General features: G+C 63.4%; 89 protein-coding genes, 3 tRNA genes and 1 pseudogene (2 of these 93 cut by a window edge). 33 read left to right on the forward strand and 60 right to left on the reverse strand.

From position 1 onward, the window contains the following. Window positions 1–1,237, reverse strand: the 5' portion of a protein-coding gene (oadA, locus tag HA399_RS15205) for a sodium-extruding oxaloacetate decarboxylase subunit alpha (protein ID WP_404325425.1). It extends 599 nt beyond the left edge of the window; the window shows 1,237 of its 1,836 coding nt (coding positions 1–1,237); its start codon is at window positions 1,235–1,237; the stop codon falls past the left edge of the window. Window positions 1,238–1,442: 205 nt separating this feature from the next. Then, window positions 1,443–1,709, reverse strand: a complete 267-nt coding sequence (locus HA399_RS15210) for an OadG family protein (protein ID WP_153636585.1) — start codon at window positions 1,707–1,709, stop codon at window positions 1,443–1,445. A 256-nt stretch (window positions 1,710–1,965) separates the two neighbouring features. Between HA399_RS15210 and HA399_RS15215 the strand changes: the two genes are divergently transcribed. Further along, window positions 1,966–3,024 (forward strand): tRNA-dihydrouridine synthase, encoded by a 1,059-nt coding sequence (locus tag HA399_RS15215; RefSeq protein WP_131433209.1) that lies wholly within the window; start codon window positions 1,966–1,968, stop codon window positions 3,022–3,024. Between the two features lie 313 nt (window positions 3,025–3,337). On the opposite strand, the gene HA399_RS15220 is transcribed toward HA399_RS15215, so the two are convergent. The 9 genes from HA399_RS15220 to HA399_RS15260 all read right to left on the reverse strand — a co-directional run bounded on the left by HA399_RS15220 (window position 3,338) and on the right by HA399_RS15260 (window position 11,555). After that, a tRNA-Arg gene (locus HA399_RS15220) sits at window positions 3,338–3,414 on the reverse strand. A gap of 96 nt (window positions 3,415–3,510) precedes the next feature. Then, window positions 3,511–3,587: transfer RNA gene (locus HA399_RS15225), tRNA-Arg, on the reverse strand. A gap of 22 nt (window positions 3,588–3,609) precedes the next feature. Next, window positions 3,610–3,702, reverse strand: a tRNA-Ser gene (locus HA399_RS15230). Between the two features lie 463 nt (window positions 3,703–4,165). Beyond that, the gene (gene csrA / locus HA399_RS15235) at window positions 4,166–4,357 is read right to left on the reverse strand and encodes a carbon storage regulator CsrA (protein WP_043332937.1); all 192 of its coding nucleotides are present in this window, start codon (window positions 4,355–4,357) and stop codon (window positions 4,166–4,168) included. A 358-nt stretch (window positions 4,358–4,715) separates the two neighbouring features. Next, complete coding sequence (locus HA399_RS15240; RefSeq protein WP_043332939.1) at window positions 4,716–5,963, reverse strand: aspartate kinase; 1,248 nt, start codon at window positions 5,961–5,963, stop codon at window positions 4,716–4,718. 109 nt (window positions 5,964–6,072) lie between these two features. Further along, window positions 6,073–8,676, reverse strand: coding sequence for an alanine--tRNA ligase (gene alaS, locus HA399_RS15245; RefSeq protein WP_404325426.1), 2,604 nt, complete (start codon window positions 8,674–8,676; stop codon window positions 6,073–6,075). 242 nt (window positions 8,677–8,918) lie between these two features. Next, a complete protein-coding gene (locus HA399_RS15250; RefSeq protein ID WP_404325427.1) occupies window positions 8,919–9,563 on the reverse strand; it encodes a regulatory protein RecX in 645 nt (214 codons plus the stop codon). Window positions 9,564–9,735: 172 nt separating this feature from the next. Continuing rightward, window positions 9,736–10,803 carry a recombinase RecA gene (gene recA / locus HA399_RS15255; protein ID WP_043332943.1) on the reverse strand — a complete coding sequence of 356 codons (1,068 nt, stop codon included), beginning with the start codon at window positions 10,801–10,803 and terminating at the stop codon, window positions 9,736–9,738. 215 nt (window positions 10,804–11,018) lie between these two features. Beyond that, entirely contained in the window at window positions 11,019–11,555 is a 537-nt protein-coding gene (locus HA399_RS15260) for a CinA family protein (protein ID WP_404325428.1), read from the reverse strand. Between the two features lie 166 nt (window positions 11,556–11,721). On the opposite strand from HA399_RS15260, the gene mutS reads away from it, so the two are divergent. Both mutS and fdxA read left to right on the forward strand, forming a co-directional pair. Next, on the forward strand, window positions 11,722–14,301 hold the full coding sequence (gene mutS / locus HA399_RS15265; protein ID WP_404325429.1) for a DNA mismatch repair protein MutS: 2,580 nt from the start codon (window positions 11,722–11,724) through the stop codon (window positions 14,299–14,301). Between the two features lie 279 nt (window positions 14,302–14,580). Further along, the gene (gene fdxA / locus HA399_RS15270) at window positions 14,581–14,904 is read left to right on the forward strand and encodes a ferredoxin FdxA (protein ID WP_043333067.1); all 324 of its coding nucleotides are present in this window, start codon (window positions 14,581–14,583) and stop codon (window positions 14,902–14,904) included. A 1,262-nt stretch (window positions 14,905–16,166) separates the two neighbouring features. On the opposite strand, the gene eno is transcribed toward fdxA, so the two are convergent. The 12 genes from eno to pilM form a co-directional block, all read right to left on the reverse strand. Next, complete coding sequence (gene eno / locus HA399_RS15275) at window positions 16,167–17,456, reverse strand: phosphopyruvate hydratase (protein ID WP_404325430.1); 1,290 nt, start codon at window positions 17,454–17,456, stop codon at window positions 16,167–16,169. Between the two features lie 102 nt (window positions 17,457–17,558). Further along, window positions 17,559–18,410, reverse strand: coding sequence for a 3-deoxy-8-phosphooctulonate synthase (gene kdsA, locus HA399_RS15280; RefSeq protein WP_054556558.1), 852 nt, complete (start codon window positions 18,408–18,410; stop codon window positions 17,559–17,561). A 131-nt stretch (window positions 18,411–18,541) separates the two neighbouring features. Then, entirely contained in the window at window positions 18,542–20,182 is a 1,641-nt protein-coding gene (locus HA399_RS15285; RefSeq protein WP_043332948.1) for a CTP synthase, read from the reverse strand. 194 nt (window positions 20,183–20,376) lie between these two features. Then, on the reverse strand, window positions 20,377–21,792 hold the full coding sequence (locus tag HA399_RS15290) for an FAD-dependent oxidoreductase (protein WP_043332950.1): 1,416 nt from the start codon (window positions 21,790–21,792) through the stop codon (window positions 20,377–20,379). A 77-nt stretch (window positions 21,793–21,869) separates the two neighbouring features. Next, entirely contained in the window at window positions 21,870–26,321 is a 4,452-nt protein-coding gene (gltB, locus tag HA399_RS15295) for a glutamate synthase large subunit (protein WP_404325431.1), read from the reverse strand. Window positions 26,322–26,828: 507 nt separating this feature from the next. Next, window positions 26,829–27,935, reverse strand: coding sequence for a 3-dehydroquinate synthase (gene aroB, locus HA399_RS15300; RefSeq protein WP_054556505.1), 1,107 nt, complete (start codon window positions 27,933–27,935; stop codon window positions 26,829–26,831). Window positions 27,936–28,004: 69 nt separating this feature from the next. Continuing rightward, window positions 28,005–28,547: a shikimate kinase AroK gene (gene aroK / locus HA399_RS15305; RefSeq protein ID WP_054556506.1), complete on the reverse strand. Its 543-nt coding sequence runs from the start codon at window positions 28,545–28,547 to the stop codon at window positions 28,005–28,007. Next, window positions 28,547–30,604, reverse strand: a complete 2,058-nt coding sequence (locus HA399_RS15310) for a type IV pilus secretin PilQ (RefSeq protein ID WP_404325432.1) — start codon at window positions 30,602–30,604, stop codon at window positions 28,547–28,549. Before HA399_RS15310 ends, aroK begins: the two co-directional genes overlap by 1 nt. Before the next feature lie 152 nt (window positions 30,605–30,756). Then, window positions 30,757–31,308 (reverse strand): pilus assembly protein PilP, encoded by a 552-nt coding sequence (locus tag HA399_RS15315; RefSeq protein WP_404325433.1) that lies wholly within the window; start codon window positions 31,306–31,308, stop codon window positions 30,757–30,759. Beyond that, window positions 31,305–31,937, reverse strand: a complete 633-nt coding sequence (locus HA399_RS15320; RefSeq protein WP_043332958.1) for a type 4a pilus biogenesis protein PilO — start codon at window positions 31,935–31,937, stop codon at window positions 31,305–31,307. Before HA399_RS15320 ends, HA399_RS15315 begins: the two co-directional genes overlap by 4 nt. Continuing rightward, entirely contained in the window at window positions 31,934–32,524 is a 591-nt protein-coding gene (locus HA399_RS15325; protein WP_064503256.1) for a PilN domain-containing protein, read from the reverse strand. Before HA399_RS15325 ends, HA399_RS15320 begins: the two co-directional genes overlap by 4 nt. After that, a complete protein-coding gene (gene pilM / locus HA399_RS15330; protein WP_107335932.1) occupies window positions 32,521–33,585 on the reverse strand; it encodes a type IV pilus assembly protein PilM in 1,065 nt (354 codons plus the stop codon). Before pilM ends, HA399_RS15325 begins: the two co-directional genes overlap by 4 nt. 248 nt (window positions 33,586–33,833) lie before the next feature. Between pilM and HA399_RS15335 the strand changes: the two genes are divergently transcribed. Both HA399_RS15335 and HA399_RS15340 read left to right on the forward strand, forming a co-directional pair. Next, a complete protein-coding gene (locus HA399_RS15335) occupies window positions 33,834–36,350 on the forward strand; it encodes a penicillin-binding protein 1A (RefSeq protein ID WP_404325434.1) in 2,517 nt (838 codons plus the stop codon). Between the two features lie 224 nt (window positions 36,351–36,574). After that, window positions 36,575–37,336, forward strand: a complete 762-nt coding sequence (locus HA399_RS15340) for a YdiY family protein (protein WP_404325435.1) — start codon at window positions 36,575–36,577, stop codon at window positions 37,334–37,336. A 174-nt stretch (window positions 37,337–37,510) separates the two neighbouring features. Here HA399_RS15340 and HA399_RS15345 read toward each other — a convergent pair whose 3' ends face one another. Next, window positions 37,511–38,779: a malic enzyme-like NAD(P)-binding protein gene (locus tag HA399_RS15345; RefSeq protein ID WP_043333076.1), complete on the reverse strand. Its 1,269-nt coding sequence runs from the start codon at window positions 38,777–38,779 to the stop codon at window positions 37,511–37,513. A 623-nt stretch (window positions 38,780–39,402) separates the two neighbouring features. Beyond that, a complete protein-coding gene (gene rpmE / locus HA399_RS15350; protein ID WP_054556509.1) occupies window positions 39,403–39,615 on the reverse strand; it encodes a 50S ribosomal protein L31 in 213 nt (70 codons plus the stop codon). A 240-nt stretch (window positions 39,616–39,855) separates the two neighbouring features. Between rpmE and HA399_RS15355 the strand changes: the two genes are divergently transcribed. The 13 genes from HA399_RS15355 to tatC all read left to right on the forward strand — a co-directional run bounded on the left by HA399_RS15355 (window position 39,856) and on the right by tatC (window position 52,870). Then, window positions 39,856–42,114 carry a primosomal protein N' gene (locus HA399_RS15355; protein ID WP_404325436.1) on the forward strand — a complete coding sequence of 753 codons (2,259 nt, stop codon included), beginning with the start codon at window positions 39,856–39,858 and terminating at the stop codon, window positions 42,112–42,114. 240 nt (window positions 42,115–42,354) lie between these two features. Continuing rightward, on the forward strand, window positions 42,355–44,040 hold the full coding sequence (gene argS / locus HA399_RS15360) for an arginine--tRNA ligase (protein WP_404325437.1): 1,686 nt from the start codon (window positions 42,355–42,357) through the stop codon (window positions 44,038–44,040). A gap of 3 nt (window positions 44,041–44,043) precedes the next feature. Beyond that, the gene (locus tag HA399_RS15365) at window positions 44,044–44,697 is read left to right on the forward strand and encodes an SPOR domain-containing protein (protein ID WP_043332968.1); all 654 of its coding nucleotides are present in this window, start codon (window positions 44,044–44,046) and stop codon (window positions 44,695–44,697) included. A 331-nt stretch (window positions 44,698–45,028) separates the two neighbouring features. Next, window positions 45,029–45,550, forward strand: a complete 522-nt coding sequence (gene hslV, locus HA399_RS15370) for an ATP-dependent protease subunit HslV (protein WP_043332970.1) — start codon at window positions 45,029–45,031, stop codon at window positions 45,548–45,550. Window position 45,551: 1 nt separating this feature from the next. Then, window positions 45,552–46,877, forward strand: coding sequence for an ATP-dependent protease ATPase subunit HslU (gene hslU / locus HA399_RS15375; RefSeq protein ID WP_043332972.1), 1,326 nt, complete (start codon window positions 45,552–45,554; stop codon window positions 46,875–46,877). 342 nt (window positions 46,878–47,219) lie between these two features. Next, the gene (locus HA399_RS15380; RefSeq protein ID WP_043333080.1) at window positions 47,220–47,579 is read left to right on the forward strand and encodes a gamma-butyrobetaine hydroxylase-like domain-containing protein; all 360 of its coding nucleotides are present in this window, start codon (window positions 47,220–47,222) and stop codon (window positions 47,577–47,579) included. Window positions 47,580–47,726: 147 nt separating this feature from the next. Beyond that, the gene (ubiE, locus tag HA399_RS15385) at window positions 47,727–48,473 is read left to right on the forward strand and encodes a bifunctional demethylmenaquinone methyltransferase/2-methoxy-6-polyprenyl-1,4-benzoquinol methylase UbiE (protein WP_043332974.1); all 747 of its coding nucleotides are present in this window, start codon (window positions 47,727–47,729) and stop codon (window positions 48,471–48,473) included. A gap of 7 nt (window positions 48,474–48,480) precedes the next feature. Next, window positions 48,481–49,149: an SCP2 domain-containing protein gene (locus HA399_RS15390; protein WP_131432768.1), complete on the forward strand. Its 669-nt coding sequence runs from the start codon at window positions 48,481–48,483 to the stop codon at window positions 49,147–49,149. Further along, complete coding sequence (ubiB, locus tag HA399_RS15395; RefSeq protein ID WP_043332979.1) at window positions 49,146–50,774, forward strand: ubiquinone biosynthesis regulatory protein kinase UbiB; 1,629 nt, start codon at window positions 49,146–49,148, stop codon at window positions 50,772–50,774. Before HA399_RS15390 ends, ubiB begins: the two co-directional genes overlap by 4 nt. Window positions 50,775–50,975: 201 nt before the next feature. After that, entirely contained in the window at window positions 50,976–51,311 is a 336-nt protein-coding gene (locus HA399_RS15400) for a phosphoribosyl-ATP diphosphatase (RefSeq protein ID WP_043332980.1), read from the forward strand. Window positions 51,312–51,420: 109 nt separating this feature from the next. Beyond that, complete coding sequence (tatA, locus tag HA399_RS15405) at window positions 51,421–51,675, forward strand: Sec-independent protein translocase subunit TatA (protein WP_043332981.1); 255 nt, start codon at window positions 51,421–51,423, stop codon at window positions 51,673–51,675. Between the two features lie 5 nt (window positions 51,676–51,680). Beyond that, on the forward strand, window positions 51,681–52,079 hold the full coding sequence (tatB, locus tag HA399_RS15410) for a Sec-independent protein translocase protein TatB (protein ID WP_131432769.1): 399 nt from the start codon (window positions 51,681–51,683) through the stop codon (window positions 52,077–52,079). Beyond that, the gene (gene tatC, locus HA399_RS15415) at window positions 52,079–52,870 is read left to right on the forward strand and encodes a twin-arginine translocase subunit TatC (RefSeq protein ID WP_404325438.1); all 792 of its coding nucleotides are present in this window, start codon (window positions 52,079–52,081) and stop codon (window positions 52,868–52,870) included. The genes tatB and tatC overlap by 1 nt, the downstream gene beginning before the upstream one ends. 187 nt (window positions 52,871–53,057) lie before the next feature. Here tatC and elbB read toward each other — a convergent pair whose 3' ends face one another. Continuing rightward, window positions 53,058–53,744 carry an isoprenoid biosynthesis glyoxalase ElbB gene (gene elbB, locus HA399_RS15420; RefSeq protein WP_404325439.1) on the reverse strand — a complete coding sequence of 229 codons (687 nt, stop codon included), beginning with the start codon at window positions 53,742–53,744 and terminating at the stop codon, window positions 53,058–53,060. 652 nt (window positions 53,745–54,396) lie between these two features. Between elbB and hemB the strand changes: the two genes are divergently transcribed. Together hemB and ppk1 are read left to right on the forward strand one after the other, a co-directional pair. Beyond that, window positions 54,397–55,416 (forward strand): porphobilinogen synthase, encoded by a 1,020-nt coding sequence (hemB, locus tag HA399_RS15425; protein WP_054556515.1) that lies wholly within the window; start codon window positions 54,397–54,399, stop codon window positions 55,414–55,416. Window positions 55,417–55,464: 48 nt separating this feature from the next. After that, a complete protein-coding gene (gene ppk1, locus HA399_RS15430) occupies window positions 55,465–57,750 on the forward strand; it encodes a polyphosphate kinase 1 (protein ID WP_131432772.1) in 2,286 nt (761 codons plus the stop codon). Between the two features lie 206 nt (window positions 57,751–57,956). Here the strand turns inward: ppk1 and HA399_RS15435 are convergent, their stop codons facing one another. Together HA399_RS15435 and HA399_RS15440 are read right to left on the reverse strand one after the other, a co-directional pair. Continuing rightward, entirely contained in the window at window positions 57,957–60,098 is a 2,142-nt protein-coding gene (locus HA399_RS15435) for a PhoX family protein (RefSeq protein WP_404325440.1), read from the reverse strand. A 254-nt stretch (window positions 60,099–60,352) separates the two neighbouring features. Next, on the reverse strand, window positions 60,353–61,513 hold the full coding sequence (locus HA399_RS15440; protein ID WP_404325441.1) for a 3-deoxy-7-phosphoheptulonate synthase: 1,161 nt from the start codon (window positions 61,511–61,513) through the stop codon (window positions 60,353–60,355). A 721-nt stretch (window positions 61,514–62,234) separates the two neighbouring features. Between HA399_RS15440 and HA399_RS15445 the strand changes: the two genes are divergently transcribed. After that, window positions 62,235–62,789: a sigma-70 family RNA polymerase sigma factor gene (locus HA399_RS15445; protein ID WP_043332989.1), complete on the forward strand. Its 555-nt coding sequence runs from the start codon at window positions 62,235–62,237 to the stop codon at window positions 62,787–62,789. Further along, window positions 62,768–63,478: an anti-sigma factor domain-containing protein gene (locus HA399_RS15450; protein ID WP_107335921.1), complete on the forward strand. Its 711-nt coding sequence runs from the start codon at window positions 62,768–62,770 to the stop codon at window positions 63,476–63,478. Before HA399_RS15445 ends, HA399_RS15450 begins: the two co-directional genes overlap by 22 nt. 179 nt (window positions 63,479–63,657) lie before the next feature. Here HA399_RS15450 and folM read toward each other — a convergent pair whose 3' ends face one another. From folM to trxA, 5 genes are all read right to left on the reverse strand, one after another. Continuing rightward, window positions 63,658–64,371 (reverse strand): dihydromonapterin reductase, encoded by a 714-nt coding sequence (folM, locus tag HA399_RS15455; protein WP_404325442.1) that lies wholly within the window; start codon window positions 64,369–64,371, stop codon window positions 63,658–63,660. A 53-nt stretch (window positions 64,372–64,424) separates the two neighbouring features. Continuing rightward, window positions 64,425–65,219 carry an FAD-binding oxidoreductase gene (locus HA399_RS15460; RefSeq protein WP_043332993.1) on the reverse strand — a complete coding sequence of 265 codons (795 nt, stop codon included), beginning with the start codon at window positions 65,217–65,219 and terminating at the stop codon, window positions 64,425–64,427. Window positions 65,220–65,305: 86 nt separating this feature from the next. Then, entirely contained in the window at window positions 65,306–66,775 is a 1,470-nt protein-coding gene (gene ubiD / locus HA399_RS15465) for a 4-hydroxy-3-polyprenylbenzoate decarboxylase (RefSeq protein ID WP_153636602.1), read from the reverse strand. A gap of 171 nt (window positions 66,776–66,946) precedes the next feature. Next, the gene (rho, locus tag HA399_RS15470) at window positions 66,947–68,206 is read right to left on the reverse strand and encodes a transcription termination factor Rho (protein ID WP_043332997.1); all 1,260 of its coding nucleotides are present in this window, start codon (window positions 68,204–68,206) and stop codon (window positions 66,947–66,949) included. A gap of 596 nt (window positions 68,207–68,802) precedes the next feature. Continuing rightward, window positions 68,803–69,129 carry a thioredoxin gene (gene trxA, locus HA399_RS15475; RefSeq protein ID WP_043332999.1) on the reverse strand — a complete coding sequence of 109 codons (327 nt, stop codon included), beginning with the start codon at window positions 69,127–69,129 and terminating at the stop codon, window positions 68,803–68,805. Window positions 69,130–69,535: 406 nt separating this feature from the next. On the opposite strand from trxA, the gene ppx reads away from it, so the two are divergent. After that, on the forward strand, window positions 69,536–71,095 hold the full coding sequence (gene ppx, locus HA399_RS15480) for an exopolyphosphatase (protein ID WP_389382512.1): 1,560 nt from the start codon (window positions 69,536–69,538) through the stop codon (window positions 71,093–71,095). Between the two features lie 41 nt (window positions 71,096–71,136). Here ppx and tilS read toward each other — a convergent pair whose 3' ends face one another. Continuing rightward, window positions 71,137–72,633 carry a tRNA lysidine(34) synthetase TilS gene (tilS, locus tag HA399_RS15485; protein ID WP_404325443.1) on the reverse strand — a complete coding sequence of 499 codons (1,497 nt, stop codon included), beginning with the start codon at window positions 72,631–72,633 and terminating at the stop codon, window positions 71,137–71,139. On the opposite strand from tilS, the gene HA399_RS15490 reads away from it, so the two are divergent. Beyond that, a complete protein-coding gene (locus HA399_RS15490) occupies window positions 72,632–72,760 on the forward strand; it encodes a hypothetical protein (RefSeq protein WP_404325444.1) in 129 nt (42 codons plus the stop codon). The genes tilS and HA399_RS15490 overlap by 2 nt on opposite strands. Window positions 72,761–72,792: 32 nt before the next feature. On the opposite strand, the gene accA is transcribed toward HA399_RS15490, so the two are convergent. The 17 genes and pseudogenes from accA to rpsB all read right to left on the reverse strand — a co-directional run bounded on the left by accA (window position 72,793) and on the right by rpsB (window position 93,026). Then, window positions 72,793–73,746 carry an acetyl-CoA carboxylase carboxyl transferase subunit alpha gene (gene accA, locus HA399_RS15495; RefSeq protein WP_043333001.1) on the reverse strand — a complete coding sequence of 318 codons (954 nt, stop codon included), beginning with the start codon at window positions 73,744–73,746 and terminating at the stop codon, window positions 72,793–72,795. Between the two features lie 276 nt (window positions 73,747–74,022). Then, window positions 74,023–77,523 (reverse strand): DNA polymerase III subunit alpha, encoded by a 3,501-nt coding sequence (gene dnaE, locus HA399_RS15500; protein WP_054556522.1) that lies wholly within the window; start codon window positions 77,521–77,523, stop codon window positions 74,023–74,025. Window positions 77,524–77,867: 344 nt separating this feature from the next. Next, a pseudogene (gene rnhB / locus HA399_RS15505) lies at window positions 77,868–78,512 on the reverse strand (ribonuclease HII); the annotation flags it as partial. 101 nt (window positions 78,513–78,613) lie between these two features. After that, window positions 78,614–79,765: a lipid-A-disaccharide synthase gene (gene lpxB, locus HA399_RS15510; RefSeq protein WP_404325445.1), complete on the reverse strand. Its 1,152-nt coding sequence runs from the start codon at window positions 79,763–79,765 to the stop codon at window positions 78,614–78,616. Window positions 79,766–79,767: 2 nt separating this feature from the next. Continuing rightward, window positions 79,768–80,535: an acyl-ACP--UDP-N-acetylglucosamine O-acyltransferase gene (lpxA, locus tag HA399_RS15515; protein ID WP_043333008.1), complete on the reverse strand. Its 768-nt coding sequence runs from the start codon at window positions 80,533–80,535 to the stop codon at window positions 79,768–79,770. Then, window positions 80,532–80,975: a 3-hydroxyacyl-ACP dehydratase FabZ gene (gene fabZ / locus HA399_RS15520; RefSeq protein ID WP_043333010.1), complete on the reverse strand. Its 444-nt coding sequence runs from the start codon at window positions 80,973–80,975 to the stop codon at window positions 80,532–80,534. Before fabZ ends, lpxA begins: the two co-directional genes overlap by 4 nt. 193 nt (window positions 80,976–81,168) lie before the next feature. After that, a complete protein-coding gene (gene lpxD, locus HA399_RS15525; protein WP_404325446.1) occupies window positions 81,169–82,206 on the reverse strand; it encodes a UDP-3-O-(3-hydroxymyristoyl)glucosamine N-acyltransferase in 1,038 nt (345 codons plus the stop codon). 92 nt (window positions 82,207–82,298) lie between these two features. Then, a complete protein-coding gene (locus tag HA399_RS15530) occupies window positions 82,299–82,811 on the reverse strand; it encodes an OmpH family outer membrane protein (protein WP_043333014.1) in 513 nt (170 codons plus the stop codon). Between the two features lie 145 nt (window positions 82,812–82,956). Further along, window positions 82,957–85,293 carry an outer membrane protein assembly factor BamA gene (bamA, locus tag HA399_RS15535; RefSeq protein ID WP_192839168.1) on the reverse strand — a complete coding sequence of 779 codons (2,337 nt, stop codon included), beginning with the start codon at window positions 85,291–85,293 and terminating at the stop codon, window positions 82,957–82,959. Between the two features lie 245 nt (window positions 85,294–85,538). After that, window positions 85,539–86,894 (reverse strand): sigma E protease regulator RseP, encoded by a 1,356-nt coding sequence (gene rseP / locus HA399_RS15540; protein ID WP_404325447.1) that lies wholly within the window; start codon window positions 86,892–86,894, stop codon window positions 85,539–85,541. An 88-nt stretch (window positions 86,895–86,982) separates the two neighbouring features. Beyond that, window positions 86,983–88,230 carry a 1-deoxy-D-xylulose-5-phosphate reductoisomerase gene (ispC, locus tag HA399_RS15545; RefSeq protein ID WP_404325448.1) on the reverse strand — a complete coding sequence of 416 codons (1,248 nt, stop codon included), beginning with the start codon at window positions 88,228–88,230 and terminating at the stop codon, window positions 86,983–86,985. Beyond that, a complete protein-coding gene (locus tag HA399_RS15550) occupies window positions 88,227–89,030 on the reverse strand; it encodes a phosphatidate cytidylyltransferase (protein ID WP_054556524.1) in 804 nt (267 codons plus the stop codon). The genes ispC and HA399_RS15550 overlap by 4 nt, the downstream gene beginning before the upstream one ends. Beyond that, window positions 89,030–89,773, reverse strand: a complete 744-nt coding sequence (gene uppS / locus HA399_RS15555; protein WP_043333020.1) for a polyprenyl diphosphate synthase — start codon at window positions 89,771–89,773, stop codon at window positions 89,030–89,032. Before uppS ends, HA399_RS15550 begins: the two co-directional genes overlap by 1 nt. 54 nt (window positions 89,774–89,827) lie before the next feature. Further along, entirely contained in the window at window positions 89,828–90,385 is a 558-nt protein-coding gene (gene frr / locus HA399_RS15560; protein ID WP_043333023.1) for a ribosome recycling factor, read from the reverse strand. Window positions 90,386–90,389: 4 nt separating this feature from the next. Next, window positions 90,390–91,127: a UMP kinase gene (gene pyrH / locus HA399_RS15565; RefSeq protein ID WP_225347344.1), complete on the reverse strand. Its 738-nt coding sequence runs from the start codon at window positions 91,125–91,127 to the stop codon at window positions 90,390–90,392. Between the two features lie 116 nt (window positions 91,128–91,243). Continuing rightward, a complete protein-coding gene (gene tsf, locus HA399_RS15570) occupies window positions 91,244–92,113 on the reverse strand; it encodes a translation elongation factor Ts (protein WP_043333025.1) in 870 nt (289 codons plus the stop codon). A gap of 178 nt (window positions 92,114–92,291) precedes the next feature. Continuing rightward, on the reverse strand, window positions 92,292–93,026 hold the full coding sequence (rpsB, locus tag HA399_RS15575) for a 30S ribosomal protein S2 (protein WP_043333027.1): 735 nt from the start codon (window positions 93,024–93,026) through the stop codon (window positions 92,292–92,294). 315 nt (window positions 93,027–93,341) lie between these two features. Between rpsB and map the strand changes: the two genes are divergently transcribed. From map to HA399_RS15610, 7 genes are all read left to right on the forward strand, one after another. After that, window positions 93,342–94,133, forward strand: a complete 792-nt coding sequence (map, locus tag HA399_RS15580) for a type I methionyl aminopeptidase (RefSeq protein WP_043333030.1) — start codon at window positions 93,342–93,344, stop codon at window positions 94,131–94,133. A gap of 5 nt (window positions 94,134–94,138) precedes the next feature. After that, entirely contained in the window at window positions 94,139–96,850 is a 2,712-nt protein-coding gene (locus HA399_RS15585; protein WP_043333097.1) for a [protein-PII] uridylyltransferase, read from the forward strand. 195 nt (window positions 96,851–97,045) lie between these two features. Then, window positions 97,046–98,245: a succinyldiaminopimelate transaminase gene (gene dapC, locus HA399_RS15590; RefSeq protein ID WP_404325450.1), complete on the forward strand. Its 1,200-nt coding sequence runs from the start codon at window positions 97,046–97,048 to the stop codon at window positions 98,243–98,245. Between the two features lie 39 nt (window positions 98,246–98,284). Further along, window positions 98,285–98,686 (forward strand): ArsC family reductase, encoded by a 402-nt coding sequence (locus tag HA399_RS15595; protein ID WP_368447747.1) that lies wholly within the window; start codon window positions 98,285–98,287, stop codon window positions 98,684–98,686. A 40-nt stretch (window positions 98,687–98,726) separates the two neighbouring features. After that, on the forward strand, window positions 98,727–99,752 hold the full coding sequence (dapD, locus tag HA399_RS15600) for a 2,3,4,5-tetrahydropyridine-2,6-dicarboxylate N-succinyltransferase (RefSeq protein WP_404325451.1): 1,026 nt from the start codon (window positions 98,727–98,729) through the stop codon (window positions 99,750–99,752). Between the two features lie 161 nt (window positions 99,753–99,913). After that, on the forward strand, window positions 99,914–101,113 hold the full coding sequence (gene dapE / locus HA399_RS15605) for a succinyl-diaminopimelate desuccinylase (RefSeq protein ID WP_404325452.1): 1,200 nt from the start codon (window positions 99,914–99,916) through the stop codon (window positions 101,111–101,113). Further along, window positions 101,110–101,523: a hypothetical protein gene (locus HA399_RS15610; RefSeq protein ID WP_043333036.1), complete on the forward strand. Its 414-nt coding sequence runs from the start codon at window positions 101,110–101,112 to the stop codon at window positions 101,521–101,523. Before dapE ends, HA399_RS15610 begins: the two co-directional genes overlap by 4 nt. 94 nt (window positions 101,524–101,617) lie before the next feature. On the opposite strand, the gene HA399_RS15615 is transcribed toward HA399_RS15610, so the two are convergent. Continuing rightward, a complete protein-coding gene (locus tag HA399_RS15615; RefSeq protein WP_043333039.1) occupies window positions 101,618–102,082 on the reverse strand; it encodes a cold-shock protein in 465 nt (154 codons plus the stop codon). A gap of 596 nt (window positions 102,083–102,678) precedes the next feature. Here HA399_RS15615 and HA399_RS15620 point away from each other — a divergent pair. Next, a complete protein-coding gene (locus HA399_RS15620; protein WP_404325453.1) occupies window positions 102,679–102,930 on the forward strand; it encodes a SlyX family protein in 252 nt (83 codons plus the stop codon). Between the two features lie 134 nt (window positions 102,931–103,064). Here the strand turns inward: HA399_RS15620 and trxB are convergent, their stop codons facing one another. From trxB to HA399_RS15635, 3 genes are all read right to left on the reverse strand, one after another. Then, window positions 103,065–104,021: a thioredoxin-disulfide reductase gene (gene trxB, locus HA399_RS15625; RefSeq protein ID WP_043333042.1), complete on the reverse strand. Its 957-nt coding sequence runs from the start codon at window positions 104,019–104,021 to the stop codon at window positions 103,065–103,067. Between the two features lie 478 nt (window positions 104,022–104,499). Then, window positions 104,500–105,102, reverse strand: coding sequence for a peroxiredoxin (locus HA399_RS15630; RefSeq protein ID WP_043333044.1), 603 nt, complete (start codon window positions 105,100–105,102; stop codon window positions 104,500–104,502). A gap of 285 nt (window positions 105,103–105,387) precedes the next feature. After that, a complete protein-coding gene (locus HA399_RS15635; RefSeq protein WP_153636610.1) occupies window positions 105,388–105,753 on the reverse strand; it encodes a CPXCG motif-containing cysteine-rich protein in 366 nt (121 codons plus the stop codon). 377 nt (window positions 105,754–106,130) lie between these two features. On the opposite strand from HA399_RS15635, the gene acnA reads away from it, so the two are divergent. Then, complete coding sequence (gene acnA / locus HA399_RS15640) at window positions 106,131–108,890, forward strand: aconitate hydratase AcnA (RefSeq protein ID WP_043333046.1); 2,760 nt, start codon at window positions 106,131–106,133, stop codon at window positions 108,888–108,890. A gap of 152 nt (window positions 108,891–109,042) precedes the next feature. On the opposite strand, the gene HA399_RS15645 is transcribed toward acnA, so the two are convergent. From HA399_RS15645 to HA399_RS15665, 5 genes are all read right to left on the reverse strand, one after another. Beyond that, window positions 109,043–110,722, reverse strand: coding sequence for an NAD-dependent malic enzyme (locus HA399_RS15645; protein WP_043333048.1), 1,680 nt, complete (start codon window positions 110,720–110,722; stop codon window positions 109,043–109,045). Window positions 110,723–111,033: 311 nt separating this feature from the next. Beyond that, the gene (locus HA399_RS15650; protein ID WP_404325456.1) at window positions 111,034–112,278 is read right to left on the reverse strand and encodes a YeeE/YedE family protein; all 1,245 of its coding nucleotides are present in this window, start codon (window positions 112,276–112,278) and stop codon (window positions 111,034–111,036) included. 250 nt (window positions 112,279–112,528) lie between these two features. Beyond that, on the reverse strand, window positions 112,529–113,542 hold the full coding sequence (locus HA399_RS15655; RefSeq protein WP_404325457.1) for a tryptophan--tRNA ligase: 1,014 nt from the start codon (window positions 113,540–113,542) through the stop codon (window positions 112,529–112,531). A gap of 185 nt (window positions 113,543–113,727) precedes the next feature. Continuing rightward, window positions 113,728–114,849: an alanine dehydrogenase gene (ald, locus tag HA399_RS15660; protein WP_216060562.1), complete on the reverse strand. Its 1,122-nt coding sequence runs from the start codon at window positions 114,847–114,849 to the stop codon at window positions 113,728–113,730. A gap of 143 nt (window positions 114,850–114,992) precedes the next feature. Continuing rightward, on the reverse strand, window positions 114,993–115,343 hold the 3' portion of the coding sequence (locus HA399_RS15665; RefSeq protein ID WP_216060563.1) for a thioesterase family protein. It continues 156 nt past the right edge of the window; the window shows 351 of its 507 coding nt (coding positions 157–507); its start codon lies beyond the right edge, outside the window — the gene reads right to left on this strand; its stop codon occupies window positions 114,993–114,995.

Here is a 115,343-nt window from a genome sequence, read left to right on the forward strand (position 1 = left end):
GCAGACGCTCCATCTCCGGCGTCAGGTTATCGGCCGGGCGGCAGGTGATCGGCTCGCCGCCTTCCAGCACGCGGGACTGAAGCTCGCTGTCGAAGGGCGCCGGTGCCGCGCCATATTCGCCCTTGAGCAACGCCTGCACTTCCTTGGAGATCGACTTGTAGCGCTCACCCATCATCACGTTCATCACCGACTGGGTGCCGACGATCTGTGAGGTCGGGGTCACCAGCGGGATATAGCCCAGGTCCTTGCGTACACGCGGAATCTCGGCGAGCACGTCATCCAGCTTGTCACCGGCGCCCTGCTCCTTGAGCTGGCTTTCCATGTTGGTGAGCATGCCACCCGGTACCTGCGCGACCAGGATGCGCGAGTCGATACCGCGCAGACTGCCCTCGAAGGCCGCGTATTTCTTGCGCACTTCGCGGAAGTAGCCGGCGATATCCTCGAGTTTCTCGAGATCGAGCCCGGTATCGCGCTCGGTCCCCGCCAGCATCGCGACCACGGATTCCGTCGGGCTATGACCGTAGGTCATCGACATGGAAGAGATGGAGGTGTCGACGTTGTCGATGCCCGCCTCGATGGCCTTGAGGGCCGTGGCGGTGGAAAGCCCGGTGGTGGCGTGGCACTGCATGTGGATCGGGATCGACAGGCTCGCCTTGAGGCGCGAGACCAGTTCAAAGGCGGTGTACGGCGTCAGCAGGCCTGCCATGTCCTTGATCGCCAGTGACTGGGCACCCATGGACTCGATCTTCTGCGACAGCTCGACCCACATCTCCAGGGTGTGCACGGGGCTCACGGTGTAGGAGATGGTGCCCTGGGCATGCTTGCCCTGATCCAACACCGCCTTGAGCGGACGCTCGAGGTTGCGCGGGTCATTCATGGCATCGAAGACACGGAAGACATCGACACCGCTGGTCGCGGCGCGCTTGACGAAGGTATCCACCACATCATCGGCGTAATGACGATAGCCGAGCAGGTTCTGGGCGCGCAGCAGCATCTGCTGCTGGGTCTTGGGCATCGCTTCCTTCAAGGCACGAATGCGTGCCCAGGGGTCTTCGCCCAGGTAGCGAATGCAGGCGTCGAAGGTCGCGCCGCCCCAGCTCTCCAGCGACCAGAAGCCGATGTCGTCCAGCTTGGCGGCGATCGGCAGCATGTCATCGAGGCGCATGCGCGTGGCCAACAGTGACTGATGCGCGTCGCGCAGTACCACATCCGTGATGCCCAGCGGTTGCTTGTCCATGAGTGATCCCTTGTTCTTTATATTGTGGATATCGAGTTCTGCGCGCGCTGCAGGCAGCCTGTTGCGTTAGCCTGCAACACAGAATATTGCACTCGGGGGGAGGTCTACCCACCGTACTGCTCGTGATAGAATCGCCGCCTGCTACTCTTGGCAGTGGTCAGACGCCCGGCAGAGCCCAGACGCTATCGGCGAAGCCGCGAAAGCGTCAGTGCCTGTGCTGGTCCTGCCGGAAGCGGTGAATCGCCGCGGCCATGACGGCCGTCAGTTCGCTGTCGTCCTCTGCCGCAGGTGCCGGGGCAGCCGGCGCCCGCGCAGCACCTGGCGCAGCGGGCACTGGTGCAGGCGCGAAGCGATCCACCAGCCTGGCCATCGCCATCATGGCGACCACCAGCAGACTTAGAAACACGAACACGAACCCCATCCCGAACACCATCAGGTTCAAGCCTTCACCGAGCAGATCATTCTCTTGCATGCCAGTGTCCTCGAGTCTTTCTCGTTATCGAGCCGCACTACGGCGCAGCGCCTGCGCTGAACGCCAATGTCTTCGGTCACGCCGGACACGGCACGACGGATAGGCTCCGCCGCCGATAGCCTCTGTCGGTATGCCCATGCAGCTGCATTCAATGCTTGTTGGTCGCTCTAAAGTGCCTGATTCCACGGCAATTGCAATGACACCATCGTTGACCCCACAGGCCCTCGCGCGGGCCGGCCGCATCGGCATCGCGCCGATGGAAGGCGTGATAGATGACATCACACGCGAATGTCTCACTGGCCTTGGCGGCTACGACTGGTGCGTGACGGAATTCGTGCGCGTGACCCACGTCAAGTTACCGCCGCGCGTCTTCAAGCGCATCTGTCCGGAGCTGCTCGACGCCTCCCCGACACAGACGGCACGAACACGACACGAGACCCCGGTCGCCCTGCAGCTGCTGGGGGCCGACCCCGAGGCACTGGGCATCAATGCCCGCGTCGCCGCGCGTTTGGGTGCGCCAAGCGTCGATATCAATTTCGGCTGCCCGGCCAAGACCGTCAACCGACATGATGGTGGCGCGGCACTGCTACGCTCGCCGGAACGCGTCTTCCGCGCAGTGGAAGGCGTGCGCAAGGCACTCGAGGGCACGGGCGTACCGGTCACCGCCAAGATTCGTCTCGGCTTCAATGATCGGCGCCTGGCGCTGGCCTGCGCTCAGGCAGCCGAGGCAGGCGGTGCGACTCAGCTGGTGGTGCATGGGCGAACCAAACAGGAAGGCTATCGCCCACCGGCGCACTGGGAATGGATCGGCAAGATCACCTCTGAGCTCTCCATTCCGGTGGTCGCCAATGGCGATATCTGGGATATGCACTGCTACTGGCGGGCGCGCTCCCTGTCCGGCTGTCGCGATGTCATGCTGGGGCGGGCCGCCCTGGCTGACCCCTTCCTGGCGGCGCGCATCAAGCATTGGCAGGCGACCGGAGAGCTGCTGCCCGAGACGGACTGGACACAGCGTGCGCAGGTGCTGCTCTCCCACGCCGAACGCTGCGCCCACCTCCCCGACAAGGTGATGGTGCCGCTGCTCAAGCAGTGGATGAACATGATGCGCCAGAGCGGCAACGCGGAAGCCGAAAGCCGTTTCCAGGCCATCAAGCGTCACAAGGGGCGCGCCGAGTTCTTCACCGGCCTGGTGGCCGGCACTGCGCTGGAGCTGGCGCCAAGCCTTCTGACGTCGGTGACTCGCATGCCGGAGCCGGCTCAGGCACCAGAATCGCCTCAGGCATCGGAAACGGAAGCCGCGACCACCCCGGCCTGAGCCTGAACCGAAACCTGAACATCAGCACCGACCAACACCCGATCCGTTCGCTACCCCGATCAGTGAACCAAAAAAAGGGCGCCCCTCGCGAAAAGGGCGCCCTGGCGATCGTCCGCCCGAAGGCGTGACATCACAGTCAAGGAAAGCGGTAGAACACTCAGATCGTCAGCAATGCGGGGATCGGAGCCGTGCAGGCGGCGATCACTCGGCACTGATCTTGCCTCATAGCCTGGCTCAATAGCCTGGCTTCTTTCATTGCCTGACTTTTCTTCAGACGAAGAAAAACCCGCTTCAGTGAAGCGGGTTTTTCAATTGGCGCGCCCTGGAGGATTCGAACCTCCGACCGCCTGATTCGTAGTCAGGTACTCTATCCAGCTGAGCTAAGGGCGCATAAACCTTGAAATCTGTGGCCTGAGCATTTCAAATGACTTCAGGACTTTATCGTGCGAGTACTGCGTCTTGCCAACTTCATGTCTTGCGTTGCAGTGGCGCGCCCTGGAGGATTCGAACCTCCGACCGCCTGATTCGTAGTCAGGTACTCTATCCAGCTGAGCTAAGGGCGCATCTTACTGCATTTGTACCTAATGGCGGAGAGAGAGGGATTCGAACCCTCGATAGGGCTATAAACCCTATACTCCCTTAGCAGGGGAGCGCCTTCAGCCACTCGGCCACCTCTCCTCATCAGGTACGGCGCATATCTTACTCATTTGATTGGGCTTTGTCCAGCCCCTGTGTCGATTTTTTGGCTTCGATGCTGAACATCTCGTCACCACTCGACAACAGGCTCGAGGCTGCGCGCCCCCAAGCAATCTCCCCGCATGAACCAGAACATGACGATGGCTAGCCTGTCGTCGCGTCTCGTTCGAGGGAGCGGGCATATTACCGAACCAGAATCGGCTTGTCTCCCCCTTTTTGAGAAAAAAGCCAAATTTTTCCCTTACGGAACACAGACTTGAACAAGCCGCCCTCTCATCACCCCGCATGAGCCGCTGGTCATGGAGGTAAGTACGCCGTTGTTCATGAGCTAGGCGGGCCACCCTCGCCTGCGCCAGGCCCACACACGCGAACGCCAGCCATGGGGACAATGGCTGGCGTTCATCGGGTCGTGCAGGGTCGTGCGACGTGCAGGCGCAGCATGCCGTCAGGCGATGGCATCGCCATTGTCTTCTTTCTCACGCTGGATGCGCTGATAGATCTCTTCTCGATGGACGGCAACGTCCTTGGGCGCGTTCACACCGATACGCACCTGATTACCTTTCACTCCGAGAACGGTGACAGTGATGTCGTCTCCGATCATCAGAGTTTCACCCACTCTACGGGTCAGGATGAGCATGACTGATCTCCTTGTCAGAAATTCAAAACAGCTGGGACTTCAACGGGATGTGGAGGCGGCGATCGACCGGGACAAGTCGACCACCCTGATGCATGAAGCTCGAATTATGCGCTATGCATGCTCCGACGGCCAATGCCATACCTTCATCACACCCGATAGACACGTTGAATGAAAGCGCCCGATGCACAGACTGACATTCAGAAGAATGACAGAAAATGCATCGGGCGCTATCGACTTCACGTGCCGCACGTCAGCCAGACCAACCTCCCCGGCCTGGGCACCGACGCTTCACGACTTTGGCAAGTCATTGATTGTCGGTGTCTTTACGACTTCCTTGCTGCACGCTCCGTGGTGAGACTCAGGCAGTCTCGTCGCTGATCGCTTCTGCATCCAGGCCGAAAGCCGTGTGCAGGGAGCGAACCGCCAGCTCCATGAATTTCTCGTCGATCAGGACGGAAATCTTGATCTCTGAAGTGGAGACCATGCGGATATTGATGCCTTCTTCCGCCAGTACGCGGAACATCTTGGAGGCGACACCGGCGTGAGAACGCATGCCGACACCGACCAGCGAGACCTTGGCGATGTTGTCATCACCGCGCATCTCACCACCACCGACGGACGGAATCACCGTCTCGGTCAGGATACGCTGGGTCGCCTTGAAGTCGGTCTTGGCGACGGTGAAGGAGAAGTCAGTGGTATTGCCGTCCGGAGAGACGTTCTGGACGATCATGTCGATTTCGATGTTGGAATCGGCGATCGGGCCCAGAATCTTGGAAGCGACACCCGGGATATCCGGCGTGTTGAGCAGAGTCAGCTTGGCTTCGTTGACATTGAAGGCGATGCCGGAGATCAGCGGTTCTTCCATGTTGTCTTCTTCCTCAGCGACGATCAGGGTACCCGGGCCATCCTCGAAGGAAGACAGCACACGCAGGGGAACATTGTACTTGCCGGCGAATTCCACCGAACGGATCTGCAGGATCTTGGAGCCCAGGCTCGCCATTTCCAGCATTTCCTCGACGGTCACCGTTTCCAGACGACGTGCCTTGGAGCACACGCGCGGGTCAGTGGTATAGACACCATCGACATCGGTGTAGATCTGGCACTCATCCGCCTTCAGTGCGGCAGCCAGCGCGACACCGGTGGTGTCAGAGCCACCACGACCCAGCGTCGTGATGTTGCCCTCTTCATCGACACCCTGGAAGCCTGCCACCACGACCACCTTGCCATCGTCGAGGTCTTCACGCAGGTCATCGGTATCGATGTGCTGGATACGCGCCTTGGTGTGCGCGCTATCGGTGCGGATTCCCACCTGCGCCCCTGTGTAGGAGGTCGCGTCGACGCCGATCTTCTGCAGCGCCATGGCCAGCAGGGAAATGGTGACCTGCTCGCCAGTGGAGACCAGCATGTCCATCTCGCGCGGTGTCGGGTCATCATTGATCTCGCTGGCGAGACCGATCAGTCGGTTGGTCTCGCCACTCATGGCAGAGACGACCACGACAATCTGATGGCCTTCATCGCGGAATCGCTTGACCTTCTCGGCGACGGCCTTGATCCGCTCCACCGAGCCGACCGAAGTGCCTCCGAACTTCTGAACGTATAGCGCCATGTGCGTTTCCGTTATCCGTGTCCGTTTGCGTTGTCCCCACATGAAGCTCATGTGAGCCCAAAAAGAGGCCGGGTCTCCCCAAGAGGAGCCCGGCCTTCATCTTGTACTGTCAGCCCAGCTGGGCGTCTACCCATGATGGCACACCGGCCAGTGCGCCCGGAAGCGAGGCGGCGTCACTGCCACCGGCCTGGGCCATGTCAGCACGACCGCCACCCTTGCCGCCGACCTGCTCCGCCACGTGACGCACCAGGTCACCCGCCTTGACGCGCGAGGTCAGGTCGTCGGTGACACCGGCGATCAGGCTGACCTTGTCACCGTCCGCGACGCCGAGCACCAGGATGCCAGAGCCGAGCTTGGACTTGAGGTCATCCATCAGGCCGCGCAGCTCCTTGCCGGAGACGCCTTCGACCTGCTTGGCCAGCACCTTGACGCCCTGGACATTGGCGATGTCGCTGAGCATGTCGCTTGCCGAGGCGGAGGCCAGCTTGGCCTTGAGGCGTTCAAGCTCCTTCTCGAGGCCGCGGTTGCGCTCCAGCAGGCTGCCGACGCGCTCCTCGACCTGCTCCGGCTTGGCCTTGAGGCGCTCACCGAGGCGAGCCAGAGTCGCTTCCTGCGCGAGCAGGAAGTCACGCGCGGCGCGGCCGGTGATGGCCTCGATACGACGCACGCCGGACGCGATGCCGGTCTCGGCGAGAATGTGCATCTGGCCGATGTCGCCGCTGCGCTTGACGTGAGTCCCGCCGCACAGCTCGATGGAGAAGGCATCCTGACCGATGGTCAGCACACGGACTTCCTCACCATACTTGGCATCGAAGAGTGCCGCTGCGCCGCGCGCCTTGGCCTCATCGAGGCTCATGAATTCAATGGTGGTCTCGGCGTTGGCCAGGATCTGCGCGTTGACGATGCGCTCGACCTCGGACAGCTGCTCGGCCGTCATCGCCTCAAAGTGGCTGAAGTCGAAGCGCAGACGCTCGGCCGTGACCAGCGAGCCCTTCTGCTGAACGTGCTCACCCAGCACCAGACGCAGCGCTTCGTGCAGCAGGTGCGTGGCGGAGTGGTTGCGCACGGAAGCCGCGCGCAGCTCGGCATCGACCTGCGGACGCACCTTGTCACCGACCTTGAGAGCGCCTTCGATCAGCACACCGTGGTGCAGGTGATGGCCGGTCTGCTTCTGGGTATCGCTGACCTGGAAGCGGCCGCCATCCAGATGCAGATAACCGGTGTCACCGGCCTGGCCACCTGATTCGCCGTAGAACGGGGTGGTATCGAGCACCACGATGCCCTTGGTGTCCACCTCGAGCTGCTCGACGGCATTGCCTTCGGCGTCGAACAGCGAGGTGACGGTGGCTTCCCCTTCCAGCTGGTCGTAACCGGTGAAGACGGTCTCGCCTTCCAGCACCAGGTTGGCGGAGTAGTCACCGCCGAAGTTGCTGGCCGCACGGGCGCGATCACGCTGTGCTTCCAGGGCGGCCTGGAAACCTGCCTCATCGAGGATCAGCTCGCGCTCGCGGCAGATGTCGGCGGTCAGGTCATACGGGAAGCCGTAGGTGTCGTAGAGCTTGAAGATGGTCTCGCCGTCGAGGGTATTGCCCTCGAGGCCAGCGATGGCTTCTTCCAGAAGCTTCATGCCATGTTCCAGCGTACGCGCGAACTGCTCTTCTTCCTTGAGCAGCACACGTTCGATCTGCTCGCGTGCGGCGCGCAGTTCCGGATAGGCATCGCCCATCTCGCTGTCCAGAGCCGCGACCAGCTTGTAGAAGAAGCTGCCACGCGCCCCCAGCTTGTGGCCGTGACGCACGGCGCGACGGATGATGCGGCGCAGCACGTAGCCACGGCCTTCGTTGGACGGCAGCACGCCATCGGTGATCAGGAAGGCACACGAGCGGATGTGGTCAGCCACCACGCGCAGTGACGGCGTGGCGATGTTGTCGTGACCGATGATCTCGGCCGCGGCGGCCAGCAGATTCTGGAACAGATCGATCTCGTAGTTGGAGTGCACGCCCTGCATCACGGCCGCGACACGCTCCAGGCCCATGCCGGTATCGATGGACGGCTTGGGCAGCGGGTGCAGCGTGCCCTCGGCATCACGGTCGAACTGCATGAAGACCAGGTTCCAGATCTCGATGTAGCGATCGCCATCCTCGTCCGGGCTGCCCGGCGGGCCACCGGCGACATCTTCGCCGTGGTCATAGAAGATCTCGGAGGACGGGCCACACGGACCGGTGTCGCCCATCTGCCAGAAGTTGTCCTCATCGAGACGCGAGAAGCGGTTCTGATCGATGCCGACCTCGTTGAACCAGATGTCACGGGCTTCGTCATCGCTGACGTGCACGGTGACCCACAGCCTCTCCTTCGGCAGGCCGAGTTCTTCGGTCAGAAACTTCCAGGCGAACTGGATGGCTTCGCGCTTGAAGTAGTCGCCGAAGCTGAAGTTGCCCAGCATCTCGAAGAAGGTGTGGTGACGGGCGGTATAGCCGACGTTGTCCAGGTCATTGTGCTTGCCACCGGCGCGCACGCAGCGCTGCGCGGAGGTCGCACGGTTGTAGCCACGCGGGTCACGGCCCAGGAAGACATCCTTGAAGGGCACCATGCCGGCGTTGGTGAACAGCAGGGTCGGGTCGTTGTTCGGCACCAGGGAGCTGGTGGGAACGATGGTATGGCCCTGCTTCTCGAAATAGGTCAGGAAGGCGTTTCTGATTTCTGCGCTTTTCATAGAGGTTCCGTAGCGATGTGCGTAAAGACGCTCCGGGGGTCTTCTGCATGACTTCCGCATGGTTTCTGCATATTCATCCATGTGGGTATGCATGGAGGTGCAATGAAAAGCATGAAAGAAGGCGCCTGCCCCGTGCCGTCGCAAGACGACCTAGTATAACGCCTGTTCGCGCAAGCTAAAGGGGGGGAAATGTCCTGAAGCGCCGGTTTGCGCGTCATGAGAGCCAAACAGCCACCCGCCAGCTAGCCTTCTTCGCCCTCATCACTCCAGGCGGACTCCATGGCATAGCGCAGCTGCTCATAGTCGAAGCCGCGCTGGAGCAGAAAGCGTTCGCGCCGCGCGCGCTCCTTGTGCCCCTCGCCGGGGCCGGAAAAGCGCCTGGCCAGCGTCTCGCGCGCCAGTTCGAAGAAATCCACCGCCTCGACATGACCGAAGGCATCCGGCGTCGGGTCACTGGCGGCACGCATCACGGCATTGAGCGTCTCGCTATCGATACCACGCTGGCGCAGCTCCTGCTGGATACGCCTCGGCCCCTGCCCGCGCAGCACTCGCGTCCGCAGGAAACTGGCGGTAAAGCGCTCATCGGATTGCAGGCCCTCCTCGGCCATGCGCTCCAGCACCTCCTCGATCAGCAGCTCGACCTCATCGCGACTCAAGGCCGTCTGTGCGCCCTCCTCGCCCGCGGCTTGCCGCTCTGCCAACTCGTCATCGCTGACCGCACGCAGGTAGTCACGCTCCTTGAGATAGTCGTGCAGCTCGCGGCGGCTATGTTCGCGGCGCGCCAGACGCGCGATGGCATCATTGCTCGCACGCCGTTGCGGCGTCATCGCGCCTGAGTCGAGCGGTTGATACTCAGGCCCACCCATTTCAGCGCTGTCATCGTGCATGGTCATGCTCCCCGGGGTTGAGCAGAAGGACATCGATGGACGTGAACGCAAGGCGCCCGCCTCCGAGTCATCGGGGCGGGCGCCTTGGGATCATCGCACCGGGTCGGAAACGACACGGTGCGATGACGCCAGCCTGGCGGCTGGCGCTCTTGCTCTTTCTTCTGGACGAACCTCAATCGAGATCGATATCCAGGTCGTCTTCACTCTCGGCGGCCGCGGTCTCTTTCGGCTCTTCCTTGGCTTCCGGCGCTGCCAGCAACTGGGCACGGATCTGGGTTTCAATCTCCTCCATGATGGCGGGATTGTCTTCCAGGTACTGGGCGGAATTGGCCTTGCCCTGACCGATCTTGCTGCCCTGATAGCTGTACCAGGCGCCTGACTTGCCGACCAGACCACACTGCACGCCCAGGTCGATCACCTCACCGGCGTGATAGATGCCTTTGCCGTAGAGAATCTGGAACTCGGCCTGACGGAACGGCGGCGCGACCTTGTTCTTGACGACCTTGACGCGGGTCTCGTTACCGGTGACTTCATCACCGGACTTCACGGAACCGGTACGACGGATATCCAGACGCACACTGGAGTAGAACTTCAGTGCGTTACCGCCCGTCGTGGTTTCGGGGCTGCCGAACATCACGCCGATCTTCATGCGGATCTGGTTGATGAACACCACCATGCAGTTGGCGTTCTTGATGTGGCCGGTCACCTTGCGCAGTGCCTGGGACATCAGACGCGCCTGCAGGCCGACGTGGGAGTCGCCCATCTCGCCTTCGATCTCGGCACGCGGCGTCAGTGCCGCCACGGAGTCGACGATGATGACGTCAACGCCGCCGGAACGTACCAGCATGTCGACGATCTCGAGCGCCTGCTCACCGGTGTCCGGCTGGGAGACCAGCATCTCGTCCAGATTGACGCCCAGCTTCTCGGCGTAGGACGGATCCAGTGCGTGCTCGGCATCGATGAAGGCACAGACCTTGCCCTGCTTCTGCGCCTGGGCGATGACCGAGAGGGTCAGTGTCGTCTTGCCCGAGGATTCCGGGCCATAGATCTCGACCACGCGCCCGAAGGGCAGGCCGCCGATGCCGAGTGCGATATCCAGCCCCAGAGAACCGGTGGAAACCGACGGGATGGCCACACGCGGGGCATCGCCCATGCGCATGACGGCGCCCTTGCCGAACTGGCGCTCGATCTGGGACAGCGCCGCGTTCAGCGCCTTGGTACGATTGTCGTCCTTTGCCATGTGGCCTCCTGTCGAACGGCGGAGCCACACGGGCTGCCACCTGGAATAGAGAATTCTGTCACTGAGAGCTGAGCAGACACCGTCAGACTAGCGGCTGAGGTGTCGTGGCAAAACCCTGTATACATGGACAGTATAATGCCGCAAGTTGCGCCACTCTGCCAGTCCGGTGATGCGCTTTTTCAGGCAGCACCCTCAACGCGGGGCTTGCATCGGGCTCACGCGTCTTCGGTGCCGATCTGCAAGGCCTCCACGCGCTCGATCAAGCCCTGCAATGCCTCCCGCACCGCGGCGTCGCGCACGGCCTGCCGGTCGCCGGGAAAGTGACAGCAGCGTGCCTGCTGGCGGGCCTCGCTCCCCCACGCCAGCCATACGGTGCCGACGGGCTTCTCGTCACTTCCCCCGCCGGGGCCGGCCACACCGCTGATCGCCACCCCCAGCTCAGCGCCGCTTTCGCGACAGGCGCCCCGCACCATCTCGCACACGACTGCCTCGGAGACGGCACCGAACTCTTCAAGCGATGCCTCACTGACCCCCAGCAGGCGCTGCTTGGTGGCATTGGAATAGGTCACGTAGCCCGCATCGAAATAGCTGGAGCTGCCGGCAATCGCCGTGATCGCCGCGCTCACCCCGCCTCCGGTGCACGACTCGGCGGTGGTGACGCGCACCCCGCGCGCGACCGCCAGCGCCTGCAACTGCTCAGCCAGGGCATTCGCGCACGCAGCCTCGGGGGTCGTACCAGTCAATTGGCTCACGAACTTTCTCCTTGTGGAGGTCATCGGGTGAAAAGGGCAGCGAGCATGAGACATCACAGGCATTGGAGCCGGCCGCGCCAGTCCGTAGAATATCGCGCATCCCGCATGCCGTGCTCTCGCATGTGTGCTTTTTCCCATTGCAGTGCAGTCAAGGAAGTCCATGGCCATGGCCAAGAACAGCGCGCCCCAGATGACGCCGATGATGACGCAGTACATGAAGATCAAACGCGAGCACCCCGGCGTGCTGCTGTTCTATCGCATGGGCGACTTCTATGAACTGTTCCATGAGGACGCCAAGCGCGCAGCACAACTTCTCGATATCACGTTGACGGCGCGCGGCAGCTCCGGCGGCTCACCGATTCCCATGGCAGGGGTGCCCTATCACAGCGCCGAAGGCTATCTGGCACGCCTGGTCAAGATGGGCGAATCGGTGGCCATCTGCGAGCAGATCGGTGACCCGGCGACCAGCAAGGGGCCTGTCGAGCGCAAGGTCGTGCGTATCGTCACCCCGGGGACACTGCATGATGAGGCGCTGCTGGATGCCAGCCGCGACAACCTGCTGGTGGCGCTGCACCGTGATGGCGAGACCTGGGGCCTGGCCGCTCTCGAGCTCTCCTCCGGTCGCTTCAGCGTGCTCGAGGTCAATGGTGATGACGAGCTGCTGGCCGAGATCCAGCGCCTGTCGCCTGCCGAAGTCATGGTCGGCGAAAGCCGTACCCTCCCCGCCAGCCTGTCCTCGCGTCCGGGCCTGACCCGCCAGAGCGATTGGCACTTCGATCACGAGACTGCCTTGCGCCTGCTGTGCGATCAGTTCGGCGTCCAGGACCTCAACGGCTTCGGCTGCAGCCACCTGACGCGCGCCGTCACGGCAGCCGGTGCTCTGCTCGACTACGCTCGCGACACCCAGCGTACCGGCCTGCCCCACGTGACCGCGCTGGCCGTCGAGAGCCGCGATGACTCGGTGGTGATCGATGCCGCCAGCCGTCGCAACCTCGAGATCGATACCAACCTGGGCGGCACCAGCGACAACACGCTGGCCAGCGTGCTGGACGTCACCGCGACCGCGATGGGCTCACGCCTGCTCAAGCGCTGGCTCAACCGCCCGCTGCGCGATCAGCTTCAGATCGGCCAGCGTCAGGCGGCGGTGCAACGTCTGCTGGATGGCGACTATCCCTTCGAACTGCAAGGTCTGCTCAAGCGCATCGGCGATGTGGAGCGTATCCTCGCCCGTGTCGCGCTGCGCAGCGCACGCCCCCGTGACATGGCACGCCTGCGCGATGGCCTCAACACCCTGCCCGAGCTGCGCGCCGTGCTCGCCAGCGTCGAGAAAGGCAGCGCCATCGATGACCTGCGCGATGCCATCCGCCTGTTCCCGGCACTTTCCGCGATGCTCAGCGAGGCGCTGGTCGAGAATCCGCCGGTAGTGTTGCGCGATGGTGGCGTGATCGCCGATGGCTACGACGATGAGCTGGACGAGTATCGCGGCCTGTCCGAAAACGCCGGCCAGTATCTGGTCGCACTCGAGACCCGCGAGCGCGAGCGCACCGGCCTGAGCAACCTCAAGGTCGGCTACAACCGCGTGCATGGCTACTTCATCGAGCTGCCGCGCTCGCAATCGGCCGAGGCCCCGCCGGAATACATCCGCCGCCAGACCCTCAAGAATGCCGAGCGCTTCATCATCCCCGAGCTCAAGGAGTTCGAGGACAAGGCGCTGTCCGCCAAGTCCAAGTCACTGGCGCGCGAGAAGCTGCTGTACGAGCACCTGCTGGACGACCTGAATACCGAACTGGATGGCCTGCAGCAGACGGCCCGCGCGCTGGCATCACTGGATGTGCTGACCGCCTTCGCCGATCGCGCTGCCGCGCTCGATTTCGTGCGCCCCGAACTCAGCGAGACCCCGGGCATCGATATCGAAGGCGGCCGCCATCCGGTGGTCGAACATGTCAGCGATCACCCCTTCGTCCCCAACGATGTGCGCTTCGATGATGCGCGGCGCATGCTGGTGATCACCGGCCCCAACATGGGCGGTAAATCCACCTACATGCGCCAGACGGCACTGATCGCTCTGCTCGCGCATACCGGCAGCTTCGTGCCGGCGTCGCGCGCCTGCATCGGCCCGCTGGACCGCATCTTCACGCGCATCGGCTCATCGGATGACCTGGCCGGCGGACGCTCGACCTTCATGGTCGAGATGACAGAGACCGCCAGCATCCTGCACAACGCCACTGACGAGAGCCTGGTGTTGATGGATGAAATCGGCCGCGGCACCTCGACCTTCGATGGCCTGTCACTGGCATGGGCCAGCGCCGAGCATCTGGCGCGCACGCGTGCCTTCACCCTGTTCGCGACTCATTACTTCGAGATGACGGCGCTGCCCGAGCATGCCGATGCCGTCGCCAACGTGCATCTGACGGCCGCAGAGCACGGCGATGGCATCGTCTTCATGCACCGCGTCGAGGAAGGCCCCGCCAGCCAGAGCTATGGCCTGCAGGTAGCCCAGCTGGCTGGGGTGCCGCAGAGCGTCATCCTGCGGGCACGCGAGAAGCTGACCAGTCTGGAGCAGCAGGAAGTCGATCGTCCGCAGGTGGCGCGCGAGGATGCGCTGGGCCAGCCGGTACCGCAGCAGAATGACCTGTTCGCGGCACCGCCGCATCCGGTCGTCGAAGCCCTCAATGGCCTAGACCCGGATGATCTGAGCCCCAAGCGAGCGCTGGAGCTGATCTACGAATGGCACCGTCAGCACTGAGCGCCGTCACACTGGGCCAGCGTTGGCGCGCCTGGCTCGAGAATGAGTGGCAAGGCCCGAGAGTGAGCGGCAAGGCTCGACAGCAACCTTCGGGCATAGCACCATTCCAAAACGATCCGCCCCTGCTGATTGCGGGGGCGGCAGAGCGCCACTAGAATAACGCCTTATAACATCTGCGCCGCTTATAACCTGAAGGCCATGATGTCGCCGAGACGACACATGGTGGGCGCCTGGACCACGACCTACGAGAGAGACGCCAATCCGCGTCAGGAGACCTGCATGGCATTCATCGTCACCGAGAACTGCATTCGCTGCAAATACACCGACTGCGTGGAAGTCTGCCCGGTGGATTGCTTCTACGAAGGCCCGAACTTCCTGGTGATCAACCCGGATGAGTGCATTGACTGCGCGCTGTGTGAGCCGGAATGCCCCGCCGAAGCCATCTTCTCCGAAGATGAAGTGCCGGAGAACCAGAAGGAATTCATCGAGCTGAATGCCGATCTGGCCGAAGTCTGGCCGAACATCAGCGAGAAGAAGGACGCCATGGAAGACGCCGAGAAGTGGGATGGTGTCGATGGCAAGCTTGAGTATCTGGAGCAGTAAGCCCCTCAAGCAACCCGCATCTCACGTGGCAAGCGGCTTGCCCGCCCTGACCGGGCAAGCCCGGCTCTCACGACAGAAACGGCAGCGATTCCCCCGGGAGCCGCTGCCGTTTCTGTCTCTGATGCCGGAAGTCGGCGCCTGAAGTCGGTGACTCAAGCTCATGTCAGGAGCTCAGCACCCTGACATCCGGGCATAAAAAAGGGCGACCCCGTAAGGTCGCCCGCTCCAAGCGTGTCCCTGTCGATCCATCCTGGATCGCACTCCTGAGTGCTGTCCCTGCCCTTCACGACATCCTGTCATTCGGGGCGCACCGTCACGCGTGGCGGGCATTGCAGCACTGCTCGCGCAGCTGTCCCACCGCAATGCCCGTTAGTGCAGATATTTGCCTGTCCTGCTGTCCTGCCCATGCATTGCCCGGCGTCCTGCCTGTACCGCTCCCTGCCTGTGCAGCTGACAGCCTAACGACATTCCTTGTCCGACCATCCTTGTCGTGGCTTCCTGCCACTTGATGCTGCCGCTGTCTGCCCCATCATTCCTGACGCGGATGATGTCCCGTCATCCGTCACTTCCTGTGAAGGGCAAGCTTCCTGACTGCATATCAGAGCCTGAGGCTCTTCGACACTCCGTGTCGTTATCGTGCTTCCTGCCTGTGTGGCGCTTCCCATCGCCGACGGATCATCCTGATCCTGACACACTCCGGTGTCATGCCCGCTATCCTTGCTTCCCTGGCATCTCTCGCCTGACTCCTTCAAGCGAAGATATGCAGCTATCTGCTACCGACGTCCATGTCAGGTCCTTTTCCGCCGAGCGTCCTGCTCAGCGGGGCGAAACGTCCTGTCTCGCCATCAAGTCTTTTCTGATCATCCCGTTGGCATCCTGCCGAGACTGCGGTGTCCCGCCGCACCCTCACGTCCATGCAGCCATTCTGGGCAGCATTCGCCGGCGAGGCAACTAGCCAAACCGCTTAACCCGCTATACCTGAACAGGCCGTCAAAGAAAATATATTCATTGAAATCAAATAGATATTGAAGAACATACGTTCATATCCGCAGGCAACTCGCAGCCAGTGTCTCGATTGTCCTGCGGGATTTGTAAGAGATGGCTTACACGAAATCAGTGCCTGAAAGCGGCCTGTTTCCTGCATCCCCCCCATACGCACTCAATCATCGCCTGCAATGCACAACGGGGCCGCGCCAGAAGGCACGACCCCGTTGCAAGTTACCTCTGCGATGCTGGGCGCTGAGCCCTCACATCAGAGGCGATTACTGACCCTTGATCTCTTTCAGGCCGTTGTAAGCCACATCACCCAGCTGCTGCTCGATCACCAGCAGACGGTTGTACTTGGCGACACGGTCAGAGCGGCACAGAGAGCCGGTCTTGATCTGGCCAGCACAGGTACCGACGGCGAGGTCGGCGATGGTGGTGTCTTCGGTCTCGCCACTGCGGTGGGAGATGACCGCGGTGAAGCCGGCGGCCTGCGCCATCTTGATCGCATCCAGGGTCTCGGACAGCGAGCCGATCTGGTTGAACTTGATCAGGATGGAGTTGCCGATGCCTTCATCGATACCGCGGCTCAGGATGCGCGTGTTGGTGACGAACAGGTCGTCGCCGACCAGCTGCACCTTGTCGCCCAGCTCGTCGGTCAGCATCTTCCAGCCTTCCCAGTCGGACTCATCCATGCCGTCTTCGATGGAGACGATCGGATATTCCGCGGCCAGGCCGGCCAGATAGTCGACGAAACCACGTGCGTCGAAGCTCTTGCCTTCGCCGGACAGGTTGTACTGACCGTCCTTGTAGAACTCGGAAGACGCGCAATCCAGCGCCAGGGTCACATCGGTGCCCAGGGTGTAGCCTGCATCGCTGACGGCCTGCTTGATGACGGCCAGTGCTTCGGAGTTGGACGCCAGGTTCGGTGCAAAGCCACCTTCATCACCCACGGAGGTGCTCAGCTCGCGACCCTGCAGCACCTTCTTCAGCGCGTGGAAGATCTCGGCGCCGGTGCGCAGTGCTTCACGGAAGGTCGGCGCGCCGACCGGCTGGACCATGAACTCCTGGATGTCGACATTGTTGTCGGCATGCTCACCGCCGTTGATGATGTTCATCATCGGCACCGGCATGGAGTACTGGCCCGGCTGGCCGTAGAGCTCAGCGATGTGAGCGTAGAGCTCGATGCCCTTGGCCTGCGCTGCCGCCTTGGCAGCCGCCAGAGAGACGGCAAGAATCGCGTTGGCACCCAGCGATTCCTTGTTCTCGGTACCGTCCAGCGCCAGCATGGCATCGTCCAGCGCGCGCTGGTCGAGTGCATCCATGCCCACGAGGCGCTCGCGGATCGCGCCATTGACGGCTTCGACTGCCTTCAGCACGCCCTTGCCCAGATAACGGCTCTTGTCGCCATCACGCAATTCCAGCGCTTCACGCGAACCGGTGGAGGCACCGGAAGGAGCGCAGGCACTGGCGCGTTGGCCACCTCCCAGCACGACCTCGGCCTGTACGGTCGGGTTACCACGGGAATCGAGCACCTCAAGGGCGCGGATTTCGACGATATTGGCCATCTTGTGTCGTCCTCTACACGGGGGATTGAAACACCACGACGGGCATCTTGCCCATAGTGCAAAAAGGCCGCTCACACAGGGGTGAACGGCCAGTAGTCCTGCTCAACGAATGTCCAGCGGCGCGAAGCCCTTGACCAGCGCATCCAGCGATTGCAGCTGGCGCAGGAAGGGCTCGAGCTGATCCAGCGGCAAGGCGCAGGGGCCGTCACACTTGGCGTTGTCCGGGTCCGGATGCGCTTCTAGGAACAGACCCGCCAGCCCCAATGCGACACCGGAGCGTGCCAGATCGAAGACCTGCTCACGACGCCCGCCAGCGGAATCGGCTCGCCCGCCCGGGCGCTGCAACGAGTGGGTGACATCGAACAATACCGGCAGGCCGCTATCCTTCATCTCGGCCATGCCGAGCATGTCGACCACCAGGTTGTTGTAACCGAAGCTGGAGCCACGCTCGCACAGCAGAATCCGGTCATTGCCCGCTTCACCGCACTTGGCGACGATATGGCGCATCTCGTGCGGCGCGAGGAACTGCGGCTTCTTGACGTTGATGACGGCGCCGGTGCGCGCCATGGCCACGACCAGGTCCGTCTGCCGCGCCAGGAAGGCCGGCAGCTGGATGACATCGGCCACTTCCGCCACGGCTGCCGCCTGATGCGGCTCATGCACGTCCGTGATGATCGGCACACCGAAGCGCGACTTGATCTCGGCCAGAATCTCGAGCCCCTTCTCCATCCCGGGACCGCGGTAGGAGTGCATGGAGCTGCGATTGGCCTTGTCGAAGCTGGCCTTGAAGACGTACGGCATGCCCAGGCGTGTCGTCACTTCGACATACTGCTCGGCGACCTCCAGCGCCAGCTCCCGCGATTCGAGCACGTTCATGCCACCGAAAAGCGTCATCGGACGATCGTTGGCGACTTGCAGACCCGCAAATTCGATCACGCGTTGTTCGTTGCTCATCTCTGCACCGTCCATCAAATCGTTGTCCATCGGCAGTCTGCCTGAGGATGCTCTGGCGAACATCAAGACATGCAACCACCGCGGAGAAGACCTACGGGCGCCACCCGAGGTGGCGCCCGCTCAACACCCTATCACTCGCCGCGAGTACGCGCCGCCTTGTGATTGAGCGCGGCATTCACGAAGCCGGTGAACAGCGGATGGCCATCACGCGGCGTGGAGGTGAATTCCGGGTGGAACTGACATGCCACGAACCACGGGTGATCCGGCAGCTCGACCATCTCGACCAGCGAGTTGTCGACGCTGCGACCGGAGAAGATCAGGCCCGCTTCTTCCAGGGCCGGCACGAACTGGTCGTTGACCTCATAGCGGTGACGGTGACGCTCGACGATCTCGTCGCTGCCGTAGGCCTGATGCGCCTTGGAGCCGTTGAGCAGGCTGCAGGCCTGGCCGCCGAGACGCATGGTGCCGCCCAGATCAGACGCCGCGTCGCGGGTCTCGATCTTGCCTTCCGGCGTCAGCCACTCGGTGATCAGACCGACCACCGGGTGCTGGGTGTCATGGGTGAACTCGGTGGAGTTGGCATCGCTCCAGCCCGCCACGTTACGCGCGAACTCGATGACGGCAACCTGCATGCCCAGGCAGATGCCCAGATACGGCACCTTGTTCTCACGCGCGAAGCGCGCAGTGGCGATCTTGCCTTCCACGCCACGCTCGCCGAAGCCGCCCGGTACCAGCACCGCGTCCTTGCCGATCAGACGGTCGGTGCCGTTGCGCTCGATTTCCTCGGAGTCGATGAAGTCGACGTTGACCTTCACACGCCCCTGGATACCGGCGTGGATCAGCGCCTCGTTCAGCGACTTGTAGGCGTCGAGCAGCTCCATGTACTTGCCGACCATCGCGATGTTGATGGTCTTGAGCGGGTTGAGCTTGGCGTCGAGCACCGCGACCCACTCGGACATGTCGGCCTCTTTGGCCTCCAGGCGGAACTTGTCGCAGACGATCTCGTCGAGGCCGGCTTCGTGGAGCATCAACGGAATGCGATAGATGGTGTCGGCATCCTGCAGGGAGACGACGGCACGCTCTTCGACGTTGGTGAACAGCGAGATCTTGCGACGCTCGCTTTCCTCGATCTCGACTTCGCTGCGGCAGATCAGGATATCCGGCTGGATACCGATGGAGCGCAGCTCCTTCACACTGTGCTGGGTCGGCTTGGTCTTGGTCTCGCCGGCTGTCTTGATGTACGGCACCAGCGTCAGGTGCATGAAGAGCGCACGCTCGCCACCCAGCTGCGCACGCAACTGACGGATGGACTCCAGGAACGGCAGCGACTCGATGTCACCTACGGTACCGCCGATCTCGACCAGTGCGACGTCATAGCCTTCACCGCCGGCGATCACGCGACGCTTGATCTCGTCGGTGATGTGCGGGATGACCTGCACCGTTCCGCCGAGGTAGTCACCGCGGCGCTCCTTGCGCAGCACGTGCTCGTAGACGCGACCGGTAGTGAAGTTGTTGCCCTGGGTCATGCGCGAGCGGATGAAACGCTCGTAGTGACCGAGGTCGAGGTCGGTTTCCGCGCCATCTTCGGTGACAAAGACTTCGCCGTGCTGGAACGGGCTCATGGTGCCCGGATCGACGTTGATGTACGGATCCAGCTTGAGGATGGTGACCTTGAGGCCACGGGCCTCGAGAATAGCCGCCAGCGAAGCGGATGCGATGCCCTTGCCAAGCGAGGACACAACGCCGCCCGTCACGAAGATAAATCGTGTCATGGAAACCTGCCGAAAACGTGAGCTGTAGGAGAGATCCGGGGGAACGGATCAGGATGGGTCGCCAGTCTAGCGGAAAGGCTGCTCCGGCTCAATTTGAATGCCACCACCTGCCCATCTCGCGTCACCATCCGATGCACCCGCCATAACGCATCAGACCCGCCGTGGCGGGCCTGATGCGTGACGTCACATGACCTTTACACTTCCAGGAAATCAAGAATCCCTTCAGCGGCACGGCGACCTTCATCGATGGCGGTCACCACCAGATCGGAGCCGCGCACCATGTCACCGCCAGCGAACACCTTGGCGTTGGTGGTCTGGAAGGCATGACGCTCGGCGCTGGTCGCGATGCGGCCACGCTCATCGACGGCGATGTCGAAGTCGGCGAACCACGGCGCAGGGCTTGCCTGGAAGCCGAAGGCCACGACCACGGCATCCGCCGGCAGAATCTCTTCAGACCCCGGCACCACTTCCGGACGCTGACGACCATTGGCATCCGGCTCACCCAGACGGGTGCGCACGACCTTGACGCCTTCGACCTTGCCATCGCCGACCACGGCCACCGGCTGACGGTTGAAGAGGAAATCGACGCCCTCTTCGCGAGCATTGGTCACCTCACGGCGTGAACCTGGCATGTTGGCCTCGTCACGACGGTAGGCGCAGGTCACGCTTTCCGCGCCCTGGCGGATGGAGGTGCGGTTGCAGTCCATCGCGGTATCACCACCGCCGAGCACCACGACCTTCTTGCCTTCCATGGAGACGTAATCCGCCGGGTCCTTCTCGAAGCCCAGACAGTGATTGACGTTGGCGATCAGGAAGTCGAGCGCCTTGTGCACGCCCGGCAGATCCTCGCCCGGGAAGCCGCCACTCATGGCGTTGTAGGTCCCCATGCCCAGGAAGACGGCATCGTACTCCTCGAGCAGCGCATCGAAGGTCACATCACGCCCGACCTCGACGTTGAGACGGAACTCCATGCCCATCTCTTCGAAGATCTCGCGGCGACGCGTCATCACGCCCTTCTCGAGCTTGAACTCCGGGATGCCGAAGGTCAGCAGACCGCCGATTTCCGGATGGCGATCATAGATCACCGGACGCACGCCATTGCGCACCAGGATATCGGCGGCACCGAGACCCGCCGGGCCTGCACCGATGATGGCGACGCGCTTGTCGGTCCAGCTGACCTTGGACATGTCGGGGCGCCAGCCCATCGCGAAGGCGGTGTCGGTGATGTACTTCTCCACCGAGCCGATGGTGACGGCACCGAAGCCGTCATTCAGGGTGCAGTCGCCCTCGCAGAGACGGTCCTGCGGGCAGACGCGACCACAGACTTCCGGCAGCGAATTGGTCTGGTGCGAAAGCTCGGCGGCTTCAAGGATATTGCCCTCGGAGACCAGCTTCAGCCAGTTGGGAATGTAGTTGTGTACCGGGCACTTCCACTCACAGTAGGGGTTGCCACAGCCCAGGCAGCGATGTGCCTGGCTGGCGGCTTCTACCGGCTTGAACTCGGCATAGATCTCGTTGAACTCACGTGCGCGCACGCGAGCATCTTTCTTCTGCGGGTCCTGACGACCCACATCGATGAACTGGAAGTCGTTGGCGAGCTGATTGGCCATGATGAATCCTCCTTCAAAATCCGGGCACCGTCGCGGTGCGGGCCCTCACCCGAGGCATGCTGGGGTGAGGGATGCGATCACTCCGGCTGACGCCGTGACTGGTCCAGCAGGCCGTTGAGGCTTGCCGCCTTCGGCTTGACCAACCAGAAGTGACGCACGAAGTCAGGGAAATCACGCAGGATGTCGCGCCCGCGCTCGGAGCCGGTCTCGGCCACATATTCCTCGATGACTTCGCGCAGATGGCGACGATAGGCCTCCATGGCTTCGGTATTGATGCGGTGGATTTCCACCAGCTCGTGGTTGTACTTGTCGACGAAGTCGCGATTCTCGTCCAGCACGTAGGCGAAGCCGCCCGTCATGCCCGCACCGAAGTTGACGCCTGTCTCGCCCAGCACGCACACCAGACCGCCGGTCATGTACTCACAGCAGTGGTCACCCGCGCCTTCGATCACGGCGTGCGCACCGGAGTTGCGCACCCCGAAGCGCTCGCCGGCAGTACCCGCGGCATACAGCCGTCCGCCGGTCGCCCCGTACAGGCAGGTGTTGCCGATGATGGCGGTCTTGTGGCTCTCGAAGCGCGAACCACGCGGCGGCACGATGGTCAGCTTGCCGCCGTTCATGCCCTTGCCGACATAGTCGTTGGCGTCGCCTTCCAGATGCATCTCGAGTCCGTGCGCGTTCCAGACACCGAAGCTCTGGCCTGCCACGCCGGTCAGGCTGACCTTGAGCGGCGAGCCCGCCAGTCCGGCCTCGCCATAGCGCTTGGCGATTTCACCCGAGACACGCGCGCCCACCGAGCGATCGCAGTTGGTGACATGGAAGCTGAACTCGCCACCGCTGCGGCTGTCGATCGCCGATTCCATCGCGGCCAGCATCTCGAGGTTCTTGGCGCCGGGATCATGCGGCTCGTTGCGGCTGACCTGGCAGAACTGCGGCGCGCCCTTGGGCACGAAGTCATTGCCCAGCAACGGCGTGAGGTCGAGACGACGCTGCGCGTTGGTCTCACCTTCCAGCACGTCGAGCAGATCGGTACGACCGATCAGGTCGGTGATCTGACGCACGCCCAGCAGTGCCATCAGCTCGCGCACTTCCTCGGCGATGAAGCGGAAGTAGTGCTTGACCATCTCGACGGTGCCGCGGAAATGCTCGTCACGCAGCGCCTGGTGCTGGGTCGCGACACCGGTGGCACAGTTGTTCAGGTGACAGATACGCAGGTACTTGCAGCCCAGCGCGACCATCGGCGCGGTGCCGAAGCCGAAGCTCTCGGCGCCCAGGATCGCGGCCTTGACCACGTCCAGGCCGGTCTTGAGACCGCCATCCGTCTGCAGACGGATCTTGTGACGCAGCTGGTTGATGCGCAGCGCCTGATGCACCTCGGGCAGCCCCAGCTCCCACGGGGAACCGGCGTGCTTGATCGAGGTGATCGGGCTGGCCGCGGTGCCGCCGTCATAGCCAGAGACGGTGATCAGGTCGGCATACGCCTTGGCGACACCGGTGGCGATGGTGCCGATCCCCGGCTCGGAGACCAGCTTGACCGAGACCTGCGCCGACGGATTGACCTGCTTGAGATCGAAGATCAGCTGCGCCAGATCCTCGATGGAATAGATATCGTGGTGCGGCGGCGGCGAGATCAGTGTCACCCCCGGCACGGCGTAGCGCAGACGTGCAATCAGGTCGTTGACCTTGCCGCCCGGCAGCTGACCGCCCTCACCGGGCTTGGCGCCCTGTGCGACCTTGATCTGCAGTACCTCGGCATTGACCAGGTACGCCGGTGTGACACCGAAGCGACCGGAGGCGATCTGCTTGATCTTGGAGGAGCGCACGGTGCCGTAACGCGCCGGATCCTCACCACCCTCACCGGAGTTGGAGCGCCCACCGGCCTCGTTCATGGCCTGGGCCAGCGCTTCATGTGCCTCGGGAGACAGTGCACCAAGCGACATGCCGGCACTGTCGAAGCGCGGCAACAGGGACTCGACGGACTCGACTTCCTCGATCGGCAGCGGCTCGGCGACCGGCTTGAGGGTCAGCAGGTCACGAATGGTCGCCACCGGGCGCTCGTTGACCAAGCGCGCGAATTCCTTCCACTTGCCGTAGTCACCCTGCTGCACGGCCTGCTGCAGCTTCACCACCACATCCGGGTTGTAGGCGTGGTATTCGCCGCCATGCACGTACTTGACCAGCCCGCCCTGCTTGATGCGCTTGCGCGGCAGCCAGGCTTCACGGGCCAGCAGCTCCTGCTGGAACTGCAGTTCGGCAAAGCCGGCGCCTTCGATGCGCGAGGCCATGCCGGTGAAGCACATGTCCATGACTTCACTGTTGAGGCCGACCGCCTCGAACAGCTGCGAGCCACGATAGGAGCCGATGTGCGAGATGCCCATCTTGGACAGGATCTTGTAGAGGCCCTTCTGCATGCCCTTGCGATAGTTCTCGCGGGCATCAGCCGGGTTGCCGGACAGCTCGCCGGTGCGATGCATGTCAGCCATCACCTGATAGGCAAGGTACGGGTAGACCGCCGTGGCGCCCACCCCGAACAGCACTGCCATCTGGTGCGCGTCACGCGCATAGCCGGTCTCGATCACCAGATTGACGCGCGGGCGCAGGGCCAGCGCACCGAGGTGATGATGGATGGCGCCAGTCGCCAGTGCGGCATGAATCGGCAGCTGCCCCTTCTGCAAGCCACAGTCGCTGAGTACCAGGATCACCTTGCCATTGCGCGCCGCTTCCTCGGCCTGCTGACAGAGGCCCTTGAGCGCCTGCTTGAGGGAGTCCTGCGCCGGATCGTAGTGCAGCTTGAGCGTCTGCGAGGTGAAGGCCGGATCTTCGTGATTGACCAGCGCATTGAACTTGCGCGGTGACAGCACCGGCGTGGTCAGGATCAGGCGATGCGCGTGCTCCGGCGTCGCGTCGAAGATGTTGAGCTCGGCGCCACAGCAGGTCTCCAGCGACATCACGATCGCTTCGCGCAGCGGATCGATCGGCGGGTTGGTGACCTGGGCGAACTTCTGACGGAAGTAGTCGGTCAGCACGCGGTTCTGACGCGACAGCACGGCCATCGGCGTGTCATCGCCCATGGAGCCGACCGCCTCCTGACCGCTCTCGGCCAGCGGGCGCAGCAGCTGATCACGCTCCTCGAAGCTGACCTGGAACATCTTCTGGTAGACGTCCAGCTGATCGGCATCCATCGGCTGGAAACGCGCCAGCTCGGTCAGTGCAGACTCGAGATAGTTGGCGTTCTCACGCAGCCAGCGCTTGTAGGGATGCGCGCCCTTGAGGCGCTCACTGACCTGATCGGTGTGCAGCACTTCACCGGTCTCGGTATCGACACCCAGCACCTGACCCGGCCCGACGCGCCCCTTGGCGACGACATCTTCCGGCTTGTAATCGTAGGTGCCGATCTCGGAGGCCAGGGTGATGAAACCATTGCGCGTGATGACCCAACGCGCCGGACGCAGGCCGTTGCGGTCCAGCATGCACACGGCGTGGCGACCGTCGGTGAGCACGATGCCCGCCGGGCCGTCCCAGGCCTCCATGTGCATGGAGTTGTATTCGTAGAAGGCACGCAGATCGGAGTCCATCTGCTCGACGTTCTGCCACGCCGGCGGCACCATCATGCGGATGGCGCGATAGATATCCATGCCACCGGTCAGCAGGACTTCCAGCATGTTGTCCATGCTGGAGGAGTCAGAGCCGACAGTGTTGACGATCTCGTCCAGCTCGGCGATCTCGGGCAGCTGCTCGGAGACGAAGTTCTCCTTGCGCGCGTTGGCCCAGCCGCGGTTGGCCTCGATGGTGTTGATCTCGCCGTTGTGGGCGAGGAAGCGGAACGGCTGGGCCAGCGGCCAGCGCGGCGCGGTGTTGGTCGAGAAGCGCTGGTGGAAGACACAGATCGCGGTCTCGAGGCGCGGGTCGCCCAGGTCCTTGTAGAAGCGCGGAAGATCTTCCGGCATCACCAGACCCTTGAAGGAGATGACCTTGCCGGAAAGCGAGCAGACGTAGAAGTCCTCTTCACTCTTCAGCGCCTGCTCGGCATAACGGCGCGCCATGAACAGATCGACATTGAAGGCGATGTCGGTGCGCTCGTCGGCGGCACCGACGAAGACCTGACGGATGCGCGGCAGGCAGTCGCGGGCCATCGGGCCGCACACGCTGTCATCTACCGGCATGTCGCGCCAGCCCAGCACCTCGAGATTGCGCGCGCTCAGCGCCGACTCGAAGGCGTCACGCGCGGACTGTTCACGCGCATCATCATCAGGCAGGAAAAGCGTGCCGACGGCATAACGGGCGCCCAGTTCCAGCCCGAGGGTTTCTCGAGCGATCTGGCGCATGAAGCCGTCCGGCATCTTGAGCAGCAGGCCACAGCCATCGCCGGTCTTGCCGTCAGCGGCAATCCCGCCACGGTGGGTCATGCAGGTCAGGGATTCAATGGCGGTCTGCAGCAGTTCGTGGCTCGCCTGCCCTTCCATATGGGCGATCAGACCGAAGCCGCAGTTGTCGCGGAACTCTCCCGGATGGTGGAGACCTTTGTTCATGGGGCGTGCCTCACGGAGAAATCATGTGTCCAGATGCTTTTTTTCAAGCATTTTCCCGGTTATAGTTATCGGTTATCTTTATTTTTATACCTGCCGATAGTGACGCCATCAGTGTCGCTACACGACGCCAGATTTCCCTCGAGCATATCCCCCAGCTTCCCGCCTGCGCAATTCTCCACAGGTCGCCCATCGACCAAAAAAACCTGACAAAACCGAAGGTTAGAAGAACCTTCAACCAAAAAACCCTGTAGGCTCAAGCGCTTAGCGGGTAGACATGCCTCATGAATTTCGCCTTGCAACTTTAGTATTGGTTAAATAAAAAACAGCGTTTTTATTCGATTTACCCCATACCGATTACGCATACGGCATACCAATTCAGGAATCACGCTCCACCAATGACTCCGTCACGGCGCGCTGACACCCGCCAAAAGAAAAGCCGCCACCCAGAGGGTGACGGCTTGCGTGGTCGTGTAGCGCCCATGAACCAGCCGCTGGCTGGCCGGGATGTCAGCGAGAGCTGCGTGGCCAGTGCTCCAGCATGTCGGCCAGCACGCCGGCTGGTGCCTCTTCGGTAATCACCGCTCGGCCGATGCGCTCAAGCAGAATCAGGCGCAGACGACCGTCGACATTCTTCTTGTCCAGTTGCATGTGCTTGAGGAAGTCCTCGACGCCCATATCCTCCGGAGCCGCCAGCGGCAAGCCTGCCTTGGCAATGATGTGCGAGACACGCTCCACATCCGCACTCGACAGCCAGCCCATGCGCGCCGAAAGCTCAGCCGCCATCAGCATGCCGGTGCCGACGGCTTCGCCGTGCAGCCAGACGCCATAGCCCTGATCCGTCTCGATGGCATGCCCGAAGGTGTGGCCCAGATTGAGCAGCGCACGCACGCCCTGCTCGGTCTCGTCCTGCGCCACGACATCCGCCTTGATGGCACAGCTGCGGCGAATGGCTTCACCGAGCAAGGTCTCGTCCAGCGCCATCAAGGCCGTCATGTTGTCTTCCAGCCAGCTCAGGAAGCTTTCATCCCACAGCAGACCATACTTGATGACCTCGGCCATGCCCGCTGACAGCTCACGCTGCGGCAATGTCTTGAGGCTTGCGGTATCGATCAGCACCAGACGCGGCTGCCAGAAGGCGCCCAGCATGTTCTTGCCACGCGGATGGTTGACGCCGGTCTTGCCGCCCACCGAGGAATCCACCTGCGACAGCAGTGTGGTCGGCACCTGGATGAAGGCCGCGCCCCGCTGATAGCAGGCCGCCGCGAAGCCGGTCATGTCACCGATCACACCGCCACCGAGGGCGATCAAGGTACAGCGGCGATTGAAGCCGGCCTCGAGCAGGGCATCCCAGATCAGGCCGATGCTGGCCATGTGCTTGGTCTGCTCACCGTCGTCGAGAATGACCTCGCGGATATCGAGCCCCTCGCCCAACGAGGCCTTCAGTGCGTCCAGATACAGCGGTGCCACCACGGTGTTGGTGACGATCATCACCTGACGCCCCGCAAGGTGCTCACGAATCAGATCACCACGTGCGGTCAGGCCCGGCCCGATATGAATGGGGTAACTACGCTCGCCGAGCGCGACATCAAGACGATGAGCAGGTGCCAGGGACATCAGAATTCTCCTTGGGCGAAACAGATGACAGCGACTGATGCCCGCCAGGGCCACCAGCCGCTGATGAGACTAGCCAGGGGCGTGCAACGGGTCCGCCAGCGCCTTGATGCGGCGACGGATCTCGTTGGTGACCGCCCGAGGACTGCGCCGATCGGTACGCACGATGATATCGGCCGTCTCGCGGTAGAGCGGGTCACGCAACTCGAACAGGCGCTTGAGCACCCGCCCGGGGTCATCCTGCTGCAACAGCGGACGATTGCGATCACGGCCGGCTCGCTTGAGCTGCTGTTCGACAGGCGCGTAGAGATACACGACAGTGCCGCGTTCGCGCAGTACGCGCCGATTGGCCTCCGCCATGATGGCGCCGCCACCGGTGGCCATCACGACTTCCCTGAGCGAGGTCAGCTCATCGATGACAGCCTGCTCACGTTCACGAAAGCCGGACTCGCCCTCGACGTCGAAAATCCACGGAATGCTGGCTCCGCAGCGGTCTTCAATCACATGGTCGCTATCGCAAAATTCACGATGCAAGTCGGCCGCCAGCAGGCGGCCGATAGTGCTCTTGCCGGCCCCCATGGGGCCGACAAGGAATACGTTGGGAATCACATGCATCAGCGCACCGCCAGGCCGTCCTCGATGATCTTCGGGGTAATGAATACCAGCAATTCTACCTTCTCGTTGGACTCTTCGGTATAGCGGAACAGATTCCCGATCACCGGCAGGTCCCCGAGGAAGGGCGTCTTGAAGACGCTGCGAATCTGCTCGGAGGTCAGAATGCCACCCAGCACCACGGTTTCGCCATCATTGACCAGCACCTGCGTCTCGATTTCATTGGTATCGATGGCCGGTTCGCCATTGAAGCTATCATCGGAGACATCGTCATTGTTGATCAACAGATCCATGATGATGCGGTTGTCAGGCGTGATCTGCGGCGTCACTTCCAGCGCCAGCACCGCTTCCTTGAACTCGATGTTGGTCGCACCGCTGGAGGTCGCCTCCTCGTAGGGAATTTCCTGCCCCTGCTTGATGACGGCCTTCTTCTGGTTGGCGGTGATGATCTTGGGCTGGGAGATGGTCTGGCTCTTGCCTTCGCTTTCCAGCGCCGAAAGCTCCAGGTCCAGCAGGATATCGCCGGACAGGTAACCGAAGCTGAAGGTGCTTCCCGGACTGCTGTCATCACCCAGATCTACGCTCAGACCACCGTTGCTGGTCGTACCGGTCGACGCGCCTTCCAGGCCGAACTTGCCGTTGCTGCTGTTGGAAAGCCCCCAGTTGACACCGATCTCGCTGGAGACGCTGCTGCGCGCAATGACGATGCGCGCTTCGATCTGCACCTGACGCACCGGGATATCGAGATATTCCAGCGTGCCGCGAATGGACTCGAGCGTATCGCGGGTATCCTGGATCAGCATGGTATTGGTGCGTTCATCGACCATCACGCGTCCCCGCTCGGACAGCAGACCGATACCGCCTTCACCGCGCAGCAACGCCGCCAGGTCCGCCGCCTTGGCATAACGCACCTGGATGTATTCGGTGGTCATCGGCGCCAGCTCCTTGACCTGCTGGTTCGCCTCGAGCTCCTTGCGCTCCAGTGCCGCCAGCTCTTCCGCCGGCGCGACCATCAGCACGTTGCCCATGCGACGACTGGCCAGACCGTTGGACTTGAGCACCAGATCCAGCGCCTGATCCCAGGGCACTTCCTTCAGGTTCAGGGTCACGTTGCCGGTGACGTTGTCACTGGCGACCAGATTGAGCCCCGTGAAGTCAGCGATGATCTGCAGCACGGAGCGCACTTCGATGTTCTGGAAGTTGAGCGAGATCTTCTTGCCGGTGTAGGGGAACTTGTCCTTGATGCGCTCCGCCTGCTCTTCACGCGTCAGCGGCTTGACCTCGAGCACCAGCTCGTTGCCTGCCTGGGTGGCCAGCTGGGTGTAGTAGCCACTGGCGTCCACCACCATGCGCACGCCATCACGGGTACGCTGCGGATCGATACGCGTCACCGGCGTGGCGAAATCGCCGACATCCAGCACCTGATTCATCTCCGGCGGCAGCTTCACGCCCTTGATGTCGACGTAGATCTTGCGCCCGCGCTCGGTGACACGTGACTCGACGTTGGAGCGGTTGAAGTTGATCACGACGCGACCTTCACCGTCCGTGCCACGACGGAAATCGATACCACTGACGGCCGGCTCGCTGGCCACTTCCAGGGCACGGTTGTCCGGCGGCACGCTGGCGGCGTTCGCCTGGGAGGCAGCCGCAGGCTGAGCGCCCGGCGCACCACCCTGCTCGCCGATGATGACGTAGAGGCTGTTGCCCTCGGTGCGCGTGACGTACGGCTTGGACTGGTTGAGCTTCATGACCAGACGCGTGCGCGAGCCGGCCTCCAGCGCCACCAGTTCGTCCACGCCGCTGAGCCCCAGATCGAAGCGACGCTTGTCGAGCTGACTGCTGGTATCCAGGAGGTCGATGGTGATGCGCGGCGGCGTCTCGATACGGTAGCCCTTGACCTCCGGCACTCCGCCGACGAAGTCGAGCTTGAGCTCCATACGGTCGCCCCCGAGGGCGGTGAAGTTGAGATCCTGCAGCGACGACGCAGCCATCGCCACATTCGCCATCAGGCTTCCGACTGCCGCCAGCCCCAGCAGACTCATTCGTTGCAATCGCGTCATGTTCCCTAGTCCCCTGTCTCGCCGTGGCTCCGTTCAACCGTCGGGCTGATCGCGCCTTATTCTTATCGAAGCGTTATGGTGTCGGTCGCCAACTCTTGCGGGTCGACCGTTCGTCTTCCGTGACAATATGGCTACTGCCAACGCCAGTGATCTCAACCACCTTGCGACACGGGCTCTTTCAGCGCCATGGCGCGAGACCGCTCTATCCAACCGCCCTGACCATTGGGCACGATTTCCACCATATCGATCTGCGTATCACCGATACGGGTGATCCTGCCGAAGTTGCTGCCCATATGATTGCCGACCCGCACACGCTGCACTTCCTGCTCAGGCGTCAGAATCAACGCCGAACGCGCGCCATCGACATCCAGCGTCCCGACCATGCTGAGCTGCTCCATCGGCCAGGCTTCCAGCGGCTCACGAGGGCGATCGAGGTCCGGTCGCACACCGTTGTCGACGGCCGTCAGCTCCTCTTCGGGCTCCGGCAGGCGTGACTGGAAAGGACTGCGCGCATCCGCCATGTCATAGGTGACGGGATGATACTCGGGTTGCGGCGGCAACTCCTGCACCTTGCCGGAAGGACGCCCTCTCAAGGACTCGAGCTCCCCCTCCAGCGCGCCCAGCTGCGGATCTCCACAACCCGCCAGCAGAGTGACCAGCAACATACTTCCCAACACGGTATTTCGACGTGTCATCAGGCTCATTGCTTGCCTCCTGACGTTGCCGGGGTCTGGCGATAATTGTAGGTCTTGGCCAGCAACGACAGCTCGAGATCATCGCTGTTGGCGACCGGCGTCAGCACGAAATCATGCAGCGTCACGATGCGTGAAAGCCCCGCGACACCGGAAATGAAGGCGGCGATACGATGATAGTCGCCGCGCACCTTGATATCGAAAGGTTGTTCGACGTAGAAGTTGCGATTCTCCGCCGGCTTCAGACGAATGTACTCGACCGCCAGCTGGTTGTTGATCGCCGTCTCGCTGATGTCATCCAGCAGCGCCGGGACTTCCGCGTCGGTGGGCAGCATTTCCAGCAGCTGCCCCATGCGGGACTCCAGCTCCACCATCTGCTCGCGCATGGCCGGCAGGTTGGCGGCCTTGAACGCCTTGCTCTCGAACTGCTGGAGCAGCTGACTTTCCTGAGCACGCAGACGCTCGAGGTCTTCCGCCTTGGGCGCCGCAAGGAACCAATGGGACGCCCAGAACAGGGCGCCCAGCACGATGAGCGCCAGCACGGCCTGCAGCGTGACCGGCCAGATGCCGGCTTCCTTCAGATCAAGATCACGAAAATCCGTCGACTTGAGGCGGCGGATTTCAGCATCGATGAAACTCATCGCCGACCTCCTTTCTTGTCATTTTCCGCATCGGCAGCGCTCAGAGCCGACCCCGTCGGGCGCTCCGGAATCATGATATTGAAGCTGCGCTGATCGTCGTCATTGCTCTGCACATCGGAGAGCGTCGGGGTGCCGAAGGAATCCGACAGGGCGATGGCGCGCATCAGGCCGGAGACCTGACGCGTGCTTTCCGCCGTGCCATTCGCCTTGAGCTGGCGCCCGCTGCGACTGATGCTCTGATACCAGGCGCCGTCCACCAGAGACGTCACCAGCTGATTGAAGACCCGTACCGTTTCCGGACGCGAGAACTGCAGACTGCGGATCAGCTCTATCTGGTCGAGCATCTGGGTGCGGCGTGCCTCGATGTCCTCGACTTCCTTGATGTCACGATTGAGGCGGGCCATTTCCTTCTCGATGAAGGCATGGCGCTGCTGCTGCGCCTCGAGCTGGCTCTGGTAATACTCGCTCATGCCATAGCCGCCACCGATACCGATGACAGCCGCCAGCGCCAGTATGCCCATGAAGCGCTTGCTGCGCTTCTCACGCCGATCTTCACGCCAGGAAAGCAGATTGATCTCGATGGTCATGAGCGCTTCCTCATCGCAAGACCGCAGGCCGTGAGCATCGCCGGGGCATCGCCCGCCAGCGCCTGGATGTCGACGCGCGGATTGACGCTCATGTGAGTGAAGGGGTTGGCCATGATCACTTCAAGCCCGGTGTGCTCCGCCAGGCCTTCACGCAGCCCGACGATGGCGGCCGTACCGCCCCCGAGCAGGATGCGCTGCACCTCGCGGCGCTTGCCGGCGGTGTAATAGAGCTGCAGTGAGCGTGCGATCTGCTGGATGAGCGTCTCGCGGAACGGACCCAGCACTTCGCTGTCATAGGTATCCGGCAGACCGCCACGCTTCTTGGCCAGGCCCGCCTCATCATTGGAGAGATCGAAGCGATTCATGATCTCGTCCGTCAGCTGACGCCCCCCGAAGACGGCGTCGCGACTGTAGACGATGCGGCCATTCTGGATGACGTGGAAGGCGGTCATCGTCGCGCCGATATCGACGACGGCAACGCACTCTTCGTTGTCGTAGGTCGGCGGCAACTGATGACGCAGCTCGCCGAAGGCGCGCTCGAGGGAGAAGGTCTCGACATCGACGGCAGCCGGCTCGAGGCCGGCCTGGGACAGTGCCGAGGTCAGCTGATCGACGTCCAGGCTGCGACACGCCACCAGCAGCAGGTCCTGCTGATCGGGATTGCGCGGATTGACGCCCAGATGCTGGAAGTCGAACGCGACATCGTTCAGCGGAAAGGGAAAGTGCTTCTCGGACTCGAGCGCGATGCGCTGCTCGATCTCGTCATCGGCGAGATTGGCCGGGAAGCTCAGTGTCTTGGTGATGGCAGCGCTCGCGGGAACCGCGACCACGGCGCGCTTCGAGCGCGGCTGTGCCTGCTCGACCGCGCGCTTGATGGCCAGCACGACTTCGTCCATGTCCCGTATACGTCGCTCGACGACTGCGCCTTCCTTGAGTGGACGCACCGCATAGCTATCGATCTGGTATCGATTTCCTTGCCTGGACAGCTCCAGGAGCTTCACCGTGGCCGACGTGATATCGACCCCGATGAGTCCCTTGCCGGCGGATTTGAGTCCCAGCAATTGGCGTTCCCCTGCTCTGATGACGATCTTGCCAGACTGGCTGGCCGCCGGTTCCCTGACGACGTTGCCGCGACACCCTCTATCATTCCAGGATGTTACATTATGTTTCCCAGAATAACACAACAGACGCGCAAGTCAGGGTTCAACGCTGGCCGCATCTGAACCCGCTACTTATAATGCCCCAGCAATGGAATTGCCAATCCCCGCGCAGCCACTCGCTTTTCTTACCCACGGACCCTGTCTTGCCCATGAAGCTATTGAGACGACTATTTTCGCCAGTGTTCTGGCTGCTGCTATCACTATGTGCCGCGGGACTTCTGGCCATCGTTGGCGCTTCGCTGTACTTCTCGCCGGGCCTGCCCGACGTCCATCAGCTTCAGGATACCAAGCTGCAGACGCCGCTGCGCATCTATACCCGCGATGGCAAGCTGATCGGCGAATACGGTGACCAGCGCCGCATCCCGGTCACCTACGACGAGATCCCCGAGACCTTCGTCGACGCCCTCCTCGCCGCCGAGGACAGCAACTTCTTCTCCCACCCGGGCATCGACCCCAAGGGGCTGGCGCGTGCGGCCGTGCAGCTGGCCTCCAGCGGCAGCATCCAGTCCGGTGGCAGCACCATCACCATGCAGGTGGCGCGCAACTATCTGCTGACGCTGGACCAGACATTCACGCGCAAGATTCGCGAGATTCTGCTGTCGCTGCAGATGGAAGAGATCCTCTCCAAGCAGGAGATCATGGAGCTCTACGTCAACAAGATCTTCCTGGGCCATCGCGCCTACGGCATCGCCGCCGCTGCGCGCACCTACTACGACAAGTCCCTGGATGAGCTGACCCTGGCCGAGCAGGCCATGCTGGCCGGCCTGCCCAAGGCGCCGTCGAGCTTCAACCCGCTGACCAACCCGCAGCGCGCACTGATCCGTCGCAACTGGATCCTGCTGCGCATGAAAGAGCTGGGCTACATCGAGCCGCAGGCCTATGACGAAGCCGTCAAGGCACCGATCACCGCGGCACGCCACTACTCCAGACCGGAAGTGCAGGCACCCTACGTCGCGGAAATGGCACGCAGCTTCGCCGTCGACCGCTTCGGCGACAAGGCCTACACCGACAACGTCCGCATCACCACGACGCTGGACAGCTCGCTGCAGCCAATGGCACGTGATGCACTGATCAAGGGGCTGATCGCCTACGACACCCGCCACGGTTGGCGCGGGGTCGAGGAATCCGACATCGCCGCCTCGCTGGCGGAAGCTCAGGACCAGACCGATCAAGCCGGCCTCGAGGAAGAACTCTCCAAGTCACCGGAAGTGCTGGAAACCGCCAAGCAGGCGGCCCAGAAGAGCGAGAAGCGCATCGCCGGCATCGACCGTGATGTCTCGAACTGGCTGAAAGTGCTCGATCGCACCCCGGATTACGGCCCGCTGAAGGCCGCCATCGTGGTGGAAAGCAGCGGCAAGCAGATGAAGGCACTGCTGGCCGACGCCACGGTCGTGACCCTCGACTGGGACGGCCTGAAGTGGGCGCGTGAGTACAAGAGCGCCAAATGGCGTGGTGGCGTGCCGGGCTCGGCCGCCGAGATCGCCAAGGCCGGTGATCTGGTACGCGTGATCAAGCAGGACGACGGCTACCGTCTTGGCCAGCTGCCGGACGCGCAATCCGCCATCGTCTCGCTGGACCCGGAAAGTGGCGCCATCCTCGCCCTGCAAGGTGGCTTCAGCTATTCCGCCAGCAAGTTCAACCGCGCCATCCAGGCACGCCGTCAAGCAGGCTCGATCTTCAAGCCGTTCGTCTATCTGTCCGGGCTCGAACAGGCCGGCATGTCACCGGCGACCATCATCAACAACGCCCCCGTCGTGCTTCAGGATGGCGGCAAGGTGTGGCGTCCGGAGAATGCCGGCGGCAAGTTCACCGGCCCGACCCGCATCCGCGTTGGCCTGTATCGCTCGCTGAACCTGGTCTCCGTGCGTCTGCTGCAGACGGTTGGCCTCGACAAGACTCTCGACTTCCTGGTCAAGCTGGGCTTCCAGCGTGACGAGCTGCCCAATGGCCTGTCACTGGCCCTGGGCAGCGCCTCGCTGACCCCGCTGGAGATGGCACGCGGCTATGCCGTGCTCTCCAATGGCGGCTTCCGTGTCGAGCCCTGGTACATCGATACCATCACGCGTGGCGATGACGAGACCGACTATGAAGCGCATCCGCCGGTTGCCTGCGCCAACTGTGCGCCGGGCATGGTCACCGTCAATCGTGACGGCCGCCAGTACCCGCTGGCCGAGCGTGTCGCCTCCCCTGAAGCCATGTATCTGATCCGTGACATGATGCAGGATGTCATCAAGCGCGGTACTGGCCGTGGCGCCCTGGCGCTGGGTCGTGATGACCTGGCCGGCAAGACCGGCACCACCAACGACCAGCGTGATGCCTGGTTCTCCGGCTTCAACAGCAAGCTGGTGGCCACGGTATGGGTCGGCAAGGACTCCAACGACACCCTGGCCGAGTATGGCGCCCAGGCCGCTCTGCCCATCTGGGTCGACTACATGCGCGGCGCCCTCAAGGGCATGCCGTCCTCCACCATGGAGCGTCCGGACAACATCGTGACGGCGACCATCGACCCGGATTCTGGCAAGCGCCTGCGCAGCGGTCAGTCCGGCGGCATCAGTGAGCTGTTCCGCAAGGATAATCTGCCGCCCTACCAGGAACGCACCATCCGCAAGGAACTGGAGCAGGAAAGCGGTTCGGAAGGTACCGGAACTTTCGAGGCCATCTTCTGATCTGATCTCCAGACCTCGCCTGCCAGCCTCATCGGCAGGGGGAGAGCCCAAGGAAGAGCGGCCGCTGGTCGCTCTTCTGCCATCTGAGCATTCGCAAGGCTCCCCCGTATCGCGATCCACTGGTAGCGTCCGGATGACGCGCCAGGCCGCCTCGCTCAGCAAGCGTCATCTCGCAAGCCATATTCCCGATGATGATGTCATGCCTCAAACATGCCGGAGTTCGCATGCTTCACCCATTGCCCACACTGCGCAGGACCGCGTTTCTGTGCCTGGCCCTGCTTCCCTTCGACACGGCTGTCGCAGACGACCTCTTCTATGCGCCACCACCCGCCAGCGAGGACTCTGAGCCTTTCAGCGGCCAGGCCGAGCTGGGCTTCACCAAGCTGTCGGGCAACTCGAACAGCGAGACCCTGCTGGGCAAGACCAGCCTCTCCTGGCACCTGAAGCCCTGGACTCACACCTTCCGTGTGGAGGCCAAGCATGTCTCCAGCAGTGGCGAGACCACGACCGACAAGTATCTGGTCGGCCAGCGCGAGCGCTATGATCTCAGCGATGATCACTACGCCTTCGGGCTGCTGCGCTGGGAGAAGGAGCGCTTCTCCGGCTACAACCACCAGGTCACCTCCATCGTCGGTGAGGGCATCACGATACTGGATGGCCCCGAGCACAACCTCTCCCTCGAGGCCGGGCCGGGCTATCGCTTCGATGACATCACGGCGGGGGATCACGAGAACTACCTGCTGGGCTATGGCGCGATGGACTACCGCTGGCAGCTGTCCGACACCTCCAAGTTCGAGCAGCAGTTCTCGGCGGAGGCCACACGCGAGAACGTGATCAGTCGCAGCTATACCGCGCTGACGGTCGCCATCAATGCAAGCCTCGCCCTCAAGCTCTCGCATGAGATCGAGAACAACACCAACCCGCCCGACGAGTCGGATGCCAAGACCGACACCACCACGGCGGCCTCCATCCTCTACAGCTTCTGAGCAAAGGCCTGACGCCTGCCTGCCCAGGCGCCAGTCGCTGGTGGCTCATGGCTCGCGGTTCATGACTGAAAGCAGCCACCAACAAAAAGCCCTCGCCGGAAACTCCGACGAGGGCTTTTTCATGTCTTGCGTCGCTTCAGCGACGCCGCCAACCGGCCGTTCGACCGCTGACGCTTAACCGTAGACCTGATCCGTGCTGGTCAGCGGGTAGTGCGCCGGGTACGGCTTGCGTGCGACACCGGAATCGATGGCCGCCTGGGCCACGGCGGCCGGCAGACGCTCGAGCAGACGCGAGTCCATCGGCGTCGGGATGATGTAACCCGGGCCGAATTCGAGGCTGTCGATCTCGTAGGCATCCAGCACATCCTGGCTGACCGGCTCACGCGCCAGGTCTTTCAGGGCGTGAACGGCGGCCAGCTTCATCTCTTCATTGATGCGCGTCGCACGCACATCCAGCGCGCCACGGAAGATGAACGGGAAGCCCAGCACGTTGTTGACCTGGTTCGGGTAGTCGGAGCGACCTGTCGCCATGATGACGTCCGGGCGTGCTTCGCGAGCGGTATCCGGATGAATCTCCGGATCCGGGTTGGAGCAGGCGAAGACGATCGGATTGGCGGACATCTTCTTGAGCTGCTCTGCCTTGAGCAGGTTCGGGCCGGACAGACCGACGAAGACGTCGGCGCCATCGATGGCGTCGTCCAGCGTGCGCAGCTCGGTCTCGGTGGCGAACATCGCCTTGTACTGGTTCAGGTCATCACGGCCGCTGTGGATTACGCCCTTGCGGTCGAGCATGAAGATGTTCTCTACCTTGGCGCCACTGGCCACCAGCAGCTTCATGCAGGCGATGGCGGCAGCGCCGGCGCCCAGGCAGACGATACGCGCGTCTTCCAGCTTCTTGCCGGCGATATCCAGGGCGTTGAGCATGCCGGCCGCGGTGACGATGGCGGTACCGTGCTGGTCGTCATGGAAGACCGGGATGTTGCACTGTTCGATCAGTGCCTGTTCGACTTCGAAGCACTCCGGTGCCTTGATGTCTTCCAGGTTGATGCCACCGTAGGTGGTGTGGATGCGACGCACGGTGTCGATGAAGGCCTGCGGGCTTTCCGCATCCACTTCGACATCGACGGAGTTGATGCCAGCGAAGCGCTTGAACAGCACGCCCTTGCCTTCCATGACCGGCTTGGAAGCCAGCGGCCCCAGGTTGCCCAGGCCAAGGATGGCAGTCCCGTCAGAGATGACCGCGACCAGGTTGCCCTTGCCGGTGTACAGGTAGGCATTTTCCGGGTCGGCGGCGATTTCGCGGCACGGTTCGGCAACGCCCGGGCTGTAGGCCAGCGCCAGGTGCTTGGCGGTCTCGGTCGGCTTGGTCAGCTCGATGGAGAGCTTCCCGGGAATCGGTTCGGCGTGATATTGCAGTGCTGCTTTCTTCATGGCATCAGACATGCGTGTCATCCGGTATTTTGGCGGGGGGTTGGCTGCTCCAGAATATAGAAAAAGACACCTCTGAACAACCGACGCAACTTGCTGTTATGCATGACTTTAAAACGATTGTTTAAAAAACATTTTAGCCATTCGTCTAACGTTATGGATGCCCTACCCAGCCATAAACCTTTCCTTATCGCTGACCGGCTTTCGCGTCGATTTCGGCCCGAGATGACGCCACGATTCGCGCAAGATCCTCGATTTTCGGCCGTTCGCTGACGCAACCCGCCATTCCGGCGCACTTGATGCAGAGGCAGAGCAGAAAAAGTGCCAAATCAGAAACAATCTTTCCTTTCAGCAAGCGCAGCGCAGGGGTGAGATCTTCGCAAGGGCATCACGCCAGACCATCACGCCAGACCATTACGACCAGACCATCACGCCAGACCATTACGACCAGACCATCACGACCAGACCATCACGACCAGAACATCACGACGAGGGCATCCCGGGCCGGCTGGCGTGGTCGCGGCTCTCTTCAGGGTGGTCTGAACGACAGGCACAAAAAAACCCGCTCGTGAGCGGGTTTTTCGTCCATGACGCTGCAAGATGCGCAGCGCCATGAAAGCGACAAGCAGCTGAAGGTATCAGCGCTTGATGGCAGCACCGAAACGCTTGTTGAAGCGCTCGACGCGACCACCGGTGGTAGCCTGCTTCTGCTTGCCGGTGTAGAACGGGTGGCACTCGGAGCACACGTCAAGCGCGAAAGTCTGCTTGGAAGTGGTACCGATTTCGTGCTGCGCGCCGCAGGAGCAAGTTGCGGTCTGGCGCTGGTAGTCCGGATGGATACCCTGTTTCATGATGTGTAACCTCAGGTCGCTGTGCACCGCCACCTGATCACTTGCCAGGCACCGTACACGGGTTTTGGATTGAACCGGTCATTCCGCCGTTTCCGACGGAAGGCCGCGCATTTTACCAGTCATCTGCCGCAAGACCAAACTTTGTGCCGTTTATTGCGGGCAACACTCTGTAGACTGCGTGCCACGGCATATCCCCATTTTCCTGAACGCCTCATATCACCTCATATCCGGATACCTTGCGTGCCTGACACTACCGACAAGACTGCGACTCACCTGCCGGGACGTGTGCTGGGCATCGCGATTCCCGGCCCGCTGCGCGATCTGTTCGACTACCTGCCATCCCGCCAACCGCCCCGCCACGGCTGGCAGGTGGGCCTGCGCGTGCGCGTCGAATTCGGGCGTCGCCAGCTGGTCGGGGTGATCGCCGAGCTGCGCAGCGACTCAAGTTTCCCCATCGACAAGCTCAAGCCTGTCAGCGAAGTCATCGATGACGAACCGCTGCCGGCCGACTGGTTGTGGATATGTCAGTTTACCGCGCGCTATTACCAGCACTCGCTCGGCGACACCTTCGCCCAGGCGATGCCCTCGCTGCTGCGTCAGGGGCGCGCCCTGGAGGCGCGTACCCGAGAGCGCTGGACGCTGACCGACAAGGGCCGCGCCACCGAGCCGGCAAGCCTGGGGCGAGCCACCCGCCAGATCGCGTTGCTGGAGCTGCTCGCTCAGCATCGTCATGGTCTGGTGCACAGCGCCATCACCGCCCAGGGCTTCACCCGCCAGCAGCTGGAGACCCTGCGCGGCCGCGGCTATATCGAATCCCGTGAGGAGCCGGTGACCGGCGCCACGCCGGAGCAGGCCAACAAGGGCGTGCTCGCCGAACCCGCCCTGGCCCTCAATGATGAGCAGGGTCGCGCCCTCTCGCGTCTGCATGAGGGCCTGAACCGCTTCTCGCCCACACTGCTGGAGGGCGTGACCGGTTCCGGCAAGACCGAGGTCTATCTGCAATTGATCGAGGCGGTGCTGGACCGCGGTGGCCAGGCGCTGGTGCTGGTGCCCGAGATCGGCCTGACGCCCCAGACGCTGGAGCGCTTCCGCAGACGCTTCCGCGTGCCGCAGGTGATGCTGCACTCCGGCGTCAGCGATGGTGAACGCCTCGATGGCTTCGAAGCCGCCCGCAGCGGTCGCGCGCGCATCGTGATCGGTACCCGCTCCGCCATCTTCACGCCGATGGCCAGACTCGGCGTGATCATCGTCGACGAGGAGCACGACGGCTCCTTCAAGCAGCAGGACGGCCTGCGCTATCACGCCCGCGATCTGGCGCTGGTGCGCGGCAAGCAGGAAGGCATACCCGTGGTGCTCGGCAGCGCCACACCGTCTCTGGAAAGCCTGCGCCATGCTCGCGAGGGCCGCTTCACGCATCTGCACCTGCATCAGCGCGCCGGACGCAGCCAGCCGGCGCGACTGCATCCCGTCGACCTGCGCGGCCGCATGACACTGGGCGGCCTCTCGACCCAGAGTCTGGAGGCGATCGAGAAGCGCCTCGCCCAGGGCGATCAGGTGCTGGTGTTCATCAATCGGCGCGGCTTCGCGCCGACCCTGACCTGCCATGCCTGCGGCTGGATCGCCGAATGCGACAACTGCGATGCCCGCATGACCCTGCATCGCCATCCGCCCCAGCTGACCTGCCACCACTGCGAGCGCACCCGCCCACTGCCGGATGCCTGCCCGGCCTGTGGCAGCGGGGATGTACGCCCGCAGGGCGCGGGCACCGAGCGCACCGAAGAGCTGCTCGGCGAGAAATTCCCCGACGTGCCGGTGCTGCGCATCGACCGCGACAGCACCCAGCGCAAGGACGCCATGAGCGAGGCACTGGCGGTGATCCGGCGTGGCGAGCCTTGCCTGCTGGTCGGCACCCAGATGCTGGCCAAGGGCCACCACTTTCCCCATGTCACCCTGGTGGTGGTGGTCAACGCCGACAGCGGCCTCTATGCCGCCGACTTCCGCGCGCTGGAGCAGTCCGCGCAGCTACTGGTGCAGGTCGCGGGGCGTGCCGGACGCGCCGAGCGCCCCGGTGAGGTATTGATCCAGACCCGCCACCCGGAAGACCCCAACCTGCTGACGCTGATTCAGGCCGGCTACCCGCAGCTGGCGGGGGAATTGCTTGAGGAGCGCCGCATCGCCCAGCTGCCGCCGTTCAGCCATCTGGCACTGCTGCGCGCCGAGGCCACCAACCAGCAGCAGGTCGAACAGTGGCTGTTGAAGGTCGGTGGCGCCCTGCGCCAGCACCTCGAAGCTGCCAACCTCAAGGTGGATTGCCTCGGTCCGGTGCCCGCACCGATGGAGCGTCGCCAGAATCGCTATCACGCCCAATTGCTGTTGCGCTGTGCGAAACGCGGCCCATTGCATGAAGCGGCGGCCTGGCTGGTGACGCTCTGCGAGCAGGACCGCGACGCGCGCCGCCTGCGCTGGTCGCTGGATGTCGATCCCATCGGCATGGCCTGAGTGATACGCAAGCGGTGTGACAGCCCTTCACGCCGCTTGCGATGAACTGACCACTATCCCTGCAGGGCGCGGAATGCGGCGCGATTGATCACGACGGTTTATGCAAGCCGCAGGATCGGTGATAATGCCCGCCATCGTGCAGCGACATCCGCACTCCCCCATTGCCCGCAGGCCTGATGCCTGCAACCGCCTGCTGTATGGCACGCGGTGCGACCCGAGCCGTGAAGAGACCGATATTCCATGAAAGAGACGATCATCGAACTGCTGGGCCAGGCCCTGGAAACCCTCAAGGCCGACGGCACCCTGCCCGCCGACGCCAGCCCGCAGATCAAGGTCGACCCGACCAAGGACAAGAGCCACGGCGACTACGCCAGCAATCTGGCGATGATGACGTCCAAGGCCGCCGGCATGAAGCCGCGCGATCTGGCCGAGAAGCTGATCGCGGCGCTGCCGGCCTCCGATGCCGTCTCCAAGGTCGAGATCGCCGGCCCCGGCTTCCTGAACTTCTTCGCTGATACCGGTGCGGTAGCCGACATCGTGCGTCGCGTCTTCAGCGAAAGCGATAGCTTCGGTCACAGCGACGTGGGCGCCGGCGAGAAGGTGCAGGTCGAGTTCGTTTCCGCCAACCCGACCGGCCCGCTGCACGTCGGTCACGGCCGCGGTGCCGCGGTCGGCGACGTGCTGTGCCGCCTGCTGGCCGCCACCGGCCACGACGTCACCCGCGAGTTCTACTACAACGACGCCGGCGCCCAGATCAACAATCTGGCGCTCTCCGCCCAGGCGCGCGCCAAGGGCCTGGGCCCGGATGATGCCAGCTGGCCGGCCGATGGTTACCGCGGTGACTACATCAGCGAACTGGCCGCCTCCTACATGGCCGGTGACACCGTCGAGGCCGATGGCAAGCAGGTGACCGGCGCCGCGGACCCCGATGATCTGGACGCCATCCGCGTCTTCGCCGTCGCCTACCTGCGCCACGAGCAGGATCTCGACCTCAAGGCCTTCGGCGTCGAATTCGATGTCTACTTCCTCGAGTCCTCGCTCTACAGCGACGGCAAGGTCGAGGAGACCGTCAAGCGTCTGGTCGACAACGGCTACACCTATGAAGACGATGGCGCCCTGTGGCTGCGCACCACCGACTTCGGCGATGACAAGGACCGCGTGATGCGCAAGCGTGACGGCGGTTACACCTACTTCCTGCCCGACGTCGCCTACCACCTCGACAAGTGGCAGCGTGGCTTCACCCAGGTCATCAACGAGCAGGGCGCCGATCACCACTCCACCGTGACCCGCGTGCGTGCCGGTCTGCAGGCTCTGCAGGCGGACATCCCCAAGGGCTGGCCGGACTACGTGCTGCACCAGATGGTCACCGTGATGCGCTCCGGCGAGGAAGTGAAGCTGTCCAAGCGTGCCGGCAGCTACGTGACCCTGCGCGACCTGATCGAGGAAGTCGGCCGCGACGCGACCCGTTACTTCCTGGCGGCACGTCGCGCCGACTCCCAGCTGACCTTCGACATCGACCTGGCGCGCTCCCAGTCCAATGACAACCCGGTCTACTACATCCAGTACGCTCACGCCCGCGTGCACAGCGTGCTGCGCAAGGCCAGCCGCGAAGAGAAGCCCTTCGACGAAGCCCTGGCCATGGCGCAGCTCACCCTGCTGACCAGCGACCAGGAAAAGGCCGTGATGAATCGCATGGCGCAGTTCCCGGACGTCGTCGCCCACGCCGCCAAGGTGCGCGAGCCGCAGCAGGTCGCCCAGTACCTGCAGGACCTCTCCTCCGACTTCCACACCTGCTACAACGCGGTGAAGGTGATGGTCGAGGACGACGCGACCCGCAATGCGCGCATGGCGCTGGGTCTGGCGACCGCTCAGGTCATCCGCAACGGCCTGGCCCTGCTGGGTGTCAGCGCTCCCGAGGAGATGTAAGCCATGGCTGCTCGCCGCCCCGCCAACAAGAAGCCCGCCTCCCGCCAGGGGGCGAGCCCCCGTCGGCAACCCGCTGCCAGCCAGAGTCGTGGTCTGCCCGGCTGGCTGTGGGGCATCATCGGTCTGATCGCCGGCTTCGCTCTCGCGCAGTACTTCGAGAAACAGGCCCCGCGTCTGCCGGTCGCGGCCATCGTGCCCAAGGCCAACACGCAGCAGAACGGACAGCAGAACGGGCAGCAGGCCGCCAAGCAGGGCAACCAGCAGCAGAAGGAAGCCCCCGAAGAGTCCGCCGGCAACATGCCGACCTTCGAGTTCTACACCCTGCTGCCGGAAACCGAGGTGATCGCGCCCAAGGTGGATGAGTACAAGTCCACGCCGCGTCCGGGCAGCGCCGAGAGCACCAAGAAGTCCGAGGCCTCGCTGACCAACTACATGTTGCAGGCCGCGTCCTTCCGCGAGATGAGCGATGCCAAGAAGCTGGCCGGCAAGCTCAAGGACCTTGGCCTGCTGGCCAAGGTCAGTGACGTCAATGCCTCCGGCGGTACCGTCTGGCACCGGGTGCAGGTCGGTCCCTACAAGGACACCCGCGAGCTCAATCGCGCCCAGGACCTGATGAACACCCAGGGCATCGAGCCCTTGTTGATCAAGCTGCAGTAAGCCAGGCGTGAGCCTTGCGACAGACGGGCCCGCTCATTTTTGAGCGGGCCCGTTGCATGAGGGCACAGACCAGGGCCGATCACAGTCAACGCTGAGTCGCCGATGACTTGAAACCCGTATCGGCGCCCCCATCTACAGCATTCCGGTGAGATATCAGGCCCGCGTGCCGCCCATCAGGCGGTGCAGGATCGCGGCAAGCAGTGGCAAGCGCCAGGCTGACGATCACCACCCGTTTTACGCGACGAGGCCACGGCCTCGTCTGCCCAGAAATGCCATGCCCGGCCCCGTTCACCTTATTCCAATCGCCGGCATGCTCTCTCAGGAGTTATCCATGACCACGATCGTCTCCGTGCGTCGCAACGGCCAGGTCGCCCTGGCTGGTGACGGCCAGGTATCCCTTGGCAACACAGTCATGAAAGGCAACGCCGCCAAGGTGCGTCGTCTGTATCGCAATCAGGTACTGGCCGGTTTCGCCGGTGGTACCGCCGATGCCTTTACGCTGTTCGAACGCTTCGAAGCGCAGCTCGAGAAGTATCAGGGCCAGTTGGTGAAGTCCGCCGTGGAGCTTGCCAAGGAGTGGCGCTCAGACCGCGCCCTGCGCAAGCTTGAGGCCATGCTGGTGGTCGCCGACAAGCATGCCTCCTTGATCATCACCGGCAACGGCGACGTGGTCGAGCCCGAGCACGGCGTGCTGGCCATCGGCTCCGGCGGCAACTATGCCGAGGCCGCTGCCCGCGCCCTGATCGAGAATACCGAACTTTCTGCCCGCGAGATCACCGAGAAGTCCATCTCCATCGCGGCCGATATCTGCGTCTTCACCAACCACAATGCCATCATCGAGGAGCTGTCCTGAGATGTCCCAGATGACCCCGAAGGAAATCGTCAACGCCCTCGATCAGCACATCGTCGGCCAGCCTGAAGCCAAGCGCGCCGTGGCGGTTGCCATGCGCAACCGCTGGCGCCGCATGCAGCTCGATGACGATCTGCGCCCGGAAGTCACGCCGAAGAACATCCTGATGATCGGCCCGACCGGTGTCGGCAAGACCGAGATCGCCCGTCGTCTGGCCAAGCTGGCCGGCGCGCCCTTCCTCAAGATCGAGGCGACCAAGTTCACCGAGGTCGGCTATGTCGGCCGTGACGTGGAATCCATCATCCGCGACCTGGTCGAGGTCGCGATGAAGCTGGTGCGCGAAGACGCCATGAAGGAAGTGCGCGACAAGGCCGAAGATGCCGCCGAAGAGCGCATCCTCGACGCCCTGCTGCCGCGTGTGCGTGGCGAAGAGTACGACGCTGCCGCCAACAACAGCAGCACGCGCCAGATGTTCCGCAAGAAGCTGCGCGAAGGTCAGCTGGATGACAAGGAAATCGACATCGAGCTGAGCCCGGCCAGCCAGAGTCTCGATTTCGCCACCCCGCCGGGGATGGAAGAGATGACCAGCCAGCTGCAGTCCATGTTCTCCAACATGGGCAAGCAGCAGAAAGAGAGCCGTCGCATCACCGTCAAGGAAGCGCTCAAGCTGGTTCACGAGGAAGAAGCGGCCAGAATGGTCAGCGATGAAGACCTCAAGAGCCGTGCCATCGAGGCCGTCGAACAGAACGGCATCGTCTTCCTCGACGAGATCGACAAGGTCGCCAAGCGTGGCGAATCCGGCAGTGGCGGCGATGTGTCCCGCGAAGGCGTGCAGCGCGATCTGCTGCCGCTGATCGAGGGCTCCACCGTGTCCACCAAGCACGGCATGGTCAAGACCGACCATATCCTGTTCATCGCCTCCGGAGCCTTCCACCTGTCCAAGCCGTCGGACATGATTCCGGAGCTGCAGGGCCGTCTGCCGATCCGCGTCGAGCTCAACGCCCTGACACCGGAAGACTTCAAGCGCATCCTGACCGAGCCGTCCGCCGCCCTGATCCGTCAGTACAAGGCATTGCTGGCGACCGAAGGTGTCGAGCTGAGCTTCGCGGACGACGCCATCGAGCGCATCGCGCAGATCGCCTATCAGGTCAACGAAGGCACCGAGAACATCGGCGCCCGTCGTCTGCACACAGTGATGGAGCGTCTGCTGGAAGAGATCTCCTACGAGGGTGGCGATCAGCCCGGCGAACTCAAGGTCGATGCCGCCTACGTCGATGCCCGTCTGGGTGATCTGGCGCGTGATGAAGACCTGTCGCGCTACATCCTCTGACGACACGCTCACGCGCCTGACAGCCCCTCATGGAAGCTAGTCCCGTTCCTGAGGGGACTTCTGACGCCCGATCCGGCTTGGCCCGGATCGGGCGTCAGTGCATCATGCGCACAAGACACATCGACCGGCCAAGTGCCGCGCTCGACGCCTATTGCCTTCGTCATGCCGCCCTGCGCCCCACGCCGCCGCGCGGCATGCAAGCCCGAGGATGCCCCGATGAGCCACGACACTCCCAAGGACGCCGCCGCGTCCCACGCCGCTGATACCAGCGGCCAGCAGCGCGACTACCACCTCAACGAGCGCCATGCCCGCGATGGCGAAGAGGCCCCGGTACCGACGCGCGTGCACTACCACAAGTCAGAGCGCGAACTGGAGCTGGGCTACGCCGATGGCCAGAGCTTCCGCCTGAGCACCGAATTCCTGCGCGTGATGTCGCCGTCGGCGGAAGTGCGTGGCCACGGTGTCGGCCAGGAAACCCTGCAGGTCGGCATGCGCTACGTCGGGCTGACCAACATCACCCAGAGCGGCCGCTACGCGCTGAAGCTGCACTTCGATGATGGCCATGACAGCGGCCTGTATACCTGGGAATACCTGTGGGAACTGGCCAATCGCCGCGACGCCATGTGGGCCTACTACCTGCGTCAGCTGGAAGAGGCCGGCGCCTCGCGCGAACCACTGGGCATTCCGCTCAACCAGCTGTAAGCCACTGATGCCAATGGGCGCGGCAAGATGTCCGAGTCGACGTCTTGCCAAAAGACAGCCCGCTGGCCAGCGGTTACAATCGAGCCACTGCGAAAGCTCACCATATTGTGCTGACGTCGCCACGGCGGCGTCACAACAGGGGAAGTCATGGACAAGCGTACGACTCACTTCGGTTATCAGGAAGTTGCCGTGGACGAGAAGGCAGGCCGCGTCGCGGATGTCTTCCACAGTGTCGCCGCCAAGTACGACGTGATGAATGACCTGATGTCGTTCGGCATCCACCGTCTGTGGAAGCGCATCACCCTGGAGCGTGCCGGCGCCCGCCCCGGCCAGTCGGTGCTGGACATCGCCGGCGGCACCGGTGACCTGACGCTGAAGTTCTCGCGTCTGGTCGGCCCGAAAGGCCGCGTGGTGCTCGCCGACATCAATGCCTCGATGCTCAACGTCGGCCGCGACAAGCTGCTCGACCGTGGCGTCGGCGGCAACGTCGAATACGTGCAGGCCAATGCCGAGGCCCTGCCCTTCCCGGACAACACCTTCGACATCATCACCATCGCCTTCGGGCTGCGCAACGTCACCGACCAGGCCAAGGCCCTGCGCTCCATGCAGCGCATCCTCAAGCCGGGTGGCCGCCTGCTGGTGCTGGAATTCTCCAAGCCGGTCAATCCGCTGCTCTCCACCGCCTATGACCAGTACAGCTTCCGGCTGCTGCCCAAGATGGGCGAGATGGTCGCCGGCGACGCCGACTCCTACCGCTACCTGGCCGAGTCCATCCGCATGCACCCCGACCAGAAAACGTTGGCCGGCATGATGGAAGAGGCCGGTCTCGAGCGCGTCGAGTACACCAACCTGACGGGCGGCATCGTCGCGTTGCACCGCGGTATCAAGCTCTGAGGCTGTCATGGCATTGCTGACCCCCCTGCTGTTGGCGACCGCTGAGCGGACGCTGAATCAGCTGCTTGCTCGCGACCCGGCCTCGACGTCGCGCCTGAATGCGCTGGCAGGCCGACGCCTGCTGGTGCGTGTCGAACGCCCCGCCTTTGACCTGCTGGTGCACTTCGACCTGCAGGGCCTGCACCTGTTGCGCCTGCCCCAGGCCAACGAGAGCGATGGCGATGTGGTGGTGGAGCTCGACATGGAGACCGCCGCCGCCCTGCTGTCCGGTGAGTCCATCGAGCGCCTGATGTTCGAGGGCCGCCTCGCCGTGCGTGGCCGTATCCATCTGCTGGAGAGCGCCCGTGACCTGGTGATGGACCTCGACCTGGACTGGGAAGGCGCGCTCAGTGAATGGTTCGGCGAAGCCCCCGGCCATAGCCTGGCCAGCGGTCTGCGCAGCCTAGGGCGTTTCGGCCTGATCAGCCGCCGCGAGCTGGAGCTGGACCTGCGCGAGTACCTCACCGAGGAGGCGCGCTGGCTGCCCGGTCAGGCACAGATGCGCGTCGCGCGCGACGAGCTGACCGAGCTGACCCAGTGTCTGGATCGCACCGAAGCGCGGCTGGCGCGGCTGCGCCGTCATCTCGAGGCCGCCACCTCTCATCAACCTGCCGAGCGGGAGTGCCAGCCGTCGTGAGACTCTATCGCCTGCTGAGCATCCTGTGGGTCATCGCCCGCTACCGCCTCGACGACCTGGTGCCGCCGGGGCGCGTGCCGGCCCTGCTGCGCCCGCTGCTCAAGCTGTCGCCGCTGCGTCTGTTCCCCATCGGCAGACGCACGCGTGGCGAGCGTCTGCGCCTGGCGCTCGAGGCATTGGGCCCGATCTTCATCAAGTTCGGCCAGATGCTCTCGACGCGCCGCGACCTGCTGCCGCCGGACATCGCCGACGAACTCAAGCGCCTGCAGGATCAGGTGCCGCCGTTCGAGAACCAGGTCGCGCGGGAGCTGGTCGAGCAGGAACTCGAGATGTCGGTCGAGGAAGCCTTCGCCGAATTCGAGGCCCAGCCTCTGGCCTCCGCCTCCATCGCCCAGGTACATGCCGCACGACTGCACGATGGCTCGGACGTGGTGGTCAAGGTCATCCGGCCGCGCATCGAGGAAGTGATGCGCAAGGATATCGGCCTGCTCTACATGTTCGCGCGCCTGTTGATGAAGGTCTCGCCGGAAGCCCGTCGCCTGCGCCCGGTCGAGGTCGTCGCCGACTACGAGGCGACGCTGTTCGACGAGCTCGACATGCACAAGGAGGCCGCCAACACCTCCCAGCTCAAGCGCAACTTTCTCGACTCGCCGCTGCTCTACGTCCCGGCCATCCACTGGCCACTGACGCGCCGCCGCGTGATGGTGCAGGAACGCATCCGCGGCATTCCGGTCGCCGATATCGAGGAGCTGACGGCGCAGGGCACCGACCTCAGGAAGCTGGCCGAGCGCGGCGTGGAGATCTTCTTCACCCAGGTATTCCGCGACAACTTCTTCCACGCCGACATGCACCCCGGCAATATCTTCGTCTCGCGCGAGAACCCGCACGACCCGCAGTTCATCGCCATCGACTGCGGCATCGTCGGCAGCCTGACCCGCGAGGACCAGGACTATCTGGCCCGCAACCTGCTGGCCTTCTTCCGCCAGGATTACTACGAGGTCGCGGCGTTGCACATCGAGTCCGGCTGGGTCGGCGAAGGCACGCGCGCCAACGAGTTTGCCGCCGCCATCCGCGCCGTCTGCGAACCGATTCTCGAGAAGCCGCTCAAGGACATCAGTTTCGGCCAGGTCCTGCTGGGGCTGTTCCAGACCGCGCGCCGCTTCAACATGGAAGTCCAGCCGCAGCTGGTGTTGCTGCAGAAGACCCTGCTCAACATCGAGGGCCTCGGCCGCCAGCTGTATCCGGACCTCGACCTGTGGGCCACCGCTCGCCCCTATCTGGAGCGCTGGATGAAGGAGCGCGCCGGCCCCAAGGCGTTCTGGGCCGAGATGGTCAAGCAGGCGCCGGAGCTGTCGCATCAGCTGCCACAGCTGCCGGCGATGGCCTTCCAGGCCATGGAGCGCATCGAGGACGAGCATCGCGCCCGTCAACGCCAGACAGAAGCCATCACCACGCTGCGCGACCGGGTCAATCACGCCTCCAGCACCAGCTGGCGGCTGCGCGCGGGCCTGCTGCTGGTGGCCGGCGCGTTCGGTTGGCAGCCCCTGATGGCCTGGGCGGAGACCCAGCCCGTGGCGGTACTGGTGGGCGCAGGACTGGGAATCGTGTTATTGCTGTGGCGCTAGCCGCAGGCAGACATGATGGCCTGACTGGCCCGGCGCGCAACGACACTTGCCGCCCCATGGGACGCAGTGCAATATGAATGACATATAACACTTGCATCCTGAGTCGCCTGCCCACGCCGTGCCGTTTGCCGTGCAAGGTGTGCCGTCAGCGCAGAACTCGATGACTTAACGCAAGACCCAAGCTTTCAGGAATGATGATTCATGAGTGATATTCTCAACCGTCTGTCAGTGGTACTGGCAGAACGGCGCGACGCTGACCCGACCTCCTCCTATGTCGCGAGCCTGCATCACAAGGGCCTCAACAAGGTACTGGAGAAGATTGGCGAAGAGGCGACCGAAACCGTACTGGCCGCCAAGGATTTCGCTCACGACGACGTGGACTCGCAGCGTGCCGTGATCGGTGAGACCGCTGACCTGTGGTTCCATTCACTGGTCATGCTGTCGCACCTGGGGCTGGATCATCAGGAAGTGCTGGATGAGCTGGCACGCCGCTTCGGTGTTTCCGGCCATGATGAAAAGGCCGCTCGCGGCCAGTGAAGGACCCGTATTCTTCCGGCGCAAGTCGGCTTTCCGGCAGCGGTGCCAGCACCCTGCAAGTCTCAAGGCCCAATGACCCGGTGTCAGCGGCCCAAATGGAGAATTTCCCATGTTAGGTGGCATCAGTATCTGGCAGCTTCTCATCGTGCTCGGCATCATCATCCTGATCTTCGGGACCAAGAAGCTGCGCAACGTCGGCTCTGATCTCGGCGGTGCCGTGAAGGGCTTCAAGGGCGCGATGAAGGAAGAAGAGAAGAAGAGCGACGAGCCGACTGCCCAGCAGAAGGTCGCGCATGAGGAAAAGCGTGGCGACACCATCGATGTCGAGGCCGAGAGCCGCGATACCGCTGACAAGCGCTCGTAACCCGCATGTTCGATATCGGCTTTTTTGAACTGGCATTGATCGCGCTGCTGGCGCTGATCGTGCTCGGCCCGGAGCGTCTGCCCCGGGCCGCCCGCACTGCGGGACTGTGGCTGGGACGCATCAAGCGCAGTGTCTCGGGCATTCAGCAGGAAATCAGTGCCCAGCTGGAAGCCGAGGAACTGCGTCAGACGCTCAACGAGCAGAAGAAGCAGCTCGATGAGACGCTCGCTCATGCGCGCAACGAGGCACGCGATGTCGAGCGCGGCATCACCGAGTCCAGCACGCCCCGCGATGCAGGCGCCTCCGGCGCTGAGACCAGCCCCCGCCCTGCCGAGAATGGTGCGCCGGCCACCGAGCCGAGCACTGCTTCCGACACCCGTGAATCACGAGAGCCACGTTCCTGATGAGTGATCCACATGCCTCACCGTCAGGTGGTCAGGGCGACGCCGCACATGCGCCGCTCATTGAGCACCTGATCGAGCTACGCTCGCGCTTGCTGCGCGCCACCCTGGTGGTGCTGGTGGTTTTCGCTGCGCTGTACGGCTTCTCCAACCAGATCTATCTGTATGTCGCCGAACCGCTGATGGCATTGCTGCCACCGGGTTCGCAGATGATCGCCACCGAAGTGGCCTCGCCCTTCCTGGCGCCCTTCAAGCTGACATTGGTGGTGGCGCTGTTCCTGGCGATTCCCGCCGTGCTCTACCAGGCCTGGGCGTTCATCGCACCGGGCCTCTATGAGAACGAGAAGGCATTGGCCCTGCCGCTGCTGGCCTCCAGCATCCTGCTGTTCTATGCCGGTGCGGCCTTCGCCTACTACGTGGTGTTCCCGCTGCTGTTCCAGTTCTTCACCACCACGGGCCCCGAGAACGTGGCGATCATGACGGACATCAATCAGTACCTGAATTTTGTCCTCAAGCTGTTCTTCGCCTTCGGGGTCGCCTTCGAGATTCCCATCGCCACCTTCCTGCTGATCTGGACCGGCGCGACCACGGTGGAGGCACTGAGCAAGAAGCGCCCCTATATCGTGATCGCCTGCTTCGTGGTCGGCATGCTGCTGACACCGCCGGACGTGATCTCGCAGTCGCTGCTGGCGATTCCGATGTGGCTGCTGTTCGAGATCGGCATTCTGGCCTCGCGCCTCTTCAAGCGTCGGCGTGCGGCATCAGACGATGAGGCATCGCAGGACACGCCCTGAACGCGACTGCCTGCAATCGGGCATCAGAAACAGGGCGTCAGAAACAGTGCCTCAGAATCACAGCATCAAAACAGAAAGCCCCGCCGGTTAACCGGCGGGGCTTTCTGTTTCTGGGGGCTTTGTGTTGCCAATGAACTTGCTCACACCAGCCACGCGCTATCACGCCAGACGCACAGGCGTGTCGAGATCAGTCCTGCTCGGCGGCACGCGCCTTGTCGTCCTCGATCCAGCTATCGATGCGCTCGACCAGCTTGAAGATGCCCTGGGCCGCTTCGCTGATGCGCTCCGCCAGCAGATAGGCCGGGGTGGTGACGAGACGGTTGGCGGCGTCGACGACGACGTCCGTCACCTCACAGCTCTTGTGCAGGCCGCCCTGGGCGCTGATCGCCCCGGAGACACTGGCATCGTTGCCGATGGTGACCGAGATGCCTTCCCCCAGCAGCTTGGGCACCATCACCGGCGCGATGCACATCACGCCGATCGGCTTGCCGGCCGCATGGAAGGGCTGCACCGCGTCCTGCAGGCCCGCGACGAGCTCGAGGTCCTCACCCTTGACGGCAAAGTCACACAGATTCTTGGCGGCACCGAAGCCGCCGGGCAGGATCAGCGCATCGAAGTCGTCCGCTGACAGCTCTTCCAGCGGGCGCACCTTGCCACGTGCCAGACGCGCGGACTCGACCAGCACGTTGCGGGTCTCCTCCATCTCGTCGCCAGTGCCGTGATTGATCACGTGATGCTGCGCGACATCCGGTGCAAAGCACTCATAGGCAATGCCCAGCTGATCGAGACGCAGCAGCGTCAGGGTAGTTTCATAGATCTCGGAGCCATCAAAGACACCGCAACCGGAAAGGATCAGGGCTACCTGCTTGGTCATGGGTTACTCCATTGACGATGAGCTGTGCGCGGCGATTGCCGGACAGGTCAGAAAAGACTAATACAAGCGCGTGACTGATTCGAATGCCGAGCCTCATTTCATGCCCGGCGTCATGCCCGGCGCGAGACGCTTCAGCGGCACCGAAGATGCGCGACCGCCACGCGGCAGACAGTGACAGGCGTGCAGGCGAGGCATGTCACTGCGCATCCCCTCAAGACTATGGGCGGCCCTGGCACAACTCAAGTGATGCTCCTCGTCCACTCGTATGCCATCAAGGCTCTGGTGCCGGAGGCTTGCCGCGGTGTCCGGAGGGGTCTGTCAGGCCCCACACCCGCCCCATCAGGGCCGTGCATGAGGCGCGACACCGCGACACATCTCCTGCACCTGTGGCCACAAGTCAACGCTGATATACTCAATTGACCCTGCCACAGGGACGACGGCTCCCGTCACGGGCCACCCACTTGCAGGCCGCAAGCTAGGCCTTCTCGTCGCCCGACAGACGCCTTGTCGTCATGTTCAGCCCCTGCTGGCACCTCACGTGACCGGCCTTGCCCCATGACCGCTGGCATCACTGTAATATTAATGAAATATTATAGACCTAGACTGCCTGCGACCATCACGGGAGCGGACCACCCGACCCGGAGAGCATTTCTTGAGCCAACGTACCCCGCGCCAGTTTCCTGCGACTCGTATGCGCCGTATGCGCAAGGACGACTTCTCTCGCCGCCTGATGCGTGAAAACCAGCTGACGGCCGATGATCTGATCCTGCCGGTCTTCGTTCTCGAAGGCTCCCAGCGTCGTGAAGCCGTGCCCAGCATGCCGGGCGTCGAGCGCCTGTCCATCGACCTCATGGTCGAAGAATGCCGCGCCGTCCACGCTCTGGGCGTGCCGGCCATCGCGCTCTTCCCGGTGGTCGATGCCGAGGCCAAGACGCTGTATGCCGAAGAATCCTACAACGCCAACGGCCTGGTGCAGCGTTGCGTGCGCGCCTTGAAGGAAGCGCTGCCGGAGCTGGGCGTCATCACGGATGTCGCGCTCGACCCCTACACCGTTCACGGTCAGGACGGCATCCTCGACGAAGACGGCTACGTGCTCAACGACCGCACCGTCGAGACCTTGATCAAGCAGGCGCTGTCACACGCGGAAGCCGGTGCCGATGTCATCGCGCCCTCCGACATGATGGATGGCCGCATCGGCTCCATCCGCGCCATGCTGGAACAGGAAGGCCTGATCAACACGCGCATCATGGCCTACTCGGCCAAGTACGCCTCCAACTACTACGGCCCGTTCCGTGACGCGGTCGGTTCGAGTGGCAATCTGGGCAAGGCCGACAAGCAGACCTACCAGATGGACCCCGCCAACAGCGACGAAGCCCTGCATGAGGTGGCGATGGACATCGCCGAGGGCGCTGACATGGTGATGGTCAAGCCGGGCATGCCCTATCTTGATGTGGTAACGCGTGTGAAGCGCGAGCTGGAAGTGCCGACCTTCGCCTATCAGGTCAGCGGTGAGTACGCCATGCACATGGCGGCTTTCCAGAACGGTTGGCTGGATGCCGACAAGGTCATTCTCGAGTCGCTGATGTGCTTCAAGCGTGCGGGTGCCGACGGCATCCTCACCTATTTTGCTCGCCAGGCGGCCGAATTGCTGGCGCAGAAAAACCGCCTTTGACAACCCCGGCCATTGCGGATGCGGCTGACCGGGATCATGGAGTTGATGATGGAACAGACGCCCAAGCAAGACACCGACAACAACACGGCGACCCTGCCGGAAGTCGCTGACAGTCGCGACAAGGATGCTGCCCCCAAGGCAGCATCCACCCCACGGGAAGGCGAAATCGAGCTGGCGGCGGATGAGCCGCCGGCTCAGGAACCGCTGCCCCTGCGCGTCAACCGGACGCGTACCGGCATCCATGCCAAGGCCACCCCCTCCCCCGAGGCTGATCTCGCTGATCCGGCGCTGTACTTCAATCGCGAGCTGTCCAACCTGCAGTTCAACATCCGCGTACTCGAGCAGGCCAAGGATACCTCGCATCCGCTGCTCAACCGCTTGATGTTCCTGCTGATCTTCACGTCCAACATGGACGAGTTCTTCGAGATCCGCGTGGCGGGTCTCAAGCATCAGATCGCCTTCGATCGCACCGACCCCGGCTGTGACGGCATGCTGCCGAGCAAGGTGCTCGATGAGGTGTCCCGCATCACGCATGAGCAGGTCGAACGCCAGTACCGCATGCTCAACGAGGACCTGATCCCCGCACTGGAAGAGCAGCACATCCGCTTCCGTCGCCGCAATCAGTGGAACGATGCCCAGAAGGCCTGGGTGCGCGATTACTTCGAGGAAGAGATCCAGCCGGTCATCAGCCCGATCGGTCTCGACCCGTCGCACCCGTTCCCGCGCCTGGTCAACAAGAGCCTCAACTTCATCGTCGAGCTGGAAGGCAAGGATGCCTTCGGTCGTGAAGGTGGCCTGGCCATCCTGCCGGCCCCGCGCTCGCTGCCGCGTCTGATCCGCATCCCGGATGGCCTCGTCGAGCCGGGGTACACCGAATACGTCTTCCTGTCCTCGATGATCCACGCTCACGCCCAGGAGCTGTTCCCGGGCATGAAGATCAAGGGCTGCTATCAGTTCCGCCTGACCCGCAACGCCGATCTCTCGGTGGATGCCGAGGATGTCTCCGACCTGGCCTCCGCGCTGCGTGGCGAGCTGCTGGCACGCCGCTACGGCGACGGGGTGCGTCTCGAGGTGGCAGACAACTGCCCGGAAGCCCTCTACACCTTCCTGCTCAAGCAGTTCGATCTGGAAACGCGTGACCTCTATCAGGTCAAGGGCCCGGTCAACCTCAACCGCCTGATGGAAGTCATCGGCGACGTCGGCCGCGAGGACCTGCTCTACGCCCCGTTCACTCCGGGCATTCCCAAGGCGCTCAAGGGCGACAACAGCCTGTTCGATGCGATCCGTCGCGAGGACATCCTGCTGCATCACCCCTTCCAGTCCTTCTCCCCGGTCGAGAACCTGCTCGCCGAGGCGGCGCGCGACCCGAACGTGCTGGCCATCAAGCAGACCCTCTATCGCACCGGCGCCGACTCCAACATCGTCTCCTCGCTGGTGGAAGCCGCACGTCAGGGCAAGGAGATCACCGTGGTGATCGAGCTGCGGGCGCGCTTCGATGAGGCCGACAACCTGCAGCTGGCCTCGCGCCTGCAGGAAGCCGGCGCCATCGTCATCTACGGCGTGATGGCTTACAAGACCCACGCCAAGATGCTGCATATCGTGCGACGTGAACACGGCGAGCTGCGTCACTACGCGCACCTGGGCACCGGTAACTACCATGCCAAGACGGCGCGCCTGTATACCGATTACAGCCTGCTGACCGCCAACGAGACGCTGTGCGAGGACGTCCACAAGGTCTTCCAGCAGCTGACCGGCATGGGCAAGCAGCGCAATATCGAGAAGCTGCTGCACGCGCCCTTCACGCTGCATGAGCGCATGGTGGAGATGATCGACCGTGAAGCGCGCAACGCCGAGAAAGGCAAGCGCGCCCACATCATCATCAAATGCAACTCACTGACCGAGCCCAAGCTGATTCGCGCCCTCTACCGCGCCTCGCGGGCTGGCGTGCAGTGTGACCTGATCATCCGCGGCGTCTGCTGTCTGCGCCCGGGCGTGCCGGGGATTTCCGACAACATCCGCGTACGCTCGGTGATCGGTCGCTTCCTTGAGCACACGCGCACCTTCCACTTCCACAATGCCGGTCAGCCGGAAACCTGGTGCTCCAGCGCGGATTACATGGAGCGCAACATGTTCCACCGCGTCGAGACCTGCTTCCCGCTGCTCGACAAGAAGCTGGCCCAGCGTATCCGCAAGGACCTGGACACCTATCTGGTCGACAACTGCCAGAGCTGGCGTCTGGAAAGCGATGGCCACTACACCCAGCTGGATGCCGGCGACGCGGAACCGATCAGCGTGCAGGAAACCCTGCTGTTCGCCTACGCCGCCAAGGCCTGATCGCGCTCGGCAAGGTCAGGACAGAACAAAGCTCATGAACTCTCGGCCCTCACGCTTGCGTGGGGGCCGTTGTCGTTGGCCCTCCCCACCCGCCTGATCGATCAAGCGCCCTCAAGCGAAGCGGGGCCAGGTTCAGGCGCATGAAAAAGCCCCCGTATCATCGATACGGGGGCTTCGCGTTCACACCTGACGCGCGGCGGCTTACATCAGACGCCGATCTGGCCGCCATCTTCGCGCTGGATGACCACGGTCGCGGCGCGGGCACGCACACTGCCGTCGGTCTCGGCGGTGGCGTCATCGCTCTGCGGCCAGTTGGCCGGGTGCTGGATGTTGATGAACATCGCGGTCTTGTCCGGGGTAGTGAAGATACCGGTGACTTCACAACCGTTCGGGCCCACCGCGAAGCGCTTGAGCTGCGCCTGGTTGTCGGCACCGATCACGGCCGCATCTCCCTCGGCCTGCTCGAGACCTGCCGGCACGACCGCCAGCAGCTGGTCATTGGTGACCTCGGTGATGCCTCCGTAGCCGTTGTCGGTCTGGATCCAAAGGATGCTGTCCTGACCTTCGCGGCCGTCGAAGTAGAGGCCATCGGGACTGGCGAACTCGTTCATCTCGGTCAGGCCGGACAGGTTGTCGGCATCGCTGGCCGCTGCGCCGAACACGAAGATCTCCCAATCGAAGGCCTTGTGATCGCCCGCTTCACGCCAGCGGATGATCTGACCCGCTTCGTTGTTGCCACGCGGATTGGCCGCGTTGGTCGGCGCCGTCTTGTAACCGACACCCGGCTCCTCGATGGCGGTGCCATCGTTGGTGAAGGCGGCGTCAGTGCCTTCTTCGGTGCGCTTGGAGTTGTTGGTCAGCGTCATGTAGACCTCGCCGGACACCGGGTCCACCGCGCCCCACTCCGGGCGGTCCATCGGGGTCGCGCCCATCAGGTCAGCCGCATCGGTGGTGTGGATGATGATGCCAGCCAGGTCATCGGCCGCCAGCCCCAGTGCCTCGGCCAGGGTGCGGCCATCCTTGGTCACGGCGTCCGGCGTCAGCTTGAGCCACTTGCCGGTGCCATCGGCGGAGAACTGGGCGACATACAGCGTGCCCTTGTCCAGGTACTTGTCGCCGATCGCCAGGCGGTCCTTGAAGTCACCGGCGCCACGGGCATCAGCGGCGTCCCACTTGGCGTCTGACACGAACTTGTAGATGTACTCGTTGCGCGAATCGTGACCGGAGTAGAAGACCACCGGCTCACCCTCGACCAGCTTGCCCGGCCAGCAACCTTCGTGACGGAAGCGGCCCAGCGCGGTGCGCTTGATGGCCTGCTCGCCGGTGTAGGGGTCGATCTCGACGATATAGCCGAAGGTGCGCGGTTCGTTGCGGTAATCCTTGTCGGCGCTGTCTGCCGTCGGCGTGTTGTCGAAACGCGCGAACTCGCCATCGACTTCACTGGCATCCCCGGCGGCGGTTTCCCAGCCATAGCGGCCACGCTCGGTCTCGATGCCGATGCGGTTGTCATCGAGCTGACGATCGCTGCGCTTGACGAAGTAACCCGGCCAATTCTCTTCGCAGGTCAGGTAGGTGCCCCACGGGGTGTAGCCGTTGGCGCAGTTGTTGTTGGTACCACGGGTGCGCATGCCATCCGGCGAGAAGGCTGTCTTGACGTAATCGCTGCCCGCCACCGGGCCGCTCAGCTTCATTTCGCTGGCGCTGGTGTAGCGGCGGTTGTAGCGCGAATCGCCCACCACTTCCCACTTGCCGTTGCTGGCCTTCTTGACCTCGACGATGGTCACGCCATGGGCATTGATCTCGGTACGCACTTCATCGGCCGGACGCTTGCCGGAATCCGCATTGGTCGCGCCACCCTTGGGTGCCCACAGAGCATCCTGATCGATGTATTCGTTGTTCATGACCAGTAGGAAGTTGCTGGAGGCCGTGTCGTCATTCAAGGCGAAGTTGTGCATGCCATCGTGATGCATGCCGACGGTGTTGAGCTGGATCTCCGGCGTCATCGCCAGGTCCTTGCTCCACTTGGGAGCCTTGGCATTGAGCGGCGTGCCCCACGGCGCCAGCACCTGTGCGGTATACCCCTTGGGAACCACGACTGCATCCGTGCGTGAACCCTTGATCGATTCGAAGGCCAGTGCCAGAGCCGTCTTCTCGCCCGCAGCATTGCTGGCGGCGTTGGCCGTGGTGCTCAGCCCCGCAAGACCGAAACCACCCAGCATGCTGGCAGCCGCCATGCCCAGGCCACCCTGCAGGACACGACGACGCGAGATGTGTCGCTCGATGACGGATGAGAACGTCTCGTTGCTGCTGGGATTAAGCAGGCGATGGTCTTCGATTTCCTTGCTCATGTCGCTTCCCCGTAGTCAGGTTTCGGGTTGTTCTGTTCAGGCACGCTCACTGAGGCATGCCGAAGGCAACAAGAGTGATACGCGAGCCCGATGACAATTCCGTGACGAACGGGCAACAAAGGCAAGAGACGACAGCGCCCAACGGCCTTTCGACCGTTGGGCGCTGGGGACTTCAGGACAAGCCGACAAATTCAGCAAACATCAGGCAAGCGCGACGTCATCCTCCCATCGAGGCGCGAGTCTGGCGCCTGATCTCAGGCCTCGCGCAGACGTTCAGCGGCCAGGCTCAGCAGGTGCTCGGTGGTTTCCCAGCCCAGGCATGCATCGGTGACGGACACGCCATGACGCAGCTGGGAGAGCTTCTCCGCTGCCGGCAAGGCCTGCTTGCCTTCATTGAGGTGACTCTCGAGCATCACGCCGATCAAGGCATCATCCCCCGCCAGGCGCTGAGAGAGCACATCCAGCATCACTTCGCTCTGGCGGCGGTGGTCCTTGCGGGAATTGGCGTGGCTGCAATCGACCATCAGGCGCGGCGTCAGGCCAGCGCCTTCCAGCTCACGCCGGCAGGCGGCCACCGAGGCGGCGTCATAGTTGGGCTGGCCATGGCCGCCGCGCAGCACCACATGGGTATGCGGGTTACCCGCGGTCTCGATCAGCGCCGGACGCCCGCTGTCATCCATGCCGAAGTGGCGATGCCCATGCGCCGCCGCCCCGATGGCCTGCACGGCGACCTCGACGCCTCCGTCAGTGCCGTTCTTGAAGCCCACTGCACAGCCGAGGCCGGAGGCCATCTCGCGATGGATCTGCGACTCGGTGGTGCGGGCGCCGATGGCCGCCCAGCCGAGCAGGTCTTCCAGGTAGGCAGCGGTCAGCGGCTGCAGCAGCTCCGTCGCCACCGGCAGGCCCAGCTGGTTGATCTCGCGCATCAGCTCGCGTGCCTGACGCAGGCCGGTGGCCATGTCATCGCTGCCATCCAGATGCGGATCATAGGCCAGCCCCTTCCAGCCCACCGTGGTGCGCGGCTTCTCGACATAGACACGCATCACCAGCTTGAGGCGATCACGTACCTGCGGCTCGATCACCGTCAGGCGCTGGGCGTACTCGCGCGCGGCCTTGAGATCATGGATGGAGCACGGCCCGACCACCACCAGCAGACGATCATCGTCGCCGGCGAGAATGGCGTTGATCTCATCGCGATGCTGGCGAATCTGGCCGGCCAGGGCGGCGTCGACCGGCAGCTGCTCGCGCAACTCGCTGGCGCTGGGCAGGGCTTCACGACTGATGCGTCCGGGTGTGGTCGGTGTCTGGGCGGCATCAGAGCGGGTCACGGTGGCGTTCTCGGCAGTCAAGGGGTCAGCAGTAGCGTCGGCAGTGTGCGGGTTGGCGGTCAACACGCGTTCAAGGCTGGCGTTCATGGTCTTCTCTCCTGTGATGAAGCCTTGGCTCCATCACGCAATATTCATTCTGACAGACAGGGACTTCGCGAATCGTCACCCCGGTGTTGCTCGCCCTGCCCCGCGGTGACAGCGGAAAGAGGCAGGACGCCGCTAAATCGCCAGCGCCAATAACCATGCACGACCCGAGCGGAGGCAAGAGAAAAGCGGGTAGTCAGGATAGTGGTGCGCATGGTCATTCCTCTCGTCATTCATGCTGCAATCATTGTCGGCACGTTAGGGTGACATGCCTCTCGTCATGGATTTCGCAAGGCCCGAAACGCAAGAACCCCCGGCCGTGGCTGCGACCGGGGGTTCTTCAAGGTGGTGGCAGCCCGTACGAGACAGGCGCGCCGTAACCTCAGGCGCGCCCCTGTGTAAACCAATACCAATAGCCGGCCGCACTCGCCGCCGCCTGGCCCGAAGGGCAGGCAACGACAGTGAACGGGCGGTGGCTGGTGGTCTGATTCATGGGTCGGGCCGGTATCCAGTAGTGACGATGAAAATGGTGATAGGCCTATCCTTGCACTCCAGATCGTCCTGCGCAAGCGTGAACCGGCAACAAACCGTTGCCCGCACGCATAAAGAAGGGCTATCAGCCTGAAGTGGCATCAGTATAATCTTTGGTTGTCGAGCAACATGATCGGCAACACGCATTCGTCCAGCGGTGCCTGACACCGCGCCCACAGCTTGGAATGCATGCATGCAGGATTCCCGAAATGATGCACTGATTGAGTATCTGTCGGGATGCGCCCGGCAGGATGCCAAGGCACTGGATCAGCTCTATCGAGCAACCAGTGCGCATCTATACGCTCAGTTGCTGCGTATCTTGAGACATGAGGCATCCGCGCAGGATTGTCTTCAGCAGGTCTACATCCGGGTATGGGCCGCCGCCGCCCAGTATGACGCCGGCCGCGCCCGCCCGATGACCTGGCTCGGCACCATGACCCGCAACATCGCCATCGACTGGATACGTCGACAGCGACCCAGCGAGCATGACAGCGATGAATTGATCGCCGCCATGCCGGGGCGGAGTGATATCGAGGCAGATGTCGACCTGGCCCAGCACAGTGGTGAACTCCACCAGTGCCTGGCCGAGCTGAATGACGATCAACGCCGCGCCCTGGAACTGGCCTACTTCGAAGGCCTCACCCACCAGGATCTGGCCAATCAACTGGACCAGCCCTTGGGCACCGTCAAGAGCTGGGTCCGTCGTGGACTCGAGAGGTTGAAGACATGCATGAGTCATTTGATCTGAGCGACCCGGAACTGCGCGAAGCCGCAGCGGGCGAATATGCGCTCGGCACATTGACACGCGACGAGCGCGCGGCATTCGAGTCACTGCTGGCCGTCAGCCACGACCTGCAACGTGATGTGGAGCGCTGGCGCGAGCATCTCAACGTGTTCAATGAACAGCTTCCCCCCGTCACGCCACCGGCCCATGTCTGGCAAGGCATCGCCGAGGCGACGGGCACCGCCCGTCAGCCCTGGTGGCGTCGCCTGGGCCTATGGCAAGGCATGACCGCCACGGCGTTCAGCCTGGCGCTGGCAGTCACCCTGACCTTCAGCCTGGGGCACAACGCGGGCATGGAGAGCGACTACGTGTTCGTGGTCAACAACTCTGACAGCAGCCCCGGCTGGATCGTCAACGCCTCCCACTCGGGCGAGATGATGGTGCAGGCCGTCAGGCCCGAAGCACCGGCCCCCGGCAAGGTCTGCGAGCTGTGGCTGATGGCCAAGGATGGCAAGGAGCCGATGTCACTGGGCATCCTGCCGCACTCCGGCACCATGAAGGTCGAGGTGCCCAAGGAGTATCTGGCCGCCTTCCCCGACAGCGATCTGGTGATCACGCTGGAAAGCCCGCAGGGCGCCCCCTCCGGCAACCAGATGGGCCCGACCCTCAAGAAGGGTCAGCTGACGCCGGTCGAAGGCCGCCACATCCTGTAAGCGCTTCAGTAGTGCAGGATGTCGTAGCAACGGTCGCTACAACGATCGCAATAACGGTCGCAGCAACGAAAAAAAAGCCCCCGCTTTTCAGCGGGGGCTTTTTTTGTGCAGAGCTCATGTGGCGCATGTCGTGTCGGGAATATCAGGAACGATAGCCGAAAAGCCACTGACACAAGCTATCAGCGCAGGTGGCGGCCACCATCCACCGGCAGGGTCGTGCCCGTGACATAGGGACTGTCCAGCAGGTAGCGCAGCGCCTGCCAGATGACGCCTGGCCCGGGCACCTGCTGCATCAACGACTTGGCGCGCGCACGCTCGGCATAGTCATCATCATCGCCCGGGCGCAGCATGATCAGCGCCGGCGCGATGGTGTTGACCTGGATGCGTGGCGCGAACATCGACGCGAACGACAAGGTCAGGTTCTCGAGCCCTGCCTTGCTGGCCGCGTAGGCCGCATGCTTGCGCGAGCCCTTCTGGACCACGAAGTCACTCATGTGGACGATGTCCGCCTGCGTCTCGACCCCGGCTTCCAGCAGCTCGCGCAGCGCCAGATTGATCAGGTACGGCGCCTGCATGTGGACACGGAACAGGTGCTCGAACAGCTCGCCCTGCCCCTCGCCGTCGCCATCCGGCGCCCAGTCGCCGGCATTGTGCACGATGGCCCGCAATGTCGGAGTCAGCTCACGAATCGCCGCGATGAATGCCTGGATGCCTGCCTCGCTGGAGAAATCCGCCTGCACGGTGCGAATGCCCAGCGCACGCAGGGCATCGAGCTCTTCCCGCTCGCGTCGATAACTGATGATGACCGGATGACCATCATCTATCAGTCGCTCGGCACAATAGCGCCCCAGACGCTGCGCGCCACCGGTGATCAGTATCGGGGACTGACTCATTCACTCGACTCCTTCAGACAATGTCAGGCAGCTTCAGGCAATGTCAGGCCGCTTCAGGCAGAGACCAGCGCCGGGTCCAGCAGCGGCTCGCGTGGCGCATAGCTGAACACATCGGAGCTCAGCGCGCTGGCCTCGACACCCAATGGCGTCAGCGCATCGACACAGGCATAGACCATGCCTGGCGAGCCGGACAGATAGACGCGCTTGCCCGCCATACTGCCCGCGTGCTTGCGCAGCGCCTCATCGATACGCCCCAGATGGCCATTGAAAGCGGCTTCGACACCGGCCGCTTCCAGCGCGCGATGGTGGGCATCACCGACTTCCGGCGCTTCTTCCAGCACCGGGAAATAACGGAAGTTGGGCTGACTGGCGGCCCAGTTGAGCGCCGCGCTCTCCAGGTACAGATCGCGCCGCTCACGCGCCGCCCACCACAGCTCGATGGGCTGGGTCAGGCCACGTGCAAACGCCGCCTGCAGCATGGCGTGCATCTGCGAGAAGCCGGTGCCGGCACAGATCAGCACGATGGGGCTGGGGTCGTCGAGGTCCAGCACGCACTCGCCACTGGGCAGACGCAGCTCAAGTTGATTGGCCGCGACCAGCAGGCTGCGCAGACGCGCGGAATTGCTGCGCTCCGGCCAATGCTGGATATGCAGCTCGAGCACGCCATCATCACTGGCGGCATTGGCGATGGAGAACGGTACCCAGGTGGTGTCATCGAGCTTCATCTCGAGATACTGGCCCGGCGCGTGCGCCAGGGCCTCGGGACGTGCGGCGAAGCGCACACGAAACACGTCCGGGGTCAGATCTTCCACACTCTCGACATGACAGGTCAGGGTCCGCGCCGTCATCGTATCCTCTTGTTATCTGATGCCTGCCGCCAGCGCGCCGCGCAACGACAGGGTAAATGCATGGGTGTTGATGGTCTGTCGCGGAATCAGTCCAGAATGCCCAGACTGTCCCAGCGTTCATCGACACGGGATGTGATCTCTTCGCTCATCACGATGGGCTCGCCCCACTCGCGGTCCGTCTCGCCGGGCCACTTGTTGGTCGCGTCCATGCCCATCTTGGAGCCAAGCCCCGCCGTTGGCGAGGCGAAGTCCAGATAATCGATCGGCGTATTGTCGACCAGAACGGTATCACGGCTCGGGTCCATGCGCGTGGTGATGGCCCAGATGACATCTTCCCACTTGCGGGCATCGACATCATCATCCAGCACGATCACGAACTTGGTGTACATGAACTGACGCAGGAAGCTCCAGACCCCCATCATCACGCGCTTGGCGTGGCCGGGGTACTGCTTCTTCATCGTCACCACCGCCATGCGGTAGGAGCAGCCTTCCGGCGGCAGATAGAAGTCGACGATCTCCGGGAACTGCTTGCGCAGAATCGGCACGAAGACTTCATTGAGCGCCAGGCCGAGAATCGCCGGCTCATCCGGCGGACGCCCGGTATAGGTGGAGTGATAGATCGGGTCGCGCCGATGGGTGATGCGCTCGATGGTGAAGACAGGGAAGGTCTCCACCTCGTTGTAATAGCCGGTGTGATCGCCGTAGGGGCCTTCCGGCGCCACGTCATCCGGATACAGATAGCCTTCCAGGATGATCTCGGCGCTGGCCGGGACTTCAAGATCCGACAGGCCGCATTTGACCAGCTCGGTGCGCGAGCCGCGCAGCAGGCCGGCAAAGGCATACTCGGAGAGTGAATCCGGCACCGGCGTGACAGCGCCGAGGATGGTGGCCGGATCGGCACCCAGTGCCACCGCGACCGGGAAGGGCTCGCCCGGATGGGCCTTCTGCCACTCGCGGAAGTCCAGTGCGCCGCCACGGTGTGCCAGCCAGCGCATGATCAGGCGATTCTTGCCGAGCTTCTGCTGACGATAGATGCCGAGGTTCTGGCGCTCCTTGTGCGGACCGCGCGTGATCACCAGCGGCCAGGTCACCAGCGGCGCGGCATCCCCGGGCCAGCAGTGCTGGATCGGAATCATGTCGAGATCGACCTCATCCCCTTCCAGCACGATCTCCTGACAGGGCGCACGCTTGACCTTCTTCGGCCCCATGCTCATCACCTGCTTGAAGATCGGCAACTTGTCCCAGGCATCCCGGAAGCCCTTGGGCGGTTCCGGCTCCTTGAGGAAGGCCAGCAGCTCGCCGACTTCGCGCAGCGCCTCGACGGATTCCTGGCCCATGCCCAGCGCCACGCGTCGCGGCGTGCCGAACAGATTGCCCAGCACCGGCATGCTGTGGCCCTTGACGTTCTCGAACAGCAACGCCGGACCACCCGCTTTCAGGGTGCGATCGCAGATCTCGGTCATCTCCAGATAGGGGTCCACCTCGGCACGAATGCGCTTGAGTTCGCCCTTTTCTTCCAGCGCCGCGATGAAATCGCGTAAGTCTCGATACTGCATGGGAGTTTCCGCTCGGCTTGATCAAGTCCCGAGCATACCATTGCCAGCCGGCACTCGGCAGGTCAGCAACGCAGGACGCCCACTTCCCGGGCGGGAAGTGGGCGTCCTGGCAAGCACATGGCAAGCACCTGTCGAGAACATGGCCAGCCAACCGGCTGGGCCAAGTGTCGATCAGCGGCGCTTCATGGCCTCGAAGAACTCGAGGTTGGTCTTGGTATCTTTCAGACGATCGATCAGGAACTCGGTGGCCGCCACATCTTCCATCGGGTTGAGCAGCTTGCGCAGGATCCACATGCGCTGCATTTCATCCTCGGACGCGATCAGGTCTTCACGACGCGTGCCGGAGCGACGGATGTTGAGGGCCGGGAAGACACGACGCTCGGCCAGCTTGCGGTCGAGGTGAGCTTCCATGTTACCGGTGCCCTTGAATTCCTCGAAGATGACCTCGTCCATCTTGGAACCGGTATCGACCAGCGCCGTGGCGAGGATGGTCAGGCTGCCGCCTTCTTCGATGTTACGCGCGGCACCGAAGAAGCGCTTCGGCTTCTCGAGCGCGTGAGCGTCGACACCACCGGTCAGCACCTTGCCGGAAGACGGCACCACGGTGTTGTAGGCACGCGCCAGACGGGTCACGGAATCGAGCAGGATGACGACATCCTTCTTGTGCTCGACCAGACGCTTGGCCTTCTCGATCACCATCTCGGCGACCTGGACGTGACGGGCCGGCGGCTCATCGAAGGTGGAGGCCACGACTTCGCCACGCACGGTGCGCGACATCTCGGTGACTTCCTCGGGACGCTCATCGATCAGCAGCACGATGAGGTGACATTCGGGGTTGTTGCGCGTGATGGAGGCGGCGATGTTCTGCAGCATCATCGTCTTGCCCGCCTTGGGCGGCGAGACGATCAGGCCACGCTGGCCCTTGCCGATCGGTGCGGTCAGATCAAGGATGCGCGAGGTGATGTCTTCGGTGGAACCGTTGCCGATTTCCATCAGCAGGCGCGACTGCGGGAACAGCGGCGTCAGGTTCTCGAACAGGATCTTGTGCTTGGCATTCTCGGGGCGGTCAAAGTTGATCTGATTGACCTTGAGCAGCGCGAAGTAACGCTCCCCTTCCTTCGGCGGACGAATCTTGCCGGAGATGGTGTCGCCCTTGCGCAGATTGAAGCGACGGATCTGGGACGGTGAAACGTAGATGTCATCAGGGCCCGCGAGGTAGGAAGAGTCTGCACTGCGAAGGAAGCCGAAGCCGTCCTGCAGGATTTCCAGAACGCCGTCGCCGTAGATGTCCTCACCGCTTTTCGCGTGCTTCTTGAGGATGGCGAAGATGATGTCCTGCTTGCGCGAACGTGCCAGATTATCGATGCCCATCGTCTGGGCAAGTTCCAGCAGTTCGGGGACAGTATTTTGCTTGAGTTGGGTAAGATTCATCGGCTTTGTTTGAACGTGGCTCAGGTCAGCAGGGCTGATAGATAAGAAGGGAATCGAGAAGACGGGCAGAAGGCAAGGACCGGCACTGCAAAGGTGCAGACAGAACTCGACAGCATTCCCGGAGGCAAGCGCCTGAGCTGGATGAAGACAGGTGCCAAAAGTTCAGGAAAGATCACTCACCACGGCCGAACAACGAATTCAGCAACGGAGTGTCGAGCTACGGATGTCCAGCGACGACGGACCGGTCGAAGGGACACGGAGCGTCATGCTTCCTGACAGAAAAGTCTTCTCGATATGGAATCTAGCGGTATGAATCGCCTGGTGGCTGGCCGGCGTGTCGCGGGCAGCATTACCAGAGGGCTGGCTGACAACTGGGGGACCGTGGGACGGTCGACATGACGCAATCAGAGAGCGTGTAATCAGGCGAACGCCTCGATGGTAGTCAAGCCGGCCCCTGAACGCAAGCCCCGGCGGCCCGGTGGCGCCCCCGGCGCTGCCTGAAGCGCTCACCACCGGCCAGCCAGTGCTGCGATAGCCGCCGCTGACGTGGTGCTTTCACTGACGGCTCAAGGCACCCGGCGGCGGCAAGGCCCGACTCACAGATTGGCATCCAGAAAGGCTGCCAGCTGCGCGCGCGGCATGGCGCCCACCTTGCTGGCTTCGACATTGCCGCCCACAAACAGCATCAATGTCGGCACACCGCGCACGCCGAAGCGGGCGGCGAGTTCAGGGGCTTCATCGACATCGACCTTGACGATCTTGAGCTGCCCTTCGTATTCCTCGGCCAGGGATTCCAGCGTCGGTGCCACGCTCTTGCACGGCCCGCACCAGGAAGCCCAGAAATCCACCAGCACCGGATGCTCGCTCTCCAGCACCACGGATTCGAAGTCCCTTTCTGCAATCGGTACCACACGTTCGCTCATCGCGACGTTATCTCCCAGACCCGGTTGGTCTTGCTGATTGTGCTGCGTGATGGCTTGCGACTCATTGAGCGTGATGATGACCCGCGACTTCGTCGTTCTGTCATATCACGCCGCTAGAATAGCATGCCCCATGCGCTGAATGTGCCGCCAGCCCCTCGTGGTGGTGGCGCCGTGTGTGCCACCGGTTTGACACCTCTGGCCAGTCGCCGCAATCTTGCGAGAGTCGCCGCCGCGACCTGCTGCCAGCGTCATCTTCCCGCAGCAGGCTCGCGCCCGGTGGCCGCCCACGCTCACGACAACTTCATTGCGCCATGGTCGCCACGCAAGGAAGCCGTCGCAGGAGTTGGCGTGAAGGAGGCAGTGCATGATGCCTGCCATGAATGACCCGCCGTAAAGGACTCCGCCCTTGAGTGAATCAGCACCCTCCCAGCACCCGCAACCCACCGCCTCTGATGAAGGCAGTGCCGGCAATGAGGCCCCGCTGCTGAAGCTGGCTGCCATCGATCTGGGTTCCAACAGCTTCCACCTGTTGCTGGCCAACCATCAGGCGGGGCAATTGCAGGTCGTGGCCAAGCAGGGTGAGAAGGTCCAGCTGGCGGCAGGGCTGGACGAAGACGGCATGCTCAGCGAAGAAGCCATGGAGCGCGCCCTCAACTGTCTCGCCCAGTTCGCGCCCTTCATCGATGGCATCGAGGCCGACCATCTGCGGGTCGTGGGCACCAATGCCCTGCGCGCCGCGCATAACAGTGAAGAACTGATCGAGCGTGCCGAGGCCCTGCTGGGGCATCCCATCGAGATCATCGCCGGGCGCGAAGAAGCCCGCCTGATCTATCTGGGCGCGGCGCATGCGCTGGCCGATGTGCACGGCAAGCGCCTGATCGTCGATATCGGCGGCGGTTCCACCGAGTTCATCATCGGTGAGCAATTCGAGCCCCAGCTGCTGGAAAGCCTGCACATGGGCTGCGTCGCCTATACCAAGGCCTTCTTCCAGGACGGCGAGATCAGCGAGAAGCGCATGCGCCGCGCCGAGCTGGCCGCACGCTCGGAACTGGCCAGCATCCAGCGCACCTATCGCGAGATGGGCTGGGATGACCCGGTCGGCTCCTCCGGCACCATCAAGGCCGCCGCCAACGTGCTGGAAGCGCACGGCTGGGCCCCACATGGCGTGGTCACACGTGAAGGACTGCACAAGCTGCGCGCGGCACTGCTGGAGTTCAAACGCCTCGACAAGGTCAGCCTGCCGGGCCTGAAGAGCGATCGCGCCACCGTCTTCCCGGCGGGCATCGCCATCCTGTGCGGTGTCTTCGAGGCACTGGGGCTGGAGCAGATGCGCTACTCCGACGGCGCGCTGCGTGAAGGCGTGCTGTTCGATCTGATCGGGCGCAACACGCCGGAGGATTCGCGTCTGTCGGCCATCGAGTCGCTGCAGCGCCGTTACGGCATCGATACCCGCCACGCCAGCAATGTGCGCGACACCGCCCTGCAGCTGTTCGATCAGGTCGCCGGCGACTGGGCGCTGGGGGCGACGTCACGTCAGCTGCTGAGCTGGGCCGCTGACCTCCACGAAGTCGGCCAGGCGATTTCCCACAGCCAGTTCCATCGCCATGGCGCCTACCTGCTCGAGCATTCCGACCTGCTCGGCTTCTCGCGTCCGGAACAGCGAGCGCTGGCCTTCCTGGTCCGCGCCCACCGTCGCAAGTTCCCCAAGAACGAACTGGCGGCGCTGCCGGAGCCGCAGCAACCGCGTTTGGCGCGTCTGGCTCGCCTGCTGCGCATGGCGGTGATGCTCAACCATTCACGCTCGGAAGCGCCGGTGCTCGGCATGCATCTCAGCGCCGAAGGCGACGACCTGACGCTCAACCTGACCGAGGAATATCGCGATCACAGCCTGATCAACGATGACCTCAGCCAGGAAAGCGAGTTGCAGAAAGCCGCCGGCATGACGCTGACACTGGCCGATGCCTGAGCGAGCACAGCGCAAGACATCGGCGAGACCGCCCGCTGGCCTCACTGCTGTGTGAGTGCGGCCAGTAGCCACCAGCCCCGCGAGGGGTGCCACAGCCCCGCGACTATCCCGTCGTGCATGCGTGCCACACGCAACTGGTCACGCTGCCACGGCGGGATGTCGGCCTCCTGCAGCAAACGCTTGAGATCGCGCCGCCCCCGCCCTGCCACTCGCAGTACATCTCCCGGCTGACGTGAGGTGAAGGCAACATGCTGCTCATCCCTTCCCAGCGCCCGCCATGCCTTGCGCGCCTCAGCATCCCACTCAGAGGAAGGCGTCCCGCCGGGTTGGCGACCACTTCTCGCGCAGCCAGTATCGCCTTGTCGATGACGCATACCCTGCTCAATAACGGTATCTGACACCTGCCACCACAGCTGGCCGCGCCACGCGCGCACGCTGACGGTGTTTTCGGCGTTGGCCCAGTGCACCTCGGCCACCGAGTCGGGCGGCGTGGCGATCAACTGCTGCAGGCTCATCAAGCGCCCGCGCGGCGGCACCGGCCAGCCACGCGACTGGCATAGATGGCGCAGGACCAAGCGCTGACGTGACTCACTCAAGCCTGACAACTCCGCCAGTGACAGCTGCGTCTCGTGCGCCCGTCCCTGATCCAGGCCCTGCTCATGTCCTTGAGCCAGGCGCTTTGCGCCTGACACCTGAACCTTCGCCAGCAGCTCGGCCGCCAGCTCATCAAGCAGTGACTGCTCTTCCTGCAGCTGCTGCGCCGAACGCGCCAGGCTGGCCACGGCCTGCGGCCAGCGCGCCTGCAGCAGCGGGACGACACTGTGGCGCAGGTAGTTGCGATCAAACTGCTGATCGACATTGCTGGGGTCTTCGCACCAGTCGTGCCCGGCCTGCAAGCCCTGCTGGCTCGCCAATGTCAGGATTTCATGGCGCGGGATGCCCAACAGCGGCCGGAGTAGTCGTGCCCGCCCATGGGCGGACTGGTCTCGCCCGGGAGACGCCTCGCCCACGGCCAGCGCCCGCTCAGGCGGCATGGCCGCCAGCCCGCGCCCGCCGCTGCCACGCAATGCGTTGAGCAACAGCGTCTCGGCCTGATCATCCTGATGCTGCGCCAGCCACAGGCTATCCCCCGCCACCAGACAGGCGCTCAGTGCCGCCAGCCGCCCTTCGCGCGCTGCCGCCTCCAGCCCTCGCGACTTGAGTGCTGTCTCCGCCAACGCCAGATGACGCACGCTCAGCGGCAGCCCAAGACGCGAGGCCAGCCTGCGCGCCAGCTGCTCGAAATCATCGTTGGCTGCCTGCAGGCCGTGATGCACATGCACCAGCCGCAGTCGACGCGGGCAGTCCTTGACCGCGCGAGCCGCCAGCCGCGCCAGCATCACCGAATCCAGCCCGCCCGAGAGCGCGATCCACACCGTGCGCCTGGCATCGCTGGCCTCGAGCGCCTCGCGCACGGCGACGAGTGCGCGCGACTCCGCCATCTCGCTCAGCGGTTGAGCACGCAGGCACAGCGAATCCAGTGAGGGGGACAGAGACATGTCGGGCTCCTGTCGCGAAGCGGATGAAGGAAGTGGTGGAGAAAAGGAAGTGGAGAAGAAAACGCCGACCCTGAACGCAAGAACGCCCCCGGAAGAATCCGGAGGCGTCCTGGTCACGCTGGCATGAGCCGATCGCGCATCACGCGAGAGGCACCGGGATCATGCCGGGGCGCCGTAGCTCATCAGGCGCTGGTAACGACGCTCCAACAGGGCATCGGTATCCAGGGCGCCAAGACGCTCCAGACCTTCGCCCAGCGCAGCCTTGATGCTGTCGGCAGCGGACTGCGGGTTGCGGTGCGCGCCACCCAGCGGCTCCTTGATCAGGTTGTCGACGAAGCCCAGCTCCTTGAGGCGCGAGGCAGTGATGCCCATCGCATCAGCAGCATCGGCGGCACGCTCGGCGCTCTTCCACAGGATGGAGGCGCAACCTTCCGGCGAGATCACCGAGTAGGTGGAGTACTGCAGCATGTTCAGCTCGTCACACACGCCGATGGCCAGTGCGCCGCCGGAACCACCCTCACCGATGACGGTGGAGATGATCGGCGTCTTGAGGCGAGACATCACCGCCAGGTTGTAGGCGATGGCCTCGGACTGACCGCGCTCCTCGGCACCGATGCCCGGATAGGCACCCGGGGTGTCGATGAAGGTCAGGATCGGCATCTTGAAACGCTCGGCCATCTCCATCAGACGGCAGGCCTTGCGGTAGCCTTCCGGACGCGGCATGCCGAAGTTGCGACGCACCTTTTCCTTCACGTCGCGGCCTTTCTGGTGACCGATCACCATCACCGGCTTGTCGTCGAGACGCGCGATACCGCCGACCAGCGCTTCGTCGTCCGCGTAGTGACGGTCGCCGTGCAGCTCATCGAAGTCCGTGAACAGATTCTCGAGGTAATCGAGGGTATACGGGCGCTGCGGGTGACGTGCCAGCTGAGATACCTGCCAGGCGCCGAGGTCCTTGAAGATGGACTCGGTGAGCTTGGTGCTCTTTTCCTGCAGGCGAGCGATCTCGTCAGACAGGTTGACCTGGGAGTCGTTACCGACCAGACGGAGTTCCTCGATCTTGGCCTGCAGCTCGGCGATCGGCTGTTCAAAGTCCAGATAATTGGGATTCATAAGGCGTTTCGTTCGTCGTCTCGGGCAGCCAGGAAAGCGAGTCGGCCGGGTCACTCCCCCTGAGCACACGCTCAGGCGATCTGTGGCTCGCGGCGGTCACAGTCGGCATGGAATTGGGTACGGAAAAGATGGACAGGCATTATCGCACCCTGTTCGACAGGTGCAAACCTTGCCCGCCTGTTAGGCGTGGATTAACTCTGCGCCCACGCCGCTCATCTCGGTGCTGCGCCTGCCCCGCCGCTTGGCGAGGCAGGCACCATCCTGCGGGCCAGCACCTCAGTCACGGTACTTGAGGCGCACACCGCGCTGGCCTTCCACCTCACCCAGCTGGATCAACAACTCATCACTGGGCGCAACGCGCCATTGCTCGCCCAGCTCCAGCCAGGCCTCCGCCGCGGCGTTGCGATAACGCAGGCGCATCGGCAGGCCTTCGCTGGCCAGGTGTGGCGTCAGCAAGGTGGTCAGCTGCTGGGTGAAGCGACCACCGATGTCCTCGGCGGCGATACTCATCTCGACCGCCTCACCGAAGCGCGCCCGCGCATCGATGATCGGCGTGACGTCCTTGCCGCGCAGACGCAGGCCACCGGAGTAGTCATCCTGGCTGACCTCGCCCTCGACGATCACCACGCTGTCAGGCACCAGCTTGTTGCGCACCTGATCGTAGAGCTCACCGAACATCGAGGCCTCGATGCGCCCGGTGCGGTCATCCAGGGTCACGAAGGCCATGGTGTCGCCCCGCTTGGACTTCATGGTGCGCATGGCGATCACCAGCCCGGCGATGCGCTGCGGCTCACGCGACGGCTTCAGATCACTGATGCGTGCATTGATGAAGCGCTTGAGCTCACCCTCGTACTCATCGATGGGGTGGCCGGTCAGATAGAGTCCCAGCGTGTCCTTCTCGCCGGTGAGGCGCTCCTTGTCGGTCCACTCGCGCGCCTTGCGATAGCCGGCGTAGACATCGGTTTCCGGCTCGCTGAAGGCGTCGCCGAACATGTCGGTAATGCCGACATCGTTGTTGGCGTGATTCTGGGAGGCGGCCTTGAGCGCATCCTCCACCGCCAGCATCAGCACCGCACGCGACGGGCCGATGTTGTCCAGCGCGCCGGAGCGGATCAGCGCTTCCAGGGTGCGCTTGTTGATCTTCTTGGCGTCGATGCGCTTGCAGAAGTCGAAGATGTCACTGAACGGGCCACCCTCGGCGCGCGCGCTGACGATGGCATCGATCGGGCCCTCGCCCACGCCACGGATGGCGCCCAGGCCATAGACGACGCGCCCTTCCAGATCAACGGTGAACTTGTAGCCGCCGATGTTCACATCCGGCGGCGTGACCGTCAGACCGATATGGCGGCACTCCTCGATCAGCGGCACCACCTTCTCGATGGTCTGCATCTCGGTCGAGATCACCGCGGCCATGAACGGCCCCGGATAGTGCGCCTTCAGCCAGCCGGTCTGGTAGGAGACGAGACCATAGGCCGCCGAGTGCGACTTGTTGAAGCCGTAACCGGCGAATTTTTCCACCAGGTCGAAGATGTTGCCGGCGAGGTCCTTGTCGATGCCCTTGCCCGCACAGCCTTCCATGAAGCCGGCGCGCTGCTTGGCCATCTCTTCCGGCTTCTTCTTGCCCATCGCGCGGCGCAGCATGTCGGCCTGACCCAGCGTATAGCCGGCCAGCACCTGCGCGATCTGCATGACCTGCTCCTGGTATAGGATGATGCCGTAGGTCGGCTCCAGTACCGGCTTGAGCAGCTCATGCTGGTAATCCGGGTGTGGATAAGACACTTCCGAACGACCGTGCTTGCGGTTGATGAAGTCATCCACCATGCCGGACTGCAGCGGGCCGGGACGGAACAGGGCCACCAGGGCGATCATGTCTTCCAGGCAGTCGGGCTTGAGCTTCTTGATCAGCTCCTTCATGCCGCGGGATTCCAGCTGGAAGACGGCCGTCGTCTCCGCCTTCTGCAGCATGTCGAAGGTCTTGGCATCATCCAGCGGGATGTCATCGATATCCAGCGGCGCCAGCCCTTCCCGCTCACGGATCTTGTCGACCATCTCGGTCGCCCAGTCGATGATGGTCAGGGTGCGCAGACCCAGGAAGTCGAACTTGACCAGCCCGGCCTCCTCGACGTCGTTCTTGTCGAACTGGACCACCAGACCGCTGCCGTCTTCATCACACAGCAGCGGCGCGAAGTCGGTCAGCTTAGTCGGCGCGATCACCACGCCCCCGGCGTGCTTGCCGGTGCCGCGCGTGGTGCCCTCGAGCTTGAGCGCCATCTCCCAGATTTCCTGGGCTTCCTCGTCGTTGTCGATGAATTCCTTGAGCTGCGGCTCCTGCTCAATGGCCTTCTCGAGCGTGATGCCGACCTCGAAGGGAATCAGCTTGGAGAGCTTGTCACCCAGCGAATAGGGCTTGCCCTGGGCACGCGCCACGTCACGCACCACGGCCTTGGCGGCCATGGTGCCGAAGGTGACGATCTGCGAGACCGCGTTGCGCCCGTAGCGCTCGGCCACGTAGTCGATCACGCGGTCACGCTTCTCCATGCAGAAATCGACGTCAAAGTCGGGCATGGAGACACGTTCAGGGTTCAGGAAGCGCTCGAACAGCAGGTCATATTCCAGCGGGTCCAGATCGGTGATCTTCTGGGCGTAGGCCACCAGCGAGCCGGCACCGGAACCACGCCCCGGCCCGACCGGCACGCCGTTGTCCTTGCCCCACTGGATGAAGTCCATGACGATCAGGAAGTAACCGGGGAAGCCCATCTGCAGGATGATGTCGAGCTCGAAATCCAGTCGCGTGCGGTAGCGCTGCTCGATCTCGGCCCAGGCCTCGCTGTCACGCGGATGCCTGGCATGGGGATACAGCTTGTCGAGGCGCTCCGTCAGGCCATCATGCGAGACCTTGCGGAAGAACTGGTCCATCGTCATGCCTTCCGGCACCGGGAACTCGGGCAGGAAGTAGGTGCCCAGCTGCACGGTCACCGAGCAGCGCGCCGCGATCAGCACACTGTTCTCGAGCGCCTCGGGAATGTCGGAGAACAGCTCGCTCATCTCCTCGGCGCTCTTCAGGTACTGCTCATCGCTGTAGCGGGTCTCGCGCCGCGGGTCATCCAGCGCCTTGCCTTCGCCGATGGAGACGCGCGTCTCGTGGGCCCAGTAGTCCTCCCGCTTGAGGAAGCGCACATCATTGGTGGCGACCACCGGCGTATCGGTGGCCTCGGCCAGCGCCACCGACAGGTGCAAGCACTCTTCCTCGTACTGACGCTGAGTGCGGGTCAGCTCCAGATAGAAGCGATCCCCGAACACCGCCTTCCACTCACCGAGCAGTGCCCGGGCGCTGTCTTCGTGGTCCGACAGCAGATGACGGCCGATCTCGCCTTCACGGCCACCGGACAGCACGATCAGGCCCTCGGCCTGCTCGAAGATCCACTGTTTCTCGAGGTAGGCGCGGTCCTGCTTCTGGCCATCGGTCCAGCCGCGCGAGATCAGCTCGGTGAGGTTGCGATAGCCGGTGTCGTTCATCGCCAGCAGCGTGAGGCGATACGGGCGCGTGGCATCCTGGGGATTGATCAGCCACATGTCGGCACCGATGATCGGCTTGATGCCGGCAGCGCGCGCATTGGAGTAGAACTTGACCAGGCCGAACAGGTTGGCCTCGTCAGTCACCGCGACAGCCGGCTGGCCCGCCGCGGCGGTCGCCTTGATCAGCGGCTTGACGCCGGGCAGACCATCGACGAGGGAGAACTCGGTGTGAACGCGCAGGTGAACAAAGGGCGTGGTCATGGAATCGGCTCGTGAAGTCGGCGTGACGGTGAAGGATTCGGTTGCGGCTGGTGCTGTCGTCGCTGCGGGTGCCGCCGGCGGCTGCGAGGCTGAAGTCTCGGGCTTCAAGGATAGCCTGTCAGCGCCATCGTCTGAAGGCATAGCATCTGAAGGCGCAGCATCCGCCCGGGCAGGCTCGACTGACGGGGATGCCGTGGTCTCACTGGCATCAGTCAGACCACGGCTGGCGGCTTTTTTGCCGTGGGCTGCTGGCTCGCCTCGCTTGCCTCGCTCGGCTCCGGGGCCGGAAGCGCAATCAGCGCGTCCGGCGGCACGGCCTGTGGCACGTGCCCCGACATGAACAGCCGCTTGACCGGCCCGAAGCTCTTGCGATGCAGGGCGAGGATGCCATGTTCCTCGATGGCGGCCTGATGCTCGCGGGTCGGGTAGCCCTTGTGACGCGCGAAGCCATAGGCGGGGAAGTGTGAATCCAACGCCGCCATCTGGGCGTCACGATGCACCTTGGCCAGAATCGAGGCTGCGCCGATGGCAGCGTGGCGCAGATCACCCTTCACCACCGCCATGCCGGGAATCTCGTGTCCCGGCAGGCGGTTGCCATCCACCAGCAGGTATTCCGGACGCACGCCCAGTGCATCGATGGCGCGACGCATGGCCAGGTGCGTGGCCTGATAGATGTTCAGCTCATCGATTTCGTCGCTGGTGGCCTCGGCGATCGCCCACGCCCAGGCACGGGCCCGAATCTGCTCGTAGAGGGCCAGGCGCTTCTTCTCGCTGAGCTTCTTGGAGTCCGTGATGCCCTCGATGGGGTCATTCGGGTCCAGAATCACCGCTGCCGCCACCACCGGGCCGACCAGCGGCCCACGCCCGACCTCATCGATACCGGCCAGCAACTGCCCCTGATAGGGAATCACCAGCGGCGGAAAATCATCGGCGGGTTTACGCTTGCGCGCAGAAGGCGTAGTGGCGTGGCTGTCGGCAGAGTCGGTCATGATATCTCGAGGCGTAAGACAACAGGCAGAGCGCCAATGCGATCTGCCTGTCGAGGTGATTCAATCAAGGGTAGCGCAATGTCTGGCGGCGACACGCGGGATCAGCGTCCGGCCAGTTCACCGATGGCGATGGCGGCCGCGGCGCTGGCATCACAGGTCAGTTCACGATGCATGGCGGTGAAACGCTCACGCAGTTCTCGTTGGCGGGCGACGTCACCGGCGGCACGCGACAGCAATGGCGCAAGGCTTTCCTCGATGGACTCCGGCGTGGCGGCGTCCTGGATCAGCTCCGGCACCAGCGTCTCGCGGGCGATCAGATTGGGCAGGGAAATCCACTCGGTCTTGACCATATGCCGCGCGATGCGATGCGTCATCGGCGCCATGCGATAGGCCACCACCATCGGACGATGACAGAGCAGACACTCGAGCGCCGCGGTGCCGGAAGCCAGCAGCACGGCATCGGCGGCGGTCATCGCTTCACGCGATTGGCCATCCACCAGATGGATGCGAGTGCGATCCAGCCCTTCGCGCTCCGCCATCAGGGACTCGAGCTCGGTGCGCCGCAGCGGCGTGGCCGCCGGGATCACCACCTCAAGGCCGGGATAACGCTGACAGAGACGCTCGATGGCGGCCAGGAAGGTCTCGCCGAGAAAGCGGATCTCGTTGGCGCGGGAGCCCGGCAATACCGCCAGCAGCTGCACTTCCGGATCGATCCCCAACTGCCCACGGGCAGCAGCGCGATCATCCTCGAGCGGCAACTCATCGGCCAGCGGATGGCCGACGAAGGTCACCGGCACCTGATGCTCACGATAGAAGGCGGCCTCGAAGGGCAGGAAGGTCAGCATGCGATCGACGGCGCGGCGAATGGTCTTCACGCGCCCCTGACGCCAGGCCCACACGGAGGGGCTGACGTAGTGCGCGGTGGTGATGCCCTGCTTGCGCAGGCGCAGCTCGAGCCCCAGATTGAAGTCCGGGGCATCGATGCCGATCATCACGTCGGGTTGCCACTCAAGGGCGTCGCGCAACAGATGGCGACGCACCTTGATCAGCGCCGGCAGATGCTTGAGCACCTCGACCAGCCCCATCACCGACAGCGTTTCCAGCGGGTAGAGGCTGTCGAAGCCCTCGGCCTGCATGCGCGGGCCGCCGATGCCACGGAACTCGACATCGGGATAGCGCGCCTTGAGCGCGCGCATCAGGCTGGCACCGAGGATGTCACCGGAGAGCTCCCCGGCTACCAGGTAGATGCGCATGCTCAGCGAGTCAGACCGCGAGTGGACGCCTTGAGCGAGGCGATGAAGACATCGCGCTCGGCCAGCGGCGGCTCGGCTTCCAGCTGCTCGAGGGCCTGGGCCAGCGTCAGACCCTGACGGAAGACCGTCTTGTAGGCCGTGTTCAGCGCGGAGATGGTCTCGCGGCTGAAGCCACGACGCTTGAGGCCGACGCTGTTGAGGCCATGCGCTTCCGCCGGATGGCCATTGACCATCACGAAGGCCGCGATGTCCTTGGTGATGATGGAGCCACCACCCGCCATGGCGTGTTCACCGATATGGCAGAACTGATGCACCGCCGACAGGCCGCCCAGAATGACGTGGTTGCCGAGATGGACATGGCCACCCAGCGTCGCCTGATTGGCCATGATGCAGTCGTCACCGATGATGCAGTCATGGCCGACATGCGAGTAGGCCATGAACAGATTGCGACTGCCGATACGCGTGAGGCTGGCATCCTGGACGGTGCCGCGATGCAGGGTCACGCCCTCGCGGATGACGTTGTCATCCCCGATTTCCAGACGCGTCGGCTCACCGGCGTACTTCTTGTCCTGACAGTCCTCGCCCACTGACGCGAACTGGAAGATACGGTTGCGCTCACCGATGACGGTGGTGCCCTTGATGACGACATGCGGCCCCACCACCGTGCCAGCGCCGATCTCGACATCAGCCCCGATCACGCAGAACGGGCCGACCTCGACATCATCGGCCAGGCGGGCGCCGGGATCGACAATGGCAGTAGGATGTATCAAGCGACCTTCCTCTCGGCACAGATGATTTCGGCCTCGCAGACCAGATCGCCGTCGACCTTGGCCTGACAGGCGAATTTCCAGATGCCACGCTTCTCGCGCAGCACGCGGGCGCTGATCTCGAGCTGGTCACCCGGCATCACCGGGCGCTTGAAGCGCACATTGTCGCTTCCGACGAGATAATAGATGTAGCCATCGGCGGGACGTTTGTCGACGGTCTTGAAGCCGAGAATACCCGCCGCCTGAGCCATGGCTTCCACGATCAGAACGCCCGGCATGATCGGGTGCTCCGGGAAGTGACCATTGAAGAACGGCTCATTGATGCTGACGTTCTTGCGCGCGACGATGAACTCGCCAAGGGTCAGGTCCATGACACGATCGATCAGCAGGAAAGGATAGCGGTGCGGGAGATACTCACGGATCTCGTTGACGTCCATAACCATTGGCTTGCAACCTCTGAAATAACGAAATGCCTGCCGCTCGCGGGCAGGCATGTAATGACGGTCCGGACCGCCGTTCGGGCAATGGCGCGCATTATAGCGTCCTTGCGCGTGGCTGGCAGCCGCTCATTGCCCGACAGTGCGCCAAGCAGGTGCGAGACTCTGCTCTGGACAGGTACTACCCGGGCTTGCAGTACTACTTGTCCTTCAAACTCTTCTCGACCTGATTCAAGCGTCGCGCCAACTGATCCAACTGCTTGAAACGTACGGCATTTCTGCGCCACAGGCCGTTGTCCATCGCGCCAGTGCCGGAGGAATAGACGCCCGGCTTGGTGATGGAGTTGGTCACCAGACTCATGCCGGTCACCTGCACGCCATCGGCGATTTCCAGGTGGCCCGCCAGACCCACGCCGCCGCCCATCAGACAGTAGCGACCGACCTTGGTGGAGCCGGCGATGCCGACACAGCCCGCCAGCGCCGAGTGGTCACCGATCTGCACGTTGTGCGCGATCTGGACCTGGGAGTCGATCTTGACGTCATTGCCGATGATGGTGTCGCCGAGCGCGCCACGATCGATGCTGGTGCAGCTGCCGACTTCGACATCATCGCCGATCAGCACGCCGCCGAGCTGGGCGATCTTGTGCCAGCCCTTGCCATCGTGGGCGAAGCCGAAACCATCGGCACCGATCACGCAGCTGCTGTGGAGTACCGCACGCGCCCCGATCACCACGCCATGATAGAGCGTGACATTGGGGTGCAGCAGACAGCTCTCGCCCAGCACGCTGTCAGCCCCGATCACGCAACCCGCGTGAATGCGCGTGTTGTCACCGATGCTGACGCCCGGACCGATCACGACCTGCGGGCCGACCTCGACATTGGCCCCCAGGGTTGCGGTCTCGTCGATGACGGCACTGGCGTGCACGCTCGCCTGAGGCTCGACCGCCAGCGGGTCGAACAGACGCGACAGCTCAGCGTAGGCCAGATACGGATTGTCCAGCACGAGGGCATTGCCCTTGCACTCTTCAAGATGGCTTTCATGCAGCAGCACGGCAGTCGCGGCGGTTTCCCCGAGATACTTGAGGTAGGCGCGATTGGCGAGGAAGGCGATATCGCCGGGCTCAGCATCGACCAGCGTCGACAGGCCGGTGACCCGGACAGCCGGGTCACCGACGAGACGAGCGCCCAGCCGCTGAGCCAGATCCTCGAGAGTGTAAGAGAATTGTCGCTTTTTCATTCTGTCTCTGGGCGCTGAGCGCCTCTGGCTCGCATTCGCGTTGGCATGCTCGGATGCAACACATCCCGCACGCTTGCGCGCGCGGGATGCACTCAGTTGAGCGAGTTGAACACCTGAGTCACTTCATTGGTCAGGTCCATACCGTCCTTGCTGTAGACCGTCGCATTGCGGTCGACCAGCAGCTCGATGCCATGCTTGTCGACGACCTGCTGGATGGCCTTGTCGAGCTTCGGCTTGGACTGCTTGAGGAAGGTCTGCTCCGCCTGTTGCTGCTGCTGCTGGACCTGGCCACGCAGCTGCTGGAACTGGCCGCCCTTCTGGCGCAGCTGCTGCTGCACGGACTGACGCTCGGAGTCGGACATCACGGCGCCGTCCTTCTGCAGCTTGGCCTGCAGGGATTCCAGTTCCTTGGCGAGTGCCTTGGCCTGGTCCTGCTTGCCGGCCAGCTGATTCTTGAGCTGGTTCATGGAAATCTTGGCCGAGTCGGAACTCAACAGCGCCTGGCGCCAGTCGAGGACCGCGACTTCGGTGGCCTGTGCCAGCATCGGAGTCGCCATGGCGGCAAGGCCACCAGCCAGACACAGGGCGCGGGTCAATTTACGCATCACACAAACTCCTTGTAGGCCTGTTGTTCAGTCACTGATGACTCAGCGACCGACGGTGCGAGGACCGGCGACGGAACAGGGACAACGCCGCCGGTGGTCGTGACGAAGGCCGCACCGGCTCAAGCGGGTGCGGCCTCGTACGGCCTTAGAAGGTCTGGCCCAGCGAGAACTGGAAGATCTCGGTGTCATCGTCGTCATCGTCACCGATCGGCTGGGCGACACTGAAGGTCAGCGGGCCCACCGGCGTGATCCACGACAGGCCGATACCGGCACTGTAATTCAGCTCGCCCAGGTCGACGCCGCTTTCACAGCTGCTGGTGTCACTGGAGCTCACGTCGTAGCACGACGTCAGATAGGTGTTACCGGCATCGACGAAGAACGACGGCTGCACCGAGCGCTTGTCCTTGATGAAGGGCATCGGGAAGATCAGGTCCACCCCACCTTCGATCAGGATGTTGCCGCCGATGGTATCGTCGTCACCATCGTTCTGTTCGGTGGTGGACTGCCCCAGGGTATTGGAGCTGTAGCCACGCACGCTACCCAGACCGCCGGCATAGAAGTTCTTGAAGAACGGATAGGTATCGCCGGAGAACGAGTTGGCATAGCCCAGCTCGGTACGGAACTTGAGTGACCAGTCCTGACTCAGCTCGAAGTACTTGGATCCCTTGTAGCGGAGCTTGTAGTAATCCGCATCGGAACCCGGCACCGCCACTTCCAGCGACAGCAGCTGAGAGCTGCCCGCCGTGGGCAGGATGCCACGATTGAGGTTGTTGCGTGACCAGCTGGCCGTCAGCTTGTAGAGGTTGAAGTCTTCGCCTTCATCCTCGATGAACTGCGTGACCTCCGCCGGGCTGTCGTCGAAGTCCTTGACGCGCACGAACTCGTAACCGCCGCCGAAGTTCAGACGTGACAGCTCGTTGATCGGGTAACCGAAGTTGATTCCGCCACCGAAGCTGTCGGTCGCGTAGCTGGCGACGTCGTCATCATCGTCGTAATCCACCTTGCGGTAGAACATGTTGTAGCCGCGCGAGATGCCATCCAGCGTCCAGTACGGGTCGGTATAGCCGAAGCTGACGTTGGTGTAGTCGTCCGACTTCTGGGCGTTGATGTTGACTTCGTTACCGGTGCCCAGGAAGTTCTTCTGCGACAGGCCCACCCCGTAAATGACACCGTCACCCTGGGAGAAACCGACCGACGCCGAGATCGAGCCCGACGGCTGCTCCTCGACGTTGTAGTTGACGTCCAGCTGGTCCGGCTCGCCGGCGACAGGACGCGTGTCGACATCGACCTGCTTGAAGAAGCCGAGGCGCTCAAGCTTCTGCTTGGACTGCTTGATCTTGTCGGTGGAGGCCGGTGCACCTTCCAACTGGGTCATCTCACGACGCAGCACTTCGTCTGCGGTGGTGGTGTTGCCCTTGAAGTTGATGCGACGCACGTAGGCACGCTTGCCGGGGTCGACCGCGAAGGTCAGATCGACGGTGTCGCTCTCTTCGTTGACCTCCGGCACCGCGTTGACCTTGGCGAAGGCGAAGCCGTCGGCACCCAGTGCCTGGCGCAGCGCCTCGCTGGAAGCGGTCACATCACGCTGGGAATAGAGAGCATCCGGGGCGAGCTTGACCAGATCGCGGGCGCGCTCTTCCTTCATCTTCAGGTCACCGGCAAAGCCGATATTGCCGATCTTGTACGGCTTGCCTTCATCGACGTTGATGGTGACGAAGATCTCGGACTTGTCCGGCGAGATGGACACCTGGGTCGAGCGCACCTGGAAGTTGACGTAACCGCGATCGAGATACCAGGACTTGAGGGTCTCGATATCGCCGGTCAGCTTCTCACGCGAGTATTCATCATCGGAGAACCAGCCGAAGAACCAGCTCGGCTTGTCTTCCAGCTCCAGCTGTTCGCGCAGGGTCTCGTCATCGAAGGCATCGTTGCCGACGATGTTGATCTGATGAATCTTGGCGATCGCGCCTTCCTTGACGTCGATGTTGACCTGTACGCGGTTGCGCTCGAGCTCCTCGACGGAGGTCTCGATACGCGCGCTGTAGCGGCCCTGAGCCTGGTAGACACGCTCGAGCTCACGCTGCATCTCTTCCAGCGTGGAGCGCTGCAGAACCTGACCCTCGGCCAGCCCTGCTTCCTTGAGGCCCTTGCGCAGGTCTTCGTCGGGAATCTGCGAGTTGCCGTCAATCTCGATCTTGGAGATCGTCGGACGCTCGACCACATCGATGATCAGGACATCGCCATCACGCTTGAGGCGGATGTCGTCGAACAGGCCCGTATCGAACAGCTGACGCGCTGCCGAGGACAGGTCCTCTTCTTCCACATTCTGATCCGCGGAGACGGGGAAGGCGTTGAAGACGGTGCCCGCAGACACGCGCTGGAGGCCCTCTACCCGGATGTCCGAAATTTTAAAAGATGCGGCCAAGGCGCCCTGACTGGCCCCGAGCAGCGCAGCTGCCAATCCAATGGTCTTGAGTTTCATGCAGTCGCTTCGCTTCTCTGGATTCCGCCCGCTTGGGTGAACAGGCACCTTATACACAACCCCCTGCAACTGACAAGACAGCTACGAGTGAGGATCGGCAATCGGGGCCGAAGTCGTGTGGGCATGATGACGGGAGTTGATCGCATTGACCAGCCCGTGCAATGAATTGACCCCCATGGGCATCGACAGTTCAGATTCGGTTCATCCTGCGGGAGCCATCGAGTGCTGATGGCTCACCGAATCCGTCACCAAAGACGCATGAGATCGAAGTAGATGGCCATCAGCATGAGGGAACCGACCAGCGCCATGCCGATCTTCAGCCCTGCATTCTGGACCTCTTGCGAAAGTGGTTTGCCGCGCACGGCTTCCACCAGATAGAACAGCAGGTGACCGCCATCCAGCACCGGAATCGGCAGCAGGTTGAGGACACCCAGGCTGATGGAGAGATAGGCCATGAAGCCGAGGAAGGCCTCGAGGCCGGAGCGCGCCGTGTCGCCGGCGATACGCGCGATGGTGATCGGGCCAGACAGATTGGACGGTGCGATCAGACCGACCAGCATCTTGCGGATCGAATCCAGCGTCAGCACCGTCATCTCGCCGGTCTTGCCGACGGCCTGGCCGACTGCGTCCAGCGGCCCGAAGCTGAGCTCGCGCTGATACTGCTCGGGCCAGCTGACGTTCTCGACACCGGCGCCGACCTGTCCCACCACACGCCCGTCATCGAGCGAATTGCTGGCGGGGGTCAGTGACAGCGTCTCTTCCTTGCCATCACGCGCCACCAGCACCGACAGCGTCTCGCCCGGCGCACCGCGCACGCGTTCGACGAAATCGATCCAGTCGACCACCAGGGTGCCATCGATACTGACGATGCGGTCACCGGCCTGCAGGCCTGCCGCCTGAGCGGCGCCACCGTCCAGCACACGTCCCAGCACCGCCGGCAGCTGAGGACGCCAGGCCGTGATGCCCAGCGTCACCAGCGGGCGCGGCGGGTCCTGATCGACCAGGAAACGTGTCACGTCGAGGGACTGCTCGCGCGTGGCGCTGGCACCCTCGGCACGTGTGGTGAGCGTCAGGCTGTCATCGCCGATCGCACCGATCAAGCGCAGGTTGACCTCATCCCACGAGGGAGTGGCCTGACCATTGATGGCGACGATCTCGGTCTTCGGCGCAAGGCCGGCGCGGCCAGCCGGCGAGTCCGGCGCCACGGCACCGACCATCGGCACCACCGTGGTGGTACCGGCGACGAACAGCGCCCAGTAGGCGACGATGGCCAGCAGGAAGTTGGCCAGCGGGCCCGCCGAGACGACGGCGATACGCTTCCACACCGACTTGGTATTGAAGGCCAGATGACGCTCGGCCGGATCGACCGGCCCTTCGCGCTCATCCAGCATCTTGACGTAGCCACCCAGCGGGATGGCGGCGACCCCGTACTCGGTGCCGTGGCGATCGGTCCACGACCAGAAGGGTTTGCCGAAGCCGATGGAGAAGCGCAGCACCTTGATGCCGCAACGACGCGCGACCCAGAAATGACCGTACTCATGGATGGTGATCAACACCCCCAACACGACGATCACGGCAAGAATATTCTGGATCACACCCATCACGCGCTCCTGGAGATTGGTGCCCGAGATGGGCAGCCTGCCTTGCCACGCTCACGAAGAAAGTGACAAGACAGTGCAAGATAGGATTTCAGGGCCCGGCGAGGGCCAACTCGGCGGCAGCCAGCTCACGCGCGGCCGCGTCTTCGGCGAGAATCACCTCGAGGCCATCCACCGCCAGTGGCGGACGCGCCTGCATGACGGCCTGCACCACTGCCGGGATACGATCGAAGGCCAGGCGACCCTCGAGGAAGGCGGCCACTGCCACCTCGTTGGCGGCATTCATCACCGCAGGCCAGGTACCCCCCGCCGCGATGGCCTCGCGCGCCAGCCGCAGACACGGGAAGCGCGTCTCGTCGGCGGCACGGAAATCGAGGCGCGCGACCTGAAACAGGTCCAGCGGCTCGACGCCGGCATCGATACGCTCCGGCCACGCCAGCGCATAGGCGATCGGCGTACGCATGTCCGGATTGCCCATCTGGGCCAGCACCGAGCCATCACTGTAGGCCGCCATCGAGTGAATCACGCTCTGGGGATGCACGACCACCTGAATGTCGTCCGGCCCGCAGGCGAACAGCCAGCAGGCCTCGATCAGCTCCAGGCCCTTGTTCATCAGGGTGGCGCTATCGACGGAAATCTTGCGCCCCATCGACCAGTTGGGGTGTGCGCAGGCCTCGTCCGGCGTCACCGTGGCCAGTCGCTCGGCAGGCCATTCGGCATCATCGCGGAACGGGCCGCCGGAGGCGGTCAGCAACAGCTTCTCGACGCCGATCGGCGCCAGGCCATCACGATGCTGGGCCGGCAGGCACTGGAAGATGGCGTTGTGCTCGGAATCGATCGGCAGCAAGGTCGCCCCGTGCTGCTTCACCGCATCCATGAACAGCTGCCCGGCACACACCAGCGCCTCCTTGTTGGCCAGCAGCACGCGCTTGCCGGCCCGCACCGCCGCCAGTGTCGGCAACAGGCCAGCCGCACCGACGATGGCGGCCATCACGCTATCGACTTCAGGCGCCTCGCTGATGTCGACCAGTGCCTGCTCACCATGGCGTACCTCGATGGGCGTGCCCTGATAGCTCTCGACGCCCTTGAGGGCCTCACTGAGCCACGCAGCCGCCTCGCACGAGGCGATCACCGCCACCTGCGGGCGATGCGTCAGGCACAGTTCCAGCAGCGCCTCGTGACGCGTGGCAGCGCTGAGCGCATGCACCCGATAGCGCTCGGGATGGCGCGCGATCACATCCAGGGTGCTGGACCCGATGGAGCCGGTCGCGCCAAGGATGGTGATGCGCTGCAGCGCAGGCGCCTCATGAGAAGTCTCGTGGTTCACGTTCGTGCTCACGCACCACCTCCCAGCACCCACGGCAACAGCAGGGCAAACAGCGGCACCGCCGCGGTCAGGCTGTCGATGCGATCCATCACGCCACCATGTCCGGGCAGCAGATGGCTTGAGTCCTTCATCTGACGCTGGCGCTTGAACATGCTCTCGAGCAGATCACCCAGCACCGAGACGGCCGTCACACCCAGCGTGACCAGCAGCAGCGGCAGCCAGTCGGCCAGCCCCGCCAGCGCATAGCCGGTCGCCAGCAGGCCGGTGGCCACCAGACCACCATAGACGCCCTCCCAGGACTTGCCCGGGCTGACGCGCGGTGCCAGCTTGCGCTTGCCGAAGCGCTTGCCGGAGAAGTAGGCACCGATATCCGCCGCCCACACCATCAGCAGCACATACAGCAGCCACTCACCGCCACTGGCCTTGAGCTGCACGAAGCCGAACCAGGTCGGCAGCAGTGCCAGCACGCCGACGCCCAGCCGCACGCCGGTCGCCTGCCATTCCTGACTGGCGGCCGGATAGCGCATTACCCAGCGCAGATTGACCAGCCATGCCAGTGCCGCCAGATACAGCGGCCAACGCGCGAGAGCGCCATCGAACTGCCAGACCAGCAGCATCAGCACGCTGAGCACCAGCGGGAACAGCAGGCGCGCCATGCCGGCACGCACGCCAGACAGGTTGGACCACTCCCAGGCGGCCAGCGCGACGACAGCGCCGGTGAAGGTGGCGAAGGCGGCACCATCGAGGCCGAACAGCCCCCACAGCGCCAGCGGCGCGAGAATGAGCGCGGTGATGATTCGTTGTCTGAGCACTAGAGCCCCTCGGCGTCGAGTTGTTCGCTGGTCATGCCATAACGACGCTGACGCAGGGCGTAGGCGCTGAGCGCTTCATCGAAGGCCGCCGCATCGAAATCAGGCCACAGCACGGGCGAGAAATAGAACTCGGCATAGGCCAGCTGCCAGATCAGGAAGTTGGAGATACGCTGCTCACCGCTGGTGCGGATACACAGATCCACCTCCGGCAGCTCGCTCAGGCACACTTCCGCCCCGAGACGTGACTCGTCGATGTCCGCGGCCTTGAGTTCGCCGCGCTCGACCTGCTCCGCCAGACGGCGGGCGGCCTCGGCGATATCCCAACGGCCGCCATAGTTGGCGCAGATCACCACGTGCATGCCGCGATTGCCGCGCGTCATGTCTTCGGCGCTCTGGATATGCTTTTGAATCGAATTGGAAAAACGACTGCGCTCGCCGATGACCGAGAGTCGGATATCGTGGCGATGAAGCTTCTTGACCTCGCGCTTGAGCGCCAGCAGAAACAGCTCCATCAGCGCACTGACTTCATTGGCCGGGCGCTTCCAGTTCTCACTGGAGAAGGCAAACAGGGTCAGCACTTCCACGCCCTGCTCGGCAGCGCGACGGATGGTACTGCGGACGGTTTCGGCACCGGCGCGATGGCCGCGTATGCCAGCCCAGCCGCGGGACTTCGCCCAGCGGTTGTTGCCGTCCATGATGATCGCCACATGGCGTGGCGTGGAGGGGGAATTCGGTGACGTCATGGGGTCTCGCTACGAGCACCGGATGCCGCCGGCAAACGCCGGCGGCAGACCCGATCAGACCTGCATCAGGTCGGTTTCCTTGTGCTCCAGAGCACTGTCGACTTCCGCCACATACTTGTCGGTCAGCTTCTGGATCTCGTCTTCTCCGCGACGTGCATCGTCTTCGGAGATGTCCTTGTCCTTGAGCAGGCTCTTGATGTCGCCATTGGCGTCACGACGCACATTGCGGAGCGCCACGCGGGCGTTTTCCGCTTCTGCACGCGCCTGCTTGGTGTAACCGCGACGCGTCTCTTCCGTCAGCATCGGCATCGGGACGCGAATCACGTCACCGGCGGTGGACGGGTTGAGACCCAGGTCAGAAGTCATGATGGCCTTCTCGACCTTCGGCACCATGGGCTTTTCCCACGGCACGACAGTCAGGGTGCGCGCATCTTCGGTGGTGATGTTGGCCACCTGATTCAGCGGTACCTGGCTACCATAGTAATCGACCGTCACGGCATCCAGGATGCTGGGATGCGCACGACCCGTACGGATCTTGCCGAAGGCGGCACCGAGGGACTCGATGGTCTTCTTCATGCGTGATTCGGCGTCTTTCTTGATGTCGTTGATCACAGTCTTACCCTCTATCAATCAGCGTGCCTTCCTTGCCACCCACCACCAGGTTGAGCAGCGCGCCTGCCTTGTTCATGTTGAACACCCGCACCGGCATGTCATGGTCACGTACCAGGCAGATGGCGGTCAAATCCATCACGCCAAGCTTCTGGTCCAGCGCATCATCGTAGCTGAGGCTGTCGTACTTCACGGCATCCGGGAACTTGACCGGGTCCTTGTCGTAGACACCATCCACCTTGGTTGCCTTGATGACGGCATCCGCGTCGATCTCGATACCGCGCAGACAGGCAGCGGAATCGGTAGTGAAGAACGGGTTGCCGGTACCAGCGGAGAAGATGACCACGTCGCCAGACGTCAGATAACGGATGGCGGTACGGCGATCATAATGTTCTACCACGCCACTCATCGGGATGGCAGACATCACGCGTGAACGGATGTTGGAGCGTTCCAGCGCATCACGCAGCGCCAGACCATTCATCACGGTCGCCAGCATGCCCATATGGTCACCGGTCACACGCTCCATGCCGACTTCCTGCAGGGCTGCGCCACGGAACAGGTTGCCGCCACCGATGACGATGCCGACCTGGACGCCGATGCCCACCAGCTGACCGATTTCCAGCGCCATGCGATCCAGCACCTTGGGGTCGATGCCGAAATCGCCATCGCCCATCAGGGCCTCACCGGAAAGCTTGAGCAGTATGCGCTTGTACTTGGCATTGCGTTCAGCGGAAATGGTGGCCATGCGAATCTCTCCTGATACTGACATACGGGGAACGGGGCGGCCCGAAGGCGGGGGCCAGATACACGATGGCGTGCGACTATGCGCACGCCATCATGAGAAGCGAAAACAGTCAGCCCTTACGCGCGGCTGGCCTGCTCACGGACTTCAGCTGCGAAGTCGACTTCTTCCTTCTCGATACCTTCACCGACTTCCATGCGTACGAAGGATACCACTTCACCACCGGCTGCCTTGACGAACTCGGCGACGGTCTGGTTCGGATCCTTGACGAACGGCTGTTCGGTCAGGCTGTTCTCAGCCAGGTACTTCTTCAGACGACCCTGGGACATCTTCTCGGCGATTTCCGCCGGCTTGCCAGCCATGTCCGGCTGAGCAAGGATGATGGCCTTTTCAGCGTCCATCTGTTCCTGCGGCATGTCGGACGGACGTGCACAGACCGGGTTGACGGCTGCGACGTGCATGGAGACGTCCTTGGCTGCTTCACCAGTACCGCCGTTCAGCAGGGTCAGCGCAGCGATGCGGCCGCCGTGGACGTAGCCACCGACAACGCCGCCAGCCGGCGCTTCGACCAGCTCGGCACGACGAACGGAGATGTTCTCACCGATCTTCTGAACCAGCTGACCACGGGTGTCTTCCAGCTCGCCTTCCATCAGGGAAGCGATGTCGGTGTTCTTGGTAGCGAACACACGATCGGCGATCAGCTGGGTGAAGGCCTTGAAATTGTCATCACGAGCGACGAAGTCGGTCTCGGAGTTGATTTCGACCATCACGCCGTAGCTGGCGTCGTCGGCGACCTTGATGACGATGGCGCCTTCAGCGGCCACGCGGCCAGCTTTCTTGGCGGCCTTCAGGCCGGAGTTCTTGCGCAGGTTCTCGATCGCCAGCTCGATGTCGCCACCGGCTTCGGTAAGAGCCTTCTTGCATTCCATCATGCCGAGCGCAGTACGCTCACGCAGTTCCTTGACCATAGATGCGCTGATAGCTGCCATGGGATGAAACCTCTGTCGTGTCGACGTCTTTGAATACGGGAATTCGGTCACGACCGCTGAACGGTCGCAAATAAGGGGGCCGTGGCCCCCTCATTGCCTGACCTGACTGCCACCTGGCTAGGCCATGCCGCACTTAGTGTAGCGCAGCGTTTGTGACAGTCAGATCAAGCCGCCAGGATCACTCTGCTGCGTCTTCTTCAGAAGCAGTTTCGACGAACTCACCGGCCAGCTCTTCTTCCTTGTTCTTGCCACAGGCGCCTGCAATTGCCTGGACATAGATCTGGATGGCGCGGATGGAGTCATCGTTACCCGGGATGACGTAGTCCACGCCGTCCGGGTTGGAGTTGGTATCGACGACGCCGATGACCGGGATGCCCAGCTTGTTGGCTTCGTTGATCGCGATGCGCTCGTGGTCAACGTCGATCACGAACATTGCGTCCGGCAGGCCGCCCATGTCCTTGATACCGCCGATGGAGCGCTCGAGCTTGTCCTGCTCACGAGTGGCCATCAGGACTTCTTTCTTGGTCAGCTTCGCGAAGGTACCGTCTTCATGCATCTGCTCGATTTCACGCAGGCGCTTGATGGACTGACGGATGGTCTTGAAGTTGGTCAGCATGCCGCCCAACCAGCGATGGTTGACGTACGGCTGGCCAGCCTTGCGAGCTTCTTCCTTGATGATCTTGCCGGCAGCGCGCTTGGTGCCCACGAACATGATCTTGTTGCCATTGGCAGCCATCTTCTCGACCACTGACACGGCTTCGTTCAGCGCCGGCAGGGTGTGCTCGAGGTTGATGATGTGGATCTTGTTGCGAGCGCCGAAGATGAACTTGGACATCTTCGGGTTCCAGTACTTGGTCTGGTGACCGAAGTGTGCGCCTGCCTTGAGCAGATCGCGCATGTTGACTTGCGCCATGTGAATATCTCCTGGATATCGGGTTGGGCCTCCACGTCCCCCATGGATCCGACCGCTTGCGCGGCACCCGGGACCATGTGACGGAACGTGTGTGGATTGGGGTTATGTACGTCAGTCCTTCAATCTCGCCTCGGCCAGGCGCCCGGAGGTGGCCGATCGAGGAGAATTTGCAGGAAAGCGCGCGGCTTTATACCATAGCTCGACCACGATATGAAGTCGCCACTGCCCGACGCGGCATGCGATGCGTCGCGCCATTCCCCCGTCACGCGCGGCCTGGCGGCGTTTCATCCCTCTTATCTCCTGCCTCGAGTCCTCATGAACATTCCCATCAAGACAGCTGAAGAAATCGACAAGATGCGCGTCGCCGGCCGTCTGGCGGCTGAAGTGCTGGAGCTGCTCGACGAGCATGTCCGTCCCGGCGTCACCACGGGCGAGCTCAACCGCATCGCGCACCACCACATCACCGAAGTTCAGGGCTGCATTCCGGCGCCGCTCAACTACCACGGCTTCCCGAAATCGATCTGCACCTCGATCAATCACGTGGTCTGTCACGGCATCCCCGATGACAACAAGAAGCTCAAGAAAGGCGACATCCTCAACATCGACATCACCGTGATCAAGGACGGCTATCACGGCGACACCTCGAAGATGTACATCGTCGGCGAGCCGAGCATCCAGGCCGAGCGTCTGTGCCGCGTCACCCAGGAATGCCTCTATAAAGGCATCGAGCTGGTACGTCCGGGCGTACGCCTGTCAGAAATCGGTCGCGCGATCCAGAAGCATGCCGAAGCGGCAGGCTACAGTGTCGTGCGTGACTTCTGCGGCCACGGCATCGGCGCCGGCTTTCATGAAGACCCGCAGGTGCTGCACTATGACGGCTACGAAGCCCGTGCCGACGCCGAGCTTCTGGAAGGCATGTGCCTGACCATCGAGCCGATGGTCAATGTCGGTGGCTACAAGGTGAAGGTCCTCAAGGACGACTGGACAGCCGTCACCAAGGACAAGAGCCTCTCAGCCCAGTGGGAGCACACCCTGCTGGTCACCGCCACCGGCGTCGAGGTACTGACACGTCGCACGGAAGAGGACCTCTCCTTCCTCGAGGGTTGATCAAGATGCTCCTGCACCACTATCACTTCGTCGAGCGTGAAGCGCTCTACGATGCCGTCACCTTCGACGGCGAGCTGGCCACGACGAAGACACCCATCCCGCTGTTCAAGCGGGCTCTGGCACAGGTACAGGAGCGTCTCGAGGCTCGCTTCAAGGCGGGCGCCGACATCCGCGACCTCATCCATGGTCGTGCCCGCGCCATCGATCGCCTGCTGGCCATCGCCTGGCAGCGCCAGACCTGGCCGGATGACGGCATCGCCCTGCTCGCCGTGGGCGGCTACGGCCGCGGCGAGCTGCACCCGCATTCCGACATCGACCTGCTGCTGTTACTGGAGCAGGACGACGACACGCCCTATCGTGAGGCGCTGTCCGACTTCATCACCTTCCTGTGGGACATCGGTCTCGAGATCGGCCAGTCCGTGCGCTCGCTGAGTGACTGCGAGCGTGAGGCACGCGCCGATGTCACCGTGATCACCAACCTGCTGGAATCCCGTGTCATCGCCGGCCCTCAGCGGCTGCGCGAGGCCATGCGCGAACGTCTGGCCACCGACCGTCTGTGGCCGGCTGAAGCCTTCTTCGAGGCCAAGTGGCAGGAGCAGATCGCTCGCCACCACAAGTTCGCCAACACCGAATATCACCTCGAACCCAACATCAAGTCGTCGCCCGGCGGCCTGCGCGACATCCAGATGATCGGCTGGGTCGCCAAGCGCCACTTCGGAGTCGAGCGCTACGACAACCTGGTCGCGCTGGGCTTCATGAATGATGCCGAGCTGCGCATTCTCAGCCAGGGCCAGGCCTTCCTGTGGCAGGTGCGCTTCGCGCTGCACATGCTGGCCGGGCGCGCCGAGGACCGGCTGCTGTTCGACCACCAGCGCACCATCGCCGAGCTGTTCGGCTTCCGCGACACGCCCGAGCATCTGGCGGTCGAGCAGTTCATGAAGCGCTACTACCGCCACGTCACCGCCCTGGCGGGCCTCAATGACATGCTGCTGCAGCACTTCGACGAGGCCATCCTGCGCCATGACGAGCCGGTCAACATCGTGCCGCTCAATCCGCGCTTCGAGATCCGCAGCGGCTACATCAGCCTGCGCGAGGAAGGCGTGTTCCGCCGCCGCCCCGCCGCGCTGCTGGAGCTGTTCCTGCTGATGGCGCAGCACCCGGAGATCGAGGGCGTACGCGCCGATACCATCCGCGCGCTGCGTGATCATCGCCACCAGATCGACGACGCCTTCCGCGACGACGTGCGCCACCAGAGCCTGTTCATGGAGCTGATGCGCTGTGGCGGCAACGTGCCCCGCGTGCTCAAGCGCATGGCGCGCTACGGCATCCTCGGCAAGTACCTGCCGGCCTTCGGTCGCGCCGTGGGGCTGATGCAGCACGACCTCTTCCACGTCTACACCGTCGATGCGCATACCCTGCGCCTGCTCAAGGTCGCCCAGGAATTCCGCGCCCCCGATGCCGAGGAGGAATTCCCGGTCGCCGCGACCCTGATCCGCGAGCTGCCCAAGCTGGAGCTGCTGTGGATCGCCGGGCTCTATCACGACATCGGCAAGGGCCGTGGCGGCGACCACTCCGAGATCGGTGCCGAGGAAGTCGAGGACTTCGCGCGCCGTCATGACCTCAGCCCGCGCGACACCCGCACCCTGAGCTGGCTGGTGCGCCATCACCTGCTGATGTCGATGACCGCCCAGAAGCAGGACATCGCCGACCCCGAGATCATCACGCGCTTCGCCGAGATCGTCGGCGACGAGACGCACCTGGATTATCTCTACGTGCTGACGGTGGCCGACATCAACGCCACCAACCCATCGCTGTGGAACGGCTGGCGTGCGGCATTGCTGCGCCAGCTGCACATGGAGACGCGCCGAGCGCTGCGCCGTGGCCTCGAGCATCCGCCGGAGCGCCACGAGTGGATCACCGAGACCCGTGAGGAAGCACTGTCCCTGCTGGCCGGCATGGGCACCACCCGCACTGACGCCGAGGCGCTGTGGGCCAGCCTCGGCGACGACTACTTCGTGCGCTATGCCCCCAGCGAGGTGGCCTGGCACACCCAGGGGATCCTGGCGCGCCAGGCAGCCCCGCAGCTCGACGAGCATGGCGAGCCGCTGCCGCTGGTACTGACCAGCGCGCCCACCGAGGAGATGACCGAAGGCGGCACCAAGGTCTTCATCCACACTCGCTCGGTGGACAACCTGTTCGCGGCCACCGCCGCGGCGCTGGAGCAGCTGGGGCTCTCGATCCACGATGCACGCATCGCCACCTCGAGCCACAACTGGACGCTCAACACCTTCATCCTGCTCGACGATGACGGCGAGCCGATCCGCGACGCCGCACGCCTGGCCGATATCCGCACCCATCTGGTCGAAGAGCTGGATGACCCGGATGACTACTCGGTGATCGTCAATCGCCATACGCCGCGCCAGCTCAAGCATTTCCGCATCGCGCCGCGCATCACGCTGAGCCAGGACTACACCAACGGCCGCAGCGTACTGGAAGTGATCGCCTCGGACCGCCCGGGCCTGCTGGCGCGCATCGGCCGCGTGTTCATGGAGCACGAGATCGCCATCGATGCCGCCAAGATCGCCACCCTCGGCGAGCGCGTCGAGGATATCTTCTTCATCACCGACCGCGCCGGCGAACCCATCACCGACCCCGAGCGCCAGACACGCCTGCGTGACGCCCTGACCGAAGTCCTCGAGGTCGGCGAGCGCGGCTGAGACGCGTGACGGCGCGTGACGGCACGTGACGAGAGTACAGAGGGAAAGCGCCGGCCGGCACCCCGCGATTGAGGGGACCGGCCGGCTTCCCTATAATCGCGAGTCGACCTGCATGGCAGTCCGGTGACTCGCGGACGCCTTCCTCCCTGCTCGGCCGGCAGCCTGGCTGCCACGGCCATCACCCATGGAACGTGCATGAACCCGGATCTCGACCAGCTCAAGCCCTACCCGTTTGAAACCCTGGCCAAGCTGCGCGAGGGCGTCGTGCCCAATCCCGCCCTGGACCCGATTGCACTGACCATCGGCGAGCCGCGTCACGCGCCGCCCGAGTTCGTGCTCGACACCCTGCGCGAGCACATCATGGGCGTGGCCAAGTACCCCGCCACCGGCGGTCTGGGGGAATTGCGCCAGGCGATCGCCGACTGGCTCGCGAAGCGCTTCTCGCTCAACGCCACGCCGGATATCGACCAGCAGGTCCTGCCGGTCACCGGCACCCGCGAGGCACTGTTCGCCTTCATCCAGGCCTCGCTGGACAGCACGCGTCCGGCGCGCGTACTGGTGCCGAACCCCTTCTATCAGATCTATGAAGGCGCGACGCTGCTGGCCGGCGGCGAGGTCACCTACCTGCCCTGCCCCGCCGAGAATGGCTTCCGCCCCGACTACGCCGCGGTGCCGGCCGAGGTGTGGCGTGATACCCAGATCGTCTTCGTCTGCTCGCCGGGCAATCCCACCGGCGCCGTGACACCGCTGGAGGACTTCCAGCAGCTGATTCGCCTCGCCGACGAGCACGACTTCCTGATCGCCTCCGATGAGTGCTACTCGGAGCTCTATCTCGACGAGCCGACGCCGCCGCCGGGCCTGCTGCAAGCCTGTGCCGCCATGGGCCGCGATGACTACGCGCGCTGCGTGGTCTTCCACTCGCTGTCCAAGCGCTCCAACCTGCCGGGCCTGCGCTCCGGCTTCGTGGCCGGCGATGGCGAGGTGATCCGTCGCTTCCGTCACTACCGCACCTATCACGGCTGCGCGATGCCGCTGCATCACCAGTACGCCTCCATCGCCGCCTGGAATGATGAAGCCCACGTGCTGGCCAATCGCGATGCCTACCGCGAGAAGTTTGCCGCCGTGACCGAAATCCTCGCACCGGTGATGGACTTCCCGACTCCGGAAGCCAGCTTCTACCTGTACCCCGCCGTGCCGGGCGGTGACGATGCCGCCTTCACCCGCGAGCTGCTGCGCGAAGAGGCGGTCGGCGTGCTGCCGGCAAGCTACATGGCGCGCGAGGTGGACGGCGTGAATCCGGGCGCCGGACGCATTCGTCTGGCGCTGGTGGCCGAACTGGAACAGACCGTCGAAGCCGCCCAGCGCCTGCGTCGCTTCGTCGAACGCCTGCGCTGAGCGCCGGGCCTGCACGGGCTGACAGCAGCCCAACACTGGATGACAGCCCCGCCCGGCGGGGCGGATTGGCTCAAGGAGACCGCCATGCACGTGCTCTACGGCATCAAGACCTGTGATACCTGCCGCAAGGCGCGCCGCGCCCTCGACGACCGGGGCGTGCCCTATCGCTGGCATGACCTGCGTGAGGATGGCCTCTCCGCCAGCCTGCTCGAATCCTGGCTGGAGCAGACCGCCTGGAGCAGCCTGCTCAACAAGCGCAGCACCAGCTGGCGCAACCTGAGCGATGAACAACGTGACAGCCTCGATGCCAATTCGGCACGCGCATTGATGCTGGAGCACCCGACCCTGATCAAGCGTCCCATTCTCGAGCGTCATCCCGCCGACAATGAGATGGATCTGGTGATCGGCTATGACAAGGCGGTCTACGAACCGCAGGACTGAGTTACCCCTTACACCACTGGACACCCCGGAGATTGACACGATGTTGAGCCTTGCCCTCGGAATCGGCACCCAGAACACCACCGGCGACTGGCTGGAAGTCTACTATCCTGCCCCGCTGTTCAAGCCGACCGCTGCCGTTGCTGACGCCGCTCGCAAGGCACTGGACGCACCGGCTGGCACCACCGCCACCAGCTTCCTGCCGGAACACTGCGCCGCCCTGGCCAGCGCCCTGCGCGACGCCGGTGACAGCGCCCAGGCCGAACTGGCCGAGAGCCTGGCCGCCAGCCAGCGCCCGCTGGTCGCCATGTTCATCGAGGAAGACGCCGCCCCGCAGAGCGTGCCGGAGGTCTACCTCAAGCTGCACCTGCTGTCTCACCGCATGGTGCGTCCGCACGGCATCGATCTGACCGGCATGTTCGGTCTGCTCAAGAATGTCGCCTGGACCAGCGAAGGCGCCATCGACATCGAGGAGCTGCCGGCGCGTCGCCTCAAGGCCCGTCTGGAAGGTCGCACCCTGTCCGTGGACTGCGTCGACAAGTTCCCGAAGATGACCGACTACGTGGTGCCGACCGGTATTCGTATCGCCGACACCGCGCGTGTGCGTCTGGGCGCCTACCTGGGCGAAGGCACCACCGTGATGCACGAAGGCTTCTGCAACTTCAATGCCGGCACCGAAGGCCCGGGCATGATCGAAGGCCGCATCTCCGCGGGCGTCTTCGTCGGCAAGGGCTCTGATCTGGGCGGCGGTTGCTCCACCATGGGCACCCTGTCCGGTGGCGGCAACATCGTCATCAAGGTCGGTGAAGGCTGCCTGATCGGCGCCAATGCCGGTATCGGCATCCCGCTGGGCGATCGCTGCACCGTGGAAGCTGGCCTCTACATCACCGCCGGCACCAAGGTCATGGTCTTCGACAACGAAGGCCAGGAAGTCGAGACGATCGCGGCCCGTGAGCTGGCGAGCCAGGACGACCTGCTGCTGCGTCGCAACTCCGTCACCGGCCGTGTCGAGTGCCGCACCAACAAGAGCGCCATCGCGCTCAACGATGCCCTGCACGCCCACAACTGAGGCGCGTGACGATGGCCTGTCAGGGGCTGCACCTCTGGCAGGCCGTCGTGGCATTTCCCGGCTCGGGCAGCAGTGTCCGGGCCGGCGTGAAGACACTTCGTCTCTCCCCCCGAATTTCGCGCTGTCGCTCCTCGCGATGACGCCTGCAGCGATGGCCCATGATGACTGATTCAAACGCACCGCTTCCGCCACGCCCCGCCGATCTGTCTCCGACGCTGGAGCTGGCCTTCGATCTCATCTCACGCCCCTCGGTCACGCCGGACGACCTGGACTGCCAGACCCTGATGATCGAACGCCTCGAGGCGCTGGGCTTCACCATCACGCGGCTGCCCTTCGGCGATGTCGACAACTTCTGGGCGGTGCGCGGCCATCATGGTCCGGTGCTGGCCTTCGCCGGCCACACCGATGTCGTGCCGACGGGCCCGGAAGCCAACTGGCAGTATCCGCCGTTCTCGCCGTGCATCGATGATGCCGGCTTCCTGTGTGGCCGCGGCGCCGCCGACATGAAGGGTTCGCTGGCCGCGATGCTGACCGCCACCGAGCGCTTCGTGACCGCCAACCCGGACCACGAAGGCCGCATCGCCTTCTTGATCACCTCCGACGAGGAAGGCCCGGCGGTTCACGGCACCCGTGCGGTGGTCGAGTATCTGCGCGAGCATCACGAGCGCCTCGACTACTGCATCGTCGGCGAGCCGTCCTCCACCGACTACGCCGGTGACGTGATCAAGAATGGCCGTCGCGGCTCGCTGGGTGCGGTCATGCACGTCAAGGGCATCCAGGGCCATGTGGCCTACCCGCATCTGGCGCGCAACCCGATCCACGAAGCCGCCCCGGCGCTGGCCGCCCTGGCCGCCGAGCATTGGGACAACGGCAACGACTTCTTCCCGGCGACCAGCTTCCAGATCTCCAACATCCGTGGCGGTACCGGCGCGACCAACGTCATCCCCGGCGAGCTGGAAGTGGTCTTCAACTTCCGCTACTCCACCGAGCTGACCGCCGATGACCTCAAGCGTCGCACCTATGAGATCCTCGAGAAGCACGGTCTGGACGTCGAGATCGAGTGGAACCTGAGCGGCGAGCCCTTCCTGACGCCGGAAGGCGCGCTGGTCGATGCCGCCGTGCACGGCGTGGAACGCGCGCTGGGGCGCAAGCCGGTGCTGTCCACCTCCGGCGGCACCTCCGATGGTCGCTTCATCGCCACGCTCGGCACTCAGGTCGTCGAGCTGGGGCCGGTCAACGCGACCATCCACAAGATCGATGAACGCGTCATGGCCAGCGATCTGGACCGACTCTCCAGCGCCTACGAGCACATCCTGGAATACCTGTTTGTCCCCCCCGCGACCCAAGAGACCACGGCATGAGCGACACCCCGCACAATGACGCCGATGAGCAGTACCCGGACATCGAGATCTATCTCAAGCCCTTGAGCCTGGAAGCACTGGGCGCCTGGCTGGGCGAGCAGTTCGGTCAGGTCGTCGTCTTCCAGCCGGCCGGCAAGCTGCAGCACCGTACGCGCCTCACGCGTGATGGCGCCGAGATCGCGGTGCTGGTGGTCGAGAAGGTCGCCGATGGCTTCGCCAGCCTGTGGTTCGACAGCGCCAGTACCCCCTGGGCGCGCGATGTCGACTGCGCACGCGCCGCCGCCCGGGCCCTGCAGGTCGAGACGCGCTGCTCGCTGGGCAGCTGGCAGCCCGGTGATGAGCCGGACCGTTTCTTCCGTGTCATGGCCGACGGCAGCGAAGAGGCCTTCACCTGGCCGGACAAGGGCTGAGTGACCCGCCTCTTATGGTGACAGTCCATGAAACGACAACGCCCCGCAGGCTAGCCTGCGGGGCGTTGTCGTCTTTCACTGAGCGAGTCAGCGATCAGGTGATGACCGTCACGTCATCCGCCTGCAGGCCACGCTCATTGCTGATGACGTGGTAACGCACTTTCTGACCTTCGGCCAAGGTACGGTGGCCCTTGCCACGAATGGCACGGAAGTGAACGAAGACATCTTCACCACTTTCACGGGTCACGAAACCGTAGCCCTTGTTGACGTTGAACCACTTGACCTCGCCGATCTCACGATCGTCGTCCTCGACTTCAGCCAGTACCGCTGAGCGCGGAGACAGCACCGGAATGGCAAGCGTCGCGATCAACAGCAGGATGAACACGGCCGCGACGGCAGCCGCGTACGCCAGCTCGAAGCCCTCGACGCTAAGCGCCTGGCTCAGGGTGTCGGCCAGCTGGCCGCCGGTCAGGGTGATGAAGACAGCAATCAGCAACGGTGCCGGCAGTGCCAGCAGCAGGCTGATGATGAAACAACGGAAGAACGTCTTGGAACTCATCAAGATAAACTCTCTAGGTAATGGGTGGAGGTGTAACGCGAGGGCAGAAATGAGTGCTTCGGATGATCCCTATCAGAATGTTCTGCCCTTGATCGCAATGGACAGCGCCTGACCGCACGACAGGGTTACAGCAGCTATCGTCAGTCGGGAAACTGCCTGAAGGCAGCGCCTCACGGCGGTGCCCGCCACCATCACTGATACACGCAAAGATGCCTGTGCATCGCTCTGGCGACGTCGTGGCTCGTGATGCAGGTAACTCCACATCAGTCGATGGAACCGGCCCTGTCAATGACGCGCGAAGCGCAGGCAATCGAAGGCCGTCAATGGGTGCGATATACGAAAAATAAGTCAATCGCACTGTCAACAGTCTATCACGCCTCTTCCTGATGCGTCTGAGGCAACTCAGTGACAATCCTTCAACACTTTGCGGTAATTCGACAACGATCCAGGCAACGACCGCAGCGATGATTCGGCGTGCCATCGCTCAGAAATCGTGGCATGAGTCATGGCATGAGTCGTCATCCAACCGCGGCCGCCTCACCCTCCTCCCCCACTGCCTACGCGGACCATTCCCTTACCCTCTGGAGCCCAGATGCATGACAACTTCGACTGATCCCAGCCTGGAAGCCCGACTGGAAGCACTGGAATCGCGCCTCGCGCATCAGGATGACTGGCTCGAGACCCTCGATCGCACCGTCATCACCCAGCAGCGTCAGATAGAGACACTCGAGCGCCTCACCGCGCTGATGGCCAGCCAGCTACGCACCCTGCGCGAACAGCAAGGCGACGCAGACTCGGCAGCACCTTTCGGTGCGCAGCCACACGATGACCTGCCACCCCATTACTGAGCCTCAGCCCTCCCAGCCAAGTCTAGGCAGGGCCTTGAACGCAAACCGGCCCCGCAGCGAGGCTGCGGGGCCGGTCGGGCAGTGCTGAATCAGACTTTCTCGAATCTGACAGTGTTGCTACAGACAGGGCGATCTCAGGCGATGAGGCCATCCAGATAACGCTCGGCATCCAGCGCCGCCATGCAGCCGGTACCGGCAGAGGTGATCGCCTGGCGGTAAACGTGGTCCATCACATCGCCACAGGCATAGACGCCGGGGATGCTGGTCTGGGTGGCATTGCCTTCCAGACCGGACTGGACCTTGAGATAGCCGCCCTGCATGTCGAGCTGGCCTTCGAACAGGCTGGTATTCGGACGGTGGCCGATGGCGATGAACACGCCCATCGAGCTCAATTCCTTGGTGGCACCGCTCTCGACATGACGCAGACGCACGCCGGTGACACCGGAGTTGTCGCCCAGCACTTCGTCGAGGGTGTGGTGCCATTCGACCGCCATGTTGCCGTTCTCGACCTTGTCGAACAGCTTGTCCTGCAGGATCTTCTCGGCACGCAGGCTGTCACGGCGATGCACCAGCGTGACCTTGGAGGCGATGTTGGACAGGTACAGCGCTTCCTCGACTGCGGTGTTGCCGCCACCGACCACCACGACTTCCTGATTGCGATAGAAGAAGCCATCGCAGGTCGCACAGGCCGAGACGCCCTGGCCCATGAACTGCTGCTCACTCGGCAGGCCCAGATACTGCGCGCTGGCGCCGGTGGCGATGATCAGGGCATCACAGCTGTAGCTGCCGTTGTCACCCTTGAGCAGGAACGGACGCTCGCCGAGGGTCACTTCGTTGATGTGATCGAACAGGACTTCGGTCTCGAAGCGCTCGGCGTGACGACGCATGCGCTCCATCAGCTCCGGCCCCTGCACGCCAGCATCGTCGCCGGGCCAGTTGTCGACGTCGGTGGTGGTGGTCAGCTGACCACCCATCTGCATGCCGGTGATCAGGAGCGGCTTGAGATTGGCACGTGCAGCGTAGACGGCAGCGGTGTAACCCGCCGGGCCGGAACCGAGAATGATCAGACGTTCGTGACGGACATTGCTCATGGATGACCTCAGTGACAGATGAAGGCGGAGGATTTCACCAGCAGCAATGGCGGCTGCTGGCGATCAATGTACTGAACGATACCGACAGCGCTGCAGACGGCACATGCGATCGACATGGTTCAGGACACGGCGTGATGATCCGGGCCCGCTGGCGCCCGTGCAGGCTTCCCGCTGGAAGCACTTTTACTCGCTGTACTCGCTGGCTGACTGGCTCGCCGGGCTGGTTGAGGCGAACAAGGACTGCGCAGAGTAGCGCAGACGCCGCCAGCTTTCAGCACCGGACTCAGACCGGCATCGCAGAAGCTTATGCTCAAGCACGAGCCCGCAGGATGGCATTGCCCAGATGCGCGGAAGCCGCCGCCAGGGGCGACGGCTTCCGGTTCGCCTACCTCTCGAGACACTCATTACCGAAGGTTCGAAAGGCAGTCGCGGGATCAGTCAGCACGAACGCGTGAGCTGATCTCGTCCAGGCAGCGACTTACAGGCTGCTGGAGTGGCCTGCCAGGTACTTGGCAACACCTTCAGCGGTGTCCTTCATACCTTCCTGACCTTCTTCCCAGCCTGCCGGGCAGACTTCGCCGTTGGTCTGGTGGAACTGCAGGGCCTTGACCATGCGGACCATCTCGTCGACGTTACGGCCCAGCGGCAGGTTGTTGACGACCTGGTGCTGAACGACACCGTCTTCGTCGATCAGGAAGGAAGCGCGCAGAGCGACGCCAGCTTCCGGATGCTCGATGCCGTATGCCTGGGTGACTTCGTGCTTGACGTCGGCCACGATCGGGAAGCCGACTTCACCGATGCCGCCAGCGTCCGGAGAGGTCTTGCGCCATGCGTGGTGAGTGAACTGGGAATCGATGGACACACCGATGACTTCGACGCCGAGTTCCTTGAACTTCGCCAGACGGTTGTCGTGGGCGATGATTTCAGACGGGCAAACGAAGGTGAAGTCCAGCGGCCAGAAGAACAGCACGCGCAGCTTGCCGTTGGAATCAGACAGCTTGTAGTTGTCGACGATGGTACCGTCGCCCAGCACTGCTGCGGCTTCGAAATCCGGGGCCTGACGTCCGACCAATACGCTCATGGTGATCTCCTGAGGAATAATGATGATAAAGGCAGCGGGCCGCCTTTGTGATGAATCGCCACACAGACTAATCGCCACGTGTGGCAGATGCCAAATGTTTGCTGCAATCACCACCATAGAGATTGCCTATGGCAGCGCGATGACGCCAACAGCGGGTGTCGGGATCATAAGTGACCTTGGCTGCAGAATACAGCATCTACCGCGCCCTGCCCCTGCAAGCCTGTCACTTTGCGTCACTGACGCCTGCCGGCGCCGGTTCCAGCGTGCCGCGCAGGTGAGATGCCGTCACAGCACGTCGTCATCCTGGCCGATATCCAGACCTTCGAGCTCACCACTGACCGGGTCGACCTGCTGGCGCACCTGGATCGGCTGACAGCAACGCTCGCAGTCGATGATGTTGGTCAGACTGCCCTCGTCCAGATCCAGGAACACCGTGAAGGGCGTGTCGCAGTAGGGGCAGTTGATTTCCGCCTCATGCAGCGCCTCATTGACCACTCCTTCCTGCTTGTCTTCCAGCAACTCATGGCCCGGCCATTCATCGGACTGCCCCGAGGAATGCTCCGCCAGCCACTGCTCGACCGCCGCATCCAGAACCTCATCATCTTCCGGCAGCTCGCCGGATTCGCTCGGCCTGCGCCCTTGTTCGTTCATGACAGCCTCCGTTGTGCCTGATGGTGAACGCGACGGACGTTGCGAGGGGCACCGTCTGGGGTGCCACCGTCTTGGATGTCACCGTTTCGGATACCCCTGTCCCGGATACTTTAGGGGCCGCATTCACGCCGCGCGAGAGTCGTGGCGGCAAACTCTATGGCAGCGAACGCGACGCAGGGTTCCTTGCTTCACACTATCCTCGATGGTGGTGTGCGCTTGAATTCCTGTCACATGATGACCATAGCCTTATGTAGGCAACCATCCGCGACCTGGCAGTCGCTCTCGCGACGCGTCGCATCCGGCCGAGGCACCTGACGCGCCTGTTGAACGACACTTCAGCAGTCTGGCCGGTGAAGACAACGACAAGGAGGAGAATCATGGGTTCCCAGCGCTCTCAGTCACTGGATTCGCTTGACACCCTCTCCGAGCTGGAAGTCGGAGACAAGCGCTATCACTACTACTCGCTCAAGAAGGCGGCCGACACGCTTGGCGACCTGACGCGACTGCCCTTCACGCTCAAGGTGCTGCTGGAGAATCAGCTGCGCTTCGAGGACGGTGAAACCGCGACCAAGGAAGACATCAAGGCGCTGGCCGACTGGCAGAAGACCGCCTCCAGCACCCACGAGATCGGCTACCGTCCGGCGCGCGTGCTGATGCAGGATTTCACCGGCGTGCCCGGTGTGGTCGACCTGGCCTCCATGCGTGACGCCGTCAAGAAGCTCGGCGCCGACCCCGAGAAGGTCAATCCGCTGACCCCGGTGGACCTGGTCATCGACCACTCGGTGATGGTGGACCACTACGGCGATCCGAGCGCCTTCAAGGACAACGTCCGCATCGAGATGGAGCGTAACCGCGAACGTTACGAATTCCTGCGCTGGGGCCAGCAGGCCTTCGACAACTTCTCCGTCGTCCCGCCGGGCACCGGTATCTGCCACCAGGTGAACCTGGAATATCTCGGCCGCGCCGTCTTCACCCGCGAGGAAGATGGCAAGACCTTCGCCTATCCCGACACCCTGGTCGGCACCGACTCCCACACCACCATGATCAACGGCCTCGGCGTACTCGGCTGGGGTGTCGGCGGCATCGAGGCGGAAGCTGCGATGCTCGGCCAGCCGGTCTCGATGCTGATTCCGGAAGTGGTCGGCTTCAAGCTGACCGGCAAGCTCAACGAAGGCATCACCGCGACTGACCTGGTGCTGACCGTCACCCAGATGCTGAGAAGCCGTGGCGTGGTCGGCAAATTCGTCGAGTTCTACGGTGATGGCCTAGATGACCTGCCGCTGGCCGACCGCGCGACCATCGCCAACATGGCGCCGGAGTACGGTGCTACCTGTGGCTTCTTCCCGCTGGATGACGAGACGCTCAACTACATGCGTCTGTCCGGTCGCTCCGATGAGCAGGTCGCGCTGGTCGAGGCCTACGCCAAGGAGCAGGGTCTGTGGCGCGAGCCGGGCCACGAGCCGGTCTTCTCCGATACGCTCGAGCTGGACATGACCGAGGTCGTCGCCTCCCTCGCCGGCCCCAAACGCCCGCAGGACCGCGTCGCCCTCACCGACATCAAGCAGACCTTCGAGAAGATCCTCGGCGATCAGCTGGGCGAAGTGCCGGACATCGAGGACGGCAAGTGGCTGTCCGAGGGTGGCCAGACCGCCGTCGATGTCGAGCAGAGCTACGACAAGCAGAGCGAGGTGAAGAACGGCGATTACAGCGAGCTGAATGGCGAGACCTTCCGCCTCGATCACGGTGATGTCGTCATCGCCGCCATCACCTCCTGCACCAACACCTCCAACCCCAGCGTGATGCTGGCGGCTGGCTTGGTCGCGCGCAAGGCACGCGAGAAAGGCCTGAGCAGCAAGCCGTGGGTCAAGACCTCACTGGCGCCGGGCTCCAAGGTCGTCACCGACTACCTGGCGACTGCCGGCGTGCAGGATGACCTCAACGAGCTGGGCTTCAACCTGGTCGGCTATGGCTGCACCACCTGTATCGGCAACTCCGGCCCGCTGCCGGAACCGGTCGAGGACGCCATCAACACGCGTGACCTGACGGTCGCCTCGGTGCTGTCGGGCAACCGCAACTTCGAGGGTCGCGTGCATCCCAACGTGCGTACCAACTGGCTGGCGTCGCCGCCCCTGGTGGTCGCCTATGCCCTCGCCGGCACCGTGCGGGTCGACCTCTCCAAGGAGCCGCTGGGCAAGGACACCGACGGCAATGACGTCTTCCTCAAGGACATCTGGCCGAGTCAGGCCGAGATCGCCGAGGCCGTCGAGCAGGTGCGTACCGAGATGTATCGCAAGGAGTACGCCGAGGTCTTCGACGGCGACGAGACCTGGCAGGCCATCGATGTGCCGCAAGCCGAAGTGTATGAGTGGAAGGACTCCACCTACATCCAGCACCCGCCGTTCTTCGAAGGCATGCAGCGTGAGCCGGAAGCCGTACAGGATGTCGAGAATGCCCGCGTGCTGGCGATGCTCGGCGACTCGGTGACCACCGACCACATCTCTCCGGCCGGTGCCATCAAGCCGGACAGCCCGGCGGGTCGCTACCTCAAGGAGAACGGGGTCGAGGTCAAGGACTTCAACTCCTACGGTTCGCGTCGCGGCAACCACGAAGTGATGATGCGCGGCACCTTCGCCAACGTGCGTATCCGCAACGAGATGCTCGATGGCGTCGAGGGCGGCGAGACCCGCCACGTGCCGTCCGGCGAGCAGATGGCCATCTACGATGCCGCCATGAAGTATGCCGAGGAAGGCACGCCACTGGTGGTGGTCGCCGGCAAGGAGTACGGCACTGGCTCCTCGCGTGACTGGGCCGCCAAGGGCACCCTGCTGCTGGGCGTACGCGCGGTGATCGCCGAGTCCTACGAGCGTATCCACCGCTCCAACCTGATCGGCATGGGCGTGGTGCCTCTGCAGTTCCCGCAAGGCGAGAGCCGCCAGTCGCTGGGGCTGACCGGTGATGAGGAAATCAGCATCAGCGGCCTGAATGACCTGACGGCCGGCGGCAAGGTCCAGGTCACCTTCAAGAGCGACAAGGGTGAGCAGAAGATCGAGGCGCTGTGCCGCATCGATACCGACAACGAGCTGGAGTACTACCGCCACGGCGGCATCCTCCACTACGTGCTGCGCGGCATGCTGTAACCCGCCAGCCGTTCACCGCAGCGCTGACTGCAACACAAAAGCCCCCGCAGGCATGGCCTGCGGGGGCTTCTTCATTTACGCACTCTGTTTCATGCAACCTGTTTCATGCAATCTGCTTCATGCGCTCACTGACGGGTCAGACGCAGGGGCGATCAGAACGCCTTGCGACGGTAGGCGCGGTAACGCGGCTGCCAGAAGTTCTTCTCGATATTGGCCTGAATGATCTCGTCGCTGGAGGTCAGCGCCACGCCATCGGTCTGGGCCTGACGCGCCACGTCGAAGGCGATCTGACGGCTGATGTCCTGGATGTCGCCCAGCGACGGCAGTAGCGCGCCCTCGCCCTTCAGGACGATGGGGGCGTTGTTGGCCAGCGCGTTGGCGGCGGCCATCAGCATGTTGTCGGTGATGCGCGAGGCGTTGGACGCCAGCACACCCAGACCGATGCCCGGGAAGATGTAGGCGTTGTTGCACTGGGCAATCGCGTGGGTGTGGCCGTTGTGCTCGACCGGCGCGAACGGGCTGCCGGTGGCGACCAGTGCCTTGCCGTCGGTCCACTCGATGACTTCCGCCGGCGTCGCTTCGACGCGTGAGGTCGGGTTGGACAGCGGCATCACCAGCGGGCTCTCGCAGCCGGCCTGCACGGCACGGATCACGTCTTCGCTGAACAGGCCACGCTGGCCGGACACACCGATCAGCACGCTCGGCTTGGCGGCCTTGACCACATCCAGCAGGCCGCGGTCACCGAAGTCGGCCACGCTGTCGATATCGTGGGCCAGACGGCTCTGGAAGTCGTAGAGGCCTTCCATGTCGCTGGTCAGCAGACCGAAGCGATCGACCATGAAGACGCGCTTGCGGGCCTCGGCCTCTTCCATGCCTTCCTTGACCATCGCCACCACGATCATCTCGGCAATACCGCAGCCGGCGCTACCGGCACCCAGGAAGGTGACGCGCTGGTCGGAGAGCTTCTCGCCCTTGGCCTTGCAGGCCGCCATCAGGGTCGCGACCACCACGGAGGCGGTGCCCTGGATGTCGTCGTTGAAGCAGCAGACTTCATCGCGATAACGCTCGAGCAGCGGCATGGCATTGGCCTGCGCGAAGTCTTCGAACTGGATCATGGCCTTCGGCCAGCGACGCTTCACGGCAGTGATGAACTCGGCCACGAAGGCGTTGTAGTCATCACCGGTGACGCGCTCGTGACGCCAGCCCATGTAGCGCGGGTCGTCGAGCAGCTTCTGGTTGTTGGTGCCCAGATCCAGCGAGATCGGCAGGGTGTAGGCCGGGCTGATGCCGCCACAGGCGGTGTACAGCGACAGCTTGCCGATGGGGATGCCCATGCCGCCGATGCCCTGATCGCCCAGCCCCAGGATACGCTCGCCATCGGTGACGACGATGACCTTGACGTTGTCCTTGGTCGCGGAGCGCAGGATGTCATCCATGTGCTCGCGGTCCGGGTAGGAGATGAACAGGCCGCGGTGGTTGCGGTAGATGTTGGAGAACTCCTCGCATGCCTGACCGACGGTCGGGGTGTAGATGATCGGCATCATCTCCTCGAGGTGTTCCTCGATCACGCGGAAGAACAGGGTCTCGTTGTCGTCCTGCACCGAGCGCAACAGGATGTGCTTGTCGAGGTCGGTGGCGCACTGCTGATACTGACTGTAGACGCGCGCGACCTGCTCTTCGATGCTCTCGACATTCTGCGGCAGCAAGCCCATCAGATTGAAGCTGACACGCTCCTCGAGGCTGAAGGCGCTGCCCTTGTTGAGCAGCGGCATCTCGAGCAGGCTCGGGCCGGCGTAAGGAACGTACAGGGCGCGCTTGGAAGTATCCGTCATGGCGAGACTCTTGAATCAGTGGGGACGACCTCACGCTCGGCAAGCTTCTCGGCATGCCGGCAGACAAGCGCAGCATGCCCGCTGAAGCACCGCAGAAGACCTGCTGGCAACCGGGCGTCCGAGGGACCTTTCGACGTGCAGTTTCCACGTGCGAACAAGGCATGATGATAGCACGCGCAGTGCTATCTCCGGCAGCCTGTGCAAGGTCGGCGTGCGTTGCGCAGACAAGGGTACTGCATGACGAGAAACGCCCCGCTCATCCCCCTGACGGGGAAGGAGCGAGGCGTTCGCGTTCACGCGCGGGGAATGGCTCAGGCCAGATCGGCACGCGATGCCGGCTTGCGCGGCGCAAGGGCGAAGAAGGGACGCAATTTCACGCCCAGCATGTTGCCGATGAAGGCCATCACCAGCCACAGCCAGCCATGCAGGCTGCCGGAGGAGATACCGCCGAAGTAGGCGCCGATGTTGCAGCCGAAGGCCAGGCGCGCGCCGTAGCCCAGCAGCAGGCCACCCAGCACGGCAGCCACCAGCGAGCGCAGCGGAATGTTCCACTTCGGCGCGAACTTGCCGGCCAGCAGCGCCGCCGCCAACGCCCCCACCACGATGCCGATGTTCATCACCGTGGTGATGTCCGTGTAGAGCGGTGCCGCCAGTGCCTTGGCGTTGCCTGCCGCCTGCCAGTAACCCCAGTCACTGACATCGAAGCCCAGCGTGGTGTAGACCTTGGTGCCCCACAGCGCGAAGGCCGAGGTGATGCCCCACGGACGCCCGGCCAGCGCCAGGGTGGCGAAGTTGAGCAGCGCCAGCGCCACGGCGCCCGCCAGCAGCGGCCAGGGGCCGCGCAGGAAACGCGACAGGCCACGCGGCTGACTGTCGGTCACGGCGGCCTTCTCGAGCTCACCGTGACGACGCTTCTCCAGCGTGCGCGTCACCAGCACGATGATGGCGAACAGCACCAGGCTGACGATGATGCCGCCCAGCGCGCCGAAGCTATCCACCAGCGAGACGGCAGGCAGCGACGGCAGGCTCTGCCACCAGCTGAAGTGCGCGGTGCCGATCACCGAGCCGACGCAGAAGAAGATCAGGGTGATCACCATGCGCGCATTGCCGCCGCCGACGGTGAACAGCGTGCCCGAGGCGCAACCGCCGCCCAGCTGCATGCCGAGGCCGAACAGGAAGGCGCCGACCACCACGGAGGTGCCCAGCGGCGAGACGAAGCCGGAGACGTCTTGCCCCCACAGGCTGCCCGCTGCCAATACCGGGAAGAACAGCACCACGGCAATCGCCAGCATCAGCATCTGCGCGCGCAGGCCACGGCCACGACGCTCGGTGATGAACACTCGCCAGGCGGAGGTGAAGCCGAAGGCCGCGTGATAGAGCACCACGCCCAGCGCGCCGCCGATCAGCAACAGCAGGCCCTGGCGCCAGCCGGCGACCAGGCCCAGCAGCACTGAGGCAATGACCAGCAGCCCACCCGCCCAGACGGCGCGAGGGTTGATGGTGGTAGATGGCTGGGCAGGCTCACTGGCCTTGCCCGGCATCGCGTGTTGACTCATGTCGTACCCCCTTGTGTACTCAGCATGCTTGAAGCTTTTATGCGGCAAGCCTAACGCGTCGCTTTATAGCTGTGAATGAATTTCCAGCACGCTTTTCATTCCCCGCAGATATATGCCTGATATCACGCCCCGGGTGCCATCAACACGACAACCCCGATGACGTCACCCTCTGAAACGACGGCGCCAGTAACAGAAACCCCCGCCATCCGGGAAGATGACGGGGGCCGATCGAGCAGCGTGGACGGGCGACCTAGAGGAAGTTGCCCAGGCCGACGGCGCGACGCAGACGCTCCATCATCGGTGCGGCCTCTTCGCGGGCCCGCTCGGCGCCACGCTTGAGGATCGCCTCGACATGCGCCGGGTTCTCCATCAGCTCGACGTAACGCTCGCGCGGCGCCTTGAGGTGATCATTCAGGTATTCGAACAGCTGGTTCTTGGCGTCGCCCCAGCCGATGCCGGCCGCGTACTGCTCACGCATGGCGGCGACTTCCGCCTCGGTGGCGAAGGCCGAATAGATCTGGAACAGCGAACAGGTATCCGGGTCCTTCGGCTCGCCCGGCTCCAGCGAGTTGGTCTTGATCTTGCGCACGCTCTTGAGCAGCTGCTTCTCGGTGCCGAACAGCGGGATGGTGTTGTTGTAGCTCTTGGACATCTTGCGCCCGTCGAGACCCAGCAGCAGCTGGGATTTCTCGTCGGTCACCGCCTCGGGCATGGTGAAGTAGTTGCCCTTGAAGAGGTGGTTGAAGCGCCCGGCCATGTCGCGCGCCATCTCGATATGCTGGATCTGGTCACGCCCCACCGGCACCTTGTGCGCATTGAACATCAGGATGTCCGCCGCCATCAGCACCGGATAGCTGAACAGACCCATGCTGATGCCGCGATCGAGATCCTCGATGCCACTCTCTTCGTTCTCGGCCACGGCGCCCTTGTAGGCATGCGCGCGGTTCATCAAGCCCTTGGCGCACACGCAGTTGAGCAGCCACATCAGCTCCGGGATTTCCGGTACGTCCGACTGGCGATAGAAGATGGCGTTGTCGGTGTCCAGACCCAGAGCCAGCCAGGTGGCGGCGATCTCACGACGCGACTCCTGCACGCGCTTCGGGTCCTGACACTTGATCAGGGCGTGGAAGTCGGCGAGGAAGTAGAAGGACTGGACCGTCGGGTCCTGACTGGCTTCGATGGCAGGCTTGATGGCGCCGACATAGTTGCCGAGATGAGGGGTGCCGGTGGTCGTGATGCCGGTAAGAACGCGGGTCTTGGTCATGGATGCACTTCTTGGGCGTCTGGGTCGGGAGGTCGTGCCGCGGGGCTGCACTCGCTCACAATGGATCACGACAGGTCGCGGCAGCGCCGCCCGAAATCCTCGAACGCAGCCACCATGACCTGTCGCTATATGTCCCACATCTTACCCTGAGGCGTGCAGCCTTCGTAAGGGCCGGCGCGCCCGGCTCACTCCTTCGCCAGTGCCTCGGCGAGCGCAGTGACCGGCATGTCGAAGGCCTCGCCGACTTCCGGCAGGATCAATTGCCCCGCGTGCACATTGAGGCCCGCGGCAAAGTGGCTGTCCCGGCTCAGCACCTCGCGATAGCCGCCATTGGCGAGGCGCACGATATACGGCAGCGTCGCGCTGGTCAGCGCCTGGGTCGAGGTGCGTGCCACCGCGCCGGGCATGTTGGCCACGCAGTAATGCACGATGCCATCCACCACGTAGGTCGGCTCGGCGTGAGTCGTCGCCTGACTGGTCTCGAAGCAACCGCCCTGATCGATGGCGACATCCACCAGCACGGCGCCCGGCGTCATCTTGCGCAGATGCTCGCGGCGAATCAGCTTGGGAGCCGCCGCGCCGGGCACCAGCACGGCACCGATGATCAATGCCGATTGCCGCACCGCTTCCTCCAGCGCCTCGGAGGTCGAATAGACGGTACGAATCTGGCCCTGATAGCGATGATCCAGGGTCTCGAGGCGCGCCAGTGAGGTATCGAGAATCACCACCTCGGCGCCCAGCCCCAGCGCCATGCGTGCCGCGTTCTCCCCCACTACACCACCACCGATCACCGTGACCCGTGCAGGCGGCACGCCGGGCACGCCGGGCAACAGCACGCCCATGCCGCCCTGCGCCTTCTCCAGTGCGTGCGCGCCGGCCTGAATCGCCATGCGCCCGGCGACGCGACTCATGGGCGCCAGCAGCGGCAGGCCTCCGTCGGCATCCGTGATGGTCTCGTAGGCGATGGCCGTCACGCCGCTCTCCAGCAGGCTCTCGGTCAGCTCACGAGCGGCGGCCAGATGCAGATAGGTGAACAGGGTCTGGCCGCTAGTGAGCCGCGCGACCTCGGCCGGCTGCGGTTCCTTGACCTTGAGAATCAGCTCGGCGTCGCGAAAGACCCGCTCGACGTCCGACTCGAGACGCGCGCCAACGCCCTGATATTCGGCATCGGGGTAACCACTGCCCTCCCCGGCACCAGACTCGACGATCACCTCATGGCCCTGGGCGATCAGCTCGCGCACACCGGCAGGCGTGAGGGCGACGCGATACTCGTGGTTCTTGATTTCCTTCGGCACGGCAATCTGCATGGTGAACTCCTTGCACTGCTGGCGGAATGCACTGACGTCATCACGACGCCTGCTACAAGCACAGCAGACTCGTCAGCGTCTCGCCAATCAGATACCAGCAAGATTCACCAAAACACGCCAATGATGCAGTGGAATGCGAGGAATCATCGCTGACTGGCAGTTTCCTCACTCACCAGCGCCGCCGAATAGCATTCACGATAGGCGCCGGGCATGCGCCGGGCCCGTCCACTCGAGAGCTCGATGCAGACAAAGCGCGTGCGGGCCTCCAGCAGCGTCTGGCCATCCGAGCACCGGCGCAGCTGGAAGCGACGCGTCAGACTCAGGCGTCCATCGCAATCCACCAGCCAGGTCGCCAGCATCAGCGAATCGCCAAGTCGTGCACTGGCCAGATAGTCGATCTCGTGACGGTGCACCGCCATGCCGCGGTCCTGCTCACGGTAGTGTGCCAGGCCAAGCCCCAACGCTTCGGAGTGTGCCCAGCTGATGTCCTCCAG

The sequence above is a fragment of the Cobetia sp. UIB-001 genome (genome assembly GCF_044789135.1).
GTDB classification, from domain to species: Bacteria; Pseudomonadota; Gammaproteobacteria; order Pseudomonadales; family Halomonadaceae; genus Cobetia; species Cobetia amphilecti.

Bases quoted from the DNA above. Each gene is read 5' to 3' on its own strand.
- dnaE (WP_054556522.1), bottom strand. From the start codon at position 77,523: ATGACCACGCCCTTTGTTCACCTGCGCGTTCACACCGAGTTCTCCCTC.
- argS (WP_404325437.1), top strand. From the start codon at position 42,355: ATGAAAGAGACGATCATCGAACTGCTGGGCCAGGCCCTGGAAACCCTC.
- HA399_RS15635 (WP_153636610.1), bottom strand. From the start codon at position 105,753: ATGAACGAACAAGGGCGCAGGCCGAGCGAATCCGGCGAGCTGCCGGAA.
- uppS (WP_043333020.1), bottom strand. From the start codon at position 89,773: ATGACGTCACCGAATTCCCCCTCCACGCCACGCCATGTGGCGATCATC.
- hslU (WP_043332972.1), top strand. From the start codon at position 45,552: ATGTCCCAGATGACCCCGAAGGAAATCGTCAACGCCCTCGATCAGCAC.
- rpsB (WP_043333027.1), bottom strand. From the start codon at position 93,026: ATGGCGCAAGTCAACATGCGCGATCTGCTCAAGGCAGGCGCACACTTC.
- gltB (WP_404325431.1), bottom strand. From the start codon at position 26,321: ATGAACAAAGGTCTCCACCATCCGGGAGAGTTCCGCGACAACTGCGGC.
- folM (WP_404325442.1), bottom strand. From the start codon at position 64,371: ATGAGTCAGTCCCCGATACTGATCACCGGTGGCGCGCAGCGTCTGGGG.
- HA399_RS15210 (WP_153636585.1), bottom strand. From the start codon at position 1,709: ATGCAAGAGAATGATCTGCTCGGTGAAGGCTTGAACCTGATGGTGTTC.
- HA399_RS15620 (WP_404325453.1), top strand. From the start codon at position 102,679: ATGACAACTTCGACTGATCCCAGCCTGGAAGCCCGACTGGAAGCACTG.
- HA399_RS15645 (WP_043333048.1), bottom strand. From the start codon at position 110,722: ATGACGGATACTTCCAAGCGCGCCCTGTACGTTCCTTACGCCGGCCCG.
- HA399_RS15490 (WP_404325444.1), top strand. From the start codon at position 72,632: ATGTCGGGCTCCTGTCGCGAAGCGGATGAAGGAAGTGGTGGAGAAAAG.
- HA399_RS15650 (WP_404325456.1), bottom strand. From the start codon at position 112,278: ATGAGTCAACACGCGATGCCGGGCAAGGCCAGTGAGCCTGCCCAGCCA.
- tatA (WP_043332981.1), top strand. From the start codon at position 51,421: ATGTTAGGTGGCATCAGTATCTGGCAGCTTCTCATCGTGCTCGGCATC.
- recA (WP_043332943.1), bottom strand. From the start codon at position 10,803: ATGGCAAAGGACGACAATCGTACCAAGGCGCTGAACGCGGCGCTGTCC.
- HA399_RS15290 (WP_043332950.1), bottom strand. From the start codon at position 21,792: ATGGCCAATCAGCTCGCCAACGACTTCCAGTTCATCGATGTGGGTCGT.
- lpxB (WP_404325445.1), bottom strand. From the start codon at position 79,765: ATGCGCATCTACCTGGTAGCCGGGGAGCTCTCCGGTGACATCCTCGGT.
- alaS (WP_404325426.1), bottom strand. From the start codon at position 8,676: ATGAAAAGCGCAGAAATCAGAAACGCCTTCCTGACCTATTTCGAGAAG.
- HA399_RS15325 (WP_064503256.1), bottom strand. From the start codon at position 32,524: ATGACCATCGAGATCAATCTGCTTTCCTGGCGTGAAGATCGGCGTGAG.
- map (WP_043333030.1), top strand. From the start codon at position 93,342: ATGAACATTCCCATCAAGACAGCTGAAGAAATCGACAAGATGCGCGTC.
- HA399_RS15585 (WP_043333097.1), top strand. From the start codon at position 94,139: ATGCTCCTGCACCACTATCACTTCGTCGAGCGTGAAGCGCTCTACGAT.
- dapD (WP_404325451.1), top strand. From the start codon at position 98,727: ATGTTGAGCCTTGCCCTCGGAATCGGCACCCAGAACACCACCGGCGAC.
- HA399_RS15530 (WP_043333014.1), bottom strand. From the start codon at position 82,811: ATGCGTAAATTGACCCGCGCCCTGTGTCTGGCTGGTGGCCTTGCCGCC.
- HA399_RS15435 (WP_404325440.1), bottom strand. From the start codon at position 60,098: ATGAGCAAGGAAATCGAAGACCATCGCCTGCTTAATCCCAGCAGCAAC.
- trxB (WP_043333042.1), bottom strand. From the start codon at position 104,021: ATGAGCAATGTCCGTCACGAACGTCTGATCATTCTCGGTTCCGGCCCG.
- HA399_RS15240 (WP_043332939.1), bottom strand. From the start codon at position 5,963: ATGGCGCTATACGTTCAGAAGTTCGGAGGCACTTCGGTCGGCTCGGTG.
- HA399_RS15250 (WP_404325427.1), bottom strand. From the start codon at position 9,563: ATGCACGATGACAGCGCTGAAATGGGTGGGCCTGAGTATCAACCGCTC.
- tatB (WP_131432769.1), top strand. From the start codon at position 51,681: ATGTTCGATATCGGCTTTTTTGAACTGGCATTGATCGCGCTGCTGGCG.
- HA399_RS15615 (WP_043333039.1), bottom strand. From the start codon at position 102,082: ATGAGTTCCAAGACGTTCTTCCGTTGTTTCATCATCAGCCTGCTGCTG.
- HA399_RS15285 (WP_043332948.1), bottom strand. From the start codon at position 20,182: ATGACACGATTTATCTTCGTGACGGGCGGCGTTGTGTCCTCGCTTGGC.
- mutS (WP_404325429.1), top strand. From the start codon at position 11,722: ATGGCCAAGAACAGCGCGCCCCAGATGACGCCGATGATGACGCAGTAC.
- rpmE (WP_054556509.1), bottom strand. From the start codon at position 39,615: ATGAAACAGGGTATCCATCCGGACTACCAGCGCCAGACCGCAACTTGC.
- tatC (WP_404325438.1), top strand. From the start codon at position 52,079: ATGAGTGATCCACATGCCTCACCGTCAGGTGGTCAGGGCGACGCCGCA.
- fabZ (WP_043333010.1), bottom strand. From the start codon at position 80,975: ATGGTTATGGACGTCAACGAGATCCGTGAGTATCTCCCGCACCGCTAT.
- HA399_RS15320 (WP_043332958.1), bottom strand. From the start codon at position 31,937: ATGAGTTTCATCGATGCTGAAATCCGCCGCCTCAAGTCGACGGATTTT.
- ald (WP_216060562.1), bottom strand. From the start codon at position 114,849: ATGCAGATTGCCGTGCCGAAGGAAATCAAGAACCACGAGTATCGCGTC.
- HA399_RS15390 (WP_131432768.1), top strand. From the start codon at position 48,481: ATGGCATTGCTGACCCCCCTGCTGTTGGCGACCGCTGAGCGGACGCTG.
- HA399_RS15340 (WP_404325435.1), top strand. From the start codon at position 36,575: ATGCTTCACCCATTGCCCACACTGCGCAGGACCGCGTTTCTGTGCCTG.
- HA399_RS15450 (WP_107335921.1), top strand. From the start codon at position 62,768: ATGCATGAGTCATTTGATCTGAGCGACCCGGAACTGCGCGAAGCCGCA.
- HA399_RS15215 (WP_131433209.1), top strand. From the start codon at position 1,966: ATGGAAGGCGTGATAGATGACATCACACGCGAATGTCTCACTGGCCTT.
- HA399_RS15345 (WP_043333076.1), bottom strand. From the start codon at position 38,779: ATGTCTGATGCCATGAAGAAAGCAGCACTGCAATATCACGCCGAACCG.
- HA399_RS15365 (WP_043332968.1), top strand. From the start codon at position 44,044: ATGGCTGCTCGCCGCCCCGCCAACAAGAAGCCCGCCTCCCGCCAGGGG.
- HA399_RS15400 (WP_043332980.1), top strand. From the start codon at position 50,976: ATGAGTGATATTCTCAACCGTCTGTCAGTGGTACTGGCAGAACGGCGC.
- elbB (WP_404325439.1), bottom strand. From the start codon at position 53,744: ATGACCAAGCAGGTAGCCCTGATCCTTTCCGGTTGCGGTGTCTTTGAT.
- HA399_RS15655 (WP_404325457.1), bottom strand. From the start codon at position 113,542: ATGACCAAGACCCGCGTTCTTACCGGCATCACGACCACCGGCACCCCT.
- trxA (WP_043332999.1), bottom strand. From the start codon at position 69,129: ATGAGCGAACGTGTGGTACCGATTGCAGAAAGGGACTTCGAATCCGTG.
- ubiE (WP_043332974.1), top strand. From the start codon at position 47,727: ATGGACAAGCGTACGACTCACTTCGGTTATCAGGAAGTTGCCGTGGAC.
- csrA (WP_043332937.1), bottom strand. From the start codon at position 4,357: ATGCTCATCCTGACCCGTAGAGTGGGTGAAACTCTGATGATCGGAGAC.
- pyrH (WP_225347344.1), bottom strand. From the start codon at position 91,127: ATGGCCACCATTTCCGCTGAACGCAATGCCAAGTACAAGCGCATACTG.
- dapE (WP_404325452.1), top strand. From the start codon at position 99,914: ATGACTGATTCAAACGCACCGCTTCCGCCACGCCCCGCCGATCTGTCT.
- bamA (WP_192839168.1), bottom strand. From the start codon at position 85,293: ATGAAACTCAAGACCATTGGATTGGCAGCTGCGCTGCTCGGGGCCAGT.
- eno (WP_404325430.1), bottom strand. From the start codon at position 17,456: ATGGCCAATATCGTCGAAATCCGCGCCCTTGAGGTGCTCGATTCCCGT.
- fdxA (WP_043333067.1), top strand. From the start codon at position 14,581: ATGGCATTCATCGTCACCGAGAACTGCATTCGCTGCAAATACACCGAC.
- tsf (WP_043333025.1), bottom strand. From the start codon at position 92,113: ATGGCAGCTATCAGCGCATCTATGGTCAAGGAACTGCGTGAGCGTACT.
- HA399_RS15595 (WP_368447747.1), top strand. From the start codon at position 98,285: ATGACAGCCCCGCCCGGCGGGGCGGATTGGCTCAAGGAGACCGCCATG.
- aroB (WP_054556505.1), bottom strand. From the start codon at position 27,935: ATGTCCCTGGCACCTGCTCATCGTCTTGATGTCGCGCTCGGCGAGCGT.
- ubiD (WP_153636602.1), bottom strand. From the start codon at position 66,775: ATGCAGTATCGAGACTTACGCGATTTCATCGCGGCGCTGGAAGAAAAG.
- HA399_RS15310 (WP_404325432.1), bottom strand. From the start codon at position 30,604: ATGACGCGATTGCAACGAATGAGTCTGCTGGGGCTGGCGGCAGTCGGA.
- kdsA (WP_054556558.1), bottom strand. From the start codon at position 18,410: ATGAGCAACGAACAACGCGTGATCGAATTTGCGGGTCTGCAAGTCGCC.
- HA399_RS15445 (WP_043332989.1), top strand. From the start codon at position 62,235: ATGCAGGATTCCCGAAATGATGCACTGATTGAGTATCTGTCGGGATGC.
- HA399_RS15440 (WP_404325441.1), bottom strand. From the start codon at position 61,513: ATGAACGCCAGCCTTGAACGCGTGTTGACCGCCAACCCGCACACTGCC.
- HA399_RS15460 (WP_043332993.1), bottom strand. From the start codon at position 65,219: ATGACGGCGCGGACCCTGACCTGTCATGTCGAGAGTGTGGAAGATCTG.
- acnA (WP_043333046.1), top strand. From the start codon at position 106,131: ATGGGTTCCCAGCGCTCTCAGTCACTGGATTCGCTTGACACCCTCTCC.
- tilS (WP_404325443.1), bottom strand. From the start codon at position 72,633: ATGTCTCTGTCCCCCTCACTGGATTCGCTGTGCCTGCGTGCTCAACCG.
- HA399_RS15630 (WP_043333044.1), bottom strand. From the start codon at position 105,102: ATGAGCGTATTGGTCGGACGTCAGGCCCCGGATTTCGAAGCCGCAGCA.
- aroK (WP_054556506.1), bottom strand. From the start codon at position 28,547: ATGCATGTGATTCCCAACGTATTCCTTGTCGGCCCCATGGGGGCCGGC.
- ppk1 (WP_131432772.1), top strand. From the start codon at position 55,465: ATGGAACAGACGCCCAAGCAAGACACCGACAACAACACGGCGACCCTG.
- lpxD (WP_404325446.1), bottom strand. From the start codon at position 82,206: ATGAAAAAGCGACAATTCTCTTACACTCTCGAGGATCTGGCTCAGCGG.
- rseP (WP_404325447.1), bottom strand. From the start codon at position 86,894: ATGGGTGTGATCCAGAATATTCTTGCCGTGATCGTCGTGTTGGGGGTG.
- HA399_RS15610 (WP_043333036.1), top strand. From the start codon at position 101,110: ATGAGCGACACCCCGCACAATGACGCCGATGAGCAGTACCCGGACATC.
- hslV (WP_043332970.1), top strand. From the start codon at position 45,029: ATGACCACGATCGTCTCCGTGCGTCGCAACGGCCAGGTCGCCCTGGCT.
- accA (WP_043333001.1), bottom strand. From the start codon at position 73,746: ATGAATCCCAATTATCTGGACTTTGAACAGCCGATCGCCGAGCTGCAG.
- HA399_RS15335 (WP_404325434.1), top strand. From the start codon at position 33,834: ATGAAGCTATTGAGACGACTATTTTCGCCAGTGTTCTGGCTGCTGCTA.
- rho (WP_043332997.1), bottom strand. From the start codon at position 68,206: ATGAATCTTACCCAACTCAAGCAAAATACTGTCCCCGAACTGCTGGAA.
- HA399_RS15315 (WP_404325433.1), bottom strand. From the start codon at position 31,308: ATGAGCCTGATGACACGTCGAAATACCGTGTTGGGAAGTATGTTGCTG.
- dapC (WP_404325450.1), top strand. From the start codon at position 97,046: ATGAACCCGGATCTCGACCAGCTCAAGCCCTACCCGTTTGAAACCCTG.